We start from the raw sequence: 113,989 nt of genomic DNA, 5'->3' as shown, positions 1-113,989 counted from the left end.
CAAGAAGTCAACATGACCGCCGACATCGCCCTCTGGAAAAACCCGGAAGGCCTGACCGACGACGAGCGCCGCATCGTGATGCGCAACCTCGGCTTCTTCTCCACCGCCGACTCCCTGGTTGCCAACAACCTGGTCCTGGCCGTGTACCGTTTGATCACCAACCCGGAATGCCGCCAGTACATCCTGCGCCAAGCCTTCGAAGAGGCGATCCACACCCACGCCTACCAGTACTGCATCGAATCGCTGGCCATGGATGAAGGCGAAATCTTCAACATGTACCACGAGATCCCGTCGGTCGCGAAAAAAGCCACCTGGGGCCTGAAATACACCCGTTCGATCTCCGATCCGAAGTTCGAAACCGGCACCGTCGAAACCGACAAAGAACTGCTGCGCAACCTGATCGCCTACTACTGCGTTCTGGAAGGCATCTTCTTCTACTGCGGCTTCACCCAGATCCTCTCCATGGGCCGCCGCAACAAAATGACCGGCGTCGCCGAGCAGTTCCAGTACATCCTGCGCGACGAATCCATGCACCTGAACTTCGGCATCGACGTGATCAACCAGATCAAAATCGAAAACCCGCATTTGTGGGATGCCGAGATGAAGGAAGAAGCTTCGCAGATGATCCTGCAGGGTACTCAGCTGGAGATTGAATACGCACGTGACACCATGCCTCGCGGCGTGTTGGGCATGAACGCGGCGATGATGGAGGACTACCTCAAGTTCATCGCTAACCGTCGCCTGTCGCAGATTGGTTTGAAGGAAGAGTATCCAGGGACCACTAACCCGTTCCCTTGGATGAGCGAGATCATGGACTTGAAGAAAGAGAAGAATTTCTTTGAGACTCGGGTTATTGAGTATCAGACTGGTGGGGCTTTGAGCTGGGATTGATTCCTGAGCTAGCCGCGATTTGACGACTTGAATCGACAAATCGAAAACCAAAAAGCCCCGATCTGATCGGGGCTTTTTTATGGGGTAGGAAAACTCTTACTCGCAGTATCAGTAGTAGCTAAATCTCCCACATGTATTCCAGCACCGTCTGTATTGAGGGGCACTCCAAGCAGCTCTAAGCTCTATTGCAGGTGCCTAAGAAACGCCCAACGTAGAAGCAAATTTCGCCGCACAGACCGCACGCTGTTATCAGCTATAAATGCGTAATCCTGTGTCTGGAAGAAATAGCTTGTTGGGATTTCTTAGATCCTCTACGTCGGGTTCGGCCCTCATCAACTTCATACGTAGGGGTAATGGAAATGCCAGTCGACACGCACAACCGCTCTGCGGCACCTCAAAGATCACTCATATCTGATCCGTACATTTCGACAACTTTCACTCGCCACAACCTCCCTCTACACGCCCTTCTCCTTGAAAACCAACCATGGTTTTGCGCCCGTGATATCGGCCGCTTGATGGGTTTCCATCTAAGTGAGCGCATGGTCAACAAGCTAGACAAGGAACAGCACCGAACATTGTGGATTGAGTATTACCGGCAGCCGGAAAAGCAGTTAATGCTCAGTGAATCCGGCGTGTATGCGCTGTTGGTGTATCACTACGCGCCTGGAAATCGGTTGCTGCGTGAGTGGATCACCCATCAAGTGGTGCCGGCCTTACGTGATGCGGAGCAGTCGGACAATTCGGATCGGCCGATGCTGAGTTTGTTGGATTGGCCGGAGATGTCCTTGAGCTTGCTGCATTGGCAGGATGAGCCGTGGATTCGGTTGCGGGATATGCCTTGTTTACTGCTGGGCCAGCAGCAGACGTCTTGGTGGCGGAAGGTTTCGCAGTTTTTTCTGTTTTAACAGGCTGTCGCAGAAAGGGTGCAACCTTCCGCACCCTATATAGATTTGGCCCACCGAACGTCCAATCGACTAACCACTGGCCGTCTGTGACCACTGAGATTGCAGCGGCAATCCCTCAGGCCCACCCATCAAAATGCCCTGCTCCAAATCAAATGGCAGCACCCAGAGCTTGAGTTGTGGTGCGAATTCGAATACCTGCAATGGGGCATCAAACGCAGCTTGTTTTGGGTAGATCAGCACCAACTCTCCATCCCCCGCTAGGTATTTATGACCATAAGCGAACAACTGATAAAAGTCGGATTGCTTCAAACCGTAATTTTTATCCTCTCCCGATGAACTCAGTCGCTTCCATTTTGTGTCGAGCACCCAGATTTTCTGCTGATGGTGGATCATCAGGTCCGGCCGCAGCTGGAAGAAGTTTTCATCCCTATGCTTACACAGGTGTTCGCTGCGGGTTTGGGTGAGCAGTCGCGCATCGTGCAGCAGGTCCCTATTTAGGCTCGCAGCTACATAACGCTCAAATAGCTTTTCCATTGGGAATAACAAGCTCATGCCATGCCAATCCCCAGCGACTGCTAAAGGCATCTGCTGTTTGATGATCAGCTCGCACCATGGCTTCACCGGTACGTAGTGCGCCATCAGTCGCTCATTACTCCATTGCTTGAAGTCCTGCTGCACGTTACGGCTTGTAGGCACCTCTAACAACACGGTTCTTAACTCATGAGCCAGTCGCCAGTTACCAGCATCTTTTGTTGTTTTGCAGACCTGATCTAACGCGAACTTGATTAAGCGATTCTCTGGTCGGTCGGGCAAATAAATATCATGTCGTATCTGGAAATGGTGCTGTCGACCAGGAGGTTGGCGCATTTGCTTGACCACATCTAACTGACCACGAAGGAATCGCTGTTCCTCCTCCACTCGCTGGTAGTCAAAGCGTAGGCCTCGATTGATCAAGTGATCCAGAGCCAGTAAGAATCGGCCCATGACCCATTCGCTCAACGGCGCATCGAAACTCTGAAGATCCGCCGCGCCGACTTCACGGGTGGGTAAGTCTAGGGAAGCTTGGATCATGCGCCTCAGCAACGCTCTGCTCTGCTTGATGCAGTCCTCGCGCTCGAAATGCTTGGGAAGAATTTCAAGGCGCGTACCACAGGGTGTTTCCAATACGCCGACGTAGTTGTCGAGCTTGAGCAAACAGCGGTTTTCGAGCTGGACCAGCCCTGCCCCCGCCTTGCTGAAGAAAGCACTTAATCTGCATAACCAGTCAAAGGCTGAAACCGATACCTGAGCAAGATCTAACGTCGGCACAGCAACGTTATCTGTCGTCAGCCTCGCGTATTCGCGAACCGTGACAATGGGTTTCACGCCGTCACGCCTTTCAACGCTCGGATAACTGCTACGCCAAGATGACGAGTATTAAACTCACGACCGCTTGAATGGTGTGTTTTCAGGCCATGTTCTGCCGCAAGCTCACGCAATATAGGCCTAGAGGGACGGATGATCTTTCCCGCCTGTAGAACTTCGATTGAACCGCTTTCAAGCTGACGAACCTGGATATCGCCTTTTTCAGCTTCGATAGCGTCTTGCAGCTTTGGAAGCACAGCTTGGTGATCAATGACGCCCCAATAGGACTCGATCCGAGCAAAGGCCTCTTCATTGATCATCCATTGGTTATTTTGGTTACTGAGCACCACTTGATCGCCAAACAACGAATCTGGCTTGAATGGTGGCTGTTCGATAAAGCAATTTTCAGCGGCTTTACGATGATCGTTGAGCACCCATTGAATCCGCTGCCAATCTTCAAAAAAGTACTCTTGCAGCAGCGGGAGAACTTGTTCACGAAAGATCTGCCCCAATCGCTCCAACGTAGGGTCGCTATCTAGCGGCATAAAATAAGCGTGTCCCAGACAATGATCTCGATCTAGCAGCATTTCGATTCGCTGATTCATCACTCTCAGGAGCTTGGCGATATTGAGCTCACCCACTGCAATGTCATTCAACAGCTCAGGCTTAGGCAGCATTTCGCGGAAAGTGAAGCGACGACGTAAAGCGATATCTAGACCGGCCAACGAACGATCAGCAGTGTTCATCGTGCCAATGAGATAGACATTGTTCGGTACACTGAAATGCTTCTTCGAATACGGCAGCGTCACTTTCAAAGCCTCGTCAGCCCCGGCACGCTTGGACGGTTCGATTAGCGTGATCAATTCACCGAAGATCCGAGAAATATTGCCGCGATTTATTTCATCGATGATGAGTACATGAGCATTGCAAGGTTGAGTTTTTGGCTCAACCTCGGTGACTTTGGATCGCCCATCCAATATGCGCGCCACCAAAAGCGGCAAAATATTGTTGTAGCCATTGATGAGATACGGCTCCAGCATAGTCTCTGGCACCTTGTCAAAAACCTGCTTGTTGCGAATATCTGCGACAGTTAAACGTCCTGCGCGCACATATTCAGCAAGCGTGTTAAGCATGTTCATGCCAACCGGCAACTCTTTACCGTTGGGCTTAACCAAGTTGAGCAACTCTGTGGATGAACTTGTGACTACGTATCCCGAACCAAAGGTTTCGCCCTTAGTAAAGAGAGCACCATGACTCACTTCCGCTGCGGGTGTTTGTTGGGTCACTTTGGCAGTGGTACATAATCTTTTGAACACACCATCAACAACGTCATATCGCAATTGCCCGTCGTCTCCGCTTTCCGCGCGCAGGCCTTCAACGAAGTCTTCGTAGCTGAAGCTTTGATGAAACGTGACGAACTCGACATATCCGTCTGCGGCTAACTCATCGAAGCGCTTCTTCAGCGCAGCCCGATTTTCTTTGTTGGTCTGAAGAAACTCAGGGGCGAGGATTTCTAGCGCTGCCTCGATGGTGGCGAAAGTCTTCCCGGTACCGGGAGGGCCAAACAAGATCTGGTTGAGTGCAGGCGAGGTCATCGAGTCGCTTTCCTTGGCTACGTGAGCAAAAAAGGGCATCGCGTGGTGGCGGCTCGATCAAAGTCGGTAGGGGTTATAGGAACCAAAACCCGACCATGGAAACAGGCTACAGCCGCAGGAGATTAATCCTACAACGGTAGCTACATTGCCATCACGGGTAAAGCAGTACAGATAGGTAGATCTGCTGCAGAGATTGGAAGCATTCGACCGCTGGTTATCAAGCAGACGTTCTGCGGGACGAACTCCACTCGGGATTCCGGTTACTGATTTTGTTTATGCGTCAAATTCACCGGCGCCATCGCGAGCAAGCTCGCTCCCACAGGGGTTCAGCGGCTGGCTTGGAAACGTCTGTGTATCAGGGCCGCAGGATTATCCTGCGGCCCTTTTCTTTGGCTGTGACCGCGGTTACGAGATCACCTCCCCAACCCACTACTCCGCCAAGGACAAACCGCCGCCCTAACCCCACTCGGCCCAACAATCTCCGGCGTCTGCCCCAACGACCTCGCACTCAACACACTCCCCACCCGCTCAATCAACTGATCAAACCCCAACGTCGCATCCTCCTGCTGCGACTTGCGCAGTTGTTCGACCATGGCATAGGTGAAGGCACCGTAGTGGTTGGAGCCCACCACATATTCGCTGGCCTTTTCGTTCTCCCGCGCTGCGTAGAGCATCAGCGGCATGTAGGGACCGTGGTGGCCGTAGAGTCTGGTTTGGCGCAGCAGTTGGGCTTTTTTCTCGGGGCGCAGGCCGGTGGCGGCGCCTTGGGTGTTGCGGGTGCGGGTGAGGCCGCGGGTTTTGTTGTCTTGTTCGCTGAAGTCGCGGCGGTCGGCGTCGGTGGCGTAGACGCGGCGGTCCCAGTCGCCGGCGTAGGGGTCCCAGCGCAGCATGCGGTGGCGGATGTCGCTGGGTGGGGTGATGCCACGCACACGGCCATTGCCGCGGGTCATGCCGCCGGCGTAGCAGCAGTCGAACATGACGGTGAGTTTGGCGCCGTGGCCATCCGGGTCGAATGGCAGGTGGCTGTAGAACTGGCGGAACAGTTTGTCGGTGAAGTGGGTGCTTTCGTCGTCCCAGTCGAAGTCGTGGAGCACCAGGGTTTCGTCCATGCAGTCGGCTTCGCCACTGCTGCTGTAGACCGGCAGTTGGGTGCCGTGGCCGGAGTAGAACAGTACGCGCTCGTCGCCGGCACGGGCGCCTTCCACCAGCCATTCCAGGCGCTCGACGAAGTTGGCCCGGGTCGCCCGGGCGTCGTGCAGCAAGCGGATGTCGCCGGCGTCGTAGCCGCTTTCCTGAAGCATGCGGCTGATCAGGTAGGTGTCGTTGATGCAGCCCTCGAGGCGTGCGCTCGGGTCGAGGTAATCGTTGATGCCGACCACCAGGGCGCGACGTTTGCGTTGGCCGCTGCGGGACAGGAACGCCGGTACTTCCAGTGCTCGCGCCGCCACCACATCGCGGGCCAGTTGCGGCCACAGGCCGGTCTGGCTGGTGGGTGAGGACAAGTAGGCCTGGGCGGCGTGATTGAGGTCGAGCAGGTCATCACGCAGCTGCACGCTGAATTCGGTTTGCAGGTCGACTCGCGCTGAATCCGGCGAGGTGATCGGTCGGGCCAGCAAGCCGTCGTTGGGGTTGTGGAGGTGGAACCAGCGGCGGATGCCTCGGCCGTTTTCGCTCAGGCGCAGCACCCGCCCGCCCCACACTTCGCGCATCACCAGCGGCAGTGCAATCGGTGAGCCAAAGCTGACGAACACACGGCCATCGATGCGCTTGAGTGCCGAACCTTTTTTCGCCACCGAGCGGCGCAGGGCGTCGTAGCCGATCAGGCTGCCGAGCCCTTGGGCGAAGATGATCTGCGGATTGAATGCCTCGATCTTCGCCAACAGATGTTGCGTCAGTTCAGTGCGCAACTCGGCGTCTTCGATCCATTGCACGATGGCGCCGACGGTGGTGCGCAACATCTGATTGACCGGCAGGCCCCAGCTGCCGAAGTTCTCGTCGGCCTTGCCTCTGGCGTCGGCGCTCAGCATCGCCAGGCCTCGGGTAATCTGGGCGAAGTCCGGCCCGTCCTTGAGTTGCTCGTCGAAGGACAGGAAGTCGATATCCTGGTCATCGATGAGGCGACCGTTCTGTGCCAGTTGAGTACGGATCAATGTGCGCCACTGGTCCTGCCAGTTCGCATCGATGCCGCCCTGCCCTTGGCCGGCTGGCGTGAAACCGACACCAGGCAGGCACAGGACGCGCAGCCGTGTTGGCGCGACTTCCGCCCCCGGTTCTGCCAAGGCTTTGCTGGCAGGCACTGCAACGGGGCGAACAGCTTGCCCTTGGGCGGTCACCATCAAATCCTGCAAGCGCCGCAGTTTCGCCTCCAGGCTGTCCGCACTGGGCGCGGCAGGCGTGAGCGCGGCCTGAGCCGGATCAGCCAGGGCGCGGCTGCGGTTGCCGAGAAAACCGCTGACCCATTGGGCACTGCTCTTCCAGATCTGCTCTGGGTCAAGGCCATCGAGGTAACCGGTGGCGCTGTCCACCACTTGCCGACTCTGGGTCGCCAGTTCGGACTCGATCAATGGCAACCCGACGCGACTTGGCACCACAGTAGCCGCCAATTTTGGCGCAGCCGTTACACCCGGTGCAGCGCGCCAGATAGGTGCGTTGCCGAAGTGCTGCGCCGCGACCACCCGCGGGCCGAGGGCACTGCGCGGCAATTTGAAGTGGTCGCAAATAAATGCCAGCAGGCTGGTGTGATCGTAATGCTGGGCCTGGACGCTGCCCGTCCAGGGAATCAAGCCTGGCTTGAGCCACGGCGAAGCCAAAATCGCCGGAACCCGAACGCCGAGGCGGGTGAATGGATTTTTCCATGGGACATCGGCCGTTGAACCGGTCGCCACGCAAGTCGGCGGCACCACGTGGTCATGGAAGCCGCCATGTTCGTCGTACAGCAGCACGAACAGGGTTTTGTTCCAGACAGCGGTGTTGGCCGACAAGGCGTTGAACACTTCACCGACAAACTGATCGCCGAAGCGCAAATCTTCGGGTGGATGATGCGACACATTGGGCCCGAGTTTTCCGTTGAGCAGGCCATAGCTCGGCTCGATCCAGGACAGTTCGGGGAGCCTGTTACCGGCGACGTCCGACTTGAAGTCGTCGATGCTCAGGTGCTGCAAACCACCCTTGACCAGCGCCGCCAGCGGGATCGCGCCATCGGAATAAATGCGCGCATCGTGGCCGTTGTTGCGCAGCAGCGAAAAAATACTCTCGCCGCCGAACTGTGCGATCAGGCTTTTGATGCCGGCCAGCACCGTGCCCGTGGAGGGCATCAGCAGGTGACCATTGCAACTGCCGAGCATGGCAAAAAAACGGTTCGGCCAGGTGGGGCCCGGGACTGAGGAAAACCAGCGATCACACACGGTGAAATTGCGCGCCAATCCGTGGATTGCCGGCAACGTATCCTTCGCTGGCGTGGCGCCGAACGGGATGTAGTTCATCGCCCGCTGGGCCATGGACTGCGACCAGGTCTTGTACACCTTCAGGTCGCTGCGGGCCTTGTCGTAGGCGTCCTGGGCAAAGCCGGCGAGCGTAGGGTTAGCCGGGCTGGTCTTGAAGGAGACGCCCAGTTGTTTCTCTACGTTGACGAATTCGTGGCCAAGGTCGAAACCCTCGCTGTTGCCCGGCGGCAGCGCCGGAGGTAGAGGGGGCGGCGGCGCCCACAGGCTGTAGTTCTCCGGGAACTCCGATGCCTGGGTGATCACCGTCGAATTGCCATTGGCCAGCTTCAACGGGTTGGTGCTGGGCGCCTTGCGGTTGATACCGTCACACGCGGCATTGATGCTTGTGTAATCCCCCAGCAAATGGTCGAACGAACGGTTTTCCATCATCAGCACGACGACGTGCTCAATCCCGGCGGGCCAGTTGTTCGGCATGGTTCGCTCCTTGATGTGAAGTCTCTATTTCAATCTCGCGGGTTTCACGGCAATCCGTTCCCTTCATCTTCCCGCTCCCTGTAATCCACCCGATAATTCGCCACATAACTATCCACAGCCGTCCCAATCGTAGGAAAAAACGCCGTCTCTCCCAGCCGCGCAAACAACCCGAACCGCTTCAGCTTGTCCTTCACCGGATCCTTCATCTCGGCAATGCACAACTCAATACCCGCCGCATGCAGGGTGTCGTCCAGTTCGGCCAGCATGTCGGCAGACGTTACATCGACACTGGTGACGGGCTCTGCGGCGACCACCAGCCAGCGCACGGGCGTGGGCGATGCCGCCACGGCGTCCAATACTCGGTCGTTGAACAGTTCGGCGTTGGCGAAAAACAAGGGGGCATCCCAGCGAAACAGGACCAGGCCGGGGATCAGGCGTGCGTCGGGGTAGCGTTTGATGTCGTGGTAGCCCTTAACCCCGTCGGCGCGGCCCAATACTGCGGAGTACGGGCGCCAGCCGTCCCAGAGGAATTCAATGACGGCAATCACGATGGCCAGGCCGATGCCCTCGATCGCCCCGAACACGGCCACGCCGACGGTGCAGACGATCGACAGCCAGCATTCCCAGCGCTGGATGCGATAGATCCGGCGCAGGTCGGTGATTTCGATCAGGCCGATGGCCGAGGCGATCACGACCGCCGCCAGGGCGCTGGACGGTAAGTGTTGCAGCAGGTCCGGTGCCACCACCAGCAGCAAGGCAACCGCCAATGCGCCGATGACGCCGGTCATTTGGGTTTTGGCTCCGGCGGCCTCGGCCACGGGAGTCCGTGACGAGCTGCTGCTGATCGGGAAGCCTTGGAAAAAACCGGCCGCCAGGTTGGCGATGCCGAGGCCCACCATTTCCTGGTTCGGGTTGACGTAGGTTCGGGTCCGCGCCGCATAGACGCGGGAGAGCACGCTGGTGTCGGCGAACGAGACGAGTGCGACGGCGCAACCGCCGATCAACACCGGGACGATGTCGGCGCTGGTGATCCAGGGGATGGCGAATCCGGGCAAGCCTTGGGGGAGCGAACCGAGGACCGACACTCCGGCGCGTGTCGCAAGGTCGAGTGCTCCCACGGCGACTGTCGCGCCAACCACGGCGATCAGGATGCCCGGCAGTCGCGGCCATCGTTTGAGCAGCAGGATCACCGCCAGGGTGAGCCCGCCCACCATGAAGGTGGTCCAGTTGACCTTCCCCTCCATCACCGCTGAGGCGATGGCCCCTATGTTGCTCAATGGGCCGTCGGACTCAATCGTAAAACCGAACAGCTTGGGCAACTGGCTGATCAAAACGGTCAGTGCGATGCCGTTCATGTAGCCGTAGCGGATCGGTTTGGACAGCAGCTCGGTGATGAAACCCAGGCGCGCGATACCGGCCAGGATACACACCGCTCCCGAGACGATCGCCATCATCCCCGCCAGGGCGACGGCACGCTGCGGGTCGCCGCCGGAGAGTGGAATGATGACGGCAAGGATGACGGCCACCAGGGAGGAATCCGGCCCCATCACCAGAATTCGGCTGGGGCCGAACAAGGCATAGAACAGCAGCGGAACGATGGTCGCGTAGAGGCCATATATGCCTGGCACGCCTGAAGCGACCGCATAGGCGATACCGACCGGCACCAGCATCGTGGTCAGCACCAGGCCGGCCACGATGTCGTAACGCAACCATGCCGGTTGGTATTCGCGCAGCATGCTCAGCCCCGGTACCCAACGGCGCCAGCCGGTCTGTTCATCCCGGCGGGCTATCCGGCCTGGCTCCGGGAGAGGGGGCGAAGCATCTGAATGGCTCATGAACCGCCCTCTTTGATGGACTGTGCAGGCTCGGCGATATCGAAGTGATCTGAGTGTAGCTATTGCTTCGAATGCGCCATCACTGGAAGCTGTTCACCTAAAGGATTTGGAACCCGACATGAAATTCGACCTCGCCTATTGCCTCGGCCTCAACGACAAGTTGTCGATCTACGACGTTCGGGATCTGAATTTCGACGAGACGATGGATTTCGACTCCGCCAAGGAACACTTCCAGTGCCCCAACGATGCCTGTCGTTTGGCGTTCGATGCGACCAATGAGCTGGGCACGTTCAACGCCAAGAATGTGAATTACGTGCGCACGCCGCACTTCAAGAACCTGCCGAGTACGCGGCATGTCGAGGGCTGCCCTTATGTCAGCTTGAAGACGCCTGCGTCGGGTGGGGATGAGACGGAAACGGACGACAGCCGCGAGGAAAATTTCCCGTCGGAATTGTTACTGACTCGGCGTGAATATGTGCGTAAGCCGTCCAGCACGAAGGTCACGGCGGACGGGGGGCGGGATGAGTCGCTGACGCCTTCGGTGGCAAGCAATGTCGAGCAACCGGGCAGGGAATCAGCCCCGGACAAGACCAGCGTCTTCGCCCATCCGGTGGAGTGTTTTGTGTCGAACTTCGACGACAAGGATTTGCTCAAGCGCGTGCCGCTGAAGATTGGCGAGCACACCGCGCCCTACGGGTCGTTTTTCAAGAAAATCGAATACCTGCAGGACAACAAGGGGCTGATTTACTGGGGCAAGGTCAAGGAGATCAAGGACTACACCCAGAGCTTTCGCATCGATTTCGAGAAGAAGGTCTGGTTCGAGAAAAAGCCTTACTCGGTCAATGTCTACCTGAGCAAGAAGCTGATCGACAGCTACCGCAAGCGCAAGGCATTCCTGGAGGAGATCAAGCACGCCATCGAGAGCGGGCGGGAGTTGTATTGCTTCTTTTATGGCGTAACGCCCGAACTGAAGCAGGTGCCGAGCAAGAAAAACCCCGAGCAGACGTTCGGGGTGTTCAGCGCCAACATCGAGAATCTGGATCACTTTATCGTGCGGGAAGCGCCGGGGTTGGCGGACAAGTAAGCGCAGCACCGTTCGTCTGTCTGAAAAGACAAATCAAAAAATGCGTTTGATCCGGGCTCAAAACAACTGTACAAAAACACAGTATATTTTGAACCAACACTCTCGAGCCCGGAGAACACCATGGCCTCTCAAGCGATGAAAATCACCCTGGAACGTATCGCCCTCTTCCAATTCACCCCGGCCCACTGCGCCCAGGCCCGAGCGATGCTGGGCTGGAGTGTGGAAGAGCTGTCGCGGGAGTCCCGAGTCTCGGTGGATGCCATTCAACGCTTCGAGGCACGCCAGGAGGTGCTGGATGTCACGCGCCTGGCGCTGGCCTATCGGTTCGAATCGGAGGGGTTGGTGTTCTTCCCGGGGTTTGCGCCGGGTCGAGGGATGAACGTCAAAGGCTCTACGCCGAATCCGGTTGGGCGGGCGGATTTTGCGATGGTGGAGTGAGCCAACTCACTGACTGACGATAAATGGCCCCTTGTAGGAGCGAGCTTGCTCGCGAAAAACATCTGGACAACGCGATCATTCAGACAGCACGCGTTATCGTTAACGTCCATCGCGAGCAAGCTCGCTCCTACAGGGCCCATCACTCTACGCGTTATGAGCCACCACCCGCTCACTCTCCCCTTCCACCGCCAACCACCACGCACCACCACGCTGCGGATGCATCAGGTTGAACGCCTCGCCCATCTGCGGCGTGGTGATCGATACGTTGCGTTCCCAGGCCAGGGCCAGGATACGGTCGAAGGGTTCGTACCAGGCGTGCATCGACAGGTCGAACGTACCGTTGTGGATTGGCAGTAGCCAGCGGCCCTTGAGGTCGAGGTGGGCTTGCAGGGTTTGTTCGGGTTGCATGTGCACGTGTGGCCAGTCGACGTTGTAGGCACCGGTTTCCATCAGGGTCAGGTCGAATGGACCGTACTGTTCGCCGATGCGTTTGAAGCCGTCGAAGTAGCCGCTGTCGCCGCTGAAGAAGAGGCGCGTGTCGCCGTCGATCATCACCCACGAGGCCCAGAGGGTGCTGTTGCTGTCGAACAGGCCACGGCCGGAAAAGTGCTGCGATGGGGTGGCGATGAACTGGATGCCATCGACTTCCGTGCCTTGCCACCAATCCAGCTGGCGGACTTTGCTCGCGTCGATGCCCCACTTGATCAGGGTGTCACCTACGCCCAGCGGGGTAAGGAAGTGTTTGGTCTTGTCCGCGAGCTTGAGCACGGCCTGATGATCCAGGTGATCGTAATGGTCGTGGGACAGGATCACCGCTTCGATCGGTGGCAATTCTTCCAGGCTGATCGGTGGCTGGTGGAAACGCTTGGGGCCGGCCCATTGCACCGGAGAGGCACGCTCGGCGAAGACCGGGTCGGTGATCCAGAATTTGTCGCGCAGCTTGAGCAACACCGTGGAGTGGCCCAGGCGATAGACGCTGTGGTTCGGCGCTGCGATCAGCGCGGCTTGAGTCAGGGCTTGCACCGGGACGGGCGCGCTCGGGCGGGTGTTTTGCGGTTTGTGGAACAGCACGTTCCATAGGACACCCATGGTTTTGCCAAAGCTTAAACGTTGAACCGGCGTAAAGTTTTGATACTGCCCTTGAGCCTGTCGGGATGCTTCAGGTGTGGAGGCGTTGTCCGCCGGGGAGTTTGAATTGGCCATGACTGAATGACTCCAGAAAAACCGCGCATCACGCGACTTTCCGTTTTGGGACGATAAATGGCCAAAGCACGCACGCATCAGCCGGACTTTCTATTTTTGCTGGGCAGGGTTAACAAAACATTACACTGCACAGTGTAGTTTCTAGGTTGCATCAAAGTCGATGACAAGTAAACTACCGAGTGTAATTCTCCCCTTTTTCCTGCCGAAGCGTACTTATGACAGCTCCACAGCGCCTGACCGACCGAAAACGCCAAGCGATCATTCATGCCGCGATCAATGAATTCCGTGACAACGGTTTCGAGATCACCAGCATGGACAAGATTGCTGCCACTGCCGGTGTGTCGAAGCGCACGGTGTACAACCACTTCCCCAGCAAGGAAGAGTTGTTCGCCGAGATCCTCAATCAATTATGGACCCGGGTGACGGCAGAACAGGAAACGGCCTACCGTCCCGACCTGCCGTTGCGTGAGCAATTGCGCGGATTGCTGATGGCCAAGCTGCAAATGTTGGGCGATGACAATTTTCTCGACCTGGCGCGGGTGGCGATAGCGGCGACGATTCATTCCCCGGAGCGGGCGCAGGATATGGTGGCGCGAATGGGCGAACGCGAAGAAGGGCTGACGGTATGGATTCGTGCCGCTCAGGCCGATGGTCGGTTGAAAGTTATTGCCCCTGATTTTGCCGCACAACAGGTGCAGGGGCTGCTCAAGTCGTTTGCCTTCTGGCCGCAGATTTCCATGGGCAAGCCTGGCTTGTCACCCGAAGAACAACACCAGGTGGCAGACTCCGCGCTGGACATGTTTCTGGCCTGCTATCAGTTGCAATAAATGACAAGTTCGACGGCGGCGTCGAAGGATCGATGGCTCTGATTTGAATGACGCGATGTGTTTCAGAATGAAACCGGCACTGAGGCTTTAGTGAGCTTCAGCCAGGAACCTGATCGGTTTCACGGCAGTTTCAGCGCCCGCCCCAACTCATCGAACAAGGTGACCACCGAGCGCAAAGCGCGGCAGTCGGGACGGGTCAGCAGCCACAGCGCGGTGTCGTATCCGTGCAGGGGTTCGCTCAGCGGCTGTAATCCGTCGCCGATCAAAAAATCCGGCAACGCCGCTACACCCAGGCCGGCCCTGACCAGCTCGGTCACCGACAGCATGCTGTTGCAGCGATAGCCCGGCGTTACCCCCGGCAAGGCCTGGCGACGCCAGGTAACGGTCGGGTGATCAGGCAGGAAGTCATCCGGGGCTATCCAGGTCAATGAGGCCAGGTCAGGGGTATTGACCGATTGCAGGTATCGCTCGCTGGCACACACGCGATAGGAAATGTCCGCCAGCCGCCGTCCCACCAGATGCTCCGGTGGCGTGCGGGTCAGGCGCAGGGCGATATCGGCATCCCGACGGCTGAGGTTGGCAAAATCATTGGATGTGCTGAGCTCGAGCGTCAGCGCCGGATAGTTCGGCATGAACTGCGCCAGCGCCGGCAACAGCAAACCTTGCAGGACCGAATCGGTACAGGTCAGGCGCACGATACCGCTAATCACTTCTCCGCCCTGCTCCACACCGATGCGCGCCGCCTCCAGAGCCTGTTCAGCACGCTCGGCCTGTTCAGCCAGTGACTGCGCCAGGGTGGAGGGCAGGTACCCGGCGCGGCTTTTTTCGAACAGTTGCTGACCCAGTGCACCCTCCAACCGGCGCACCGCTCGAAACACCGTCGAAACATCCACCTTCAACAGTTGCGCTGCCCGGGCCAGAGAGCCACCGCGTACCAGCGCGAGGATCAGGGCCAGGTCCGGGTAGTCCAGTCGATAGTGCGTCGCTGCATTGATCACTTGGGAAAACGCCAATATTGAGTGCGTGAGCGCCAATCTATAGTGGGCACCAGCAATCAACAAGTGCAGAGGCCCCACATGGAAACCCGCCCGATTCGTATCGCCCTGATCGGCGACTACGACCCGCAAGTCACCGCCCACCAGGCCATTCCCGTCGCCCTCGAAATGGCCGCTGAACACAGTGGCCTGAACGTGCAATGGCAATGGCTGGCCACCGATGACATCCACGCCGAGACACCGCTGCACAGATTCGACGGGGTCTGGTGTGTGCCGGCCAGCCCTTACCGGAGCATGGACGGTGCATTGCTGGCGATTCGCTTTGCCCGCGAACAACGGCGACCATTCCTCGGCACCTGCGGTGGTTTTCAACACGCGGTGCTGGAATATGCGCGCAACGTGCTGGGCTGGTCAGATGCCGAACACGGCGAGACAAATCCCGATGCCGCGCGGGCGCTGCTGACGCCACTGTCGTGTGCGCTGGTGGAAGCGGTCGATACGATTGATTTGCTTGAGGGTTCGTTGCTGGCCAAGGCCTACGAAAGCACCGAGATTCGTGAAGGCTATCGCTGTCGTTTTGGTGTGAATCCGAAGTTCGAAGGGGAGTTGCTCAAGCGCGAACTACATGCCGTCGGCCACGATTCGGAACACGGTCTGCGGGCGGTCGAACTCAGCGGTCATCCGTTCTTTGTCGCGACCTTGTTCCAGCCCGAGCGGGCGGCGCTCAAGGGCGTATTGCCTCCTTTGGTTGGCGCCTTTGTCGAAGCCTGTGCGGGGCGCTCGTCATGATCGCCGATACACCAGCTGCGCCTTATTACGCGGTGATCTTCACTTCACTGCGCACCAAGGGTGACCAGGGTTACGCCGAAGCAGCCGAACGGATGCTGGAACTGGCCCGCGAACAGCCGGGGTTTCTTGGTGTGGAGTCGGCACGGGGCGAGGATGGGCTTGGGATTACGGTGTCGTACTGGGCCAGTGAGGCGGCGATTCTGGCGTGGAAGCATCATCCCGAGCACAGTGCGATTCGCGAGCGTGGGCGCTCGACCTGGTATGCGCGGTGTCATACGCGGGTGTGCCGGGTTGAGCGGGCTTATGGGTTTAACCAGTGAGTGATGTAGTGTTTTTCAGGTCGCCATCGCGAGCAAGCTCGCTCCCACAGTAGATCTTTGTCGCGCACAAATGTTGTGACCGACCGGGATCAAAATGTGGGAGCGAGCTTGCTCGCGATGGGGCCCGTCAATTCACCGCAAAAACTCACCCCTGAACCAGATTACGAACCGCCGAAATCTCCGGCACTTCCCGCCGGTTCATGTACACCCGCAACGGCTCGGTGATGTTGATCCGGTCATCGATGTTCTGGTCCAGCAGCAGCTGGATCAATTCCCGCTTGAGCGTCATGACCTGCCCGGGCCCCGCGACCCAGACGAATTCGCTGACAGGGATGATGCCGTCGTCCGCCACGTCCATGCCAAACGAGTCTTCGCTGAAGCGCACGATGTAGTGCCCGGTCTTGCGGTTGAGGCCGACGAAGCCTTTGAGTTGGTCGGCAGCCTGGCAGATGAGCTGGGAAGTGATGCGCATGTTAAACCCCGCAATGGTGATCGTTGGTTTGCACGCAGGGCCTGCGTTTCCCTCTGCCGGGGAAATTGCAGGGCCTCAGCGTACTGCAAACGGGCGCACAAAAGCGCTGACGAAAATCAGCTTTCGACAGGTTTGTGTCGGTCTGGTGATAGCGTCTGCAACGATGAGTTGTTAAAAGGGACCGCTCACTTATTGCGAAAGGATCTCGACCATGCCCGCAACCTTTACTAAAAGCGCCCTGTTACTGAGCCTGTTGCTCGCCCTCGGCCACGCACAGGCCGCCAGCGAACCCGGTCCCGCGGCACTGGCGACCCGTTTGGGCATTCCGCATCCAGCGGTGATCGCCCACCGTGGCGCATCGTTCGATGCCCCGGATTCCACCGCCGCCGCCTACAAGACTGCCCGCGACCTGGGCGCCGACTACCTGGAACTGGATCTGCAGCGCAGCAAGGATGGCGTGCTGTTTGCCCTGCACGACAACAATCTGCAACGTACCACCGACGTCGCCAGCAAATTCCCCGAGCGCAAGGACAGCCCCGCCAATGCGTTCACCATGGCCGAACTGAAAACCCTGGACGCGGGCAGCTGGTTCAATGCCGCGTACCCGGATCGCGCACGTCCCGCCTTCGCGGGCCTGAAGATTCTGACCCTTGATGAAATCATCGACATCGCCGAGGGCAACAGCCTGCACAAGCCCGGCCTGTACATCGAGACCAAGGAGCCCAAGCAGTTCCCCGGCATCGAACGCGACCTCAAGGAAAAACTTCAGGACCGGGGCTGGCTGAGCCCGACCGCTTCGAAACTGGCAAAAAACGAGCTGGCGGTCGGCCAAGGCAAAGGCAAGGTGGTCCTGCAGACTTTCGAGAAGAGCAGCCTCGAACTGCTGCAAAAAGAGATGCCGACGGTGCCGAAGATCCTGCTGTTGTGGGTCGGTGAAGGCAGTATCGAGCCCAAGTCCAAGGTGACATTTGCCGAGTCCGGCGAAAAGGACAAAGCCGCTTACTACGCCAAACAGCAACCGAAGGACAAAGCCGAATTTCAGCAATGGGTCGACTACGCCAAGGCCCAGGGCGCCATCGGCACCGGCCCGTCCGCCGCACTGACCCAGGGTGGCGACCAGAGCTACTCGGATCTGGTGCAACCCTGGATGAACCAGTACACCCACGACCAGGGCCTGCTGGTGCACGTCTACACCATCGACGATGCGGTGGACTACCAGAAAGTCATGGACGCCGGAGTCGACGGCATTTTCACCAATCGCGCCAGTGAGTTGTTGAAGTTCTATAAACGCCCGGCGGCGAGTGTTGCGCAGGTGCTACAGAACAACGGGTATTGATCCAGAATTGCGCAAAACCTGTGGGAGCGGGCTTGCCCGCGAAGGGGCCATCAGTTTCAACATCCACGTTGACTGACACTCCGCTTTCGCGGGCAAGCCCGCTCCCACAGGTTATGCGTGTGCCAGCAAAATTTGCGGCGAACACACATTCCCACAGGGATTGATGCAGGACATGTTGAGGGATTTAAGGGTGGATTAAGTTACACAGGCTAACCTGATCTCACTTAAACAGATCACCCAAGGAAAGAAGCCCATGAAGACCCTGACTGCTTTGTTTACCGCTGCAGCCCTGACCCTCACCGCCGGCCTGGCCCAGGCCGATGTGCGAGTCGATCAAATCCCGCAACTGGTCAAGGAAGGCAAGATCAAGCCACTGGAAGACTTGAACAAGATCGCGCTGGATCTGCATCCGGGTGCAACGATTACCAAGACCGAACTGGACAACCACTTCAACGGTTACGAGTACGAAGTTGAACTGCGTGACGCCAAGAACGTCGAGTGGGATGTGGACATCGATGCCTCCAACGGCAAGGTCCTGGAAAACAAACAGGACACGTAATCCCCAAACAGACAAAAGCCGCACGATGGGAACATCGTGCGGCTTTTGCGTTTTCGGGATTCAAGCGCTCAGGCGCGCCGTCACCTCGTTCAACTGCCCCGACAAGCCGTGCAGATTGGTGCTGGCCGCTTCAGTGCGCTGCACGTTGTCCAGGTTGGTGCTGGCGATGCTGGTGATTTCGGTGAGGTTGCGCGAGATGTCTTCGGCCACCGAGGTCTGCTCTTCGGCGGCAGTGGCGATCTGGCGGTTCATGTCGCGGATGGCTTCCACGGCCAAGGTGATGCGTTCGAGCATGGTGCCGGCCTCGGTCACTTGCTGCACGCTCTGTTCGCTGCGCGACTGACCGCTTTCAATCGCCTGGGCCGCTTCGATTGCACCGGTCTGCACGGTCTGGATGATCTGGTTGATCTCGATGATCGACGCCGCCGTGCGCTGGGCCAGGCTCCGCACTTCGTCGGCCACCACAGCGAATCCGCGTCCGGCCTCACCGGCGCGGGCCGCTTCGATGGCCGCGTTGAGTGCCAGCAGGTTGGTCTGTTCGGCGATCCCGCGAATCACCTCCAGAACCTTGCCGATGCGTCCGCTGTCGGTTTCCAGTTGGCGGATGACCGTGGCGGTGTTGGCGATTTCGCCGCGCATCTGGGTGATGGTGTGGATGGTGCCCTGCATGACTTTTTCACCCTGTTGGGCGGACTGGTCGGCATCGTCGGCGGCCCGCGCCGCTTCGGCGGCGTGCCGGGCCACTTCCTGTGCGGTGGCGGACATTTCGTTCATCGCCGTGGCCACCTGATCGGTGCGGTTGAACTGCTCGTTGGTGCCGCCGGCCATCACGGTGGCGATCGAGTTCAACTCACCGCTGGCGCTGTCCAGGTCCGACGCGCTGCGCTGCAAACGGCTGAAGGTTTCGGCGAGGAAATCGCGCAGGGTGTTGGCGGCCATCGCCAGTTTGCCCAACTCGTCCTGACGGGTGCTGGCCACGCGCTCGGCAATACGCCCCTGGCTGAGTTGCGCCACGTATTCGATCAGTTTGCGGATCGGCTCGACCAGGTTGCGGTTGACCAGCCACAAGCTCAGCAGGCCGATCAGTACCCCCGAAACCAGCATCACGACCAGCCCCAGCAACACCGTGCGCTCGGCACTGGCGCTGATCAGTGTCGATTGCTCGGCGCCCTGCTTGCGCAACTCGCTGACCAGTTCACTCATCTGATCGCTGGTTGCGCGGTCCACACCCTTGACCGCCACGTCGCCCGCCGTCGGGTCACCACCGGCGGCCACGAACGCGTCCCGGCCCTTCTGATAGGCCGCGCCCAACTGGCGATGTTCGTCACGCAAGCGCTCGATGCGGCTCTTGAGTTGCGGCTCGATGCCCTTCTGCGCGGCCAGTTCGCCAAGGATGTTTTGCACATCGCGCTGACGCTCCTCGAATTGCCCCCAGTACTTGCTCAGGTCCGCCGGTTGCTTGCCGCGCAGCAGGACGTTTTTCCATTCCTGCACCTGCACCTTGAATTGCAGGTTGGCTTCATCGATCAATTGCGAGGTGTGCAGCGGGCCTTCGATCAGATTGGCGTAGTTCTGCACGCCGCTGGACAGGAAGTGAAAGCACGCCAGGGCGATCAACAGCATCGCCAGCAGGCTGCCGCTCAGCAGGGCGAGAATTTGTGCTCTCAGGGACTTTTGCAAAAGCATCGCAGGGTACTCATGACAGGAATGGGGCACGCCCGTTAAGGCGTGAAAAGTGTCCGGACATCCCTGTCTGCGGTCCCGGCCGAGGCCTGCGGCGCGCAACTTAACCCAAGCGTGATCGGCTAGCCAGAGCGGTTCTTGAGAAAATCCCGACCACCGGCAGAACAATTTTTTGCGTTGTTTTCCTGTCACAAAAACGTCATTCCCGCTTGCGATGATGCCGCTCAAGTGAACCTGTAAAACACGTGACAGGCGCCTCCCCTTGCGAGTCCTCATGAACCACAGCATCGATCAAAGCCATCGCGACACGGATCTGTTCGGCCTGCTTTACGGTTTCAGTTTTCGCCCCGGTGAGGCCGGTCGGGAAATCAATTCCGCCGAGGCCTTGCAGTACCTGCAACAGCCGCAAAGCGATGAGCAATTTCTCTGGCTGCACCTGAACCTCGCCCACGCCGCGTGCGAGCGCTGGATGAAAAGCCATTTGGAGTTGCCCGAGGAATTTTTCGAAGCGCTGCACGAAGGCTCGCGTTCGACGCGCATCGAGCATGTCGACTCCGCACTACTGGCAGTGGTCAACGATGTGGTGTTCAACCTCAGCAACATGGTCTCGTCGGATGTCTCGACCCTGTGGGTGTGCGCCCGCAGTCAATTGATCATCAGCGCCCGCCTGCAACCGCTGCACTCGGTGGACAAATTGCGCTCGTCGGTGAAAGCCCGGGAATGCTTTCGCTCCCCGCTGGAGCTGCTGGTGCATTTGCTGCGCGACCAGGGTGAGGTGTTGACCCAGATCGTGCGCAAGACCAGTCAGAGCGTGGACCAGATCGAAGACCAATTGCTGTCCTCGCGCCTGTCGACCAACCGCGCGGAACTGGGCGCCAATCGCCGGGTGCTGGTGCGATTGCAACGGCTGCTGGCGCTGGAGCCAGGCTCATTGCTGCGCCTGCTCAACCGGCCACCGCAATGGCTGCAAAAGGAAGACGTGAAGGAGCTGCGCAAATCCACCGAGGAGTTCGCGCTGATCATCAACGACCTCACGGCGCTGAGTGAGCGGATCAAGCTGTTGCAGGAAGAGATCGCCGCCAACATCAACGAACAGACCAACCGCACGCTGTTCACCCTGACGGTAGTGACGGTGCTGGCGCTACCGATCAACATCATCGCCGGTTTCTTCGGCATGAACGTCGGCGGCATTCCGCTGGCGGATGACCCGCAGGGTTTCTGGATCCTGGTGGCGCTGGTCGCGACCTTTACCGTGATCGCCGGGCGCTGGGCGTTTCGCAAGCAGCAGGATTATTGAGTCCCCGTCATCACCTGACACACTGATCAACTGTGGCGAGGGGGCTTGCCCCGCTGGGTGGCGCAGCCGCCCCAGCACTCGGTCATTCAAACCGCACTAGCAGGATTGACGACTGCTATGCAGCCGAACGGGGCGGTGCGGCGTTCCGACAGGCCCGTTCCCACAGGGTACAAGTTCGAAGCACATCATCCCGGCGGGTTTTCCCGTCGGGATTTTTTCGTCCAGCGGCACGGCATTTGCTCGCGAACTCAAGGGCTGCGCTTTATTGACGCACAACTCGTCCGGCAGCCCTTCAGTTTGCCAGCGTGGTGCCGACTCATAAGACACTCGATGTATTCAGGAGAGGAACCGTGAATCTGTACATCAATCAGCTGCAACAGAAAGCTGACTTTAAAGAAGCCATTTACGCGGGCGATATTTTCCTGAACACGCAGTTACGCGCCGCCAAAGAACTCTGTGCCTTTGCCCAGGAAAGCATCACGGCGGCCTTCGATGGCGAGACCAACCACCAGGCGCTGCACACACTGATGCCGGTGGAAGAGTTCGTGGTGCTGGTGACTCGGCTCAAGGGCCAGTTCACCAACAGCCTGCGTGCCAAGGAGCTGATCCGCAGCTTCACCGACGAAATCGGTGCCGCTCCCGAGGAGTTCATTTTCGACGTCCCGCGCATCCGTGTCGTACCCAACTACGACTACCTGCACGCTGGCGTCAGCTACGCCTACAAACCCCATCGCGATACCTGGTACGGCGGTGTCGACTGCCAGATCAATACCTGGATGCCGGTCTACACGATCCAGCCTGACCAGACCATGATGATCAACCCGGCCTACTTCGACGCCCCGGTGAAAAACACCTCGGCGCAGTGGAGCCTGTCCGACTGGATCGGCGTGCAACGCCAGCGCGCCAAGGACAACGTCAAGGAAGAGGCGCGCCAGCACCCGGTGCCCACCGAAGCGATCAACAGCGCCTCTGAGCTGCGCATCGCCGGCAACACCGCCGAGATGCTGGTGTTCTCGGGTTCGCACCTGCACGGCACCGTTCCCAATTACACACAACAAACCCGCTTCAGCGTGGACTTTCGCCTGATGCACCTCGACGACCTCAAGCACCAGCGCGGCGCGATTAACGTCGACAGCGCCTGCCCGGATGTCGGCGCCGGCTTCAAAGACTACTTCCACGTCCACGACTTTTCGAATTTCCGAGGAATCCCGCAATGACCAAGCGTCGCATCACGCCCGCCGAGGCCCAGTACAACGAAACCCGTACCAACGTCCTGAAACGGGTCGATGCCGAATACGTGGCCGACGCTCCGTTCGTCTTCGCCAACCGCATTGGCGTGACCGCCGCGTTGTCGCGCATGGAGCTGTTCAAGAAGGTCGCGGAAGTGCCGGGCGCCATCATTGAGTGCGGCGTGTACAAGGGCAACTCGTTGATGCTCTACATGCACTTGTCGATGATTCTCGAACCGTATGCGATCAACCGCTCGATCGTGGGTTTCGACACCTTCGAAGGCTTCCAGAGCATCGACAAGAAAGAAGACCCGGCCGACGTCAACGAAACCATGTTCGCCGACACCGACCAGTCGCTGATCCAGGACATGATCGACGCCAACGACCTGTTGCGCCCGGTCAACCGCATTCCGCGCTGCGAACTGGTCAAGGGCGACATCGTCAAGACCGTACCGGAGTGGGTCAAGACCCGTCCCGACCTGGTCGTGGCCATGCTGATCCTCGACACCGACCTGTACGAGTCGACCAAAGTCGCGCTGGAAACCTTCCTGCCGTACATGCCCAAAGGCGCGATCGTGGTGCTCGACGAAGTCGCCTACCGCAACTTCCCGGGCGAAACCAAGGCCCTGCGTGAAGTGCTCGACCTGAACAAGATCGAACTCAAGCGCCTGCCGTTCGATTCGTGCGTGGGTTACTTCCACGTCTGATCTGGTGCAAAACCTGTGGGAGCGAGCCTGCTCGCGAAAGCGGTCTGACATTCAGCAATGAAGTTGACTGACACGCCGCCATCGCGAGCAAGCTCGCTCCCACAAAAACCGGTTCAAACACGACTCAGCAAACCTCACGAGTCACCAGCATCCGCTCCCGAACCACGTCATACGCCCAGTGGTAGACGTAGGTGTACGGCAGGAAGAACAGCAACACACCGATATCCAGCAAGAACGCCTGCCACAGACTGACGTTCAGCCACCAGGCGATCAGCGGCACGCCGAGGGCGACCAGGCCGCCTTCGAACAACAGCGCATGCACCACGCGGACCCAGGCGTTGTGTGCGATGGCGAGGCGCTTGAGCAGCCGATCGAACATACCGTTGAAGACCACGTTCCAGGCCAGGGCCAGGCCGGCGATGAGGATGGTGACCATGCCCATTTCCAGCATCGGTTTCTTCATGATCCAGGCCAGCAATGGGGTACAGATCAGGATGGCCAGCAGTTCGAAGCCGATGGCTTGAAAAATACGTTCAGTAATGGATTTGTTGGCGCTCATGGCCGAACTCCCTTGGGTGACTGTGGTTGCCATGATCCATCAGCACACCGATACTTCATAACCAATAACCATCGATCAAGGCGATAGCTCATGGCCTCTCACGAAGTGTTACTGGCGTTTGTCGAAGCCGCGACCCAAGGCTCGTTTTCCGCCGCGGCGCGCAAATTGGGCCGCAGTCAGTCGACCATCAGTGCGGCGGTGGCCAGCCTGGAAATCGACCTGAACCTGACGCTGTTCGACCGCAGCAGCCGCAAGCCCGGCTTGACCCCGGCCGGACACGTCATGCTGCAACGGGCCGAAGACATCCTGGCCGCCACCAGTCGCCTGGAAATAGCCGCCAGCCAACTGTCCCAAGGGGTGGAAGCGAAGCTGACGGTGGCGCTGTCCGATACCTATCAGTCGGACCGCTTCGAAGCCGCCCTCAGTGCCTTCGAGCAGCGTTACCCGGACCTGGAGCTCGAGTGTCTGATCGCCGAATGCGATGATCTGATGTCCCTGGTACAAAGCGGCCGGGCGCAGATTGCCTTCGCCGAAATGCAGGACAGCTACCCGCCGGACCTGGTCAGTTCGACGGTGGACGAGCGCACGGAAATCGCCTTGTTCGTGTCCCCGACGCACCCGTTGGCGACGTTGGACTACGTCGACCGGGACGTACTGCAACAGCACCGTGAGCTGCGTCTGGCCACCATCATCAATCCCTATGAAAGCCGGGCGAAGGGCCGCGTCTGGTCGGCGCCAAGTTACCTGATGCTGCTGGAAATGGCCCAGGGCGGATTCGGCTGGGCGCCGTTGCCCCGCTGGCTGGTCGAGCGATTCGGGCCTGGTACGTTGCAGGAACTGGTGGTGCGCGGCTGGCCGAAAACGGTGTCGGTGGATGCGTTGTGGTCGCGGCTGAATCCGCCGGGGCCGGCGGGGAGCTGGTTGCTGGGCAAGATGCTGGAGTGAAGGTCCTTCGGCCCTTATCGCGAGCAAGCTCGCTCCCACAGTATCGAGTACACCATCAATCCCTGTGGGAGCTGGTTGCTGGGCAAAACGCTGGAGTGAAGGTCCTTCGGCCCTTATCGCGAGCAAGCTCGCTCCCACAGTTTCGAGTACACCATCAATCCCTGTGGGAGCGAGCTTGCTCGCGATGAGGCCAGACCGGCCGCATCACTCCAACGCCTTGAGCCGCTCTTCGATAAACCGCCGCTCCGGCTCCTGTCGGGTCAACGCCAGCGCCCGTTCCCACGCCGCCCGCGCCTCCTGCTTGCGACCCAGTTGCCAACAGAATTGCGCCCGCGCCGAATGCGCCAGGTGGTAGTCGAGCAGTTCTCCCCGCTCCAGAATGGCGTCGACCAGCGTCAGCCCCGCCAGTGGACCATCGCGTTGCGAAATCGCCGCCGCGCGATTCAACTCGATCACCGGTGACGGCACCGCCCGCAGCAGGACGTCATACAGACCGACAATCTGCGGCCAATCGGTTTCCCCCGCCGTCGGGGCTTCGGCGTGCACCGCTGCGATCGCCGCTTGCAGGCAATAGGGTCCGAATCGTCCCATGGTCAGCGCCCGCTCGACCAGCGTGCAGCCTTCACTGATCAACCCGGCGTCCCACAGCGAACGGTCCTGTTCGTCCAGCACAATCAGCTCGCCGCTCGCCGAGGTCCTGGCCGGGCGGCGCGACTCGTGCAGCAGCATCAACGCCAGCAAGCCCATTACCTCCGGTTCCGGCAGCAGTTCCACCAGCAACCGGCCGAGTCGGATCGCTTCGCGGGTCAAATCCTCACGAATCAGTTCTGCCCCGATGGACGCCGAGTACCCCTCGTTGAACACCAGGTAAATCACCCGCAATACACTGTCCAGGCGCTCGGGTAGCTCAGCGAGTGTCGGCACTTGATAAGGGATTTTCGCATCGCGGATCTTCGCCTTGGCGCGCACGATGCGCTGGGCGATGGTGGCAGGGGCCGAGAGAAAGGCCCGGGCGATTTCTTCCGTGGTCAGGTCGCAGACTTCCCGCAGCGTCAGCGGCACTTGTGCGTCGGCCGCCAGGGCCGGGTGGCAGCAAGTGAAGATCAGCCGCAGGCGATCGTCTTCCACGTCTTCATCACTCCAGTCGGCCTGCTCCAGTTCCTCCAGTTGCGCGATCAGCAAGGGCTGCGACGCGGCAAAGCGTGCGCGCCGGCGCAGGGCATCGATGGCCTTGAAGCGCCCGGTGGACACCAGCCAAGCCCGCGGATTGTCCGGCACGCCGTCACGCTGCCAGCGTTCGACCGCGATGAAAAACGCCTCGTGCAAGGCCTCCTCGGCGAGATCGAAATCACCCAGCAAGCGAATCAGGGTCGCAAGAATCCGCCGCGACTCTTCGCGATAAACCCGCTCGACCTGCGCCTGAACCGGCAGCCCCGGCATCTTAAGGATTCAACTGCCGAACGGGGCGCACTTCGACACTGCCGACCCGGGCCGCCGGAATGTTCCCGGCGACCTGGATCGCTTCGTTGAGGTCCTTGGCATCGATCAGATAAAACCCGGCCAGTTGCTCCTTGGTTTCAGCGAATGGCCCGTCGGTGATCGACATCTTGCCGTTGCGCATGCGCACCGTGGTGGCGGTCTGTACCGACTCCAGCGCCTCGGCGGCGACCATCCGGCCACTTCCCTGGATCGACTCGGCATAGGCCATGCACTCTTCGTCCTTCGGGCTTTCCGGCAGCGAATGCAGCAGCTGCTCATCGCTGTAGACCAGGCATAAATACTTCATCACGCTCTCCTTATCGAACGATCAACTATGGCCGCTGATTCGCATTCTGGCTCGGCTTCCCGACGATCAGGGCTTGAGGTCGAACAGCGTCGCGCCGCTGGTCATGTCGAACGGCGCCGACCAATGTTCGTGGACGATCTGCCACAGCCCGGCTTCTTGCCGATAGCAGGCGGTGACGCGCATCCAGCAGGACTGGGTTTCGCCCTTGTCGTTGGTGCCACCGCAATGTGCCAGCCAGTGAGCGAACGCAATTTCCTGGGACGGCTCGATGGTGATTTCGTCGAATTCGAAGATGTGCGGGCCGGGGCACATTTCCATGCAGGCCTGCCAATGCGCGCGATACGCCGGCTTGCCTTTGAATTGCAGGGCCTTGACCGCGTCGAAAGAGACGATGTCATCGGCATACAGAGCCATGACTTTTTCAATGTCCTTGGTCATGACCGCCTGACGATAGTTCTCGATGAGATTCTGGATCTGGGTTTGCGAGTTCATGGTGGTTCTCCGTGGTTTTTATAGTGAAGACACCCTTAGTCGTCTGGCGATCCGGTGAATCGACAGGTGAAATAAAAATAATCCGGGAAAGCAAACTCGCTAGAATCCGAGGCTCATTTGTGATGGAAAAAGGACACTCCCGTGACAGCCCGACTCGTGCCTTATGAAAGCCTGAATGCACTGCAGCGCCAACAGGTCGAGGCCATTGAAGTGCATTCGGAACAGATCAGATTCTCGGGTGACATCCACGGCGCCTTGCACACGCTGTTGTCCAAGCCCGGCCCCGGCGTCAAGGGCTTCGCCCTGCTGGCCGAGGATGTGCCCGTCGCGTTCCTGCTGCTCAAGCGCCCGCCGGTGTTGCCGGCCTGGGCCGATGAGCACAGCGCCACGCTGCATGCGTTGCAAGTCGATCAACGCGCTCAAGGCAAAGGCTACGGCAAGGCCTGCCTGCAGGCGCTACCCGAGGCCGCACGCCGGGCCTGGCCGGAAATCAAGGGGCTGGAACTGTCGGTGGATGCCGACAACGAGGCGGCCATCGCCCTGTACGCCAGGTATGGCTTTGTCGACAGCGGCGAGGCATACAAGGGCCGGATCGGGTATGAGCGGCGGATGGGGTTGGTGTTTTGAACACAGCCCCCACCAACACCACAAAACTACTGTGGGAGCGAGCTTGCTCGCGATGGCGGCGTAACATTCAACATCGATGTCGACTGATAGTCCGCTATCGCGAGCAAGCTCGCTCCCACAAGGGATCTACGTCGGATCAGAGTTCGAGCACCATCTCATGCCACGCCATGCCACCATGGTCCGAGGCCGAGGGTTTTACGTAGGCAAAGCCGAATCCGGCATACAACGGAATATGCCGCTCCTTGCACATCAGGTTGATGGTGACCTTGCCCATCGCACGCATGCGTTCGATGAACTCGCCCATCAGGCGCTTGGCCAGGCCTTGGCCCTGATAATCCGGGTGCACCACCACCGACATGATCACCACATGCGGCCCGGCCGGGTCGTGGCCGATCAGTTCCTTGAACGCCTCGTCCGACATTTCCACCTGGAACGCCGCACCGGAGTTGATGAATCCGGCGACAACCCCGTCCACTTCAGCGACGATAAAACCCTCGGGCCAGGTGGCGATGCGGGTGGCGATCTTCTCGCGGGTCGCGGCTTCGTCACCTTCGTAGGCAAGGGTTTCGATGGTAAAGCAGCGGTCCAGATCGGCGGGGGTGACGTTGCGGATGACGGTGTTCATGGCAGCTCGGGATCAGCATGGGAAAGGCTGGGGATGATAAATCAGCCGCCGTGGGACATCGAGAGACGAATCGGCTGATCCGCCTCTCGCGCAGGTGTCATGCCTTGATCGGCAGCCAGATTTCCAGCTTGCCGGTGTTGAGTTTGGGGTTGAAGTCTTCGCTGTAGCGCTCGAACTCCGGAGCCGCCAATAGCTCGTGGCCGGACTGCGGCAGCCACGTGCCATGGATGTACTGAAAGGTTTGCGGCAGGGTGTCCAGCGGTCCTTTGTGTTCGAACACCACGTACTGCTGCGGCTGAACTTCTACCCAGCGGTAGGTTTCGGGCAAGTCGTCGAGCTTGCTGATCTCGACCCCGGCGATGTAATCGAAGCCGCCCTTGCCGTCGAAATTGCAGCAGACACCGTAGGTGACTTCGCCTTTTTGGCCCGGAATATGGCCCAGATGCGGGATGAGTTTCTCCCAGAGTTCGGGAATGCCTTGAACGGATTGTTGGGTAAATGTTCCGCCAAGCCCTGCAATCAGCAGGAAGTGTCCGTGTTCGAAGCGTGGCTCCGCCAGTTCGACGCGTGTTTGCTCATCCATGGCTCAACTCCTGGAGCAAAAAGTGGGTTCGGCTGGGAGTATAGAAGCCAAACCCGATTCGCCCAATTACAGGGCGTGCAATTGCTCGACGGCGCCTGAACCGACAAACTCGTTATAACCCGATAGGATCACGTAGACTGCGAAATAACAGAAGATCGCTGCCGATGCCATGTAGGAGTAACGCAGTAACTTGTCGCCGAGCAACTTGCCGCCGTGGCTCGCGGCGAAGCACAGCCCGACACACCAGAGAATCCCTGCGCAGAGAAAACCGCCGAGAAACAACGCCGAACTGAGGGCGCCACCGCCGCCGGAACGGGCGATCAGCGTGCCACCCACCGCAGCGAACCAGAGAATCGCGCTGGGCGACGACATGGCCAGGAAGATCCCGCGAAAGAACTCCTTGCGATGGGAGTTGTGCCCCACCTCGGCCGATTGCGCCAGCACCGCTTCGTGGTGAATCGCCGAATAGATCATCTTCGCCGCGAAGTACACCAGCAGCGCCGAGCCACCGATCCACAGCACCCAGCGCACGGTTTCGTATTGCAGCAACACGGTCATGCCGGCCAGTGCCAGTACCGCGTAGATCAGGTCGCCGACACAAGTCCCCAGCCCCAACGCAAACCCCTGGAAATAGCCGCGCTGCATGGCCAGGGTGATCATCGCGATGTTGGCCACGCCGATATCCAGGCACAGCGAGAGGCTCAGCAAGAAGCCGCTGGTAAATTCCATCAAACCCTATCCTTCGGAAAAATTTGTTTACATTGAGGCTGGACAGTCTGCCACAGCTGCCCTTACATTCCGCCACAGGTCACCGCAGTGACCAGCGTCGCTCGGACGGTTCCGGGCGCTTACGTTATCCGAGGCAACAATGGCCGAACAAGGTTCGCCGCGCCGCTTTGCGCGCATAGATCGACTCCCCCCTTACGTTTTCAACATCACTGCCGAGCTGAAGATGGCCGCCCGTCGTCGTGGCGAAGACATCATCGACTTGAGCATGGGCAACCCCGACGGCGCCACGCCGCCGCACATCGTCGAAAAACTCGTCACGGTGGCCCAGCGCGAAGACACCCACGGCTACTCGACGTCCAAGGGCATTCCGCGCCTGCGCCGGGCGATTTCCAACTGGTACAAGGACCGCTACGAGGTCGACATCGACCCGGAAAGCGAAGCCATTGTCACCATCGGTTCCAAGGAAGGCCTGGCGCATCTGATGCTAGCCACCCTGGATCAGGGCGACACCGTGCTCGTGCCCAACCCGAGCTACCCGATTCACATCTACGGTGCCGTGATTGCCGGCGCCCAGGTGCGGTCGGTGCCGCTGGTGCCGGGGGTGGATTTCTTCGCTGAACTGGAGCGGGCCATTCGCGGCTCGATCCCGAAGCCGAAGATGATGATCCTCGGTTTCCCGTCCAACCCGACCGCCCAGTGCGTGGAGCTGGATTTCTTCGAACGAGTGATCGCCCTCGCCAAGCAGTACGACGTGCTTGTGGTACACGACCTGGCCTACGCCGACATCGTCTACGACGGCTGGAAAGCCCCGTCGATCATGCAAGTGCCCGGGGCCAAGGACATTGCGGTGGAGTTTTTCACCCTGTCCAAGAGCTACAACATGGCCGGCTGGCGCATTGGCTTCATGGTCGGCAACCCGGAACTGGTCAATGCCCTGGCGCGGATCAAGAGCTACCACGACTACGGCACCTTCACTCCGCTGCAAGTGGCGGCCATCGCTGCGCTTGAAGGCGATCAGCAATGCGTGCGCGACATCGCCGAGCAGTATCGGCAGCGGCGCAATGTGCTGGTCAAGGGTCTGCATGAACTGGGCTGGATGGTGGAAAACCCGAAAGCGTCGATGTATGTCTGGGCGAAGATTCCCGAGGTTTATGCGCACCTGGGCTCGCTGGAGTTCGCCAAGAAACTGCTGGCCGAAGCCAAGGTATGTGTCTCGCCGGGCGTCGGGTTTGGCGAGTACGGCGATGATCACGTGCGCTTCGCCCTGATCGAAAACCAGGACCGGATTCGTCAGGCCGTACGCGGGATTCGCGGGATGTTCAGGGCGGATGGGTTGGCACCGAAAACCAACGCCTGACACATATCCCTGTGGGAGCGAGCTTGCTCGCGATAGCGGTGTTTCAGTCGCCATTAAAGTTGACTGATACGACGCCATCGCGAGCAAGCTCGCTCCCACATTGGATTTATGTACAACCTGTAAATCGATCACCCACAAAAAAACCGCATCGCAGCGGTTTTTTTGTGCCTGTCGAATCGCTTAGACGAACAGCGACAACAACAGGATAAAGCCCAGGCCAACCACGGAGAGGATGGTTTCCATCGCGGTCCAGGTCTTGAAGGTTTCGGCCACGGTCATGTTGAAGTACTGCTTCACCAACCAGAAACCGGCGTCGTTGACGTGGGACAGGATCAGGGAGCCTGCACCGGTGGCCAGCACCAGCAGCTCACGGTTCACACCCGGAATCATCCCCACCACCGGCACCACGATGCCGGCGCCAGTGATGGTCGCCACGGTCGCTGAACCGGTCGCGATACGAATCACCGCCGCCACCAGCCAGGCCAGCAGGATCGGCGAGATCTGTGCGTTCACCGCCATGTGGCCGATCACGTCACCCACGCCGCTGGTCACCAGCATCTGCTTGAAGCCACCACCGGCACCGATGATCAGGATGATCGCGGCGGTCGGCGCGAGGCTGGCATCCAGCCATTTCATCATTTGGCTGGAACCGATGCCCTGCTTGTAGCCGAAGGTATACAGCGACAGCAGCAACGCCAGCAGCAACGCCGAAATCGGGTGACCGATCAGGTCCATGAAGGCGCGGAAGATGTTGCCATCGGGCAGTACCACGTCGGCAAACGTCTTGAGCAGCATCAGGAACACCGGCAGCAGCACGGTCACCAGCGTGATGCCGAAGCTCGGCAGTTCAGCCGAATCCGTTTCGCGCGACAGTTGATCCACCAGCTCCTGGTTCGGATGACCGGGAATGTGCTTGGCAATGAACGTACCGAAGATCGGGCCAGCGATGATGGCGGTTGGCAACGCAACGATCAGGCCGTACAGAATGGTTTTACCGATGTCGGCACCGAACACGCCAATGGCCAGCAGCGGACCCGGGTGCGGCGGCACCAGGCCGTGTACGGCGGACAGACCGGCCAGCAGCGGGATACCGATCTTGATGATCGACACGCCGGTGCGACGGGCCACGATGAACACCAGCGGAATCAGCAGCACGAAGCCGATTTCGAAGAACAGCGGAATGCCGACCAGGAACGCGGCGAACATCATCGCCCACTGCACCTTGTCCTTGCCGAAGGCGCGGATCAACGTCTGCGCGATCTGATCCGCACCGCCTGATTCGGCCATCATTTTGCCGAGCATGGTGCCCAGCGCCAGGATGATGCCGACGAAACCAAGCACGCCGCCGAAGCCGTCCTGGAACGCCTTGATGATGGTGCCGATCGGCATGCCGGAGGTCAGCCCGAGGAAGGCTGCGGCGATGATCAGTGCGAGAAATGGGTGCAACTTGAACTTGGTGATCAGGACGATAAGCCCGATCACCGTGACCACTGCATCGAGCAGCAGGAACGTCTCGTGGGACATGCCAAACATTAGGGGTGTCTCCTGGTTGTTGTTGTTATTAAAGCGGGTTGATCAGAAGTCGTGAGGACAGCGCTGTCTTTGCGAGCACAGTCATACCGCCTGCTTCAGGCCGTTCACCTGCCACCAGGCATGAGCCTGCGCCGCCAGTTGCTCGACGCTATAGGTCGAAGCATCCAGCGCCAGGGTCAACGGCTCGCCGACGGGCGATTCGAGGGTGGCGAACTGGCTGTCGATCAGGGTCGACGGCATGAAGTGGCCTGGCCGATGGGAGACACGGTCGGCGGCGACTTCGGGGGTCAATTCAAGGAACACAAAGCCCAGGCCCGGCAAGGCACTGCGCAGACGTTCCCGATAGACGTGCTTGAGAGCCGAACAGGTCAGCACCGGGCGCTGGCCCTTGGCGTCGACACGGCGCAGTTCATCGCACAGGCTGTCGAGCCAGCCGGCACGGTCTTCATCGTTCAGGGGAATCCCCGCGCTCATCTTTTCGATATTGGCGGCAGGGTGAAAAGAGTCGCCTTCAATGGCAGTGGCGCCGCTCAAATGGCACAAGGCCTCGCTGACGCACGTCTTGCCGCAACCGGCAACGCCCATGATGACCAGGGCGGTGATGGGATGATTCATGTAACACCTCAGCGCGCAGACAGCGCTACCTTTGCCAGTTATGACACCAGATCAAAAGCAGAAGTTGCCGACGCCTTTCTTGTCATTTTATGGGTTGCAGCAGGTTAGGTCCCAACACCAAAAAGCAAGGATCAGGCGAACCCTCGCTCACGCATTTGCAGCTGCATCGAGACAGCGCTACCTTAGTGCCTTGAATTTTGTTTGGCAAGCCGTCGATGAACACAACCAAGAACGATAAAAATACTCGCACCACTGGCCGCCCTACCCTGAACGAAGTTGCCCGACTGGCCGGCGTCAGCCCGATCACCGCCTCCCGCGCCTTGCGTGGCGTCAGTACCGTGGCCACTGAACTTGTGGAAAAGGTGCAAAAAGCGGCGCTTGAGCTCAACTATGTGGTCAACCCTGCCGCCCGCGCCTTGGCCTCGGCCCAGAGCCAGTCAGTCGTGGTTTTGGTGCCGTCGCTGTCCAACCTGCTGTTCATTGACACCCTGGAAGCCATTCATCGGGTTTTGCGCCCCAAGGGCTTCGAAGTGCTGATCGGCAACTTCCATTATTCGCGCGATGAAGAAGAAAACCTGCTGCGAAACTACATGGCCTATCAACCGCGCGGCTTATTGCTGACGGGTTTCGACCGCACCGAAAGTTCGCGGCGGATGATCGAAGCCAGCAATATTCCTTGCGTGTACATGATGGAACTGGACAGCGCCGCCGGGCTCAATTGCGTTGGCTTTTCGCAATTGGCGGCCGGCGAAACGGCTGCCGAACACTTGCTGTCCCGCGGCCGCAAGCGCCTGGCCTACATCGGCGCGCAGCTGGACCAGCGCACCTTGTTGCGCGGCGAAGGCTTCCGCAAAGCCCTGCAAAAGGCCGGTCGGTATGACCCGGACCTGGAAGTGCTGACGCCCCGCTCCTCCTCCGTCGGCCTCGGCGGTGAGTTGTTCCTGCAACTGCTGGCCAGTCATCCGGATGTCGATGCGATCTTCTTCGGCAACGACGACCTGGCCCAGGGCGCCCTGCTCGAAGCCATGCGCAACGGGATCAAGATCCCCGAACAGGTGGCGATCCTCGGCTTCAACGACTTGCCCATGTCCGAACACATGGTCCCGCGCCTGAGCAGCATCAACACCCCCCGCGAAGCCATCGGCCGTCGCGCGGCGGAGCAGATGCTGACGCTGATGGCCGGCAATACCGTGGCCAAACCGGTGCAGGACATGGGGTTTGAGTTGAAGGTGCGCGAAAGCACGTAAGCACGTAAGCACGTAAGCACGACACTACCGCAGTGAAGTGAGATTTTGTGGCGAGGGGGCTTGCCCCCGTTGGGTTGCGAAGCAGCCCCAAAAACAGCGCCGCAGTCATACAGGTAAAACCCGTGAACTGGGTTACGACTGCTCCGCAGCCGAACGGGGGCAAGCCCCCTCGCCACAGGGAAAGCCTCTCGCCCCCGCTCAGTATTCAATCCTGCGGATCGAGGTTATCCAGTACCCGATTCACCGCCAGCTCGGCCAGCATGATGATCTGTGCAATCGCCAGCGCCGTGTTGCGATGGCTGCCTTCCAGAAAAGCAGCGAAGTCATTGGTCATGACACTCGCCGAGGCCAGTGATTCACAGGCGTGCGCCAACAGCGTTTCGTTGTTGATGCCAGGCGAGATGGAGAACATGGGGCTGGGATTGCGTGGGGGGTTTGGCGTGGGTTTGAACATGGCAATGCTCCTAGAGTGATGGAGCTGCCACGATTCGCTGCTAGACGAAATTAAGGTGGCAGCCGTGCGCGGGCTAGCAGACCAGGACTCTAGAACCCGGTAGACCCGAAGGTCTTCCCACACACAGCCGCCATAACGTGAACCGATCACGAACGGTGGACGCCATGCGTCTAAAGTATCCAGGCTGCTAGACCCGATCGCTGAATTTGCAGCGACACGGAACAATACGAGTCCGGATACCAAGCGCACAAGTCGGCGGATTCTGGCGTAGTCGTAGGTAATTGCGCAAGAAATCACTGTCTGCGGAAATCCTCTGATACCCCTTGCCTACGGACCATTCCTACAGGTTTACGTCTGGTCCTGCCGATCCTGCAGACTTGATGTCAGCCGTCGGCAGGCACACTATGAATTCCCGACGCCATGATTCGCTGACGGAGTAGCAAAATGGAACATGCACTAAAGATTCTCGGCAAAGCCTCGTCCATCAACGTCCGAAAAGTCCTGTGGACTTGCGAGGAGCTGGGTATTGCCTACGAACGCGAGGACTGGGGCAGTGGTTTCGCGTCCACCCACAGCCCCGAGTTCCTGCGCTTCAATCCCAACGCACAGGTGCCGGTGATCATCGATGAAGCCGGCGTGTTGTGGGAATCCAATACCATCTGCCGCTATCTGGCTGGCAAACACCACCACCATCACAGCGAGTTGCTGCCCACCGAACCGGCAGCACGCGCTCGGGTGGAGCAGTGGATGGACTGGCAAGCCACCGAGCTCAATCCGTCCTGGAGATACCCGTTCATGTCACTGGTGCGCAAGGACCCGGAGTTCCAGGACCCGCATAGCCTTGAAGTCGGCGTCCGTAGCTGGAACCAGAAAATGGGCATCCTCGAACATCAACTCGCAACCACCAAGGCGTATGTCGCCGGACCACACTTTACCCTGGCCGACGTTGTCATCGGTTTGTCGGTCAATCGCTGGCTGATGACGCCGATCGACCGGCCTGACTACCCCGCCGTCGATGAATATTTCCAGCGCCTGGCGCAGCGTCCGGGTTTCCTCAAGCACGGCTGCAACGGCTTGCCTTGAGGAGCCGCAAAATGCCGCGCTGTTTTTTTGTAGGAGCGAGCTTGCTCGCGATGGATGCAAGAGCACCGCGTATAACCAGAAAACACGCGTTATCGTTATCGACCATCGCGAGCAAGCTCGCTCCTACAGTGGGTCGGCGTTTTTTGTAGGAGCGAGCTCGCTCGCGATGGATGCAAGAGCGCCGCGTTCAGCCAGGAAACACGCGTCATCGTTATCGACCATCGCAGTTACCGCGACTAGTTCAATTGCAATGTCGAGTTGAACTGACTGATCGCATCCACCACATGCCGCGAACCTTGCTGGATTTCCAGAATCACCTCCCCTGCCTCGTTCGCCAATTCAACTCCGAGGCCGGTTCGACTCAGGCTCGATTGCATGCTCGACACCGCGCTGAGCGACAAATCGTGGTTCTTGCGCACCACCTCGACAATCTCCAGCGTCGCCTGACTGGTGCGCGCCGCAAGGCTGCGCACTTCATCGGCTACCACCGCAAACCCGCGCCCGTGCTCTCCGGCACGGGCCGCTTCGATCGCCGCGTTGAGCGCCAGCAGGTTGGTCTGATCGGCAATGCCGCGAATGGTCTGCACGATGGTGCCGATGATGTCGGACTGTTTGCTCACGGCGTCGATGCTCAGTGCCGCCTCGTTCAAGTCCCGGGAAATGTCCTGGATGATCTGCACCGTCTGCTGCACCACCTCGGACCCCTTGCGCGCACAGACGTCGTTTTGTACCGAAGTGCTGTGGGCCGATTCTGCGGCGGTTTGCAGGGTGGTCATCTGGTGGGTGATATCGCTGGCGAACTTGACCACCTTGTACAACCGCCCCTTGGCGTCGAACAACGGGTTGTAGGAGGCTTCCAGGAATACCGTCTGACCTTGCTTGTTCCTGCGCTCGAAACGATGGGAGTGATATTCGCCGCGGTTGAGCGAAGCCCAGAAATTCCGGTAGCCCTGGGACTCGGCTTCGGCACGGTGGCAGAACAGGCTGTGATGCTGCCCCACCACTTCGTTGAGCGAGTACTGCATGGTTTTCAGGAAGTTCTCGTTGGCGCTGATGACCTTGCCTTCGGGCGTGAATTCGATCACGGCCATCGAGCGGCCGATCGCGGAGAGCCTGCTTTCGTTTTCGTGTTCCTTGTTGATCCGTGCGGTGATGTCGGTGGCCACCTTGATCACACTTTTCACCTGCCGGTCGGGGCCCAGCACCGGCATGTAACTGGCTTCGAGCCAGATCTCCCGGCCACTCTTGTGCAAGCGCAAAAAGGTCCCGCTCAGCGGCTCGCCCCGCGCCAGGTCACGCCATAACTTGGTGTACTCATCGCTGCGGTAATACTGCTCTTCACAAAAGACCCGGTGATGTTTGCCGCGCACTTCGTCAGCGCTGTAGCCCATGGCATTGCAAAAGTTTTCGTTGGCATCGATGACGATGCCGTCCGGAGTGAATTCAATCATCGCCATCGAATGACTGATCGCCGCCAACTTGGCATTAACCTCAGTCAGCGCGCAACTGAACCGTTCAATTTCCAGCAGGTCGGCCTTGTGATGTAGGTTGAACATTGTCGTATCACCTTCCGCGCGGTTTTTTGATTGATGAACGTTGCAGGTCTTTCAAATCCACCACTACGCTCCGTGGAACAGGCACACGCACCCCTCCAAAAAGAAGGACTAGTCAGGTGATAAATGATGTTCAATCGGAGGGTCCTTACAGCGACACGCTCATCAAGACATCCTTCTCTTGATAGCCCGCATTCGGGCCAGCCCTAACAGATTCACAACAAATTCCATTTAGCGGACAGCTCCTTGCCATCAAGTGTTGGTGCCTTCGATTGCGCACTCTGCGACCAGAGATCGACCACCTCATGAGGGTCGATACAGTTAGTTACACCTGATCATAGACAGCAACCTCGGGCTTGCAAGGCCACTAGTCTGCCACTACTGAGGACAAAATCGGTTCAGCAGCTTGTCGAGGGGGAAATACTCGGAGAACAAGACAGATCAGCGGTCGGTAGTGAGAGCGGCGCTGGCTGCCGAACTGGCTTAAGGCTGTAGACCATTCGCGAGCAAGCCCGCTCCCACAGGGGATCGGCGGTGACCACAGGTTTTGTGGAAATCACAGATTCAATGTGGGAGCGGGCTTGCTCGCGAATGGTTGCAGCTCAAACACTGCAGAACTTTCAGAACAAACTACAAGCTGGCACTCACCTTGGTGGCTACCTCTCCCGGCACCCACCCCTTCCATACCTGCGGCTGCTCACGCAAAAACGCTTCGGCGACTTCCCGGGGTTTCTGCCGTTTTTCACTCATCTGACCCAAGGTCTGGTTCAACAGATCAATCGGCAAATCGACCTTTTCAAAGAATGTCACCAGGTCCGGGTATTGCGCCTTGAACGGTGCCGATACGCCGATGGCCAGGCTGGCCGGCATCGAGCGCGTGCCTTTGGGATTCGGGTTGTTGGCATCGGCCAGGGTTTTCCAGGCTTCGGCATCGAATGGTGGTTCATCTAGTTTGACCAGTTTGAACCGCCCCAGCAGCGGTGTCGGCGACCAGTAGTAGAACAGCACCGGTTTGCCACGGCGGATCGACGACGCCACCTCGGCATCCAGCGCGGCACCGGACCCCGTGCGGAAGTTGACGTAGCTGGCGGTCAGGTCATAGGCCTTGAGTTTCTGGCTGTTGACGATTTCCGAGGTCCAGCCGGTCGGGCTGTTGAGGAAGCGTCCGCGGCTCGGGTCTTCGGGGTCACGGAACACGTCCTTGTACTTCGCCAGGTCGGCAACGGATTTCAACTCCGGGGCCAAGGGCTTGATGCCGCGCTCCGGATCGCCCTTGATCACGTACTCCGGCACCCACCAGCCTTCGGTGGCGCCTTTGACCGTATCGCCAAGGCCGAACACCTTGCCCTCCGCCGCCGCCTTGACCCAGGCGGGGCTGCGTCCGGCCCACTCTTCACCGATGACCTGGATGTCGTTTTTGGCCAGCGCCGCTTCAAGGCTGACGGTGCTGCCCGGCAGCGTGTCGGTCGGGTAGCCGTAACCTTTTTCGACGATCAGGCGCAGGATTTCGGTGATGAGGCTGCCGCTTTCCCAAGTGAGGTCACCAAAGTGAATAGGTGCCGCTTTTTCCGTGGCCGATGCCGGGTGGGACAACAGGCTCAGGGCCAGCAACGAACTGCCGAGCAGGGTTTTGATCGATCTCATGCGGACCTCTTGTTCTGGAGGGGACGGTTCAGGGATTGGTTGGCGCTGTGCCGGTCGCACAGGGTCTGGGAGCGGGTCATGTAGTCGCTGACGGAACGCAGGGAGATGCCCAGCGCAGCGGCAATTTGCGGATAGGTCAGGCCGTCGATCCGTGACAGCAGGAAGGTCGAGCGGACTTTGCCGGGTAGCCGCTGAAGACTGCGATCCACACGGGTCAGGGTCTGGGACACCTGGGCCAGTTCTTCCGGCGATTGGGCGTGGATCGACTCGGCCTGTTGCAGTTGTTGAAGGTACTGGCGCTCCAGGTCACCTCGACGCCAACGCTGATAGAGCAGGCGCTGGGCGATGGTGGTGAGCAACGCACGGGGTTCACGGATTGCCGTCAGGCCAGGGGCCTGCAGCAGTTGCACGAAGGTTTCGCAGGCAATGTCTTCGACAGCGGCGGCATCGTTCAGGGACTGACGCAGGCGCGTGCAGAGCCAGAGGTAGTGGGCGCGGAACAATCCGTCCACCTGTTTGCGATGAAGAATATCGGCGCCGGACATAGGGGCTCCTGGGTTAGGGGTCGCTGAATGTCCGGTGGTCCGGTGAGGCGAATCCTAGCAAGGAGCCTTATTCATTAATAATATTTAAAACTTATTTTTATATTCATTTATGGACTTAAAAAATACCTGACAGGCCGCTATCGCAAATCCCCATACCCCAGCACCTCGGCCTCACGCTGGTAGTCGAGCACAATCTGATAGTCGCTTTCGTTGGTGGGCAGTACCTCTGGCAAACCGAGGGTTTCGGCAACCTCCGGCAGCTCGCGCAACGCCAGGTTCATCACCCGCAGGAGCTCTTCAGCCTGCTCATCCCTGACCGTCGCGGCAGTAATGAACGGTAAGGCAGGACTGAGCGCACTGCGGGCAATCACCCGCAAACCGGCCACTTCCTCTGCGGCGTGGCGTGCCAGATAGGCAAAGGTCACGCTGTCGATGGCCGCCAGATCGGCAAGGTTTTCGCGTAACCAGCACAGGCTTTCGCGATGGCTGCCGCTGATTCCGACCTGGGCAAAAAACCGCCCGTCACGTTGCAAGGATGCCAAACGGTGGCGCAGCAAATTCATGCCGCTGTTGGAGTCCTGGCTATTGATCACCCCTCGGCTGTGGCGAAAATCCGCCAAGGTCTGTCGCCGATCATCGACGCGGCACAACAGCAGGCTGCAATGATTGCCGCCACTGCTGTCCGGCAGCTCATAACGAGGCCGCCCCAGCACCCGGACCTTGCCGCGCAATGCCGTCATCAACGGATAGCCGCAGGTTTGGGTGAGCAACAAGTGCGGCGACAACCACAAGTCCAGCAGTGACAGGCCTTCGGCATCCCGGCGGGTGTCGCCCAGGTGCTCGAGGATTCGCGCCAGCCAGCGTTCGTTGGCCTGGTGGATGGGTTCGGGGGCGGTGTACATCAGCAGTTCGGCGAAGTGTTGGGTCATCGAAGTTTTCCATGTAACAAAGCCCCCCCCCTGTGGGAGCGAGCTTGCTCGCGATAGCGGTGTGACATATTGCCTGGATGTTGACTGACACGACGCCATCGCGAGCAAGCTCGCTCCCACAAGGGAACTCAGTTGGTAGCAAAAAATCAGTAAAACGGATGCCTCGGGCTGTCGATGGCTTTGACTCCATGTTCACGCCACAACTGCCCATAACCCCGCACCAGAAACCCGCCGCTACGCGCCAGCCATTGCTCGCGGCGGGCCCTGTAGGCGCGGGGCAAGTCGTACCAGGGCAACCCCGGCAACTCGTGGTGCACCAGATGAAAATTGAGGTTCAGGAACAGCCAGCGCCACGGCCACGCCGCTTCATTGAGCACCGTGCGTTGCTCCGGAGCGGCATGAGGTCGATGTTCATAGTAGGAGCGAATCATGGCGATCGACAGCGCCGGCACACTGATCAAAAACAGGTAATGCCAAACCGGCAACAGGCTGAAGTTCGCGATGAACAGCAGCATCAACCCGGTCATCAAGCCGTGACTCAACCACATCAGCCAAGCCTGGCGGTCGCCTGCCCTGAGGCGTTGCAGCTCTTCACGGGCCAATGCCAGCAAGGCCAGCGGTGCCCCCAGAGAAAAACGACCGAACACGGTTTTGTTCAGCCAGTGCAGGCTGCGCACCAGCGTTGAACTGCCCTGCCACTGCCCGGCGCTCAAGTAACGGCTTTCCGGATCGCGACCGGGGATCGTCAGGTCCTCGTCGCGGTGATGCTGCAAATGGCTGTCGCGATACAGGGTGTACGGATACCAGACGGCAAACGGCGCGTAGCCAAGGATTTTGTTCAGGGTTGGCCAGCGCGTGGGATGACCGTGCAGCAGTTCGTGTTGCACGGATAACCACAGCACCAGCAATGGAGTCAGCAACAGCGTGCTCCACCATAAACCCAATCGATGGCTGTTCAACACGATGCCAAACCAGCCGCCATACACACCGATCAACAGCAACCAGGTCGGCCATTCGGTGCGCGCGGTGAAACGTCGGCGCAGTGTTTCGATTTCTTCTTGGTGGGCGCTATCAAAGTAATGGGGCATGGCGTTGCTCAGATCGGGGACCAGTCCCCTTCTGTGCAATGGCCTTGGGAAATCTTGCAGATTATTTTCAGGAGGATCGCTCCCATGTTGTATGGGAGCGATCAATCAACGCGGATCAGTGACCGAATACGCCAACTTTTTTGGCCTTCTTGTCCGCGCGCTTTTCAATGGCGGTTTTCACCGGTTTCTTTTTCGTCGATTTCTTTGAATCCATACCTTTGGACATGATGCGTACTCCACTCATGGGGATGTGAGATCAGGTATACACCTATACCGGCGCGCGCGTTCTTTTATAATCGCCCGCTTTGCATACCGACAGTCCAAAACCATGCCCGAGACCCGATACACCCTGCTCGACGAGCCTTTATGGCCATTGATGAACAAGTTCTACCGCGCTCACCAATCGTCGATGAAAGCCGTGCGCGACGCGCAGTTGTGGGTAGCCCGACGTGACCAGATAGTTGCCGCGCTGTGTTTGCGTCCGGTGTCCGGCGGGCATTGGCTGACCGGGTTGTTTGTCGATCCGGCCTGTCGCGAACAAGGACTTGCCGCCGGGTTGATTGCGGCAGCGGTGAAGGATTGCGAACAGCCGGTGTGGTTGTTCTGTCATCCGGATTTGCGGGGGTTTTATGAGCGGCGCGGGTTTACTTTCGATCCGCCGATGCCTTACGCGATGGTTGAACGGTTGAGCCGTTATGCCCGCAGTAAACCAATGATTGCGATGGGGTTGGCGCCAGGCGTTTAACTGACTCAAGCCAGGTGGAGATCCAATGTGGGAGCGAGCTTGCTCGCGATGAGGTCCGGTCAGTCAGCATTGTAGGCAACTGATACACCGCCATCGCGAGCAAGCTCGCTCCCACAGGGTTTTATAGTGATCTAGTCGTCCGCGTTGGGGTCCAGGTCCGGGAACATCACCTCGGTGAAGCCAAACTTGCTGAAGTCGGTAATGCGCGACGGGTACAGGCGGCCGATCAGGTGGTCACACTCATGTTGCACCACCCGCGCATGAAACCCCGAGGCAAAACGCACGATGGGCTCCCCCTTGGGGTCTACGCCTTCGTAGCGAATCTGCTGGTAACGCTGCACCGCGCCACGCAGGCCAGGCACGGACAAACAGCCTTCGAAGCCCTCTTCCAGGATCGGGCTCAGCGGTGTGATCAACGGGTTGATCAGGATCGTCTGCGGCACGGCCTCGGCATCCGGATAACGCTCGCTGTGCTCGAAACCGAAGATCACCAGTTGCAGGTCGACGCCGATCTGCGGAGCAGCCAGACCAACGCCCCCCACGCTTTCCATGGTCTGGAACATGTCATCGATCAGCTGCCACAGCTCGGGGCTGTCAAACATTTCGGCCGGCACTGGCGGGGCAATGCGCAGCAGGCGCTCATCGCCCATTTTCAGAATTTCACGAATCATGATCAGGTTTCGTCAATGGTCGGTTTCGGTTGTGAATGATCGCGGCCCAGCCCCGACACGTGGTGCTTTTCCTCATGGACGGGACCATGCTCGCCAGCCACTTTTTCGCCAGGGTCCTTGCCCTCTCGTGACATGTGCTCGATCACGGCATTCATCTCCGCGCCCAGCAGCAGCACCGCGGCGGAAATGTAGAAGTACAGCAACAGCACGATAATCGCACCGATACTGCCATACATGGCGTTGTAGTTGGCGAACTCCTTGACGTACAAACCGAATCCCAGGGACGCGATGATCCATACCACCACCGCCAGCACCGAGCCTGGGGTGATGAAGCGGAATTCCTGTTTGACGTCGGGCATGACGTAGTAGATCAACGCCACCGCGACCATCAGCAGAATCACGATCACCGGCCAGCGCGCGATGGTCCAGAGGGTGACGATGAAGTACTCAAGGCCGACTTGCGCAGCGATCCAGCCCATCACCTGCGGCCCGAGCACCATCAGGGCTGCGGCGATCAGCAGCATGCCGGCAATGCCGACGGTGTAGATGATCGACAACGGAAAACGTTTCCACAGCGGGCGCCCTTCAACCACGTCGTAAGCTGCGTTCATCGCGCTCATCATCAGCCGCACACCGGCGGAGGCGGTATACAGCGCAATCACGATACCCACTGACAGCAGCCCCCCCTTGGACTGCTGAAGCTGGTCGATCACCGGGTTGACCTGCTCCAGCGCCTGGGGCGGCAATACAAGTTCCGATTGCAGGCGCAGCCAGGAGAAAAAGTCGGGCAGATGCAGGAAGCCGATCAGGGCGATCAGAAACAGAATGAACGGAAACAGAGAAAAGAGCATTTGATAGGCCAACGCCGAGGCATAGGTCGACATCTCGTCGGCGATGAACTCGGTGACCGTGCGCATCATCACACGGTGCAGGGGCAAGCCTCTCATGTCCGGAAAAATCATTAGCGTCTCCATTCGCCGCATACGGATTTGGGGTGAAGTCGTGGCGACTCAGGGGCTGTTTTCTTTCATCAAGGTAGCCCAGTTGGCGACTTTGAAACAAATTCAGCGTGCAAGTTCAGGCTGACACAAAAACGGCCATCTGAAGATGGCCGCGTCTTCTTTTCATTAAAGACATTTCAATGCAGGAAAGTCGTTACACAAGGTTGACCGGGGGCTTTTGCAGGGAGTTTCATTTATTTCACCACGACATTTCATCGTTCAGTGCAGGTTGCGCTTTATGTTTGCGGGCCAACCCTTGAGAATGCGCAACACATTCAGGCCTTGGCGCTGAAGATCCAATCCCGTAGGAACGTTATGAAACTCGATAAAAAGCAGGCCATTGCCCGCAGAAACCAGGAACTCGGCGGTGCTGTGCTTGGCGTCAACAACTGCCACTTCACCGAATTGAACCGCAACCGCAATATCTGGTGGTTCGACATCCCGGTATCGCGCCTGGCCGTGGGTCAGTACGAGTGGATTCACCTGCTGATGCACACGCCGGACACCGACGAACTGCTGCACCTGAAAGTGCCGACCGTGTTCCTGCGTGAGAAGCTCGAAGGCCTGGTGGTGCGCAATGAAGGCAAGCGCAAGGCGGCATTGAGCCTGGAACTGAGCGCCGACAAGGACTCCTTCCTGCAGGACATGCGCCCGGCAGGCACCAACGTCAACTTCGCACCGTTTCGCTTGTAACACCGATCCCTGTGGCGAGGGGGCTTGCCCCCGTTGGGCTGCGAAGCGGCCCTGATATCTGCAACTGCAGTCCATCAGACTCACCGAGCCCACAGGATCTGCGACTGCTGCGCAGTCGAACGGGGGCAAGCCCCCTCGCCACAAAGGCACTTCTGATTTCGCTAAAAACAAAAAGCCCCGCATCGGCGGGGCTTTTTGTTGATTACGCGGTGGCTTTCTTCGCGTTGATCTTCTTCAGCTCTTCATCGCGCAATTCACGACGCAGGATCTTGCCGACGTTGGTGGTCGGCAGTGCATCGCGAAACTCCACGGAGCGCGGGACCTTGTAGCCGGTGACGTTGGCGCGCATGTGCTCCATCACCTGTTCCTTGGTCAGGGTCACGCCCGGCTTGGCAACGATGAAAATCTTGATCGCCTCGCCCGACTTTTCGTCCGGCACACCGATGGCCGCGCATTGCAGCACGCCCGGCAGAGTGGCCAACACGTCTTCGAGCTCGTTCGGGTACACGTTGAAACCGGACACCAGGATCATGTCTTTCTTGCGATCGACAATGCGCATGAAGCCATCGGGCTGGATCAGCGCGATGTCGCCGGTCTTCAACCAGCCTTCGCTGTCGAGGATTTCATCCGTGGCTTCCTGGCGCTGCCAGTAGCCCTTCATGACCTGCGGCCCCTTCACGCACAGCTCGCCGATTTCACCCAGCGGCTGCTCGACACCGGCATCATTGATGATTTTGCACAGGGTCGACGGTACCGGAATGCCAATGGTGCCGACCTGGATGTGCTGGATCGGGTTCACCGTCGCCACCGGGCTGGTTTCGGTCATGCCGTAGCCTTCGCAGATGGCGCAACCGGTCACTGCTTTCCAGCGTTCGGCCGCGGCCAGTTGCAGGGCCATGCCCCCCGACAAGGTGACTTTCAGTGCGGAGAAATCCAGCTTGCGGAAGCCTTCGTTGTTGCACAGGGCCACGAACAGCGTGTTCAGGCCAACGAAGCCGCTGAACTTCCACTTCGACAGTTCCTTGACCATCGCCGGCAGATCGCGCGGGTTGCTGATCAGGATGTTGTGGTTGCCCGCCAGCATCATCGCCATGCAGTGAAAGGTGAACGCATAGATGTGGTACAGCGGCAGCGGCGTGATCAGGATCTCGCAACCTTCATTGAGGTTGGAGCCCATCAGCGCCTTGCACTGCAGCATGTTCGCCACCAGGTTGCGGTGGGTCAGCATCGCGCCCTTGGCCACGCCGGTGGTACCGCCGGTGTATTGCAGTACCGCGACATCACCACTGGCCGGGTTGGCTTCCGCCACTGGCTGGCCCAGGCCTTTGCTCAGCACGTCGTTGAACTTGACGGCCTTGGGCAAGTGATAGGCCGGCACCATCTTCTTCACGTACTTGATGACGCTGTTGATCAGCAGACGCTTGAGTGGCGGCAGCAGGTCGGCGACTTCGGTGACGATCACGTGCTTGACGCCGGTTTTCGGCACCACGGTTTCCGCCAGGTGCGCCATGTTGGCCAGGCAGACCAGTGCCTTGGCACCGGAGTCGTTGAATTGGTGTTCCATTTCCCGCGCAGTGTAGAGCGGGTTGGTGTTGACCACGATCAGCCCGGCGCGGATTGCACCGAAGACGGCTACCGGGTACTGCAACACGTTGGGCAGTTGCACGGCGATTCGATCGCCGGGTTGCAAATCGGTATGCTGTTGCAGGTAAGCGGCAAACGCACCGGACAATTCGTACAGTTCACCGTAGGTGAGTGTCTTGCCCAGGTTGCTGAATGCCGGCTTGTTGGCGAAGCGTTGGCAGGATTGCTTCAACACTGCCTGAATATTCGGATACTCGTCGGGATTGATGTCGGCAGCAATCCCAGCTGGGTACTTATCCTTCCAAAAGTCTTCGATCATGGAAGCCCACTCCTCAGCAACGCGAATTCAGCACCGCATTTGATGCGATTATTATTGGTGTTTGGTCATTGGTGAATCTGGCTGATAGAAGGCCGAGAAGTCACAAAGCGCGCCGAGAGTAGCAGCTTTGCCAAGGGTCGACTAGAGCCAAAAGCGGCCTCTACGGTCACATTTGTGACTCAAGACTAGCGATTGGTCATTTTAGAGCAAAAATTCTATACGCCTCTGAAAGCCCCGAAATCCGGGGCTTTCGCTTAAACCTGTAGGAGCGAGCTTGCTCGCGAAAAACGTTCGGGCAACGCGATCATTCAGACAGGGCGCGTTATCGTTGACGTCCATCGCGAGCGCGCTCGCTCCTACAGGGATCGGCCATTCACCGATCAGGCGATATCACGCAACTCCCGCCGCAGGATCTTGCCCACCGGCGTCATCGGCAGGGAATCCCGCAACACGATGTGCTTCGGTACTTTGTACGCCGTGAAGTTCTCCTTGCAGTAAGCCTTCAGCTCTTCAAGGCTGACGCCCGCTTCACGGGCCACCACGAACAGCTTCACCGCCTCCCCCGACCGCTCGTCGGGCACACCGATGACCGCACAGTTGGCGACGTTCGGGTGAGCCATCACGACGTCTTCGATTTCGTTCGGGTACACATTGAAGCCCGAGACAATGATCATGTCCTTCTTGCGGTCAACGATGCGCACGAAACCATCCGGGTCGATCACCGCAATGTCACCGGACTTGAACCAGCCCTCGACATCCAGCACCTCGGCCGTGGCATCAGGTTTCTGCCAGTAGCCCTTCATGATCTGCGGGCCCTTGATGCACAGCTCGCCGCGTTCGCCCAACGGTTGTTCGACACCGTCATCATTGATGACTTTCAGCGTAGTGCCCGGCACCGGCAGGCCGACCGTGCCGATCCGCGACTGGTCGCCATAGGGGTTGGTGCAAGCCACCGGCGAAGTTTCGGTCAGGCCGTAACCTTCGGTGATGCGGCAACCGGTCAGTTGTTCCCAACGCTCGGCGGTGGCCTTGACCAGCGCAGTGCCGCCGGAGTTGGTGAGCTTGAGGCTGGAGAAGTCCAGGGTCTTGAAGTCCGGATGATCCATCAGCGCAACGAACAATGTGTTCAGCCCCAGCAACGCCGAGAACCGCCAGTTCTTCAGTTCCTTGATGAAGCCGGCGATGTCCCGCGGATTGGTGATCAACACGTTGTGGTTGCCCGTCACCATCATGCACATGCAGTTCGCTGTGAAGGCATAGATGTGGTACAGCGGCAGCGGCGCGATCATCACCTCCTGCCCTTCGCGCAACAACGGTTGCCCGTCGCTACCGAACTGTCCCAGGCAGGCCCGTGCCTGTTGCATGTTCGCCACCAGGTTGCCATGGGTCAGCATCGCGCCCTTGGCCAGGCCCGTGGTGCCGCCGGTGTATTGCAGCACGGCGATGTCGTCGAGGCCGACCTTCAGTGGCTTGATACCCAGGCCACGGCCCATGCGCAATGCGCTCTTGAAAGAAACGGCCTGGGGCAAGGAATAGTCCGGGACCATCTTCTTGACCTTGCTCACCACCGTGTTGACCAGCCACCCCTTGGCGGTGGGCATCAGGTCGCCCATCTTCGCTTCGATCAGGTACTGGATATCGGTGTCGGGGAGTACTTCCTGGACTTTCTGGCCGAACATGTTCAGGTACACCAGCGCCCGGGCACCGGAATCCTTGAACTGATGGCGCATTTCCCGCGCGGTATACAGCGGATTGGTGTTGACCACGATCAACCCGGCGCGCAAGGCACCGAACACGGCAATCGGGTAATGCAGGACGTTGGGCATCTGCACCGCGATGCGGTCCCCCGCCACCAGGTCGGTGTGGGCTTGCAGATAACCGGCGAAGGCCGCGCTTTGGCGCTCCAGCTCGGCGTAGGTCAGGGTCACGCCCATGTTGCTGAACGCCGGGCGGTCAGCAAACTTCTTGCAGGAACGCTCGAACACCTCGATCACTGACTTGTAGGCTCCCAGATCAATATCCAGGGGGACACCGGCCGGGCGTTTGTCATTCCAGAAATCAGGTTGCATTGTTCTTGTCCTCTTTGACCTGAATCTATCCGGGGCCACTTTTCTGTCATTTTTCAAAAAAAATGCAAAAAGCGGAGCTTCACGGACACTAGCAGTTATGACGTAGCAGGCAAATATGCCCACGGCCGTCATTGACCGTATGAATCTTCTTGCCGTGGCGTAGGCTGATCAGACGCCCGGCCAAGGATGCGCTATAAACTGCAACGAGCTGTTTGCGACCAGGCAGCCTCATGCAAAGGAACCGCCATGATCCATGACACTTTCTGGCTGACCACGAGCGACCACAGCCGCCTCTTCGTCAACCAGTGGCTTCCCGACGGCAGCCTCAAGGCAATGATTCTGCTGGCCCACGGCATGGCCGAACACAGCGGTCGTTACGGCCCCCTTGCGCAAAAGCTCTGTGACCAGGGCTATGGCGTGTGCGCGCCGGACCTGCGTGGACATGGCAAAACTGCCGAAAACGGGACACTCGGGCATTTCGCCGATGACGATGGCTGGTGCAAGGTCGTGAGCGACCTGGCCAGCCTCAACCAGCACATCGGCCAGCAGCACCCTGGCGTCCCGATCATGCTGCTCGGTCACAGCATGGGCAGTTACATCGCCCAGGCCTATCTGCTGCACCACAGTGCCAGCCTGCACGGGGCAATTCTCAGCGGCTCGAACTTCCAGCCTGTGGCGCTTTATCGCGCGGCACGGCAAATCGCCCGTCTCGAACGCCTGCGCCAGGGCCGCACAGGACGTAGCGCATTGATCGAATGGCTGTCGTTCGGCTCGTTCAACAACAAATTCAAGCCGGCACGCACACCGTTCGACTGGCTCAGCCGTGATCCGGCGCAGGTCGATCTGTACGTCAACGACCCGCTCTGCGGTTTCCGTTGCACCAATCAACTGTGGATCGACTTGCTCGGCGGCTTGCAGCAAATCAGCAAAGCGTCCAATCTCGCCCAGATCGACCCGGGCCTGCCGCTGCTGGTGATTGGTGGCGAATGTGATCCGGTGAGCGAAGGCAAACGTCTCAAGGATCTGGCCGACGCGCTGCGGGCGGCCGGCAGCCAGCACCTGCAACTGACCGTTTACCCACAGGCGCGGCACGAACTGTTCAACGAGAGCAACCGCGATGAAATCATCGCCGATGTGCTGAACTGGATCGCACAGGCCTTGAGCGCTCCTCGGCCGCACCGGTCCGAATAGATTTTTTTTGTGAATTTTATAATTCGTCACAGGAATTGAGACAGATGACCCAGGTTACCAACACCCCTTACGAAGCCCTCGAAGTCGGCCAGACCGCCAGTTTCAGCAAGACGGTCGAAGAGCGCGACATCCAGCTGTTCGCTGCGATGTCCGGCGACCACAACCCGGTACACCTGGATGCCGAATACGCCGCCAGCACCATGTTCAAGGAGCGCATCGCCCACGGCATGTTCAGCGGCGCGTTGATCAGCGCGGCGGTCGCCTGCGAGCTGCCTGGCCCGGGGACCATCTACATCGGCCAGCAAATGAGCTTTCAGAAGCCGGTGAAGATCGGCGACACCCTGACTGTGCGCCTGGAAATCCTGGAAAAACTGCCGAAGTTTCGCGTGCGCATCGCCACTCGCGTGTTCAACCAGCGCGATGAACTCGTGGTGGATGGCGAGGCGGAAATCCTCGCGCCACGCAAGCAACAGAGTGTGACGTTGACCACGCTGCCGGCAATCAGCATCGGCTGATTGACGGGGCAAAAACTGTGGGAGCGAGCTTGCTCGCGATGAGGGCCTGACATTCAACATTGATGTTGACTGATTTGGCGCTATCGCGAGCAAGCTCGCTCCCACAGTTGTTTCAACCAGTCGTTACGAACGTGCACGCGCCTGGTTACGCAGGGCCTTGACCTGATCGTGGTTACGCTGCACGCCGTGGTACTGACGCTCAACCAGGTCGCGAATGCCCACCAGGTTGTGCTTGTTGATTTTCTCCATGGCGTCGCGGTAAGCCTTCAACGCATGGTCTTCTCCGCGCTCGGCTTCATTGAGCACGGCCTCCTCGCCCTTGCCGGTGAACATCGACTTCACGTCGACCCAGCGACGGTGCAAGTCGCCGCTGACACTGGTGGAAGTTTCCGGATCGCCACCCAGTGAACGCACGGCAGACTGCAACTCCGCAGCGGCCGTACCACAATCGCTCGCCCGATTGATGAACAGGGTTTTGAGTTCAGGGTGCTTGATGTCTTCAGCGCATGTCTTGAACCCGGCCTGACCGTCCTTGCTGGTTTCAATCAGGTCGTTGAGTACAGAAATCGCTTCTTTTTTGATGTCGGTCATTTTTCAACTCCTTACGACGGATGAACGGTGTAAGGAACGTTGCACTCTGCGTGCCAGCTCGGAATCGTCTAACTATTCTTTACTTTTCAAATAGTTATCCATTATCAAAAAATCTGTATCCGTTTTATTTGCATGATCTGTCATTTGGCCTGCATGCAGAATGCCTGTATTTTCCAGACTGACTGAATCAAGACGACTGATCGATGAACCCTGAAAAGCTCGAACTGCTGATCACCCGTGAAATGCCCTTCGGCAAATACAAGGGTCGAATCATTGCCGACCTGCCCGGCCCTTACCTGAACTGGTTCGCCCGGGAGGGTTTCCCCCATGGCGAGTTGGGCGGCCTGCTGGCCCTGATGCAGGAGATCGATCACAACGGTTTGTCGGACTTGCTCGAACCGCTACGCGCCAAACACGGCAAGCCGGCCCCGCGCCATTGAATCACCTACCGAGTACCCCATGCCCGACAACACCCGCCGCGCCCGTGATGAAGCCTTCTGGCGAACCTTTGCCGACCGCTACGATGTCGAACCCGGCCCGCTCAACCTGGAGAACGGTTACTTCGCACGCATGTCGCGCACGGTGGTCGAGGAATATCAGCGCAACATCGAACTGATCAACCGCAGCAATTCGGTGTACGTGCGCCAGCGTTTCGAACAGGGCGACAGCCTGAAGATCCGCGCGCAACTGGCCAGGTTGATTGGCGTACCCGCCGACAGCATCGCCCTGACCCGTAACGCCTCGGAAGGTTTGCAGTCGCTGATCCGCAACTACAACCGGCTGCAGCCAGGCGACCAGGTACTGGTTTGCGATCTGGAATACGACACGGTCAAAGGCGCCATGCGTTGGCTGGCGCGTAATCGCGGTGTCGAAGTGATCGAGATCGAACACGCACACCCGGCAACCTTCGACAGCTTGCTCAATACCTATCGGGAAGCCTTCGCGCGCTATCCGCGGCTGAAGCTGATGGCCCTGACCCACGTCACCCATCGCACGGGCCTGGTGATGCCGGTGCAGGCGATTGCAGCCGCTGCAAAGGAACAGGGCATCGACGTCATCCTCGACGGCGCCCATGCCCTCGGCCAGTTTGAATTCGACCTGACCGAGCTCGGTATCGCCTTCGCCGGCTTCAATCTGCACAAGTGGATCGGCGCACCGCTGACGCTCGGCTTTATCTACATCGCACCCGAACGCCTGGCCGACATCGACCCGGACATGGGCGAGATGCATTTTCCACCCACTGACATTCGCGCCCGTACCTCGTACAGCACCCCCAACATCCCGGCGCTGATGACCCTGCCGCTGGTGCTCGAAGAACATTGGGCGATGGGCGGTGCCGCGGCCAAGGGCGCGCGGCTCAATTATCTGCGCAACCGCTGGGTCGCTGCGGCGCGGCAATTGCCGGGCGTCGAAGTCCTGACCCCGGATGACCCACGCCTGTATTGCGGCATCACCTCGATGCGCTTTACCCGGCATGCCGACCAGCAAACCATGGTCGAGCGCCTGCTCAATGAATACAACCTGTTCACCGTGACCCGCAGTGGCGCGGCATGTGGTCCGTGCATCCGCATTACACCGGGGCTTACCACCACCGCGGCCGACATGGATGTGCTGGTCAGGGCGCTGACCGAACTGGGCTGACCTCAGACGGTGTACTTGTCAAAGTCCTCGGGCTTGATCTGTGTCGACACGGCGAACGTGTCGATGCCGATGGTCATCTGCCCGAAGTAGCCGTCTTCAGCCGAATCCCGCCCCAGGGTGTGCACACTCAAGGTCGATTTTTCACCGCCCATGGTTGAGTAAAAATAGTCCTGAGCGTTGGTCAGTGCCGGTACGGATCGGCTGCTGTACGGTCGGCTACCGAGTACCGAACGAGAGGCCACTTCAGGCAGGTAAAGCTGCCCGACCCAGGCAACATGCCGTTCTTGCAGATAGTTGTTACCGGCCGTGATGCGCACGGCGACGTGAATGTGCAATGCGCGACCGGCGTAAAAACCGGGATAGATCGTGGTGAAGCGCACGATGCCCGACTTGTCGGTGAACTGCCCGCCGCGCAGATAGGTATCGTCATCGGTGCGCGGGACGGCGCCGATATCACCGGTATCGACCTCGACGTCCGGGTTGATCTTGCTCCAGCCCGAATAGGCACCGCGGGCATTGCAGTGCCAGATATCCACCAGCGCATCGGGGACCGGCTCGCCGGTCATGGCATCGACAATGGTCAGCCGCAGCACCAACGGAACGCCTTCGGCGCCTTCGCTGATGTTTCTGCGGATCAGTTTGGGGTTGCGGAAATACGGGCCGGCAATCTGTTCGGGAGACAGCAGGTAGACCGGTGCCGGGGGTGCAGCTGAGGTGGTAGCGTCCATGACGTTCTCTCTTCCATAAGATGAACGCAGGCTAGCACCGGTCGATTTTCGTTATGCGGTAACTATGTATCGCATGATGTCCTTGTCCCTGAGGGAGTGAACTTGCTCTTGATGGCGTCGTGTCAGTCAACATCCATGCAATCTGTCACACCGCCATCGCGAGCAAGCTCGCTCCCACAGGGGTACGACAACTTTCTTCAGGCAAAAAAAAACGGTGCACCGACCAAGCGCACCGTAAAGCCGTAGAACACACAACGAGGTGTAGGGTGAAGCGATCAGTCCAGCAGCGCCAAAGCCTCGGCGGTGCATTCCTGAATGCGGGCCCAGTCGCCGTTCTTGATCCACTCCGGATCAAGCATCCAGCTACCGCCCACGCACATGACGTTTTTCAATGCCATGTAGCTCTTGATATTGGCAGGTCCCACGCCACCGGTCGGGCAGAATTTCACTTCGCCGAACGGGCCGCCCAGAGCCTTGATGGCCGCGACGCCGCCGCTGACTTCGGCCGGGAATAGCTTGAAGCGGCGATAACCCAGGCCGTAGCCTTCCATGATGCCCGAGGCATTGCTGATGCCTGGCAACAGTGGAATCGGGCTGGCGACGCTGGCTTCCAGCAGGTCGCGGGTGATACCCGGCGTGACGATGAATTGCGAGCCGGCCGCTTCCGCCGCCGCCAGCATGTGGCGATCCAGCACGGTGCCGGCACCGGTCACCAGCTCCGGACGCTGCTCACGCAGAATCTGGATGGCCTTGAGGCCGAATTGCGAACGCAGGGTGACTTCCAGGGCCGTCAGGCCACCGGCCGCGAGGGCGTCGGCCAACGGCAGAACGTCCTGCTTGCGGGCAATGGTGATCACCGGCAGAATCCGCGCTTTCGCGCAAATACTGTCGATCAGGGCAACTTTGTCCGCCATGGAAACGGTCGGGGATGGGTTTGTCATAGCGGCTGTTCCTTGGCTCATGGGCACCAGTAAATCTCTAACGTGGGTTGCAGAAACGCGCGCACCGGCATTTCGGCGACATCGTCACCGGCCAGCGCGAAACTCAGGGTGGTCAGCTTGGACTGACCGGAGATCGACAGAATTTTATGTTTGGCCGAAGCCAGCAGCGCGCGGCTCATGGTCAGGCGCTGATGCGGCACGGTCGGCGCCAGCATCGGCCAGCAGCGACGAACGCCATCGACCTGTAATGCCTCGGCAAGGTTCGGGCTGTTGGGGAACAGCGATGCGGTGTGGCCGTCATCGCCCATGCCGAGGATCAGCACGTCGATCACCGGCAACTCCGACAGCAAGCGGTCGGCCTGCTCGGCCGCCTGTTCCAGGTTGGCACTGGCGCTGTACAGGCTCAGGAACTGCGCCTTGGCCGCTTGGCCTTGCAGCAGGTAACGCTTGATCAGGCCGGCGTTGCTGTCGGCGTGTTCGACCGGCACCCAGCGCTCGTCGGCCAGGCTAACCACCACGTTCGACCAGTCCAGCGTCTGCTTGGCCAGGTGCTGGAAAAACGCCACCGGGCTGCGGCCACCGGAAACCACCAGGGTCGCAGTGCCCTGGGCGTCGATCGCGTCGCTCAGTTGTTTCGCCACGTTCAGTGCCAGGCTTTCAGCCAGCAGCACCGGGCTCTTGTATGCATGGGCGCTGACGCCCTGCGGCAGTTTCAAATCAGATATCGCCATACCACGACCTCCCGTCCCGCGTGATCAGAGCAATGGAGCTCATCGGCCCCCAGGACCCGGCCGCGTACGGCTTGGGCGCATCACCGGATTTTTTCCACCCGGCGATCAACTGGTCACACCACTTCCACGCGGCTTCGATTTCATCTTTACGGACAAACAGGTTCTGATTGCCACGCATCACTTCCAGCAACAACCGCTCGTAGGCATCGGGAATCCGTGCGCTGCTCCAGGTGTCGGAAAAATTCAGCTGCAACGGACCGCTGCGCAGCTGCATGCCCTTGTCCAGGCCTTGATCTTTGGTCATGACACGCAAGGAAATGCCTTCGTCCGGTTGCAGGCGGATAATCAGCTTGTTGCTGATTTGCAGGCGCTGCTCGGGAGCGAAGATGTAGTGCGACGGTTCCTTGAAGTGGATGACGATCTGCGACAGCTTCTGCGGCATGCGCTTGCCGGTACGCAGGTAAAACGGCACGCCGGCCCAGCGCCAGTTGCGGATGTCGGCACGCAGGGCGACGAAGGTTTCGGTGTCGCTCTGGGTGTTGGAATTGGGTTCTTCCAGGTACCCCGGTACTGCCTTGCCTTCGCTGTAGCCGGCGATGTACTGGCCGCGCACCACTTGAGTGGTCAGGCCTTCCGGGCTGATCGGCGCCAGGGCCTTGAGCACTTTGACCTTCTCGTCGCGGATGCTGTCGGCGGACAGGTCGGCCGGCGGGTCCATGGCGATCAGGCAGAGCAGTTGCAGCAGGTGGTTCTGGATCATGTCCCGCAGCTGGCCGGCCTTGTCGAAGTAACCCCAGCGGCCTTCGATACCGACCTTCTCGGCCACGGTGATTTCCACGTGGGAAATGTAATTCTGGTTCCACTGGGTTTCGAACAGGCTGTTGGCGAAACGCAGGGCGATCAGGTTCTGGACGGTCTCTTTACCCAGATAGTGATCGATGCGGTAGGTGCGGTTCTCCGGGAAGAACTGCGCCACGGCATCGTTGACCTTACGCGAGGATTCCAGATCCGAACCGATGGGTTTTTCCAGCACCACACGGGTGTTTTGCGCCAGGCCGACCTTGGCCAGGTTCTCGCAAATCGCGCCATACACGGCGGCAGGAGTCGCAAAGTAGGCGATGACCCGCTGCGAACTGCCGGCGGATTCGGCCAGGGCCACATAATCATCGGGGTTGAGGAAGTCGACGTGCAGGTAGTTCAGGCGCGCCAGAAAACGCTCGACCACGGCTTCGTCCAGCTCTTTGGCACCGACATAGCGGCGCAGCTCGGAGGTGATGAACGCCAGGTGCTCCTGCTCGCTGCCCGGCTCACGGGCCAGCGCGATAATACGCGTGTCCTCGTGCAGCAGGCCGGCGCCGTCGAGTTGATAGAGGGCAGGAAACAGCTTGCGCAAGGCCAGGTCGCCAAGGGCGCCGAACAAGGCAAAGGTGCACGGTTCAACCGTAATCGAGAGCATGATGTTTGTTCTTTTATCAAGTTAAGCTACAAATACCTTTTTTCAAGGCATCACTCAAGGGAAAATGTAGTAATAACCACAACATTTTCGCAAAATACAGATTCCGAGTGGTGGTCGGTCGGAGCCATCAGTAGGATAGGCCACCGTTACGGGCCTCACCAAAGGCCCTTTTTGCATTAGCCGCGCGCTTGTTGGCGCAGGTGTAAAGGATACTTATATGGACCGCGTGCGAAATTTACTGGAGCAAATCCAGAATCGCCTTGAAGAGCTGAACAAGGCCGAACGCAAAGTCGCCGAGGTGATCCTGCTCAACCCGCAGCAGGCCACCCGCTTCAGCATCGCCGCCCTCGCCCAGGCCGCCTCGGTCAGCGAGCCGACGGTCAACCGTTTCTGCCGTTCGTTCGGTGTCAGCGGCTACCCCGAGCTCAAACTGCAACTGGCCCAGAGCCTGGCCAGTGGCGCCGCCTATGTCAGCCGTGCGGTGGAGGCCGATGACAATCCGGAGGCCTACACCCAGAAGATCTTCGGCAGCGCCATCGCCTCCTTGGACAGCGCCTGCCAGGCACTGGACCCGAACCTGATCAGTCGCGCCGTCGACCTGCTGATCCAGGCCCGGCAGATCCACTTCTTCGGCCTCGGCGCCTCGGCCCCGGTGGCACTGGATGCGCAGCACAAGTTCTTCCGCTTCAACCTCGCCGTCACGGCCCATGCGGATGTGCTGATGCAGCGCATGATTGCCTCGGTGGCCCATACCGGCGAGCTGTTCGTGATCATTTCCTACACCGGTCGCACCCGCGAACTGGTGGAAGTGGCGCGCATCGCCCGGGAAAACGGCGCCTCGGTGCTTGGCCTGACCGCCGAGAACTCGCCACTGGCCAAGGCCAGCACCCTGAGCCTGAACATCCCGCTGCCGGAAGACACCGACATCTACATGCCGATGACGTCGCGGATCATCCAGCTGACCGTGCTGGACGTACTCGCCACCGGCATGACCTTGCGCCGTGGCGTGGACTTCCAGCCGCATTTGCGCAAGATCAAGGAAAGCTTGAATGCCAGCCGGTATCCGGTTGGAGATGAGTTCAACTGATCCAACATTTGCGCTGATCGTTCTGACCTCATCGCGAGCAAGCTCGCTCCCACAGGGGATTGGTGTTGAACACAAAAACTGTGTTCACCGAAGATCCAGTGTGGGAGCGAGCTTGCTCGCGATGGCGGCAGACGCAGCACCGCAAATCCAGAGCTAAGCCCCCACCCGCGCCTGCAAACTCAAATGCGCCCGCTCCCCGGGTGCAAGGCACAGGCTGTCGGTGCCGCCGCTAGCGGCCTCTACGCAAACGAATTCGGATATCTCGTTCCAGGTCACGCCGAGCAACGGGCGTGAACCGGGATGCCACACCACCGTGTCTGCCGTATCCCCGGTATCGATGCACAACGCCCGCTGCCAGGCATGGTCGTTCAACTGCAATTCGCCGTCGTGCTGGAACACCCGCTGACACCCGCCATCAACGCGTAACTCGCCTTCCTGCTGACAAACCTGTCGGCTCAACTGATCGTAACCCTGCGCGCCTTCGAGCCCAGACAGCGCTATCTCACTGACATCGCCAATACGCCAGTAAGCGTGCAAAGCCTGGCTCAACTGGCACGGCATGTCGTCCTGATGCTCGGTGCTCAGGCGCAACTCCATGCGTTCACCCAGGTGCGCGTGCAGGTCCACCTGCCAGTCGCACAACTTCAGTTGCCAGTGCAATCGCACGCCATCGTCGTCACTGTCGCTGTCGAGCAGCTTCCAGTCGAGCAACCGCGCCCAGCCATGGGACGGCCAGGCGTTTTCGCTCGGATGCCGGCCATACCACGGCCAACACACCGGCACGCCGCCGCGAATGGCGCCGACCTGCGGCCACTTTGCCGCGCACCACAGCCAGGGTTTCTGGCCCTTGGGCTGGAAGTGCAACAACTGCGCGCCCTGACGACTGAACACCGCCTGACACAGCGGATGATCGATCACCAGCACATCGCGCGTCTGATAGCGCTCCCACGCGAACACCGGACGTTCGCGCAAGGATTTGAAGAAGCGTTGTAGCGGATGCTCAAGCATGTGCCACGGTCCTGAAAAACATGGGTGTACTCAACATTCTCACAATCCTGTAGAGCGCTTTTTGTGGCGAGGGGGCTTGCCCCCGTTGGGTCGCGAAGCGGCCCCAAAAAGGGACTGCTGCGCAGTCCAACGGGGGCGAGCCCCCTCGCCACACAAAAAAAAGCGGACAGCCATGGCTGTCCGCAAATATGCGCACATGGAGAGAAGCTTATCGCAGACGCGTTAGAACACCGACTGAATTTTCAGGCCGGCCACCAGCGCGTTGTCGACTTCATCCACACCACCCGGGTGAGTGACGTATTGCAGGTTGGGACGTACGGTCAGCCAGTTGGTCACGTGGAAGCCGTAGTTGATCTCGTAGTTGTATTCGGTTTCACGAATGGGCGAGAACAGCGGATTGTCGTATTCCGAAACACCGTTGGCCGCGTTGGTCAGCTCAGCGTTTTTCTTCACGTCATCGTTGACGTGAATACGGGCGAAACCGATGCCCACGTCATCCTTCGGACGCGCGTCGAACGGGCCCTTGTACACAAACATCAGCGACTGGTAGTTGTCGATGAAGTTGGTGTCTTTGTCGTGGAACGTTGCGTTGGCCGCGATGTTCAGACCACGGGAAGCATCGCCATTGTGGCTGGTCAGTTGCTGTTGCGCGACGAACCAGTAGCCGTGCTTGCTATCGTGGACGCGATAAGGGTTGCCGGTGGTCGCTGCGTTCTGGCCGTTGTCGTCCTTGAGAACGTCGTCGGCATCAGAGGTACTTTTGTAGTAACCGACACGGTATTCGCCCGGCAGGTTGTTGACCTTCGGCGACCAGACCAGCTCGACCGGCAGGACGGTGCCATTGGTGCCACTGCCGCTGAGCTTGAAGCCGTTACCGTGCTCCAGTTGCGACGTGTTCTGGTTGTACGCGCCAATCTGGGCGTAGAGCTCGTCATTGATGTTGTACTTCACACGGATCGCCGCCTGGCTGACCGGCCAGTTGTACCAGATGTTGGTGGCCCAGTTACCCACCTGGGATCCGCAGAACGCCAGGTTCTGGAACTCGCACGGGAAGGTGTTGAAGTCTTCACCTTCACCGAAGTAACCGGCCTTGACGTCCAGCTTGTTGTCGAAGAACTGGTGCTGAATCCACAACTGGGTCAGACGGACCATGTGGCCGCGACCATAGACTTCCTGGGAGGAACTCAAGGTGCCGGCACGCGGATCGCCGATACGATCGTTGGAGATGTTCTCACCGTTACGGTTGGTGAGCTGGATCTTGGCCTGGGTGTTATCCCAGCCGAACAGCTTCTCCAGGTCCAGCGCCGCGCCCAGGCCAAACTGGTCGGCGTAGCGCGCGGTCTTGTCATCGTTGAAGCCGCCATGCAGGTTAGCGCCGACTTCACCGACGTAATCCATCTTGATGTCGATGCCTTGCTCGATCAGCTTGGTACGCTCGCCACCCCAATCGCCCGTCATCCATTTGGAGTCGGAGCTGAACGCTTCATCGGCCATCGCATTGCCGGCCAGAACCAGTGCTGCCGCTGCTGAAACCTGGCAGATCAACCGGGCCTTGTTCTTCATCTTCATCCCTACTTCCTCGTTTTATTGTTATTAACTTTTCTTTTTTTAACGCGGTTACATCCGGTGCAACGCGCGACAGGCCGCGCATTGCGAATCCCCCCCTGTAGGAGCGAGCTTGCTCGCGATGGTGGTGTATCAGGTGACAAAGATGTTGAATGTCATTCCGCTATCGCGAGCAAGCTCGCTCCCACATTGATCTCTATCTACCTTTGAACTGTGCGACGTTGGCAGCGTGCGATTCGGTTTTCGCTACGCCGGCGACGCCCAGTCGTTCACCCGTTTTCGCATCGAACAACAGCACTTTCGCCGGATCGAATTGCAGGGTCAGGGTCTCGCCCACCGCCGGCGCCACGTCCGGCGCCAGGCGGCAGCAGACCTTGGTGTCGTTGAGATTGACGAAGACCAGGGTGTCGGGCCCGGTCGGTTCGGTGACCTGGACTTCGGCACGAATGGTCGGCAACCCGTTTGCTTCGCCGTTGGCCAGGATGATCTGCTCAGGGCGGATGCCGAGGATCACTTCGCGGTCTTCAAGACCGGCGTCCTGCATGCCCAGCGGCAATTCGCAACGGGCCTGACCGCTGTCGAGCAGCGCCAGCAGACGACCGTCCTTGCGCTGCAGGCGCAGCGGGATGAAGTTCATCGGCGGCGAACCGATGAAGCTCGCCACGAACAGGTTGGCCGGGTTGTTGTAGATGTCCTTCGGCGTACCGAACTGCTGGATGATCCCGTCCTTCATCACCGCCACTTTGTCGCCCAGGGTCATGGCTTCGATCTGGTCGTGGGTCACGTAGACCGTGGTGGTTTTCAGGCGCTGGTGCATCAGTTTCATTTCGGTGCGCATCTCGACCCGCAGCTTGGCGTCGAGGTTGGACAGCGGTTCGTCGAACAGATAAATCTTCGGCCGCCGCGCCAGGGCACGGCCCATCGCCACGCGCTGTTGCTGGCCGCCGGAGAGCTGGCCGGGCTTGCGGCTGAGCAGGTGTTCGATCTGCAACAGCTTGGAAACCCGAGCGACTTCTTCGTCGATTTCGGCAGCCGGCATTTTGCGGATTTTCAGGCCGAAGGCGATGTTGTCGCGCACGCTCATGGTCGGGTACAGCGCGTAGGACTGGAACACCATGGCGATGTCGCGATCCTTGGGGCTCATGCCGCTGATGTCGGCGTCGTCCACCAGGATCGCGCCACCGCTGATGGTTTCAAGGCCCGCGATGCAGTTCATCAAGGTCGACTTGCCGCAGCCCGACGGGCCGACCAGGATCAGGAACTCACCGTCATCGATTTTCAGTTCGATGTTCTTCAGGGTGTCCGGCAAACCGGGGCCGTAGGTCTTGTTGACGTTGCGTAATTCGAGAGTTGCCATGTTCTACCCCTTGACCGCGCCGGACGTCAGCCCGCGCAGGAAATACTTGCCAGCGAATATGTAGACCAGCAGTGTCGGCAGCCCGGCGATCATCGCGGCGGCCATATCAACGTTGTATTCCTTGGCCCCGGTGCTGGTGTTGACCAGGTTGTTCAGGGCCACGGTAATTGGCTGGGCGTCGCCACTGGCGAACACCACGCCGAACAGGAAGTCGTTCCAGATCTGGGTGAACTGCCAGATCAGGCAGACCATCACGATCGGGATCGACATCGGCAGCAGGATCTTCAGGAAGATCGTGAAGAAGCCCGCGCCATCGAGCCGTGCGGCCTTGACCAGCGCATCCGGAATGCTCACGTAGTAGTTGCGGAAGAACAGCGTGGTGAACGCCAGGCCATAGACCACGTGCACCAGCACCAGGCCAGTGGTGGTGTTGGCCAGGCCGAACTTGCCGAGGGTGAACGAGGCTGGCAGCAGCACGGTCTGGAACGGCAGGAAGCAGCCGAACAGCAACAGACCGAAGAACAGCTGTGAACCACGGAAGCGCCACATCGACAGCACGTAGCCGTTCATGGCCCCGATGAACGTGGAGATCAGCACCGCCGGCACGGTGATCTTCACCGAGTTCCAGAAGTAGCCGCCGACCACGTCCCAGGCCTTGATCCAGCCAATGCCGTCGATCACGGTCGGCCAGCTCAGCAGGTTGCCGGTACGGATGTCTTCCGGGGATTTGAAGCTGGTCAGCAGCATTACCACCAACGGGATCAAGTACACCGCTGCCGCCAGCAACAGAGTTGCGTAGATCGCGATGCGGCTGAAACTGATACCCGATTTTCCGAGTTGATTAGTCATGGCGTTTGCCTCGCAGCTCGGAGTACAGGTACGGCACGAGGATGGTCAGCACGGCGCCGAGCATCAGCATGGCGCTGGCCGAACCGATGCCCATCTGGCCACGGCTGAAGGTGAAGGAATACATGAACATCGCCGGCAGGTCGGAGGAGTAACCCGGACCGCCCGCAGTCATCGCCGCGACCAGGTCGAAGCTCTTGATCGCGATGTGCGCCAGGATCATAAAGGCGCTGAAAAACACCGGACGCAGGCTCGGCAGGACGATCTTCAGGTAGATGGTCGGCAGGCTCGCGCCATCGACTTGCGCGGCACGGATGATCGATTGATCGACACCGCGCAGGCCGGCGAGGAACATCGCCATGACAAACCCGGAGGCTTGCCACACGGCGGCGATCACCAGGCAGTAGACCACGCGATCCTGATCCACCAGCCAGTCGAGACGGAAGCCTTCCCAGCCCCAGTCGCGCAGCATCTTGTCCAGGCCCAGGCCTGGGTTGAGCAGCCATTTCCACGCGGTACCGGTGACGATCATCGACAGCGCCATCGGGTACAGGTAGACGGTGCGGATGAAGCCTTCCTTGCGAATGCGCTGATCCAGCAGCACCGCGAGGAACACGCCCAGCACAAGGCTGATGCCGATGAACATGCCGCCGAACACCGCGAGGTTCTTGCTCGCGACCCACCAGCGGTCGTTGTCCATCAGGCGCATGTATTGCTGCAGGCCGACCCACTTGTAGCTCGGCATGAAGCTGGAGTTGGTGAAGGACAGAATGAACGTCCAGATGATGTAACCGTAGAAGCCAACCAACACGATCAGCATGCTCGGCGCGAGTACCAACTTGGGTAACCAGCGTTGCAGCGCATCGAACGGTGAGGCTTTGCTGAAAACCGCCACAGAGCTCATCGGGATAATCCAGGTGGAGAAGTGAAATCCGGACAGAGTTCCCCCCTGTAGGAGCGAGCCTGCTCGCGATGGAATCAAGAACACCGGGGCCTGTCTGGATTGGCGCGGTGCCTGGTAGTCCATCGCGAGCAAGCTCGCTCCCACAATGGGATGGAGCTCTCTCTGGGGTTTGCCGCAGGATCACCTGCGGCGATTACGAGTTACTGGGCAGCTTTGACAGCCGATGCCAGTTGGGCGCTGGCCTTGGCCGGGTCAGCGTTCTTGTCGTTCATGAAGTTGGTGACCACGTCGAAGATCGCGCCCTGCACGGCCAGGGAGGTGGCCATGTTGTGCGCCATGCTCGGTTGCAGGCCGCCGGTCTTGTCGTCCACGATGAAGTCCTTGGCCGACTTCTGGGCACACTCGTCGAAGCCGAGCTTGTCCATTTCGTTCAGCATGTCGTTACGCACCGGGATCGAACCCTTGTTCATGCTGAAGACTTTCTGGAAGTCGGTACCCAACGCGACCTTGGCCAGGTCTTGCTGGGCAGCGATGTCGCCCTTGCGATCGGCCTTGAGCTTGAACACCGCCATCGAGTCGATGTTGTAGGTGAAGGCTTTTTCGGTGCCCGGGAACGCTACGCACTGGTAGTCCTTGCCGGCGATTTTCTTCGCGGCGGTCCACTCGCTTTTCGCCCAGTCGCCCATCATCTGCATGCCGGCCTTGCCATTGATGACGTCGGCGGCGGCGATGTTCCAGTCACGACCGGCGCGGTTCGGGTCCATGTAGCCGGTGATTTTTTTCAGCTCGGCGAACGACTTGGTCATCTCCGGGCCAGACAGGGTTTTCTGGTCCAGGTCGACCAGGGCTTTCTTGTAACCGTCAGCGCCCATGACCGAGAGCACCACGTCTTCGAACACGGTGCTGTCCTGCCAAGGCTGACCGCCGTGGGCGAGCGCAATGAAGCCGGCGGCCTTGAGCTTGTCGCCGGCGGCATAGAATTCTTCGAGGGTCGTCGGGGCTTTTTCGATCCCGGCTTTCTTGAACACTTCCGGGTTGATCCACAGCCAGTTGACGCGGTGGATGTTCACCGGCACGGCGACGTAGTCACCTTCGTACTTCACGGTGTCGGAGACTTTCTTCGACAGCAGGCCATCCCAGTTTTCCGCCTTGGAAACGTCTTTCAACGCGTCGGTGCTGAGCAGGCCAGTGCTGCCCCACTCCTGGATGTCCGGGCCTTTGATCTGTGCAACGCCCGGCGGGTTGCCGGCTACGGCACGACTTTTGAGTACGGTCATGGCCGTGGAACCGCCACCGCCGGCGACTGCGCCGTCCTTCCAGGTGAAGCCGTCTTTTTCGACTTGAGCCTTCAGGACATCGACCGCTGCTTTTTCACCACCGGAAGTCCACCAGTGAACGACTTCAACGGAACCTTTGGATTCGGCGGCCAGGACACTGAGGGGGAGCGCAGACAGGGAAGCGAGAGAAATGACAGTAGCGAGGCGAGAAATCGCATTCATCTAGGAGCACCTTTCTTGTTGTTATGCATGCAAGTCTGTTGCTTGCGCTGCATAAGATTCTAAACAGGGGATATCCCCTCGCAGGTAACGAAGGGATGCGCGAATGTCACCGCATGGTTACATAGAACCGCTCTGGGACGGCTGCGTCAGCGCCGTGGCCATGCTCGGCGCCAGCGCCAGGCGCGGAATCAGCACGGCTTGCCAGGCGTGGTAAAGATCAGGCTTGCCGGGCCAGATATCGGCACTCGGACGGTTCAGCGGGTCGAGTTCGTGATGCCAGCTGCCGTCTTCGCGGTCGATGAAATGACTGTCACAGAACTCCCAGAACAGTCGGTACCAGTGTTCGTATTGCTCTTCACCGGTGCGTTTGAGCAGCGCACTGGCGGCTGCACTGGCTTCACAATGGGTCCAGTGCAGGCGATGGCGGACCACCGCTTTGTTGTCCCAGTCCAGGGTGTAGACAATGCCCGGCGCGCCATCGACGTCCCAGCCATGGAGGCAATTGTGCTCGAACAGTTTTTGCGCATCGGTGACCAGCCAGCCCGGCGTGAGCATCCCGGCCCTCACCCGCGAAGCTTCGAGATGCAGCAACAGCCGCGCCCACTCGAAACCATGGCCCGGGGTGGTGCCGTAGGGGCGGAAGCCGTCGGCCGGGTTGTCGCGGTTGTAGTCCCGCAGTGGCTGCCAGGCGCGGTCGAAATGCTCGATCACCAGGTAATCGTTGGCAGCGGCGTGGCCATGAATTACGCGCTCGACAATCCGATGGGCACGGCTGAGCCAACGGTTGTCATCGGTGACATCGGCCAGGGCGAGGAAGGCCTCGGTGGCGTGCATGTTGCTGTTGGCGCCCCGGTACGCCTCCTCTTCGCTCCAGTCGCGATTGAAAGACTCGCGCATCGCGCCTTCTTCTTCGCTCCAGAAATAAGTGTCGATGATATCGATCGCGTCATCGAGCAACGCTTGCGCACCGGGGCGCTGCGCGACCACCGCAGAACTGGCGGCCAGCGCGACGAAGGCATGCAGATAGGCGTTCTTGCCGGTATTGCCGTCGCGATGTTCGGCAGTCGCGAACCAACCGCCATGCAGCGCATCCCGCAGTGGCCCGCGCAGTGCCGCGACACCGTGATCCACCAGCTCGGCAAAGCCCGGCAGCCCTTGGACATGGGCCATGGCGAAGCTGTGGGTCATGCGCGCGGTGTTCATGGTCTGGGCTTGCGCATCAGGCGGGAGGCGGCCTTTTTCATCGAGGTTGCCGAAGCCTTCAGGCAGTTTCGAAGCCTTGGCGAAGGTCAGCAGGCGCAAGCCTTCGGTGGCGAGCCATTGCTGATGGGCAGGTGCGTTCAGCCAACTGCTGAAGACCGGTTGGAAGGTGTCCATGGCGTACCTTTTTTGTTGTTATGACTGTGGGGCAGCATAAACAACGGACGAAGGTCGGCTTGTAACGAAGGGGGTGGGTTATGTCACCAGCTTGTGACAATGGACACAGACATTGAGTGAAATACTTGTGGCGAGGGGGCTTGCCCCCGTCCGGCTGCGCAGCAGTCGTAAAATCAGCGACCTGATTTTTACAGGCAGTCTGTGGGTGATGGTTTTGGGACCGCTTCGCGGTCCAACGGGGGCAAGCCCCCTCGCCACAGGGCGGTGTCAATCCACTGAGCGGGGCAACTGCAACGTTACCCGCAACCCGCCTTCACGCAAATTCTGCAAACTCACCTCACCACCATGGCTATGGGCAATGTTGCGGGCAATCCCCAACCCCAAGCCGTAACCCTGCTGCTGCCCGGCCAGGCGGAAGTGCGGTTCGAACACCTGCTCCAGGCGCTGCTCCGGCACGCCCGGCCCCTCGTCATCGACATGCAGGATGAACGCGCTTTCGTCGTCATCGATGTGCAGGTGCGCGTTCTGCCCGTACTTCAGCGCATTGTCGATCAGGTTGCCGATGCAGCGCTTGAGCGCCAGCGGTTTGCCCGGGTATGCCGCCAGTGCCCGCCCCTGCTGGGTCACGCGGCCGTTGCCGTTCGGCGCGAGATAGGGTTCCACCAGACAGTCGAGCACATGGTTGAGATCCACCGGCTCGATGTTCTCGTGGATGTCGGTGTCTTTCACGCATTGCAGCGCGCCCTTGACCAGCAACTCCAGCTCGTCCAGATCGCGCCCGAACTTGGCTTGCAGTGTTTCGTCTTCGAGCAATTCAACCCGCAGGCGCAAGCGGGTGATCGGCGTGCGCAGGTCGTGGGAAATGGCGCTGAACAACTGGCTGCGTTCGGTCAGGTAACGGCTGATGCGCTCGCGCATGGTGTTGAAGGCGCGCCCGACCTCGACCACTTCGCTGCCACCGCCCTCGGCCACCGGTTCCACGTCGGCCCCCAACGACAGGTCCCGCGCCGCCCGCGCCAGGCGCTTGAGCGGACGACTCTGCCAGTGCACCAGCAGGCCGATGAACAACAGCAAAAAGCTGCTGGTCAGGACGATGAACCACACCTGCTGCGCCGGCAGGCCCTGCTCTTCAAGACTGGTGTAGGGCTCGGGCAGCAGCGAGGCGATGTACAGCCATTCCCCCGGCGCCATCTGGATCTGCGTGACCAGCACTGGCGGGTTCACCGGTTCCAGGGTCAGCGCGTAGTGCGCCCAGGAACGTGGCAACTCATCGAGCTTCAGGCCGCCATTGAAGATGCGCAGGTCTTCCGGGCTGACGAAGGTCACCGAGATGTCCGTGTCCTGGCCGAGGGACTGGCGCAGCACTTCGTCAACCGCCTTGAGCACCGCCTCTTTACGCGGGGTGTTGGGCAGCACTTCCATGCCCAGGGGTTTGTCGTTGAGCGTCACCACGAACCGGGTGCCACCCATGCTGCGCAATTGATCGAGCACCAGGGGCCGAAACGCCACCGGCAACGAACGGAAATAACTGACGCTGGCGGTCATTGAATGGGCCAGGCTGCGGGCACTGGTGACCAGGCCCTCGAGCTGCGTGGCGCGCAGTTGCGACACCCAGATCACACTCGACAATGCCTGGGCGAACAACACCGCCAGCAGGGTCAACAGCAACATCCGCCCGAGCAGCGAACGCGGCATCGGCACCTTGGCGGCGAGCTTGCGCAAAGCCTCAGTGACCATTGCTGGCAACCACGTTGGCCGCCAGTTGGTAGCCGCTGCCACGCACGGTGCGGATCAGCCGTGGCGGTTTTTCCGTGTCGCGCAGACGCTGGCGCAACCGGCTGACCGCCATGTCGACGATGCGATCCAGGGGCATCAGTTCGCGGCCGCGGGTGGCGTTGCCGATGGTGTCGCGGTCGAGGATTTCCTGTGGATGATCGAGGAACAGTTTCAGCAGCGCGAAATCGGCGCCCGAGAGAATCACCTCTTCGCCGTCGATGTGAAACAGCCGATGGCTGACCATGTCCAGCCGCCAGTCATCGAAGGCCAGCACTTCGCCGCCACTGCGCTCCTGACCGAACTGCGCGCGGCGCAGCAACGCCTTGATCCGTGCCTGCAACTCCCGTGGGCTGAAGGGCTTGCCGAGGTAATCGTCGGCGCCCAGTTCCAGGCCGATGACGCGATCGGCTTCGTCGGAACTGGCGGTGAGCATGATGATCGGCACCTGCGCCTGGCGCGGATGCTGGCGAATCCAGCGGCACAGGCTGAAGCCGTCTTCGTCGGGCAACATCACATCAAGGATCACCAGATCACTCGGCGCCTCGTTCAGCGCCTGGCGAAAGCCGGCACCGTCGGGCGTGGTACGTACCTGGAAACCGGCGCGGGTCAGGTAGGTATCCAGCAACTCGCGTATCTCTTGATCGTCATCGACCAACAAAATCGACTTGTTGACTGAGCTCACGGGCGGCGTCCTTGTTGTTTGAATTGGGGCGGATTATGCCTTAAGCACCGATTTTACAAACACCACAAAACCACTGTAGGAGCGAGCCTGCTCGCGATGGACTTGAAGGCACCGCGTACATTCAGAAAGCACGCGTTATCGTTGACGTCCATCGCGAGCAGGCTCGCTCCTACAGGTAATCGGGTTTCAAGCGGGGATTGATTGTTCCAACGCCACACCCGCGCCCATCAACCCGGAATACGGCGCCGTCACCAGCCACACCGGAATCCCCTTGAAGTAGTCGCTCATGCAACCCTTGTCGGCGAAGCAGCGGGCGAAACCGCTTTCGAGGAAGAAATCGGCAAAGCGCGGAATCACCCCGCCCACGATGTACACGCCACCGCGTCCACCGGTGGTCAGCACGTTATTGCCGGCCACGCGACCGAGCCAGCAGCAGAACTGTTCAAGCACTTCCACGGCAATCGGGTCGCCCGCCAGCCCGGCAGCGGTGATGGCTTCCGGTGTGTCGAGCACCGGCGTGTGCCCGTCCACCGCACAGATCGCCCGATAGACACGGGGCAAGCCGCCACCGCTCAAGGCTGTTTCCGCACTGACATGGCCAATTTCGTTGAAGATGTGCTGCCAGAGCTGTGTTTCACGCGGGCTGCTCAATGGCAGATCGACGTGACCGCCCTCCCCCGGCAGCGCGGCAAAACGGCCCGCGCCCAAATCGAGCAAGGTGCCGACGCCCAGGCCTGTGCCCGGGCCAATCACCACCGCCGGGCGCAACGGCTCCGGCGTGCCTTCGCAGACCACGCGGAATTCGCCGGGCTGCAGACGGGTCATACCCAGGGCCATGGCCGAGAAGTCGTTGACCAACAACAGCTGATCCACCTGCAAGGTCTGGCAAAAGCCCTTGCGGCTCAGGCGCCAGTGATTGTTGGTGAACCTGAATTCGTCACCACTCACCGGGCCCGCCACCGACAGGCACACCGAACCGATCGAACCCGGCGCCAGCCCCAGACCATTAAGGTACAGGCTGATCGCATCGACAGGGCTGGGGAAATCTGCCGTTGCCAGCACCTGGACCGATTCCAGCTGCTGGTTTTTCCACAACGCGAAACGTGCGTTGGTCCCACCGATGTCACCGACCAAAGCCAGTTTCAATTAAGCGTCTCCAGAGCAGAAGTAAAGGCGCTGGCGCCCTGCTCCGCCGAGCTGAAGGCCATGCGCATGAAACCGAACAGCTCGCGACCGGTGCCGATGTTGTTGCCCAACAGGCCCTTGGCCGGCGTGCGCGCTGCGAATTCTTCGGCGTCCACCTTAAGCTCCAGGGTGCCTTTGACGCCATCGACGCGGATGATATCGCCCTCTTGTACCCGCGCCAAAGCGCCGCCGACATAAGCTTCGGGGCTGACATGAATGGCCGCCGGGATTTTCCCCGACGCGCCGGACATGCGCCCGTCGGTCACCAGCGCGACTTTGAAGCCGCGATCCTGCAACACGCCGAGGAACGGCGTCATCTTGTGCAGCTCTGGCATGCCGTTGGAGCGCGGGCCCTGGAAGCGCATCACCGCGACAAAATCCTTCTCCAGCAAACCGGCCTTGAACGCATCGGCCAGGTCCTGCTGATCCTGGAACACCATGGCCGGCGCTTCGACGATCTGGTTTTCCACGGCCACGGCGGAGACTTTCATCACGCCACGACCCAGGTTGCCTTCCATCACCCGCAGGCCGCCTTCGGCCGAGAATGCACGGGCGACCGGACGCAGGATGCTTTCGTCGAGGCTGTCGGTCACGCCTTCACGCCAGACCAGTTGGCCATTGTCGAGGAACGGCTCCTGGGTGTAGCGGCTCAGGCCGTGGCCCATCACGGTGTTGACGTTTTCGTGGAGCAGCCCGGCTTCCAGCAGTTCACGGATCAGGAACGACATGCCGCCCGCAGCCTGGAAGTGGTTGATGTCGGCTTTGCCGTTCGGGTAGACGTGGCTCAGGGTCGGCACGACTTCGGAGAGGTCGGCCATGTCCTGCCAGGTCAATTGAATGCCCGCCGCCATGGCGATGGCCGGCATGTGCAGGGTGTGGTTGGTCGAACCGCCCGTGGCATGCAACGCGACAATCGAGTTGACCAGCGAACGCTCGTCGACGATTTCGCCGATCGGCATGAAGTCGCCGTTCTGCTTGGTCAGGCGCGTGACCTGGTGCGCGGCTTCGCGGGTCAAGGCATCGCGCAACGGCGTGTTCGGGTTGACGAAGGACGCGCCCGGCAGATGCAGGCCCATGACTTCCATCAGCAACTGGTTGGTGTTGGCGGTGCCGTAGAAGGTGCAGGTGCCAGGGCTGTGGTAGGACTTCATTTCCGATTCCAGCAGCTCTTCGCGAGTCGCCTTGCCTTCGGCGTACTTCTGGCGCACATCGGCTTTCTGCTTGTTGGAAATGCCCGACACCATCGGCCCGCCCGGCACGAAGATCATCGGCAGATGGCCGAAGCGCAGCGCACCCATCATCAGGCCCGGCACGATCTTGTCGCAGATGCCGAGCAGCAGCGCGCCGTCGAACATGTTGTGGGACAGCGCCACGGCAGTGGACAACGCGATCACTTCGCGGCTCGGCAGGCTCAGCTCCATGCCCGGCTCGCCCTGGGTCACGCCATCGCACATGGCCGGCGTGCCACCGGCGAACTGACCGACGGAGCCGATTTCGCGCAGGGCTTTCTTGATCAGTTCGGGGAAGACTTCGTACGGCTGGTGTGCCGAGAGCATGTCGTTATATGACGAAACTATCGCGATGTTCGCGGAGTTCATCATCCGCAGGCTGTGCTTGTCGTCGCTGCCGCAACCGGCCACGCCATGGGCGAAGTTGGCGCACTGCAGCTTGCCGCGCATCGGACCGTCGCTGGCCGCACCGCGGATCAATGCAAGGTAGGCCTCACGCGTGGCGCGGCTGCGGGCGATAAGCCGTTCAGTGACCTCAAGGACGCGGGGATGCATGTGTAGAACTCCAGGCTAACGGATGTGGCGACCTGATTGTCTATGCTGATCAAAGGCCGGTGTCGATGGGATGACAGACGGTTTATTTGACCATTCGGACCAGTTGATTCAGGTCGCTCGTTGTAGATCGAACAAAATATTGCCATCAAAAAGGCTTGTTTTCTATTTTTTTACGAATAATCTTGTAATTCCAACAACAAAACGACGGTAGCGCCGCACTATGACTCTTCGAATCGCAATCAATGGTTTTGGCCGCATCGGCCGTAATGTCCTGCGCGCACTCTATACCCAGGGCTACCGTCAGGATCTGCAGATCGTCGCCATCAACGACCTGGGCGACAGCGCGATCAACGCTCATCTGCTCAAGTACGACACCGTTCACGGCACATTCGATGCCGATGTCCAGCACGACCAGGAGAGCCTGACGGTCAACGGCGACCGTATTTCGGTCAGTGCCATCCGCAACCCGGCCGACTTGCCTTGGGCCGCGGAAAAGATTGATGTGGTGTTCGAATGCACCGGTCTGTTCACCGACCGGGCCAAGGCCGCTGCGCATATTACGGCGGGCGCGCGCAAAGTGATTATCTCTGCCCCGGCCAAAGGCGCCGACGCCACCGTCGTCTACGGGGTGAACCACGACATTCTGCGCCAATCGCACCAGATCATTTCCAACGCGTCGTGCACCACCAACTGCCTGGCCCCGGTGGCCCAGGTGCTGCACCGCGAACTGGGCATCGAAAGCGGTCTGATGACCACCATTCACGCCTATACCAACGACCAGCACCTGACCGACGTCTATCACGTCGATCCGTACCGCGCCCGTTCGGCCACCCAGAACATGATCCCGAGCAAGACCGGTGCTGCTGAAGCGGTGGGCCTGGTGCTGCCGGAACTGGCGGGCAAATTGACAGGCATGTCGGTGCGCGTACCGGTCATCAATGTATCGCTGGTGGACCTGACGGTGCAGCTCAAGCGCGAAGCTTCGGCCGCTGAGGTCAATGCGCTGATGAAAGAAGCCAGCCAGCACTCGAAGATCCTTGGGTACAACACCCTGCCGCTGGTCTCCAGCGACTTCAACCACAACCCGCTGTCGTCGATCTTCGACGCCAACCACACCAAATCCAGCGGCAAATTGCTCAAGGTACTGGCGTGGTATGACAACGAATGGGGCTTCTCCAACCGCATGCTCGATAACTGCCTGGCGCTGTGCAACGCCGAATAAGCAGCACGTCCCTTCCTTCTTGTAGGAGCGAGCTTGCTCGCGCTGGTCGTGAACGATGACAAGGGTAGCCTGAATGAACGCGGGGCCCTTGCATCCATCGCGAGCAAGCTCGCTCCTACAGGGTACGTGTCATTTCTGGAGCCAGCATCGATGATCGGCATCAGCTTTACGCAAAAGACCATGGCGGCGCGCAAGCGTATCGCCCTGGTTGCCCATGACCACTGCAAGGTGTTCTTGCTGGACTGGGCCGAACGGCAAAAAGACAGACTGGCCCAGCATGATCTGGTCGCCACCGGCACCACGGGGTTGTTGTTGCAACAACGCCTCGATCTGCCGGTGCAAAGCATGATCAGCGGGCCACTGGGCGGCGACCAGCAGCTCGGTGCGCAAATCGCCGAGCAGCGGGTCGACATGCTGGTGTTCTTCTGGGACCCGTTCGAGCCACAGCCCCACGACCCGGATATCAAGGCGTTGCTGCGGGTCGCGGCAGTGTGGAACATCCCGGTGGCGTGTAACGAATGCAGCGCCGACTACCTGCTCAGCAGCCCGCTGATGGATCAGGCGCACCTCCATCGGATTCCCGATTACGCCACCTATTTGCAAGGTCGCGCGTAAAGCGTCACAAATCAGTGCTTGACCACTCGAGTAGATGATAAGCATTATCATCTACTCGAAATGGATCAGGTTCTCCCGTGAGTCAGTCGCGCTTCAACCACGTTTTCCTCACCCAGCGCACCTCCCTGCTGCGCACGCTGGAGCGGATGGTCAACAATCACAGCACCGCTGAAGACCTCTTGCAGGAAACTTACCTGCGGGTGACCCGGGCATTGAGCGAACGGGCCATCGATCATCTTGAGCCCTTTGTCTTCCAGACGGCGCGCAACCTGGCGCTGGACCATTTGCGCGCGCGACGCATCCATTCGCGCACCATGGTCGACGACGTGCCGCAGGAGGTGATGCACAGCATCGCCGCCGCCACCAGCAGCGCCGAAGACGCCGCCCACGCCGAACAATTGCTGGAGCGTTTGAACGTGAGCCTCAGTGAACTCAGCACCCGCCAACAGCGGATTTTCATCCTCAGCCGCCTGCACGGGCACAGTTACCAGGAAATCGCCGAGGAGTTGAACGTGTCCCTCAGCACCGTGCAGAAAGAACTCAAACTGATCATGTCGATCTGCATCGGGGTTGCCGATCGCTTGAACGCCAACTGAGCGCCAAGGCCCTGCGCTTACCTGGACCGACTGCGCTGATCATCGGGCTTTGCTACCCTTGGCCCACTTTTACGCTTCACTAAAAAAACAGCCGTGCACAGACACTGCCGAGGAAACACCGTGACGGACAACCACCGCTCCCCCGAGCCTTCATCGGCGCAGGACCCCGCAAGCGCGATGGACCAGGCCCTGGACTGGCTGATTGTGCTCGGCAGTCCCGACGAGGAGCAGAGCCGCCAATTCCATGCATGGCTCGACGCCGATCCGTTGAATGCCCAGGCGTTCGCCAAGGCCCAGGCGATCTGGGACGGCCCGCAAGTGGCGCAATGCGCGCAAAGCCTGGCCGCCCGTCCGGCGAAAGTCACTGTCCTCGCCCGTCTGCGTCCGCACTGGAAACCACTGGCCACCGCCGCCGTGCTGCTGCTCGGGCTGTTCAGTTTCAGCAGTTTGCCGATGCGCCTGCAGGCCGATCACCTGACTGTGGTCGGCGAGCGCCAGCGCTTGCAACTGGAGGACGGTTCCAGGGTTCTGCTCAATACCAATTCGGCGTTCTCAAGCACCATCAACGACCAGCAACGTGTTGCCCGCCTGTATCAGGGCGAAGCGTTTTTCGAAGTGCAGGCCAATCGCGGCCAACCACTGGAAATCGACGCCGGCCCGGTCACGGCCAGCGTTCGCGATACCGCATTTGCCGTGAGTTACCTGGACGGCGTGGCGCAGGTGCAGGTACAGCGCGGCGACGTCGACTTGCGCGCCACTCGGGATGACGCGCGGGTACGCTTGTCCGCCGGGGAAAGCATTCGCATCGGCCCCAACGGCTTCGACCGCCCGGCCAAGCTGGATGCCGCCACCGACCTGGCGTGGGTCCAGGGACGGCTGGTGTTCGAAAACTGCCCGTTGAACCAGGTACTGGCAGAACTTCGCCGCTATTACCCGGGCTGGATCATCAACAACAACGAACAGTTGGCCGATGTCACCGTGACCGGCAACTACCGTCTCGATCAGCCGCTGGACGTGGTTCGCTCCCTGGCCCACATCACCTCGGCCCGGCTCCAGGAATTCCCGGCGCTGGTCATCCTGAACTGAATGAGAATTATTTTTACTCGATAGCCAAACCCCGTACGTCTCGTTATAGCCAATGCAATTGATTCGCATCTCACCATGCCAATCAGCACCTATAAAGATTCGTGCGACACGGAGCGCTATCGATGTCCCCTCGCCTTACCCGCCAAGCCCCTACACCTTCCCGCGTGCTGTCGCTGCTGACCGCCGCCATCCTGATGGCCGGTACCGCACCGCTCATGGCCGCCACCGCCACCGAGCAGTCGACCCGCAAAATGGGCGACTACTCGTTCGCCATTCCCCAGCAATCACTGGTGTCGGCACTCAATGCCTTTACCACCGTAACGGGCTGGCAGATCGGTGTGTCGTCGGAGCTGGCACAAGGTGTGGCCTCGCCGGGAGTGCGCGGTTCCCTGTCGCCGGAGAAAGCCCTGGATCGCCTGTTGGTGGGGACCAACCTGGGCTATCGCAAACTGGGCAACAACAGCATCGTTCTGGAAAAGCGCAGTGGTAGCAGCGCCCTCAATCTCGATCAGGTGACCATCAGCGCCACCCGTAACGAACAGTCTGTGAATAGCGTGCCGAGCACGGTCTCTGTCTACACTCGCGAAGATCTGGACCGCAACAACGTCAATACCATCAAGGAGCTGGTGCGCTACGAACCCGGTGTTTCGGTAGGCGGCGCAGGCCAGCGGGCCGGTATCACCGGCTACAACATTCGCGGCATCGATGGCGACCGCGTGCTGACCCAGGTCGATGGCGTGCAGGTACCCGACGGCTTCTTCAACGGCCCCTATGCCCAGACCAACCGCAACTATGTCGACCCGGAAATCGTCAAGCGTGTGGAAATCCTCCGTGGCCCGGCCTCTGTTTTGTACGGCAGCAATGCCATTGGCGGCGCCGTCAGCTACTACACGCTGGACCCGGACGACATCATCAAACCGGGCAAGGATGTCGGCGCGCGCCTGAAAACCGGCTACAGCTCCGCCGACGACAGCTGGCTGACGTCCGGCACCGTCGCCGGCCGTACAGGCGAGCTCGATGGCCTGTTGCATCTCAGTCAACGCAACGGTCATGAAACAGAGTCCTATGGCGAAACCGGCGGCACTGGCCTGAACCGTACTGAAGCCAACCCCCAGGACGCTCGCACCACCAGCGTGCTGGCCAAACTGGGCTGGAATTACGCTGACGACGCGCGCCTGGGCCTGACCTATGAGCATTACAAGGACGACCGCGACACCAATCAATTAAGCGCAGTGGGCGGCCCGTTCAATGCCGGACGCGGTTTCGGCTACTACAAGTCCCGTACCGGTAACGACACGATCACCCGCGAACGCTTTGGCCTGGAACACAGCTTCGGTCTGGACAGCGCCCTGGCCGACAACATCAAGTGGACGCTGAACTACCAGATCGCCAAGACCGACCAGAGCACCGAGGAAATCTACGCGCCGCCGTCACGAACCGTGCTGCGTAACCGCGATACCACCTACAAGGACCGCCAATGGGTATTCGATGCCCAGGCTGACAAGTCGTTTGCCATCGCCGACACCGACCACCTCGTCACCTATGGCACCACCATCAAGCAGGACAAAATCACCGGCCTGCGTACCGGCACCGGCACCTGCCTGACCGTGGCCGGATCCTGCCGGGTCATTGGCGCCCCTAGTGCCACCGACACGCTGACACCCGCCAGTGACTTCCCGGACCCGACCGTCAACAGCTACAGCCTGTTCGCCCAGGATCTGATCAGCTGGGGCAACTGGACCTTTGCGCCAGGTGCTCGCTACGACTACACCGAGCTCAAGCCGCACATCACCGAAGAGTTCCTGGCCACCGCCGACCAGAGCGGCAACGGCACAGTGAGCGACGAGACCAAGACCTGGCATCGCCTGTCGCCGAAGTTCGGCACCACCTACAGCTTCAACGATCACTACACCTGGTACGGCCAATACGCCGAAGGCTTCCGCACCCCGACCGCCAAGGCGTTGTACGGTCGTTTCGAAAACATCGCCGGCGGCTATCGGGTAGCGCCTAATCCTGACCTCGAACCGGAAAAAAGCAAAAGCTACGAGACGGGTTTGCGCGGCAACTTCGAGCAGGGCTCGTTTGACGTGGCGGTGTTCTACAACAAATACCGCGACTTCATTAACGAGAACGCCATCACTCCGGGCTACACCGAGACCACGTTCCAGAGCAACAACATCAAGCACGCCACCATCAAGGGTGCCGAGGTCAAGGGACGCCTGAACCTGGACGCCTTCGGCGCGCCGCAAGGCCTCTACACCCAGGGCTCGGTGGCCTATGCCTACGGTCGCAACGACGACAACGGCGAGCCGCTCAACAGCGTCAACCCGTTGACCGGCGTATTCGGCCTCGGCTACGACCAGGACACCTACGGCGGCTTGCTCAGTTGGACGCTGGTGAAAAAGAAAGACCGCGTCGACAGCACCAGTTTCAAAACCCCGGACGGCACCAGCACCCAGTTCAAGACGCCCGGTTTCGGCATTCTGGACCTGAGCGCGTTCTACAAGGTGACCGACGACGTGACCGTCAGCGGCGGCGTCTACAACCTCACCGACAAGAAGTACTGGCTGTGGGATGACGTGCGCGGCTACGACAGCGTCGGCGAAGCCTCGGTGACCCAACCGGCCAACCTCGACCGTCTGACCCAGCCGGGTCGCAACTTTGCGGTCAACCTGATCTGGGATATCTGATCCGCTCATCTCGCCTGGCGGTTTCATCAAGCCGCCCGGTGAGGATTTTTTACTGTCAGGCGCCTTCCTGTTCGTCTCGTTACCAAGCGCCTCTTCTTTCTCCAAGGAATTGCCATGACTACCCAGGCCACCGAACAACGCCCCAACCTGCGTTCGCAACGTTTGAACCAGATCACCCACGAGCCGCACAGCAAGCTCGATGCCCTGGTCAAGGCTCATGCCCCGTTTGAAACCCCGGCCAATTTCGCCCGTTTCGTGGTGGCGCAGTACCTGTTCCAGTCGGAACTGGTGTCGCTGTACAACGATACCGAACTGACCGCCATCGTCCCGGACCTGCCGGCCCGCTGTCGTGCCGATGCAGCCAGGGCCGACCTCGCGGACCTGGACACCGACGTGCCGGCACCTGTCGCCGGTGCACTGAAGAACCCGACCAAGGCCGAGGCCCTGGGCTGGATCTTCGTCTCCGAAGGCTCGAAGCTCGGCGCGGCGTTCCTCATCAAGCGTGCCGTGGGCCTTGGCCTGAGCGAAACCTTCGGCGCCCGTCACCTCGGCGAACCGGCCGGCGGCCGCGCTGAAGGCTGGAAGAGCTTCGTCAAAACCCTGGACGGCCTGGCATTCAGCGCCCAGGAAGAAGCCGAAGTGGAAAAAGGCGCTATCGACGCGTTCAACCGTTTTACCGTGTTGCTGGAGCGGGCTTACGCCAGCGCTCCGGAAGTCGCCTGACATACCACATTCCCCTGTGGGAGCGAGCTTGCTCGCGATGACGGTATTCCAGACAGCATTACTGTCGACTGATACCCCCCTATCGCGAGCAAGCTCGCTCCCACAAGGAGCGAAGCAAATCCGTAAGATTTCGATCAGCCTCACATGTTGCCTTGAGCCCATGCCAGCCTCCTCCAGACTCTCCCGCCTCCTCTTCGGCCTGCTGGCCTATGTCAGCCTGGGCATCGGCCTGATCGCCATCGTCATACCCGGCCTGCCAACCACCGAGTTCATCCTGCTGGCCGCCTGGGCCGCGACCCGCAGTTCGCCGCGCCTGAGTGCCTGGCTGGAAAACCACCGGCTGTTCGGCCCCATCCTCCATAACTGGCGCAACGGCAAGATCATCGCGCGCCGGGCAAAAGTCAGCGCCACTGTCAGCATGCTGTTATGTGCCGGTCTCATGTTGGTGGTGCTCGATCACGGTTGGCCGATCTATCTGGCGATTGCCGGGATGGGGCTGGGCAATCTGTGGATCTGGTCACGACCGGAATCACTGCCGCAAGTCACCTGAAACCTCTTCAAACCGCCCTGTGACAGCCGACAACGGCATGCTTGAAAGTACCTACTTCCTGTTCGGACTTCTCCTACGTGTTTATCAGGTCATCCATGACCGGGTTTGGCCGTTAAGCACCATGAACCCACACAATGAGAAGCTGACATGAATGTAAGTGACGCTGCATCTTTTCAAATTCCGTATCCGCAAACAGTGAAGGCGAGCCCGGAAAAAGCCCAGCTTGAGAAAGTCGACACTCCGGTAATGGATGACAGGTTAAAGCTGACCATAGAGAAACTCCGAGCTCCTCGAAGTGAGCCTAGAAATCTCAGTAGCGAAAAACTGGATGAGGTGGAGGAGCTTTTGAATGAGCTCGAATCAATTAACGGGTTCTATGACCTACCTCCCCTGATTGAAAGCTTTAGATATTCAATGATTAGGCATCATGAATTCCAGGCAAATTTGATGCTCAAAAAAATGGATGAGATTTACTCCGACTTCAAAAAAGACCTGCAAAACAAATGGTCTGGCCTGGCCCATAACGTAATGGGCTTCACCGTGGCCGAAGACGGTCAGTTGAAAGTCACTTCGCCCCCCGACACCCTGACTGCCAGGGATGAGGAAATATTGAATACCCTGTTGAACGAGGCCAAAGGCTTGCAACCCCTGAGCTTCAAGCACGCCAAGACCGTAATCGAGTTGATTCAACTGGATAAGCCACAGTTCGAGGGCAAGGTGAAACTGGACCTGAGCAACTTCCACAACATGATTGACTATGGATTATTGCTGAACAAAGGTGCGCTGGACCTGGGAAGTTCAGACTCCTGGCTGGATCAATTGCATAAAAAAGCCGAAAAGGACCCGAGCGAGAGAAAGCAGGGACTGCACATCGAGGCCTGATCGTTTGAAAAAAAGCCCGGCAAAGCGGTGTACATCACCGCATTGCCGGGAATATGCCGGATCTAGTTATGCAACATGTTTTGATAGCATATCTGAGCGAATGAAACGTTCGGCACGTTGTGACCGCCCACCCCCGACGCCTCTTTGTCTTGAACCTGAATCGACCAATATCCCAGGTTGTATTCGACCTCCCACTTATAGCGATACTTGCCACTGCTGGTCCAGAAAGGATCAGACTTCAACTGGCCATAGCACCTGCCCAACTCAAGGGCTTGCGCGGCGCTACCAGTGCTGTCCGTTATAAGGTCGAACCTTTCGTCATCCCCCCCCTTGTTCAATATCAAGGTAGCTTTAGCGCCTTCGAGCGGCTGCCCTGTCGAATCCCTCAATCGGACCGACCAGTTCAGGACTCTGTAGGCCTGCGTGGTCGCCCAGTACAGCGGCAGCTCACCGGCATCGCCCCGGACGCGACTGTCGGCGTAGTAAGGTGCAGAACCAAACTCAAGCGTGTAGATATCACCCGCCACGAACGGGGCGGACGGTTTCTTCGAGATGCGAACCTGAACTTCCTGATTCGGCTGCAAACCAGAAACCGTTAAGGGTGTACCCCAAGGGATTACGGCCCAGTTTCCATCGCGATTGTATTCCAGCGTCAATGGCCCGCCTTTCGTCCCGCTCGCACGGATCCACACATCCTGCCCCCGCACCGCCATGAAGCTGTATTGCTTCACATCCGTTTCGTCAGCCAGACTTTCCTTGAGGGTGTTCAGCTTGTCCGGCAGTACCGTGGCCGCCGAGGGAATTTGAGAGGCAATACCCGAAATAGCTGCCGAGTTCAGAAAAGACATGGCAGGAGCCGCGCCTGCCGCCAACAACATCCCCCAAATCAACAACACCGAGCGCAACCCGGTCCTTTTAAAGCAAGTAATCCACATAAAGTCTTCTCATTATTTTCTGTCAGATGCCGAAAGCCAAAGCTTCCGGAAGTGTTCCACCGAGGTGGCATCTGCATTGAAACGTCCTGCCGTTTATGAGAAGCGGTACATATGTATTTTGTGAGTTTCATTCAGGCGCTTCGAGACCGGCGTCCCTGATGCCCCCTGAATTCACCCCGCGCTTTTTCCTCTTTTTATCCCCATTTTCGGCACATTTTTCTGCGCAAACGTTCAACAACTACCGCTCGTCGGGTTACCCCTCATGTAACCTCTTCGCCACGCCGATGTGCATTGATCGGCGCTAAATGGATTTAGCGAGTGAGCCACAACGGCCCACAGCCAACACTTCATCCATTCGCGAGCTCGCCCTATGTTCGACTCACTGTCCATTCGCCTGAAAATCGTCCTGCTGTCCGGTCTGTGCCTGCTGGGCGTAGTCGCCTTGATAGTGGGTATGAACATCTACCAGACCAATCAGAACGATGATCTGGTCAGCGATTCCAGCAGCAGAATGCTTACCGCCAGCGTGCAGGACCTGCTCCAGGCCAAGGCCGCCGAGCAGGCGGTGCGGGTGCAGAAGACGTTCGGTGAAACCCTGACGGTGGTGACCGCCCTCGCGGACCAGATCCAGGACATGCGCAACCTGGCCGCCAAACGCACCCTCGAGCCCGGCGTCTTGCGAGAAGAGTTGAACCAGAGTCTGAAAACCGCCTTCGAGCGCAACAGCAAAGTACTGGGCATTTGGCTGGCGTTCGAACCCAATGGGCTGGACGGCAAGGACAGCGAATTCGTCAATGACGCCGCCCGCCAGTCCAACGAGATCGGCCGTTTCGCCACGTACTGGAGCCGCGCCGGGGGTGAGTCGCTGAACACGATCATGGTCGAAGAAGACATGACCAAAACCACCCTGAACCTCAGCGGCACGCCGTACAACGTCTGGTACACCTGCCCGCGGGACAGCAAGCGCATCTGCCTGCTCGACCCGTATGCCGATACCGTCGGCAACAAGGAAATGTTGATGACCACCATTTCCGTACCGCTGCTGGTAGATGGCAAGTCCATCGGCGTGGTCGGCATCGACATCGCCCTCGACGCCCTGCAAGCGGCGGCAGTCGACTCCCAGCGCGACCTGTTCAACAGTGCCGGGCACATGCTCATCGTTTCCGGCACTGGCGTGCTGGCCGCCTACAGTGTCGACGCCGGCAAAGTCGGCAAGAACATCGGCGACACCTTGGGCGGCGATGGCAAGGACATCCTGCAGTTGCTTGCTAGTGGCGCGCCGAAGATCCTCCAGCAAGGCGACCTGATCCGCGCGGTGTACCCGGTCAGCCCGATTGCCGATGCCAAGGCCTGGGCCGTGGTGATCGACCTGCCCAAACAAGTGCTGCTGGCCGACTCAGTGAAACTGCAAGCGGTACTCGACGATGCCCAACACAGCGGCACGATCAAGGCACTGTCGGTGGCAGTGATTGCCGGTGTGATCGGTCTGCTGCTGATGTGGCTTACCGCGTCCGGCGTGACCCGCCCGATCAACAGCGTGGCCGACATGCTCAAGGCGATTGCCAGTGGCGACGGCGACCTGACCCAGCGCCTGCACTACAGCAAGAAGGACGAGTTGGGCGAACTGGTGAGCTGGTTCAACCGCTTCCTCGACAAGCTGCAACCGACCATCGCACAGATCAAGCAAAGCATCACCGATGCCCGTGGCACGGCCGACCAGTCTTCGGAAATCGCCCGCCAGACCAGTGAAGGCATGCAGGTGCAGTTCCGCGAAATCGACCAGGTCGCCACCGCGTCCAACGAAATGAGCGCCACCGCCCACGATGTCGCCAACAGCGCCTCGAACGCGGCCAACGCGGCGAAAGGTGCCGACCAGTCGGCCCGCGACGGCATGCAAATCATCGAGCGCAGCACCCGCGACATCAATCAACTGGCCGAAGAAGTCAGCAAGGCCGTGACCGAAGTCGAAGCCCTCGCGGTCAACAGCGAGCAGATCGGTTCGGTGCTGGAGGTGATTCGCAGCATCGCCGAACAAACCAACCTGTTGGCGCTAAACGCCGCCATCGAAGCCGCCCGTGCCGGTGAAAGCGGTCGTGGTTTTGCGGTGGTCGCCGATGAAGTGCGCAACCTGGCCAAACGCACCCAGGACTCGGTGGAAGAAATTCGCCTGGTGATCGAACGCATCCAGAGCGGCACCCGCGGCGTGGTCGCCACCATGCACTCAAGCCAGACCCAGGCCCACAGCAACGCCGGGCAGATCCAGCAGGCCGTCCAGGCCTTGGGCAAGATCAGCGATGCAGTCACCGTGATCAGCGATATGAACCTGCAAATCGCCAGCGCCGCCGAACAGCAAAGCGCCGTCGCCGAAGAGGTCAACCGCAACGTCTCGGCGATCCGCACCGTCACCGAAACCCTGACCAGCCAGGCCACCGAATCGGCGCAGATCAGCAGCCAGCTCAACTCCCTGACCACCCATCAGATGAAGTTGATGGATCAGTTCCGCGTTTAAAGAACCTACCGAAGATCCCCTGTGGGAGCGAGCTTGCTCGCGATGACGCACTGACATTCAACATTGATGTCGACTGACAGTCCGCTATCGCGAGCAAGCTCGCTCCCACAGGGATTTCATCTGACCTGGATTTTTTTGAACTATGATCGGGCTCTCGCTCCGGAGGGCCTTTGATGACTGATCTGCTCACGTCCATTCAAGCCGCACTCGGTTTGCCTCACACCCCGATTCCATTCACGTCCAGTGGCGCCCTACCCTCGGCGTTTGCCGTCACTGATCTGGCCTGCGCCAGCATGGCCGTCGCCGGCCAGGCTGCCAGCGAACTGCTGCACCAACAAACCGGGCGCCTGCCCGACCTTGAAGTTGACCGACGCCTGGCGTCATTCTGGTTCGCAACCTCGATTCGCCCGCTTGGCTGGAGCGTTCCGCCGTTGTGGGACCCGATCGCGGGTGACTACGCCACCCGCGATGGCTGGATTCGCCTGCACACCAACGCGCCCCATCACCGCGCCGCTGCCGAAAGCGTGCTCGGTGCCTGTACCGACCGCGCAGCGATGGCCGACAAAGTGGCTCGGTGGGCGAAAAGCGATCTGGAGCAGGCTGTGGTCGATGCCGGTGGCTGTGCCGCCGAAATGCGCACCTGGGAACAATGGCAGGTCCATCCTCAAGGCCAGGCAGTAAACGCCGAACCCTTGATTCAATTCGCCAACCACCCAAGCCAGAGCCGCCAACCGTGGACAGGTTCTGTGGCTCGACCACTGGCTGGCATCAAGGTGCTGGACTTGACCCGGGTACTGGCCGGCCCCATCGCCAGTCGCTTTCTGGCAGGCCTGGGCGCCGATGTCCTGCGCATCGATCCGCCGACCTGGAACGAACCTGGAGTGGTGCCGGAAGTCACCTTGGGAAAACGCTGCGCGCGTCTTGATCTGAACGACAAGTCCGACCGTGCCGTATTCGAATGTCTGCTCAAGGACGCCGACATTCTGCTTCATGGTTATCGTGCCGATGCACTGGAACGACTTGGACTGGGCATGTATGAGCGCCGGCAACTGAACCCGGACCTGATCGATGTTTGTCTAAACGCCTATGGCTGGAGCGGCCCCTGGCAAAATCGGCGGGGCTTCGACAGCCTGGTGCAGATGAGCAGTGGCATTGCCGAAGCGGGCATGCGCTGGAAGCAGTCGGACAAACCGACGCCATTGCCGGTGCAGGCCCTCGATCACGCCACCGGGTATCTGATGGCGGCCAGTGCGATCCGGTTGTTGGCGCAGCGGTTGAGCGACGGTATCGGGGGTTCGGCGCGATTGTCGTTGGCGCGTACGGCGAAGTTGTTGATCGAGCATGGGGCGGGGACGAGTGAAGCGTTACGTGCGGAAGATGAGCAGGATCAGGGGTTGATGGTGGAGCAGACACCCTGGGGACCGGCGCATCGGTTGCAGGCGCCTCTGAAGATCACAGGAACGCCTCTGCAATGGACCTTGCCCGCGACTGAACTGGGTTCACATCCCGCACAGTGGTGGTGACAGTCATATCGCCATCGCGAGCAAGCTCGCTCCCACAGGTGACCGAGACCTTCCGAGAGACCGCGATCAACTGTGGGAGCGAGCTTGCTCGCGATAGCGCCAGAAACAGCAGCACAAATCCCGGATCAGCTCAGTCCGCCCGACTCAAGGAAGTCCACAGCACCTGTGCCGCATACCCTCGATACGGTCGCCACCCTTCAGCCCGCTGCAACAGTTGCCTGGCTGTCACCGGCCCCCCCTCCAGCGCCGCCAACGCATTGATCAGCCCGACATCACCATTGGGAAAGCCATCCATCTCCCGCAACTGTCGCAAGGCAATGTATTGCGCCGTCCAGTCACCAATCCCGTACAACGCCAGCAACCGCGCTACGCCCCCCTCCCGGCCGGGCTCAAACAATCGCGGATCATCGAGCAGTGCCTGAGCCACATCCGACAGGGTCCGGCCTCGGCTTTTCGGCATGCCCAGCGCTGCCAGATCTGCGCCCGCCAAAACGCTGGCCCGGGGAAAAGCATGGGTCAATCCCGGTAGCGCTGAACTCAACGGCGTGCCGTACTGCGCTACCAGTTTCCCCGCCAGGCGGATCGCCGCCGCCACCGTAATCTGCTGCCCCAGTACCGCGCGGATCGCCAGCTCCAGCCCGTCCCACGCCCCGGGTACGCGCAGGCCCGGGCGTTCGGCAATCAACCGCGCCATCAGCGGATCAACCGCCAGGTGCCGGTGAATCGTGGACAGGTCGGCATCCAGGTCGAACATTCGCCGCACTCGCGCAACGATCTCAGGCACGGCCGCAGCCTCCGGAAAGTCCAGGGTCAGCTCAAGTGCATCGGATGTAGCAGGCTGGATCGAAAACGTACCGTGAACGCCATCCAGGTCGATGCTGCGCGAGTACACACCCTCGACCACCCTTTCCAGGCCCACGATCGCCCGCGCCGACAAGAACCCCAGGAGCGCCGGCCAGTCATAGGGCGGCTGGTACGCCAGCAACAACCTCACAGACTGAGCAACCCGCTGTACAACCCGTAAGCCGCCAGCCCCGCACCACCGATGACACAGGTGAAAATACCTTTCTCGACAACCGTGAACAGTGGCTTGCCCTGCTCATTACGAGCCTTGGCGAACAGGATCACACCCGGCGCATACAGCAGCGCCGACAGCAGCAAATACTTCAGGCCGCCGGCATACAGCAACCACACCGCGTAGCCCAGAGCGATGCCACCAATGAGCAGGTCCTTGACCCGCTCGGCGGGTGCCTGTTGATAGGTTTCACCCCGTGCGCACAACAACACCGCATAGGCCGCCGACCACAGGTACGGCACCAGAATCATCGAGGACGCCAGGTAAATCAGGCTGGTGTAGGTGCCGGCGGAAAACAGGGTGATCAGCAGGAACAACTGGATCATCGAGTTGGTCAGCCACATCGCATTGACCGGCACATGGTTGGCGTTTTCCTTGGTCAGGAATGCCGGCATGGTCTTGTCTTTCGCCGTGGCGAACAGGATTTCGGCGCACAGCAACGCCCAGGACAACAAGGCCCCCAACAGCGAGATCGCCAGGCCGACGCTGATCAGCAACGCGCCCCAGGGGCCGACGATATGTTCAAGCACTGCCGCCAGCGAGGGGTTCTGCAGTTTCGCCAGTTGCGGCTGGGTCATGATGCCCAGCGACAGCACGTTCACCAGCACTAGCAGTGCCAATACCCCAATGAACCCGATCACCGTCGCCCGGCCCACGTCGGAACGTTTCTCCGCCCGGGCCGAATAGACACTGGCCCCCTCGATACCGATGAACACGAACACGGTGACCAGCATCATGTGCCGAACCTGATCCATCACGCTGCCGAATTCCGGGTTGTTGCGCCCCCAGATGTCGGCGGTGAAGATATCCGCCTTGAACGCCACGGCGGCGATCACGATGAACATGATCAGCGGCACGATCTTGGCCACGGTGGTCACTTGATTGATGAACGCCGCCTCCTTGATCCCGCGCATCACCACAAAATGCACGGTCCAGAGCAGCACCGAAGCGCAGGCGATGGCGATCGGCGTATTGCCTTCGCCAAACACCGGAACGAAATAACCGAGGGTGCTGAATAGCAGCACGAAGTAGCCGACGTTGCCCAGCCAGGCGCTGATCCAGTAGCCCCATGCCGAAGAAAAACCCATGTAATCGCCGAACCCGGCCTTGGCATAGGCGTACACCCCGGAGTCCAGCTCCGGCTTGCGATTGGCCAGGGTCTGGAACACGAACGCCAGGGTCAACATGCCGACGGCGGTGATTGCCCAACCGATCAGGATCGCCCCGGCATCGGCCCTGGCCGCCATGTTCTGCGGCAGGGAAAAAATCCCGCCGCCGATCATCGACCCCACCACCAGCGCGATCAGCGCGCTCAGGCGAAGCTTGTTCGGTGATTGCGACATCGTTGCATCTCCATTTTTCGTTGGTGGGCGGCAACGGCCACGAGATCGTCAGATAACGGGCGCTAACTAAACTGATGAAGAGTAATAACGTTTATTGGATAACGCCAACCAGCCTCTTTTTTACTTGCACAAAATGGCTATTTTGGCACCGATATATTCATTTGTTTTATACACACTTTTAATACATCGACTCTGTACAAAAAACCCATGAACAAAACTTGCAAATTCGGAAACCCCAACTAGCGTCATAATTCGAAACAAATACAAAAAGTGCCAAAACAAACTGCAAAAGGCTCTAGAACAGGCATTACAGACATAAACACCGCAAATGATGGCACTCCGCCAACAAACTGGGAGCGCTCTCATTTAGTGATCTAAGTCAGCTGATTGAGCAGTCAACGGAATTAGTCTGTTGCCTCTCTTCTCCTGCATTGGAGTCATGCAATGTCTGAAGCTCCCGGAAAACTGAAACTCGGCGCGCTGGTTGCGTTAGTCGTGGGTTCGATGATTGGTGGCGGGATATTTTCCTTGCCACAAAACATGGCGGCCAGCGCGGATGTCGGCGCCATTCTGATCGGTTGGGCGATCACCGCCGTCGGCATGTTGACCCTGGCGTTCGTGTTCCAGACCCTGGCCAACCGCAAACCCGATCTTGATGGCGGGGTTTACGCCTACGCCAAGGCCGGGTTCGGCGACTACATGGGCTTCTCGTCCGCCTGGGGGTACTGGATCAGTGCCTGGCTGGGCAACGTCGGCTACTTCGTACTTTTGTTCAGCACCCTCGGCTACTTCTTTCCGATATTTGGGGAGGGGAATACCCCCGCTGCCGTGATCGGCGCCTCGGTGCTGCTGTGGGCGGTACATTTCCTCGTACTGCGAGGAATCAAGGAAGCAGCGTTCATCAACCTGGTGACCACTGTCGCCAAGATCGTGCCGCTGCTGCTGTTCATGTTGATTGCGTTGTTCGCCTTCAAACTGGACATCTTCACCGCCGACATCTGGGGCCTGAAGAACCCGGACCTGGGCAGCGTGATGGACCAGGTGCGCAAGATGATGCTGGTCACCGTGTGGGTGTTCATCGGCATCGAAGGCGCGAGCATCTTTTCGGCCCGGGCGGAAAAACGCAGCGACGTGGGTAAGGCCACCGTGATCGGCTTCGTCACCGTGCTGCTGTTTTTGGTCCTGGTCAACGTGCTGTCGCTGGGGATCATGACCCAGCCGGAACTGGCCAAACTGCAGAATCCGTCGATGGCCGCCGTGCTGGAGCACGTGGTCGGTCACTGGGGTGCGGTGCTGATCAGCGTCGGTTTGATCATCTCGTTGCTGGGGGCGTTGCTGTCGTGGGTGCTGCTGTGCGCGGAGATCATGTTCGCCGCCGCCAAGGACCACACCATGCCGGAGTTTCTGCGCAAGGAAAACGCCAACCATGTACCGGTCAACGCCCTGTGGCTGACCAACGCCATGGTGCAGGTTTTCCTGATCATCACGTTGTTCTCGGCCAGCACTTACCTGTCGCTGATCTACCTCGCCACCTCGATGATTCTGGTGCCTTACCTGTGGTCGGCAGCCTACGCCTTGCTGCTGGCGGTGCGCGGCGAAAGCTACGAAGGCGCCGCGGGCGAGCGGCAGAAGGATCTCATCATCGGCGCCGTGGCCCTGATCTACGCGGTCTGGCTGTTGTACGCCGGCGGCATCAAGTACCTGCTGCTGTCCGCCCTGCTCTACGCCCCCGGTGTGATCTTGTTCGCCAAGGCCAAGCTGGAAATCAACAAACCGGTTTTCACCAACGTCGAGAAGCTGATTTTCGCTACGGTGGTCGTCGGCGCCATGGTGGCGGCCTACGGTCTCTATGACGGCTTCCTGACTCTGTAAAACCCCTGTTTTTGTCATCTGGAGGATCACTGTAATGACCACGGAAAAAGTTAAGTACGGCGTCCATTCTGAGGCCGGCAAACTGCGCAAAGTCATGGTTTGCTCCCCAGGCCTGGCCCATCAGCGGCTGACCCCGAACAACTGCGATGAACTGCTGTTCGATGATGTGCTGTGGGTGGCCCAGGCCAAGCGCGACCACTTCGACTTCGTTACCAAGATGCGCGAACGCAACATCGATGTGCTGGAAATGCACAACCTGCTGACCGACATCGTCGCCATCCCCGAAGCCCTGGACTGGATTCTGGAGCGCAAGGTTACCGCCAACTCGGTGGGCCTTGGCCTGATCAATGAAACCTCTTCGTGGCTGCGCAGCCTGGAACCGCGTCACATCGCCGAGTTCCTGATCGGCGGCGTCTCGGGCGATGATTTGCCCTCCAGTTTCGGTGGCAAGGCCATCGAGATGTTCCGCGACTTCCTCGGCAACTCCAGCTTCATCCTGCCACCGCTGCCCAACACCCAGTTCACCCGCGACACCACCTGCTGGATTTACGGTGGCGTCACCCTCAACCCGATGTACTGGCCGGCACGTCGTCAGGAAACCCTGCTGACCACCGCCATCTACAAATTCCACCCCGAGTTCACCAAAGCAGATTTCGAGATCTGGTACGGCGACCCGGACCTGGACCACGGTAACTCCACCCTTGAGGGTGGTGATGTGATGCCGATCGGCAACGGCGTGGTCTTGATCGGCATGGGCGAACGCTCGTCGCGCCAGGCCATTGCCCAACTGGCGGTGAACCTGTTCAAAAACAAAGCCGTGGAGAAAGTGATCGTCGCCGGCCTGCCGAAATCCCGCGCGGCGATGCACCTGGACACCGTGTTCAGCTTCTGTGATCGCGACCTCGTCACGATCTTCCCGGAAGTGGTGAACCAGATTGTCGCCTTCACCCTGCGTCCCGATGAAAGCAAGGCTGGCGGCATCGATATCCGCCGCGAAGAAACCAGCTTCCTCGACACCGTGGCCCAGGCCCTGAACCTCAAAGCGTTGCGCGTGGTGGAAACCGGCGGCAACAGCTTCGCCGCCGAACGCGAGCAATGGGACGACGGCAACAACGTAGTGGCCGTGGAGCCAGGCGTGGTCATCGGCTACGACCGCAATACCTACACCAACACCCTGCTGCGCAAGGCCGGTGTGGAAGTGATCACCATCAGCGCCGGCGAACTCGGCCGGGGACGGGGCGGCGGCCATTGCATGACCTGCCCGATCATCCGCGACCCGATTGACTACTAACCTATTGCCTTGGACCGCGCTGCCCTCTACCCAAGGGCATGCGCAGGTCAAGGGGATTACCGACACCTTAGGAGATCCAAAATGGCGTTCAATATCCATAACCGCAATCTGCTGAGCCTGGAACACCACACCCCTCGCGAATTGCGCTACCTGCTCGACCTGTCCCGCGACCTCAAGCGTGCCAAGTACACCGGCACCGAACAGCAGCATCTCAAGGGCAACAACATCGCGCTGATCTTCGAAAAAACCTCGACCCGCACCCGCTGCGCGTTTGAAGTAGCAGCCTATGACCAGGGCGCCAACGTCACCTACATCGACCCGAACTCCTCGCAGATCGGCCACAAGGAAAGCATGAAGGACACCGCCCGTGTGCTCGGGCGTATGTACGACGCCATCGAGTACCGTGGCTTCAAGCAGGAAATCGTCGAGGAACTGGCAAAGTACGCCGGCGTACCGGTGTTCAACGGCTTGACCGACGAATATCACCCGACGCAAATGATCGCCGACGTGCTGACCATGCGTGAGCACGCCGACAAGCCGATCCACGAGATCAGCTACGCCTACTTGGGCGATGCGCGCAACAACATGGGCAACTCCCTGCTGCTGATCGGCGCCAAGCTCGGCATGGACGTGCGCATCTGTGCGCCAAAAGCCCTGTGGCCGGCGGACGACCTGGTGGCGCGCTGCAAACAGTACGGCGAAGAAAGCGGTGCGCGCATTACTCTCACCGAAGACCCGAAAGCGGCGGTCAAGGGTGTGGACTTCATCCACACCGACGTCTGGGTGTCGATGGGCGAGCCGGTTGAAGCCTGGGCCGAACGCATCCAGCAACTGCTGCCGTACCAGGTCAACGCCGAACTGATGAAAGCCACCGGTAACCCGCGCACCAAGTTCATGCACTGCCTGCCGGCGTTCCACAACTGTGATACCAAAGTCGGCAAGCAGATTGCCGAGCAGTACCCGTACCTGAGCAACGGCATCGAAGTGACCGATGACGTGTTCGAGTCGCCGGCCTGCATCGCCTTCGAGCAAGCGGAAAACCGCATGCACACCATCAAGGCGATTCTGGTGTCAACGCTGGCTGATCTATAACGGCTGACTGGCTCCCACTGACGGAACACGGTCAATGTGGGAGCTGGCTCGCCTGCGATGGCAGCGCCGCGGTGCATCTGACAAACCGAGGCGATCCCATCGCGAGCAAGCTCGCTCCCACAGGATCGGGTTCCATCGACAGACCGAGTCGCCCGTTTACTTCTCTTTTAGAAGGACTAGCACCATGCGTATCGTCGTTGCTCTGGGCGGTAATGCCCTGCTCCGCCGGGGCGAACCCATGACCGCTGACAACCAGCGCGCCAACATCCGGATCGCCACCGAACAGATCGCCAAGATCCATCCCGGCAACCAACTGGTCATCGCCCATGGCAATGGCCCTCAAGTCGGCCTGCTGTCATTGCAGGCGGCGGCCTACACCTCGGTTTCGCCTTATCCGCTGGATGTGCTCGGTGCCGAAACCGAAGGCATGATCGGCTACATCATCGAACAGGAACTGGGCAATCTGCTGGACTTCGAAGTGCCCTTCGCGACCTTGCTAACCCAGGTCGAAGTCGATGCCAATGACCCGGCCTTCAAGAACCCGACCAAACCCATCGGCCCTGTCTATACCAAGGAAGAGGCCGAAGCACTCGCCGCCGAGAAAGGCTGGGCCATTGCCCCGGACGGCGACAAATACCGTCGCGTGGTCGCCAGCCCGAAACCGAAACGCATCTTCGAAATCCGTCCGATCAAATGGCTGCTGGAAAAAAGCAGCATCGTGATCTGCGCCGGTGGTGGCGGTATTCCGACCATGTATACCTCCCCCGGCAAACTCGAGGGCGTCGAAGCGGTCATCGACAAGGACCTGTGCTCGGCGCTGCTGGCCGAACAGCTTGAAGCCGATCTGCTGGTGATCGCCACCGACGTCAACGCCGCCTTCATCGACTTTGGCAAACCCACGCAGAAAGCCATCGCCCAGGCCCACCCCGACGAAATGGAAAAACTCGGCTTCGCCGCCGGCTCCATGGGACCGAAGGTGCAGGCAGCCTGCGAATTCGCGCGCCATACTGGGAAAGTCGCAGTGATCGGCTCGCTCTCGGACATCGAAGCGATCGTCCAGGGCAAGGCCGGTACGCGCATCAGTACGGCGACACCGGGCATCAGCTATCAGTAAACGAAACGGCGGGGCAGGCCTGGGGCCGGCCCTGATTCAAGATCTTTTGAAGGAGAGTCAACAATGGCAACGTTCGAGCCGGGTCACCTGCACATCGAGCGACACGCGCTGAACAAGGATGACGTCAGCTACAACATCTGCATCGACTATGAAATCGCCCAGGACCCCAAGGAAGGCAAGGGGATGCAGTTCAAGATGCACGGCCGCATCCAGGGCAAGGACATGAGCGAGACGTTCTTCCTGCCCAAGGACATGGCCTACAACTTCGCCAGCAACGTCACCAAGATTGCCGAGAAGCACGGCATCCCGAAAACCCATAGCAACATCGGTTCGATCCACAAGCATTACGACGCGATGTTCGAGGACGTGCGGGTACAACTGAACATGAAATCGGGCGACCCGGTCAAACCCGAGCACCTGGAATAACCCCGGACTCTGTGAACACCACCGATCCCTGTGGGAGCGAGCTTGCTCGCGATAGCGGCCTGTCATCCACCATTGATGTTGACTGACACACCGCCATCGCGAGCAAGCTCGCTCCCACAGGGGGCGTTCGCTCAATTGAAGTCCGCGCAGGATTTCACCATTAGCCCGCCCCAAGGCATACTTGCCACCCTTCGCACTGCAGAACCCAAGACCGCCCCATGCGTATCCACGTCAGCTTCATCGACCGCGTCGGTATCACCCAGGAAGTCCTGGCCCTGCTCGGCGGGCGCAATCTGAACCTGGATGCGGTGGAAATGGTCCCGCCCAATGTTTATATCGACGCCCCGACGCTGAGCCCGCAAGTTCTCGAGGAACTGCGTGATGCCCTGTTCAGCGTGCGTGGCGTGCAAGCGGTGACGGTGGTCGACATCCTGCCCGGACAGCGCCGACACCTGCAGCTCGACGCCTTGCTCGCAGCCATGACCGACCCGGTACTGGCACTGGACAGTGACGGCAAGGTGCTGCTGGCCAACCCGGCCCTGATCGCCCTGTACGGCCGCGAACCGGATGGTGAAAGCGTGGCCGACCTGTTTGCCGACCCGGCCTTGCTCGACGCCCTGCTCGAACACGGCTTTCGCCTGCCGCTGCGGGAAATCACCGTCAACGGCCAGACCCTGTTGCTCGACGCCACGCCGATCACCGACGCCGGCGCCCTGCTGACCCTATACCAACCGAACCGCATCGGCGAACGCCTTTCCGCGCTGCACCATGACCACGCCGAAGGTTTCGATGCCCTGCTCGGCGAGTCCCCGGTGATCCGCACCCTCAAGGCGCGCGCCCAGCGGGTGGCGGCCCTCGATGCACCGTTGCTGATACAGGGCGAAACCGGCACCGGCAAGGAACTGGTGGCCCGCGCCTGCCACGCCATCAGCGCCCGGCACAGCGCACCGTTTCTGGCGTTGAACTGCGCGGCATTGCCGGAGAACCTCGCCGAAAGTGAACTGTTCGGCTACGCCCCCGGCGCCTTCACCGGCGCACAACGAGGGGGTAAGCCGGGACTGATGGAGTTGGCCAACCAGGGCACGGTGTTTCTCGATGAAATCGGCGAGATGTCGCCGTACTTGCAGGCCAAATTGCTGCGTTTCCTCAACGACGGCAGTTTTCGCCGGGTCGGCGGTGACCGTGAGGTCAAGGTCAACGTACGGATCCTCAGCGCCACCCACCGTGACCTGGAAAAAATGGTCAGCGAAGGCCTGTTCCGCGAGGACCTGTTCTATCGCCTCAACGTCCTCAACGTCGAAGTGCCGCCCCTGCGCGAACGCGGCCAGGACATCCTGCTGCTGGCCCGCTACTTCATGCAGCAGGCCTGTGCGCAGATCCAGCGACCGGTCTGTCGCCTGGCGCCGGGCACTTACCCGGCGCTGCTGGGCAACCGCTGGCCAGGCAACGTGCGGCAATTGCAGAACGTGATCTTCCGCGCCGCGGCAATCTGCGAAAGCAGCCTGGTGGACATCGGCGACCTCGACATCGCCGGCACCTCGGTAGCCCGCCAAGGCGATCATGACGTCGACAGCCTGGAACAGGCCATGGACGAGTTCGAGAAAACCCTGCTGGAAAAACTCTACGCCAGCTACCCCTCGACCCGGCAACTCGCGACCCGGCTGCAAACCTCCCACACGGCAATTGCCCATCGGTTGCGCAAGTACGGGATTCCGAGCAAGGCCTGAGGCCTGACACCGAACAAACCTGTGGGAGCGAGCTTGCTCGCGATGGCGGTATTACATTCAACGTTTGTGTCGGCTGATACTCCCTCATCGCGAGCAAGCTCGCTCCCACAGGTTTTGTGTCCGGTGGGAAATCGCGCCAAAAACGACCTCCACCTGTACTGAAAGCGCTACAGCGGAACGATATCGCTACACCCCTCTCCGATCACGGCCGTGCAAGGCTTTGATCCACCTCGGCTTTTATCCTTGACATATACCGTATCGATTTCGCTACAACGAGTGAATTTCAGTGTTTGTCGAAACCACCTAAATCATTGATCAATAACAATAAAAACAACGTTGGCCGCGTTCTTGCTATGTAGTCCTCCATAACCTGGGCAATGCCCAAGCCTTCAATCGCGTCCACCAGACGAGTCTGGCCCCTTAGGAGTTTCCATGAGCGAGTTGCGTTTTACTGAAGATCACGAATGGCTGCGCACCGAAGCTGACGGCAGCGTCACGGTCGGCATCACCGCTTTCGCACAGAACGCCCTGGGCGACGTGGTTTTCGTTCAACTGCCTGAGCTGCAGTCCTACGACAAAGGCGCCGAAGCCGCCACCGTGGAATCGGTAAAGGCTGCAAGCGGCGTGTACATGCCGCTGGACGGCGAAGTGCTGGAAGTGAACCCGGCGCTCGACAGCAGCCCTGAACTGGTCAACGAAGATCCGCTGGGCGAAGGCTGGTTCTTCCGTTTCAAACCAAGCGACGCCGCCGCTGTCGGCCAACTGCTGGATCAGGACGCCTACGACCGCCTGATCAAAGCCCAAGCCGAAGCCTGAGGAGCACTGACATGACCCAGATCAATTTGACTACCGCCAACGAATTCATCGCCCGTCACATCGGCCCGTGCGCCGGTGACGAGCAAGCCATGCTCAACAGCCTCGGTTTCGACTCCTTGGAAGCCCTGAGCGCCAGCGTGATTCCCGACAGCATCAAGGGCACCAGTGTCCTCGGCCTGGAAGACGGCTTGAGCGAAGCCGATGCCCTGGCCTTGATCAAGTCCATCGCGACTAAAAACCAGCTGTTCAAGACCTTCATCGGCCAGGGTTACTACGGTACCCACACGCCGTCGCCGATCCTGCGCAACCTGCTGGAAAACCCGGCCTGGTACACCGCCTACACCCCGTACCAGCCAGAAATTTCCCAGGGTCGTCTCGAAGCGCTGCTGAACTTCCAGACCCTGATCAGCGACCTCACCGGCCTGCCGATCGCCAACGCCTCGCTGCTCGACGAAGCCACCGCCGCTGCCGAAGCCATGACCTTCTGCAAACGCCTGAGCAAGAACAAAGGCAGCCACGCCTTCTTCGCTTCCGTGCATTGCCACCCGCAAACCCTCGACGTACTGCGCACCCGTGCCGAGCCTCTGGGCATCGACGTGGTGGTGGGCGACGAGCGTGAACTGAGCGACGTGACGCCGTTCTTCGGCGCTCTGCTGCAATACCCGGCAAGCAACGGTGACGTGTTCGATTACCGCGAGCTGACCGAACGCTTCCACGCTGCCAACGCCCTCGTTGCCGTGGCTGCGGACCTGCTGGCCCTGACCGTGCTGACCGCGCCTGGCGAATTCGGCGCCGACGTGGCCATCGGCAGCGCACAACGCTTCGGCGTGCCGCTGGGCTTCGGTGGCCCACACGCGGCGTACTTCTCCACCAAGGACGCATTTAAGCGTGACATGCCGGGCCGCCTGGTCGGTGTTTCGGTAGACCGTTTCGGCAACCCGGCCCTGCGCCTGGCCATGCAGACCCGCGAGCAACACATCCGTCGCGAGAAAGCCACCAGCAACATCTGCACCGCACAAGTACTGCTGGCAAACATCGCCAGCATGTACGCCGTGTACCACGGTCCGAAAGGCCTGACGCAGATCGCCAATCGCGTGCATCACCTGACTGCAATCCTGGCCAAAGGCTTGAGCGCACTGGGCCTGAGCGTCGAGCAGGCGAGCTTCTTCGACACCCTGACGGTGAAGGCCGGCGCGCAAACCGCCGCCCTGCACGACAAGGCACACGCCCAGCGCATCAATCTGCGCGTGGTCGATGGTGAGCGCCTGGGCCTGTCCCTGGACGAAACCACTACTCAGGCCGACGTTGAAACCCTGTGGAGCCTGCTGTCCGACGGCAAGGCCCTGCCGGACTTCGCCGCCCTCGCCGCCTCGGTGCAGAGCGCCATCCCGGCCACGCTGGTGCGTCAGTCGCCGATCCTCAGCCACCCGGTGTTCAACCGCTATCACTCGGAAACCGAGCTGATGCGCTACCTGCGCAAACTGGCGGACAAGGACCTGGCGCTGGACCGCACCATGATCCCGCTGGGTTCGTGCACCATGAAACTCAACGCCGCCAGCGAAATGATCCCGGTGACCTGGGCCGAGTTCGGTGCCCTGCACCCATTCGCCCCGGCCGAGCAAAGCGCTGGCTACCAGCAATTGACCGACGAGCTGGAAGCGATGCTCTGCGCCGCCACCGGTTATGACTCGGTGTCCCTGCAACCGAACGCCGGCTCCCAGGGTGAATACGCAGGTCTGCTGGCGATCCGTGCCTACCACCAGAGCCGTGGCGAAGACCGTCGCGACATCTGCCTGATCCCGTCGTCGGCCCACGGCACCAACCCGGCCACCGCACAAATGGCCGGCATGCGCGTGGTCGTCACCGCGTGCGATGCCCGTGGCAACGTCGACATCGAAGACCTGCGCGCCAAGGCCATCGAGCACCGCGAACACCTCGCCGCGCTGATGATCACCTACCCGTCGACCCACGGCGTGTTCGAAGAAGGGATCCGCGAAATCTGCGGCATTGTTCATGACAACGGAGGCCAGGTGTACATCGACGGCGCCAACATGAACGCCATGGTCGGCCTCTGCGCCCCGGGCAAGTTCGGCGGCGACGTTTCGCACCTGAACCTGCACAAGACCTTCTGCATCCCCCACGGTGGTGGCGGCCCGGGCGTCGGCCCGATCGGCGTGAAGTCGCACCTGGCGCCATTCCTGCCGGGCCACGCACAGATGGAGCGCAAGGAAGGCGCCGTTTGCGCGGCACCGTTCGGCAGCGCGAGCATCCTGCCGATCACCTGGATGTACATTCGTATGATGGGTGGCGCGGGCCTCAAGCGTGCTTCGCAGCTGGCGATCCTCAATGCCAACTACATCTCCCGTCGCCTGGAAGAGCACTATCCAGTGCTGTACACCGGCAGCAACGGCCTGGTGGCGCACGAGTGCATCCTCGACCTGCGTCCACTGAAAGACAGCAGCGGCATCAGCGTCGATGACGTCGCCAAGCGCCTGATCGACTTCGGCTTCCACGCCCCGACCATGTCGTTCCCGGTGGCCGGCACGCTGATGATCGAGCCGACCGAAAGCGAATCCAAGGAAGAACTGGACCGCTTCTGCGACGCCATGATCCGCATCCGCGAAGAAATCCGCGCAGTGGAAAATGGCACGCTGGACAAGGACGACAACCCGCTGAAAAACGCGCCGCACACCGCCAAGGAACTGGTCGGCGAGTGGTCGCACCCGTACAGCCGTGAGCAGGCGGTTTACCCGGTTGCGTCGCTGATCGAAGGCAAGTACTGGCCACCGGTCGGTCGCGTAGACAACGTGTTTGGCGACCGCAACCTGGTCTGCGCCTGCCCGTCGATCGAAAGCTACGCTTAAACGAATGAGGGGGCGGATTGATCCGCCCCCAATTTCCAGAACACCCCACAACCCTGTGGGAGCGAGCTTGCTCGCGATGACGGACTGACAGCCACCATCGATGTCGACTGAACGACCGCTATCGCGAGCAAGCTCGCTCCCACAGGGATCTGTGCCAAGTCTTATGTTCCGTGAATTCCTATAACAAGAAACCGGAGAACCACCATGTCGTTAAGCGTGTTCGACCTGTTCAAGATTGGCATCGGCCCCTCCAGTTCCCACACCGTCGGCCCGATGCGTGCCGCTGCGCGCTTCGCCGAAGGTTTGCGCCGCGAAAACCTGCTTGAAGCCACCACCTGCGTCAAAGTCGAGCTGTATGGTTCGCTTGGTGCCACCGGCAAAGGCCACGGCAGTGACAAGGCTGTGCTGCTCGGCCTGGAAGGCGAACACCCGGACACCGTGGATACAGAGACCGTCACCGCGCGCCTGCAAGAGATTCGCGGCAACGGCCGCTTGAACCTGCTCGGCGAACACAGCATTGCGTTCAACGAGAAAGAACACCTGGCGATGATTCGCAAACCGTTGGCCTATCACCCCAATGGCATGATTTTCCGCGCCTTCGACGCCGCGGGCCTGCAGATCCGCAGCCGCGAGTACTACTCGGTCGGCGGCGGTTTTGTGGTCGATGAAGACGCCGCCGGCGCCGACCGCATCGTCGAAGATGCCACCCCCCTGACCTTTCCGTTCAAAAGCGCCAAGGATCTTCTCGGTCATTGCGTCAAATACGGGCTGTCCATCAGCCAAGTGATGTTGACCAACGAAAGCGCCTGGCGTCCGGAAGCGGAAACCCGCGCCGGCCTGCTGAAAATCTGGCAAGTGATGCAGGACTGCGTCGCCGCCGGATGCCGCAACGAAGGCATCCTGCCCGGCGGGCTGAAGGTCAAGCGCCGGGCCGCCGCACTGCATCGGCAATTGTGCAAGAACCCGGAATCGTCGTTGCGCGATCCCCTGTCGGTGCTGGACTGGGTCAACCTCTACGCCCTGGCCGTCAACGAGGAGAACGCCAACGGTGGGCGCGTCGTAACGGCACCCACCAATGGTGCAGCGGGGATCATTCCAGCGGTATTGCACTACTACATGCGCTTTATCCCGGGCTCCAATGACGACGGCGTGGTGCGATTCCTGCTGACCGCCGCGGCCATCGGCATTCTGTACAAGGAAAACGCCTCGATCTCCGGCGCCGAAGTCGGCTGTCAGGGTGAAGTCGGCGTCGCCTGCTCGATGGCCGCCGGTGCCTTGTGCGAAGTACTCGGCGGCAGCGTGCAGCAAGTGGAAAACGCCGCGGAAATCGGCATGGAACACAACCTCGGATTGACCTGCGACCCGATTGGCGGGCTGGTGCAAGTGCCTTGCATCGAGCGCAACGCCATGGGCTCGGTCAAGGCCATCAATGCGGTGCGCATGGCGCTGCGCGGCGATGGACAACACTTCGTCTCCCTCGACAAGGTCATCCGCACCATGCGCCAGACCGGCGCCGACATGAAAAGCAAATACAAGGAAACCGCCCGTGGCGGTTTGGCGGTCAACATTATCGAGTGCTGATGCGCGCTCATCTGCACCCTTTTTCAGGAGCTGAATATGTCCACCGAACAACTGTTGAAAACTCCGTTGCACGCACTGCACATCGAACTCGGCGCCCGCATGGTGCCCTTCGCCGGCTACGACATGCCCGTGCAGTACCCGCTGGGCGTGATGAAAGAACACCAGCACACCCGCGACCAGGCGGGGTTGTTCGATGTCTCGCACATGGGCCAGATTCGCCTGACCGGCGCCAATGCCGCCAAGGCCCTGGAAACCCTGGTGCCTGTGGACATCATCGACCTGCCAGTGGGCATGCAACGCTACGCGATGTTCACCAATGCGACGGGCGGCATCCTCGATGACCTGATGGTCGCCAACCTGGGTAATGACGAACTGTTCCTGGTGGTCAACGCCGCCTGCAAGGACCAGGACCTGGCACACCTGCGCAAGCACATTGGCGACCAGTGCACGATCGAACCGCTGTTCGAAGAGCGCGCCCTGCTCGCCCTGCAAGGCCCGGCTGCAGTGACCGTGCTTGCACGTCTGGCCCCTGAAGTGGCGAAGATGACTTTCATGCAGTTCGCCCGCGTGAAGCTGCTGGGCGTGGACTGCTTTGTCAGCCGTTCGGGTTACACCGGTGAAGACGGTTTCGAAATTTCCGTACCCGCCACCAATGCCGAAGCCCTGGCTCGCGCCCTGCTCGCTGAAGCCGAAGTGGCCGCCATCGGCCTGGGCGCCCGCGACTCCCTGCGCCTGGAAGCGGGTTTGTGCCTGTACGGCCACGACATGAATACTGACACCACCCCGATCGAAGCGAGCCTGCTGTGGGCGATCTCCAAGCCACGTCGCGCTGATGGCGCACGGGCCGGCGGTTTCCCTGGCGCCGAAAGCGTATTCGCCCAGCAACAGGCAGGCGTGAGCCGCAAACGTGTAGGTCTGCTACCACAGGAACGTACACCCGTGCGCGAAGGCGCCGAGATCGTCAACGAAGCCGGTGACATCATCGGCAGCGTCTGCAGCGGTGGTTTCGGGCCAACCCTGGGCGGCCCGCTAGCCATGGGTTACGTCGACAGCGCTTACATCGCACTGGACACACCGGTCTGGGCGATCGTTCGTGGGAAAAAGGTGCCTTTGCTTGTAAGCAAAATGCCATTTGTTCCACAACGCTACTATCGCGGCTGATTGAATGTTCCTATAAGTAACGCGGTTGCGTTAACGGTGCACTAATGTGTAACGCAACCGCCATAAAATAGTGCATTGTTTGGCTATAAGCTTCGATTATGAACTTTGCTTATAACGATCGAAAACAATTGAACAAGGTTAGTGAATAAGGCCCCACTAGTGGACTTACTTTGCCATCAACCTGAGGAAATACGGGGCCTACACGGGGCTTGTTTTTTCTCCCGTAGTTGGCGTAGAGTTTGTTCACTGTGTTTGCATGGGTCGCTTGGAATCGTGACCTGGGCAGTAGCCTACAAGTTAGCTACATCCCGTTCGACGTCTTCTTACTCTCCTGCAACCAGCCCCAGTACTCTTTCATGAGAAGGAGACTGTCATTAATTTTTGCGTCAAAGGAAATAAGAAATGTCCCAACGTCAGAGCGGTACCGTCAAGTGGTTTAACGACGAGAAAGGTTTTGGTTTTATCACTCCTGAAAGCGGTCCGGATCTGTTCGTGCATTTCCGCGCCATCCAGGGCAACGGCTTCAAGAGCCTGAAAGAAGGCCAGAAAGTGACTTTCATCGCCGTGCAGGGCCAGAAAGGCATGCAGGCTGACGAAGTACAAGCAGAAGCCTAATCTTCTGTAACGAAAAAGCCCCTGATGCTGACATCAGGGGCTTTTTTGTGCGCGTAAATCCGTAAAATGGCTTCTTTTTCGCCGAGAGCCTGCCATGTCGAAACACCTGCTTACCCCCCAGGGCGACTTTCCTGCCGCTGGCCTGGGTCGTCGCCTGGCAGCCATGTTCTATGATTTCCTGCTGTGCACCGCCCTGCTGATCGTCACCAGCGGCATCTACAAGATGATCCAGATGGCGATCATCGGCGAAGAAAGGATGCGCACCCTTACCGAAGCCGGGGCGCTGGACGGCGATCCCCTGCTCTCCACGGTCCTGCTGTTCGTACTGTTCGGCTTCTTCGCCAAATTCTGGACCTGGTCCGGTCAGACCCTGGGCATGCAGGTCTGGTGCATCCGCGTGCAGAATGCCGATGGCTCGTCCATCAGCCTGTGGCAGGCCCTGCTGCGCTTTGTGGTTTCGATTGCTTCGTTGCTGTGCGTTGGCCTGGGATTCTTCTGGTCGCTGTTCGACAAACAGAAACGCAGCTGGCATGACATCTACTCCAATACCGAACTGGTGCGGATTCCGAAGAAGACCAAATAATTTCCCGACGCAGAAACCACTGTGGGAGCGAGCTTGCTCGCGATGGCGTGGTGTCAGTCAACTTCAATGGTGACTGATACACCGCTATCGCGAGCAAGCTCGCTCCCACAGTTTTTTTGGGCCTGGTTGAAAGATCTCAGGCGTTACCGGCCAGCTTCATCCGCGCCGCCTGGGTGAAATCGAGCATGCGCTTGAGCGGCCGGATCGCCTGCGGGATCAGTGCCGGATCGACAAAGATCTCGTTCGCCCCTTCCTTCAACGCCTTGAGCGTGCGCTCAAGGGTGTTCATGGCCATCCACGGGCAATGTGCACAACTGCGGCACGCCGCGCCGTTACCCGCCGTTGGGGCTTCGATAAAGACCTTGTCCGGGCACAACTGCTGCATCTTGTAGAAAATGCCGCGGTCGGTCGCAACGATCAGCGTCTTGTTCGGCAGGCTCTGTGCCGCCGCGATCAACTGACTGGTGGAGCCCACGGCGTCCGCCAGTTCGATCACCGAGGTCGGCGACTCCGGGTGCACCAGAATCGCCGCATCCGGGTACAGCGCCTTCATGTCTTCAAGCTGCTTGGACTTGAACTCTTCGTGAACGATGCAGGCACCGTCCCACAGCAGCATGTCGGCACCGGTCTGGCGCTGGATGTAGGTCCCCAGGTGCTTGTCCGGGCCCCAGATGATGGTCTCGCCGTTGTCCATCAGGCTTTCGACGATCTCCAGTGCACAGCTTGAAGTCACCACCCAATCCGCTCGGGCTTTTACCGCAGCCGAAGTGTTGGCGTACACCACCACCGTGCGCTCCGGGTGCTGATCGCAGAACGCGGAAAACTCGTCCACAGGGCAACCCAGGTCGAGCGAACAGGTCGCTTCGAGCGTCGGCATCAGCACGCGTTTTTCCGGGTTGAGGATCTTGGCAGTCTCACCCATGAACTTCACGCCGGCGACGACCACGGTCTTGGCCGGATGGGCGTTGCCGAAACGGGCCATTTCCAGCGAGTCGGAAACACAACCGCCCGTCTCTTCGGCCAGCGCCTGAATGACAGGGTCACAATAGAAGTGGGCCACCAGCACCGCGTCCTGAGCCTTGAGCTCGGCAGCGATGGCAGCACGGTAATAAGCCTCTTCATCGGCAGTCAGCGGCTTGGGCTGTTTGGCGTCGAGGTGGGCTTGAACCAGAAGGCGTTCGGAAATTTGCGTCATGTTCGCAAGACCTGCAGGCGCATTCGCGCGAAAGTCGAGTATACACCCGGCTCCGGACCCTACGGGGTACCGCCGGGAAAGTGAGTATTCATCAGGCACGGATAGCGTTGAAGCTGCGCAAGGCTACAGAATATCCGATGGATGCAAAAGGTGATTCTGATCTGCGTCATGGGCAGCAGCCCGCAACGCGGCGGACCTGAATCGCGGGCAAAAAAAAACCCGGAAATCCTCACTTGCGTGGGCCTTCCGGATTTTCTAAACCGCCAAAAATGGTGGGTCGTGTGGGATTCGAACCTACGACCAATTGGTTAAAAGCCAACTGCTCTACCAACTGAGCTAACGACCCGCTGTGTGGTGGCGCGTATAATACTGATTTTTAAGGACTATTCAACACCTATTTTGAAATAAATCAAAAATAAGGGGTTGGATCGCTGATTCCGGCCGCTGCAAAGCCTTCCGCACGCAGTCGGCAGCTGTCGCACTTGCCGCACGCACGGCCTTCATCGTCGGCCTGATAGCAGGAAACGGTCAGCCCGTAGTTCACGCCAAGCTTCACGCCCGCCTGGACGATCTGCGCCTTGCTGAGGTTTTGCAGCGGTGCCTGAATACGGAAGCCATTGCCTTCAACACCGGCTTTGGTTGCCAGGTTGGCCATGCGCTCGAACGACTCGATGAACTCGGGACGGCAGTCCGGGTAACCGGAGTAATCCACGGCGTTGACGCCGATGAAGATGTCCCGTGCGCCGAGTACTTCTGCCCAGCCCAGGGCCAGGGACAGGAACACCGTGTTACGCGCAGGCACGTAAGTCACGGGAATGCCTTCACCGAGCTCCTCTGGAATATCGATACTGCTGTCGGTCAGGGCCGAGCCGCCCATGCCGTTCAGGTTCAGGCCGATCACCTTGTGCTCGACCACACCCAGGTCCCGCGCCACACGCTCGGCGGCGTACAGTTCGGCGTGAGAGCGCTGGCCGTAGTCGAAGCTCATGGTGTAGCAGCTGTAGCCTTCGGCGCGCGCCATGGCCACGACGGTCGCCGAGTCCAGGCCACCGGACAGCAGGATGACCGCACGTTTTTCAGCAGTATTGAGTTGTTCAGTCATTTCAGCGCCCCGGCTCGTCATTCCATAGATATTTATGCAGCTGCAATTGCAAACGCACTGGCAGGTTGTCCGCCACCACCCAGTCCGCCAGATCCCGGGCATTGAGATCATGGTGACTTGGCGAGAACAGGACTTCACCGGCGCGCTGGTCCAGACCGTATTGGATCAGCTTGGAAACGGACCAGTCATAGTCCTCTCGCGAGCAGATGACAAACTTCACCTGATCGTTGGGCGTGAGCAGCTCGATGTTTTCGTAGCGGTTGCGGTGTGCTTCCTTCGAACCCGGGGTTTTCAGGTCGACAACGCGACTGACCCGGGAATCTACTGCCGAGATATCGATGGAGCCACTGGTTTCCAGTGACACTTCGTAACCGGCGTCACACAAGCGCTTAAGCAAGGGAATGGCGTTGGGCTGTGCCAGGGGCTCGCCGCCCGTGACGCAGACGTAACGCGGGCGAAATCCTGCGACCTGCTCGAGGATGTCGTCGAGCGTGCGAATGGTCCCGCCGGTGAACGCGTAGGCGCTGTCGCAGTATTGGCAACGCAGAGGGCAACCGGTCAGGCGCACAAAAACAGTGGGCAGGCCAGCAGTCCGCGTTTCACCCTGCAACGAGTAGAAAACTTCGGTGATTCTCAATGTGTCTTGCATAGTCGCCACGGGCGTAACAGCTAAACAGGCTGTCCGCCTCCGTCAGGCACTTGAAGGAACCCCGGCAAAGCGCAGGCCCCCAAAAGCGTGTTTCATAAAAAGGGCGTGAATTCTAACGAAAAAACCCGCGACAAGCGCGGGTTTCTTTGAAACGGGTCAAGCAGGCTTACATTTTTTGCAGATCGCGCTGGGCCAACTGAGCGGCGGAAGTGCCCGGATATTGGGAAACCACCTGCTGCAGAATGCCTTTGACTCGGTCGGTATGCCCCAAGCGGCGCTCTACATCAGCGAGCTTGTACAGCGAGTCCGGCACTTTGGCGTGCTTGGGATACAACTGCGAAACCTTGGCAAATGCCTGACCTGCGCCTTGCAGATCGCCTTTGGCCAGGTTCACTTCGCCCAACCAGTATTGGGCGTTGCCCGCGTACTGGCTGTTCGGGTATTTGCGCAGGAATGCGGCAAAAGCCTGACTGGCCTTGTCGAAATCCTTGGCTTTGATCAGGTCGAAGGCAGCATCGTAGTAGAGCTTTTCCTTCGCCGGATCCGCCGGTTCGCTACCTGCGGCCGGTGCCTGGGCGGCAGCTGCCCCTGCACCAGCTGCTGCACCGGGGGCGTTCAAATCGCCACCGGTGGAAGAATTTTCAGGAGTCGCGGCTGGTGCAACGCCGGTTCCTATGCGCCGATCAAGATCCTGATATCGCTCCAGGTTTTCCTGCTTCATGCGCGCTACATCATTTTGCAGAACTTCAATCGCACCTTGCTGGCGCTCGATCTGTTGCTGCATTGATTGCAGTTGGTTGAACAGCTCGCCCTGTGCCGAGACAGGGGCCGAAACCCCTCCCCCGGCATAGGCGCCGTTCGTACCGTAACCTGCAGGCGGATAACTGCTCCCGCTATTGTTATAGCCGGAGTCGTTATCGACCACAGGAACCGCAGCCCACGCCGCAAGCGGCGCGAGGCTGAGAGCCAGAACAGTTACAGCACGACGGCACGTTCGCATGACGAATTACTTACGCAGTTCGACGCGACGGTTTTGAGCCCAGGACTGCTCGTCGTTGCCGGTAGCAACTGGACGCTCTTCGCCGTAGGAAACCAGTTCCAGCTGAGCTGGGGAAACACCTTGCAGTACCAGGTAGCGCTGAACGGCTTTCGCACGACGCTCGCCCAGTGCCATGTTGTACTCACGAGTACCACGTTCGTCGGTGTTGCCTTCCAGAACAACGCGAGCGCCGTTTGCTTTCAGGTCTTTGGCGTGAACGTCCAGAGCGCGCATGGCTTCTGGCTTCAGGTCCGAGCTGTCGTATTCGAAGTAGAAAGTGGTGATAGCGCGCAGAGCAGCTTCTTCGCTCAGGGAGCCGTCAACTGCACCAGTGTTTGCGCCGTAACCAGCGTTTGGATCTACCGCGCCTTCACCGGCATTGTCGCCGCCTTTGGACGAGCAACCTACAGCTACAGCCATGGCCAGTGCCAGCGCAGCAAATTTACCAAACTTCAGCATTTCCATCGTGAAACTCCTAATGAACCCCAGTGTGTTAAGTACAACGTATAGCGCCGCGTCAGTTCAGGTAAGGGGACCAGGAAGGTTCTCTGACTTCGCCTTGTGCGGTAGGAAGCGGGAGCCTTACGCGTCCATTGATGGACACGAGCATCAAGACTCCCCGGCCCTGCTGGCGGGTGGCGTAGATTACCATGGTGCCGTTGGGCGCAACAGTAGGCGACTCGTCCAGAGTGCTATCAGTGAGGATTTTTACACTACCGCGCTGCAAATCCTGGGCCGCCACCTTGAAATTGGTGAAGCCATCCTGACGGTGAATCATGACAAGCGTCTTTTCATCAGCCGACAGTTTAGGGTTGGCGTTGTAGTTACCGACGAAAGTCACGCGTTCGGCACCGCCACCACCGGCACTGGTCTTGTAGATCTGCGGTTTGCCGCCACGGTCGGACGTGAAGTAGATGGTCGAGCCATCCTTGCCCCAGAACGGTTCGGTGTTGATGCCAGGACCGTTGGTGACACGGCTGATCTGACGCGAACCCAGGTTCATCACATAGATGTCCGGGTTGCCGTCTTTCGACAGTACGAACGCCAGGCGATTGCCGTCCGGCGACCAGGCTGGCGCACCGTTCAGGCCTTCGAAGTTGGTGATCTGTTCACGGCGACCGGTGTCGATGTTCTGCATGAAGATGCGTGGACGCTTCTGCTCGAAGGAGACATAAGCGATGCGCTTGCCATCCGGTGCGAAACGCGGTGACAGGATCGGCTCGCGCGACTGCAGCAGGGTCACGGCGCGAGCACCGTCGTAGTCCGAACGTTGCAGGGTGTATCGAGTGTTGTTCTCGGAGAAACGCTCGGCCGTTACGTACAGCAGGCGAGTCGAGAAGGCACCCTTGATACCCGTGAGTTTTTCGAACGACTGGTCGGAGATGTAGTGCGCCATGTCGCGCAACTGATCGACGCCGCCGGACACGCTGCCGGTCAGCACTTGCTGCTCGGTGGCCACGTTGAACAGTGCGTATTGCACCTGCAGGCGACCGCCCGCCGGCACAATGCTGCCGACCATGACGTACTGGGCGCCCAGTGCCTTGAAGTCACGGAAGATGATTTCGCTGGCCTGGCTCGGCTGGCTGATCATGTTCTGCTTTGGAAGCGGCGAGTAGTAACCCGAGTTGCGCAGGTCGTTACCGATGATTTCCGCCATGTCGTCCGGCAGCACGCTACCGCCCTGGAAGCCGAACGGCACGACTGCGATCGGGGTCGCCCGATCGCTGCCGCTGGTAACCAGAATGTTTTTCTCATCTGCCATCGCCATCCCTGCCATGCAGCAGATAACGACCAGCATTCCTCGAAGAAGGTTTCTCACAAGGCTAGATCCTCAGGTGTGAATGTCATCTTGAATGAACGATACGGAGCGAAATCACTCGGCTTCATTCCCTGCATTTCTGTCAAACGTCCAATATTCTTCACCGCTGCAACAGCCGATGCGTCAAACGGACCGTCGCCACTGGACTTGGACACGCTGACCGAAGTCACCGTACCGTCCGGCAACATGCCGATTTGCAACACGACCGTCATGCCTTTGCGTGCCGAAGGTGGACGAGCCCAGCCTTCCGCTGCACGCGCACGAATCAGGTCATCGAAACTGCCGGCGACTTCGTCGCCCTGCTCATCGGCCAAGGCCTGCTGACGCTGCGGCGTGTCTGAAAGCAAATCTGCCAGGGCCTGGGCCTTTTTGTCTTCGGCGGATTTACGCGCCGCGTCCTGCGATTTCTTCTTCGCAGCATCGGCAGCAGCTTTCTTCTTCGCTTCCTCGGCGACTTTCTTCTTCGCCTCTTCAGCTTCAGCTTTCTTCTTGGCGTCTTCCGCGGCTTTCTTCTTCGCGTCTTCGACGATCTTTTTCTTGGCTTCTTCAGCGGCCGCTTTCTTGGCCTCTTCTTCCGCAGCTTTCTTGGCTTCTTCTTCGGCTTTCTTCTTGGCTATATCAGCCAATTGTTTCTCTTCTGCCTTCTTGGCTTCCGCGGTTTTCTTCGCATCGTCGGCTTTCTTGGCTTCATCAGCCTTTTTCGCCTCGTCCGCTTTCTTCGCCTCGTCGGCCTTCTTGGCTTCTTCGGCCTTTTGAGCCGCCTCTTCTTTCTTTTGTTCCGCAGCCTTCACCGCTTCCTGCTCGACCTTTTTCTGTTCCATCTGCTCGACTTCGGTCTGACGCGCAGCAGATTTCTGCGCCTCACCGGCAATCTTCTGATTGGTCTGGGTGGTGGCCCGACTTTTCGATTTCAGCTGGTACAAGGTCGCCTGGACAATCGGCTTGGCCGGCGGCAGTTCCGGGGTAAAGGCAAAACTGACGAACAGCATGCCGAAGACCAGCACGTGCAAGCCAATCGCCCAGACACTAGGCCAGAAGTAGCTTTCCGAGGCGGACGGCTCTCGCTGTTGCTGCATCAGGGCGCCTCGGTAATCAAGCCAACATTACCGACCCCGGCTTTCTGCAACCCGCCCATGGCGCCCATGACGGAGCCGTAATCGACACTCTTGTCGCCGCGAATGAAGACCTGGGTACGCTTGCCGCCTTCGTTACCGACGCGAATGATCTTGGTCACCGCGTCAGTCATCTGCGGCAGGGTCATGGCCCGATCCTGCTGCTTTTCGGTGTCGACTTCGCTACCAAGGTTCCAGTAGTAGGTCTTGTCGGATTTGATGGAAATGGTCAGGACCTGGGTGTTGTTGTCCTGCGGCAAGGCTTCGCTGGAAACCTTGGGCAGATCAACTTTCACGCCCTGATTGAGCATCGGCGCGGTCACCATGAAGATGACCAGCAGTACCAACATCACGTCGATGTAAGGCACTACGTTCATCTCGGCGACCGGCTTGCGCTTTTTGCGAGCTCGAGCGATTAAAGCCATTGGAAATTACCTGCTTATTCTTCGCTGGTGTGCACTTTGCGGTGCAGGATCGCCTGGAACTCGTCGGCGAAGGTGTAGTAGCGGCCCAGCAGGGTTTCACTGCGCGCAGCAAAACGGTTGTAAGCGATAACGGCTGGAATGGCAGCGAACAGACCGATCGCGGTGGCAATCAGTGCTTCGGCGATACCCGGGGCCACAGTGGCCAGGGTCGCTTGCTGGGCGGTCGCCAGACCGCGGAAGGAGTTCATGATCCCCCAGACGGTACCGAACAGACCGATGTACGGGCTGACGGAGCCAACGGTGGCCAGGAAGGGCAGGCTCTGCTCAAGCTTTTCTTCTTCGCGGGAAATGGCAACGCGCATGGCACGCGCCACGCCTTCCATGACCGCTTCCGGGTCAACGCCTGACTGCTGGCGCAGACGGGAGAATTCCTTGAAACCGGCACGGAAGATTTGTTCGACACCCGAATCAGGGTCCGGATTGCTGCCGGCCTGACGGTACAGCTTGGACAGGTCGATACCTGACCAGAAGCGCTCTTCAAAGCTCTCCAGGGCACGTCGACCGGCGCGCAGCAGGTTGCTGCGCTGAAAGATCATGATCCACGAGGTCACCGATGCGGCTACCAGGATCAGCATTACCAGTTGCACCACGATACTGGCATTGCTGACCAGGCTCCACATGGAGGAATGGTCGACGACGTTAGCTTCCACGCTTTATCTCCTGCTTTGAGTGTGTACCCGCGCCGCTCACGTCGGCAAAGGCCGCTCGTAAAGCTTCGGGAATGGCCCGGGGTTTTAAACTTTCAGTGCGCACACAGGCCACCAGAAACTGCCCTTCGCAGAGCAGTGCATTATCCGTTGCTCGCCTGACCTGCTGCTTGAAGCGCAGGCTGGCACGGTTCAATTCGATTACTTCAGCGCTTACCAACAGTTCGTCATCCAGTCGCGCCGGCGCGTGGTAGCGCGCTTCGCTGGAATGCACGACGAACAACAGGTCCTCCCCTGCCAGCTGCGATTGGGCAAAGCCCAGATCTCGTAGCCGCTCGGTTCGAGCCCGTTCCATAAACTTGAGGTAATTAACGTAATACACGATGCCGCCCGCATCGGTGTCCTCGTAATAAACGCGACAACGATGTGCGAAAGGCTCAAGCCCGTTTTGCGCGCGCATACTCTAGTGCTTACTCCTCAGGTTGCCAATCCGGCATGGCAACTGTTTTTCATTGTTCTGCGGCTTTCACGTGAAAGTACGGTCCTGGGACCCTACATTGCCCGAAAAAATCAGCACGCAATGTTAATTAATCGTCAGCGGCTTCAAGAAACTCGTCTACCACGGGCATTTCGCCCAATCGTGACGGAATGTTTAAGCCGAAATGCAGGTAGGCATGCCGCGTCACCACCCGCCCCCGTGGCGTGCGCATGATGTAACCCTGCTGGATCAGGTAAGGCTCCAGCACGTCTTCGATGGTGTGACGCTCTTCACTGATGGCGGCGGCCAGGCTGTCGACCCCGACTGGCCCGCCGTCGAATTTCTCGATCATGGTCAACAACAGACGCCGGTCCTGGTGATCGAAGCCACGTTCGTCGACATCCAGCAGGTTCAGCGCCAGGTCGGCAATCGGCTTGGTGATATGCCCCTTGGCGCGAACTTCGGCGAAGTCGCGCACCCGGCGCAGCAAACGGTTGGCGATTCGTGGGGTGCCACGGGCACGGCGGGCGATTTCGAAGGCGCCTTCCGGGTCCAGCGGCAAACCGAGGATACTCGCCGAACGACTGACAATCGTCGACAAGTCGGCGTTGTTGTAGAACTCAAGACGCTGAACAATGCCGAAACGGTCACGCAACGGGTTGGTGAGCATCCCCGCCCGCGTCGTTGCGCCGACCAGGGTGAACGGCGGCAGGTCCAGCTTGATCGAACGCGCGGCCGGACCTTCGCCGATCATGATGTCGAGCTGGAAATCCTCCATGGCCGGGTACAGCACCTCTTCAACGATGGGCGACAGGCGATGGATCTCGTCGATAAACAGCACATCGTGGGGTTCAAGGTTGGTCAACAGCGCCGCCAGGTCACCGGGGCGCTCCAGCACCGGCCCCGAGGTGCTCTTGATCGATACGCCCATTTCCTGGGCGATGATGTTGGCGAGGGTGGTCTTGCCCAGGCCGGGCGGCCCGAAGATCAGCGTGTGATCCAGGGATTCATTACGACCGCGCGCAGCCTGAATGAACAATTCCATCTGCTCGCGAACGGTCGGTTGGCCAATGTATTCGGCCAGGCTGACCGGGCGAATGGCTCGGTCCTGGACTTCTTCGCGCTCACGCGGACTGTGCGTGGCAGCGATCAGACGATCAGCTTCAATCACTTAGATCATTCCCTTCAAGGCGCGGCGGATCATGTCTTCACTGCTCAAATCTTTCTCCTTGATCGCAGACACTGCCTTGCTCGCTTCCTGGGGCTTGTAGCCCAGGGAAATCAAGGCGCTGACGGCGTCAGTCTCGGCAGTGTTCACCGGGGCCGGACCATCCGGCTGGTTCGGCACCAGGGCGAACATGGCCGGTACGGTTTCCCAGGCCTTGAAGCGATCCTTGAGTTCCACCAGCAAACGCTCGGCGGTTTTCTTGCCGACGCCCGGGACCTTGGTCAGCGCCGACGTGTCCTGTGACTGTACACAACGAACCAGTTCGTCGACTTCCAGGCTCGACATCAAGGCCAGGGCCAGTTTCGGCCCGACGCCATTGAGGCGGATCAATTCACGAAAAAAATCGCGCTCACGCTTGCCGACAAAACCATAGAGTAACTGTGCGTCTTCGCGCACGACCAAATGCGTGTGCAAGGTTAGCGGCTCACCGACCGACGGCAAGCGGTAAAGGGTCGTCATGGGCACTTCAAGTTCATAGCCCAGGCCATTTACATCCAGGATCAGATGGGGAGGCTGCTTCTCAGCCAGGGTGCCGCGCAAACGTCCAATCACGTTACAAATCCTTGAGCGTTGGCCAGCTCATGGCCAGCGACTGATAGAGCGAGGAATACCGCCGACAACACAGGCGGAATACCCTCACTCCATGAAAATGATTGCTGATGCTATCAGAGACGCAGGCGCCCGCCACGACTGCGTGCAGCTCCCAGACCATGGGGCAACAGACTGGCACGGGTATGAGCGTGGCAGATGGCAATGGCCAGGGCATCCGAAGCATCGATCTGCGGTTTGCTGGTGAGTTTGAGCATGTGCATGACCATCATCTGCACCTGTTCCTTGTTGGCCGCACCGGTACCGACGACCGCCTGCTTGACCTGGGTTGCAGTGTATTCGGCAATTTCCAGGCTTTCCTCGGCTCCCGCCACGATCGCGGCACCACGGGCCTGCCCCAGTTTCAGGGCGGAATCGGCGTTACGGGCCATGAACACCTTTTCGATCCCCATGGTCACCGGGTGGTAAGTCTGAATGATCTCCCGCACCCCGCGGTAGACAATCTGCAGTCGCTCATGCAACTCGCCGGCACCGGTGCGGATACAACCGGAGGCGACGTACTCACAGCCACGGCCGGTATCGCGAACCACACCGTAACCGGTGATGCGCGAACCGGGGTCGATACCAAGAATTAAAGTCATAACGCCTGCGGATAAATTGAAATAACGCGTCGGCCAGAACACCGCACGCTGTAGGAGCGAGCTCGCTCGCGATGGACCTTAACGATAACGCAACGTTTGAAATCAGCGTCGCTCTCAGGTTTATCGCGAGCAAGCTCGCTCCTACAAAGACGGCGCTCTCAACCGAGCTGCGCGGCCACCGACTCCGGAATCTCCGCGTTGGAATAGACGTTTTGCACGTCATCCAGGTCTTCGAGCATGTCGATCAGCTTGAGGACTTTCTCGGCGCCTTCCAGATCGAGCTCGGCGCTGGTGGTCGGCAACATGACGATTTCAGCGTCGTCACCTTTGAAGCCCGCCGCTTCCAGTGCGTTACGCACGGAATAGAATCCGGCAAACGAGGTGAAA

105 protein-coding genes, 1 tRNA gene and 3 pseudogenes (2 of these 109 cut by a window edge) are annotated in these 113,989 nt (G+C 59.6%); 47 read left to right on the top strand and 62 right to left on the bottom strand.

From position 1 onward, the window contains the following. Positions 1–891, top strand: partial view of a ribonucleotide-diphosphate reductase subunit beta gene (locus tag AC1RP7_RS10895; RefSeq protein WP_057713602.1) — the 3' portion only. It extends 357 nt beyond the left edge of the window; only the last 891 of its 1,248 coding nucleotides appear in the window; its start codon lies off the left edge, out of view; it ends in the stop codon at positions 889–891. A 359-nt stretch (positions 892–1,250) separates the two neighbouring features. Beyond that, positions 1,251–1,796 carry a BRO-N domain-containing protein gene (locus AC1RP7_RS10890; RefSeq protein WP_493181323.1) on the top strand — a complete coding sequence of 182 codons (546 nt, stop codon included), beginning with the start codon at positions 1,251–1,253 and terminating at the stop codon, positions 1,794–1,796. Positions 1,797–1,865: 69 nt separating this feature from the next. Here AC1RP7_RS10890 and AC1RP7_RS10885 read toward each other — a convergent pair whose 3' ends face one another. The 4 genes from AC1RP7_RS10885 to AC1RP7_RS10870 all read right to left on the bottom strand — a co-directional run bounded on the left by AC1RP7_RS10885 (position 1,866) and on the right by AC1RP7_RS10870 (position 10,487). Continuing rightward, positions 1,866–3,161 (bottom strand): McrC family protein, encoded by a 1,296-nt coding sequence (locus AC1RP7_RS10885; protein ID WP_493181155.1) that lies wholly within the window; start codon positions 3,159–3,161, stop codon positions 1,866–1,868. Beyond that, on the bottom strand, positions 3,158–4,735 hold the full coding sequence (locus AC1RP7_RS10880; protein WP_493181156.1) for an McrB family protein: 1,578 nt from the start codon (positions 4,733–4,735) through the stop codon (positions 3,158–3,160). Before AC1RP7_RS10880 ends, AC1RP7_RS10885 begins: the two co-directional genes overlap by 4 nt. A gap of 413 nt (positions 4,736–5,148) precedes the next feature. Beyond that, complete coding sequence (locus tag AC1RP7_RS10875; RefSeq protein ID WP_493181158.1) at positions 5,149–8,652, bottom strand: alkaline phosphatase family protein; 3,504 nt, start codon at positions 8,650–8,652, stop codon at positions 5,149–5,151. Positions 8,653–8,696: 44 nt separating this feature from the next. Next, positions 8,697–10,487, bottom strand: coding sequence for a SulP family inorganic anion transporter (locus AC1RP7_RS10870; RefSeq protein ID WP_493181159.1), 1,791 nt, complete (start codon positions 10,485–10,487; stop codon positions 8,697–8,699). Positions 10,488–10,605: 118 nt separating this feature from the next. Here AC1RP7_RS10870 and AC1RP7_RS10865 point away from each other — a divergent pair, with 118 nt between their 5' ends. Both AC1RP7_RS10865 and AC1RP7_RS10860 read left to right on the top strand, forming a co-directional pair. Continuing rightward, entirely contained in the window at positions 10,606–11,571 is a 966-nt protein-coding gene (locus AC1RP7_RS10865; RefSeq protein ID WP_493181160.1) for a hypothetical protein, read from the top strand. A 120-nt stretch (positions 11,572–11,691) separates the two neighbouring features. After that, on the top strand, positions 11,692–12,009 hold the full coding sequence (locus AC1RP7_RS10860; RefSeq protein WP_007998876.1) for a helix-turn-helix domain-containing protein: 318 nt from the start codon (positions 11,692–11,694) through the stop codon (positions 12,007–12,009). A gap of 144 nt (positions 12,010–12,153) precedes the next feature. Here the strand turns inward: AC1RP7_RS10860 and AC1RP7_RS10855 are convergent, their stop codons facing one another. Then, positions 12,154–13,212, bottom strand: coding sequence for an MBL fold metallo-hydrolase (locus AC1RP7_RS10855; protein ID WP_090457356.1), 1,059 nt, complete (start codon positions 13,210–13,212; stop codon positions 12,154–12,156). Positions 13,213–13,427: 215 nt separating this feature from the next. Here AC1RP7_RS10855 and AC1RP7_RS10850 point away from each other — a divergent pair, with 215 nt between their 5' ends. Continuing rightward, positions 13,428–14,039, top strand: coding sequence for a TetR/AcrR family transcriptional regulator (locus tag AC1RP7_RS10850; protein WP_090457358.1), 612 nt, complete (start codon positions 13,428–13,430; stop codon positions 14,037–14,039). A 119-nt stretch (positions 14,040–14,158) separates the two neighbouring features. On the opposite strand, the gene AC1RP7_RS10845 is transcribed toward AC1RP7_RS10850, so the two are convergent. After that, a complete protein-coding gene (locus tag AC1RP7_RS10845; protein ID WP_493181162.1) occupies positions 14,159–15,100 on the bottom strand; it encodes a LysR family transcriptional regulator in 942 nt (313 codons plus the stop codon). 15 nt (positions 15,101–15,115) lie between these two features. Here AC1RP7_RS10845 and AC1RP7_RS10840 point away from each other — a divergent pair, with 15 nt between their 5' ends. Further along, on the top strand, positions 15,116–15,823 hold the full coding sequence (locus tag AC1RP7_RS10840) for a CTP synthase C-terminal region-related (seleno)protein (protein ID WP_493181164.1): 708 nt from the start codon (positions 15,116–15,118) through the stop codon (positions 15,821–15,823). Then, on the top strand, positions 15,820–16,143 hold the full coding sequence (locus tag AC1RP7_RS10835; RefSeq protein WP_493181166.1) for an antibiotic biosynthesis monooxygenase family protein: 324 nt from the start codon (positions 15,820–15,822) through the stop codon (positions 16,141–16,143). Before AC1RP7_RS10840 ends, AC1RP7_RS10835 begins: the two co-directional genes overlap by 4 nt. A 145-nt stretch (positions 16,144–16,288) precedes the next feature. On the opposite strand, the gene AC1RP7_RS10830 is transcribed toward AC1RP7_RS10835, so the two are convergent. Continuing rightward, complete coding sequence (locus AC1RP7_RS10830) at positions 16,289–16,615, bottom strand: DUF2025 family protein (RefSeq protein ID WP_493181167.1); 327 nt, start codon at positions 16,613–16,615, stop codon at positions 16,289–16,291. Between the two features lie 211 nt (positions 16,616–16,826). Between AC1RP7_RS10830 and AC1RP7_RS10825 the strand changes: the two genes are divergently transcribed. Together AC1RP7_RS10825 and AC1RP7_RS10820 are read left to right on the top strand one after the other, a co-directional pair. Next, positions 16,827–17,951, top strand: coding sequence for a glycerophosphodiester phosphodiesterase (locus AC1RP7_RS10825; RefSeq protein ID WP_493181169.1), 1,125 nt, complete (start codon positions 16,827–16,829; stop codon positions 17,949–17,951). Positions 17,952–18,204: 253 nt separating this feature from the next. Next, the gene (locus AC1RP7_RS10820) at positions 18,205–18,510 is read left to right on the top strand and encodes a PepSY domain-containing protein (protein WP_218494322.1); all 306 of its coding nucleotides are present in this window, start codon (positions 18,205–18,207) and stop codon (positions 18,508–18,510) included. Positions 18,511–18,570: 60 nt separating this feature from the next. Here AC1RP7_RS10820 and AC1RP7_RS10815 read toward each other — a convergent pair whose 3' ends face one another. Beyond that, complete coding sequence (locus AC1RP7_RS10815; protein WP_493181171.1) at positions 18,571–20,196, bottom strand: methyl-accepting chemotaxis protein; 1,626 nt, start codon at positions 20,194–20,196, stop codon at positions 18,571–18,573. Between the two features lie 271 nt (positions 20,197–20,467). Between AC1RP7_RS10815 and AC1RP7_RS10810 the strand changes: the two genes are divergently transcribed. From AC1RP7_RS10810 to AC1RP7_RS10800, 3 genes are all read left to right on the top strand, one after another. After that, on the top strand, positions 20,468–21,490 hold the full coding sequence (locus AC1RP7_RS10810; RefSeq protein WP_493181172.1) for a transporter: 1,023 nt from the start codon (positions 20,468–20,470) through the stop codon (positions 21,488–21,490). Between the two features lie 350 nt (positions 21,491–21,840). Then, complete coding sequence (locus AC1RP7_RS10805; RefSeq protein ID WP_090457369.1) at positions 21,841–22,707, top strand: hypothetical protein; 867 nt, start codon at positions 21,841–21,843, stop codon at positions 22,705–22,707. Continuing rightward, positions 22,704–23,426: a TylF/MycF/NovP-related O-methyltransferase gene (locus AC1RP7_RS10800; protein ID WP_056725897.1), complete on the top strand. Its 723-nt coding sequence runs from the start codon at positions 22,704–22,706 to the stop codon at positions 23,424–23,426. Before AC1RP7_RS10805 ends, AC1RP7_RS10800 begins: the two co-directional genes overlap by 4 nt. 124 nt (positions 23,427–23,550) lie before the next feature. Here the strand turns inward: AC1RP7_RS10800 and AC1RP7_RS10795 are convergent, their stop codons facing one another. Then, complete coding sequence (locus AC1RP7_RS10795; protein WP_218494320.1) at positions 23,551–23,985, bottom strand: multidrug/biocide efflux PACE transporter; 435 nt, start codon at positions 23,983–23,985, stop codon at positions 23,551–23,553. A 90-nt stretch (positions 23,986–24,075) separates the two neighbouring features. Here AC1RP7_RS10795 and AC1RP7_RS10790 point away from each other — a divergent pair, with 90 nt between their 5' ends. Beyond that, on the top strand, positions 24,076–24,930 hold the full coding sequence (locus AC1RP7_RS10790) for a LysR family transcriptional regulator (RefSeq protein WP_489339111.1): 855 nt from the start codon (positions 24,076–24,078) through the stop codon (positions 24,928–24,930). A 204-nt stretch (positions 24,931–25,134) separates the two neighbouring features. On the opposite strand, the gene AC1RP7_RS10785 is transcribed toward AC1RP7_RS10790, so the two are convergent. From AC1RP7_RS10785 to AC1RP7_RS10775, 3 genes are all read right to left on the bottom strand, one after another. Then, positions 25,135–26,370 carry an RNA polymerase sigma factor gene (locus AC1RP7_RS10785; protein WP_218494318.1) on the bottom strand — a complete coding sequence of 412 codons (1,236 nt, stop codon included), beginning with the start codon at positions 26,368–26,370 and terminating at the stop codon, positions 25,135–25,137. Position 26,371: 1 nt separating this feature from the next. Beyond that, positions 26,372–26,716: a YciI family protein gene (locus tag AC1RP7_RS10780; RefSeq protein WP_102670306.1), complete on the bottom strand. Its 345-nt coding sequence runs from the start codon at positions 26,714–26,716 to the stop codon at positions 26,372–26,374. A 66-nt stretch (positions 26,717–26,782) separates the two neighbouring features. Next, complete coding sequence (locus AC1RP7_RS10775; RefSeq protein ID WP_057713580.1) at positions 26,783–27,208, bottom strand: YybH family protein; 426 nt, start codon at positions 27,206–27,208, stop codon at positions 26,783–26,785. Positions 27,209–27,349: 141 nt separating this feature from the next. Between AC1RP7_RS10775 and AC1RP7_RS10770 the strand changes: the two genes are divergently transcribed. Continuing rightward, the gene (locus AC1RP7_RS10770) at positions 27,350–27,835 is read left to right on the top strand and encodes a GNAT family N-acetyltransferase (RefSeq protein ID WP_429520469.1); all 486 of its coding nucleotides are present in this window, start codon (positions 27,350–27,352) and stop codon (positions 27,833–27,835) included. 136 nt (positions 27,836–27,971) lie between these two features. Here AC1RP7_RS10770 and AC1RP7_RS10765 read toward each other — a convergent pair whose 3' ends face one another. The 3 genes from AC1RP7_RS10765 to AC1RP7_RS10755 form a co-directional block, all read right to left on the bottom strand. Further along, entirely contained in the window at positions 27,972–28,460 is a 489-nt protein-coding gene (locus tag AC1RP7_RS10765; protein ID WP_493181177.1) for a GNAT family N-acetyltransferase, read from the bottom strand. A gap of 97 nt (positions 28,461–28,557) precedes the next feature. Beyond that, complete coding sequence (locus tag AC1RP7_RS10760; RefSeq protein WP_090457378.1) at positions 28,558–29,043, bottom strand: GyrI-like domain-containing protein; 486 nt, start codon at positions 29,041–29,043, stop codon at positions 28,558–28,560. Between the two features lie 66 nt (positions 29,044–29,109). Next, the gene (locus AC1RP7_RS10755) at positions 29,110–29,772 is read right to left on the bottom strand and encodes a LysE family translocator (protein WP_057713576.1); all 663 of its coding nucleotides are present in this window, start codon (positions 29,770–29,772) and stop codon (positions 29,110–29,112) included. Positions 29,773–29,911: 139 nt separating this feature from the next. Here AC1RP7_RS10755 and alaC point away from each other — a divergent pair, with 139 nt between their 5' ends. Next, on the top strand, positions 29,912–31,129 hold the full coding sequence (alaC, locus tag AC1RP7_RS10750; protein ID WP_493181178.1) for an alanine transaminase: 1,218 nt from the start codon (positions 29,912–29,914) through the stop codon (positions 31,127–31,129). Between the two features lie 180 nt (positions 31,130–31,309). On the opposite strand, the gene AC1RP7_RS10745 is transcribed toward alaC, so the two are convergent. Next, positions 31,310–32,662, bottom strand: coding sequence for a GntP family permease (locus AC1RP7_RS10745; protein WP_057713574.1), 1,353 nt, complete (start codon positions 32,660–32,662; stop codon positions 31,310–31,312). Between the two features lie 81 nt (positions 32,663–32,743). Beyond that, a complete protein-coding gene (locus AC1RP7_RS10740; protein ID WP_492587536.1) occupies positions 32,744–33,277 on the bottom strand; it encodes a gluconokinase in 534 nt (177 codons plus the stop codon). Between the two features lie 215 nt (positions 33,278–33,492). Between AC1RP7_RS10740 and gntR the strand changes: the two genes are divergently transcribed. After that, a complete protein-coding gene (gene gntR, locus AC1RP7_RS10735) occupies positions 33,493–34,524 on the top strand; it encodes an HTH-type transcriptional regulator GntR (protein ID WP_057713572.1) in 1,032 nt (343 codons plus the stop codon). A 205-nt stretch (positions 34,525–34,729) separates the two neighbouring features. On the opposite strand, the gene AC1RP7_RS10730 is transcribed toward gntR, so the two are convergent. Further along, a complete protein-coding gene (locus AC1RP7_RS10730; RefSeq protein ID WP_057713571.1) occupies positions 34,730–34,978 on the bottom strand; it encodes a DUF6124 family protein in 249 nt (82 codons plus the stop codon). Positions 34,979–35,422: 444 nt separating this feature from the next. Here AC1RP7_RS10730 and AC1RP7_RS10725 point away from each other — a divergent pair, with 444 nt between their 5' ends. After that, the gene (locus AC1RP7_RS10725; protein ID WP_493181179.1) at positions 35,423–36,061 is read left to right on the top strand and encodes a glutathione S-transferase family protein; all 639 of its coding nucleotides are present in this window, start codon (positions 35,423–35,425) and stop codon (positions 36,059–36,061) included. 236 nt (positions 36,062–36,297) lie between these two features. On the opposite strand, the pseudogene AC1RP7_RS10720 reads toward AC1RP7_RS10725, so the two are convergent. The 6 genes and pseudogenes from AC1RP7_RS10720 to AC1RP7_RS10695 all read right to left on the bottom strand — a co-directional run. Further along, positions 36,298–36,705: pseudogene (locus AC1RP7_RS10720) on the bottom strand (methyl-accepting chemotaxis protein); the annotation flags it as partial. Between the two features lie 138 nt (positions 36,706–36,843). Then, positions 36,844–37,617, bottom strand: a pseudogene (locus AC1RP7_RS10715) (PAS domain-containing protein); the annotation flags it as partial. Between the two features lie 627 nt (positions 37,618–38,244). Then, on the bottom strand, positions 38,245–39,258 hold the full coding sequence (locus tag AC1RP7_RS10710; protein ID WP_492587538.1) for an ABC transporter substrate-binding protein: 1,014 nt from the start codon (positions 39,256–39,258) through the stop codon (positions 38,245–38,247). After that, complete coding sequence (locus AC1RP7_RS10705; RefSeq protein WP_493181180.1) at positions 39,255–39,803, bottom strand: sigma-70 family RNA polymerase sigma factor; 549 nt, start codon at positions 39,801–39,803, stop codon at positions 39,255–39,257. Before AC1RP7_RS10705 ends, AC1RP7_RS10710 begins: the two co-directional genes overlap by 4 nt. Positions 39,804–39,940: 137 nt before the next feature. Continuing rightward, complete coding sequence (locus AC1RP7_RS10700) at positions 39,941–40,732, bottom strand: phosphate/phosphite/phosphonate ABC transporter substrate-binding protein (RefSeq protein ID WP_493181181.1); 792 nt, start codon at positions 40,730–40,732, stop codon at positions 39,941–39,943. A 146-nt stretch (positions 40,733–40,878) separates the two neighbouring features. Further along, positions 40,879–41,820, bottom strand: a complete 942-nt coding sequence (locus AC1RP7_RS10695) for a fatty acid desaturase (protein ID WP_493181182.1) — start codon at positions 41,818–41,820, stop codon at positions 40,879–40,881. Between the two features lie 328 nt (positions 41,821–42,148). On the opposite strand from AC1RP7_RS10695, the gene AC1RP7_RS10690 reads away from it, so the two are divergent. Next, complete coding sequence (locus tag AC1RP7_RS10690; protein ID WP_057713565.1) at positions 42,149–42,565, top strand: GNAT family N-acetyltransferase; 417 nt, start codon at positions 42,149–42,151, stop codon at positions 42,563–42,565. Positions 42,566–42,696: 131 nt separating this feature from the next. Here the strand turns inward: AC1RP7_RS10690 and def are convergent, their stop codons facing one another. After that, complete coding sequence (gene def / locus AC1RP7_RS10685; protein WP_150813272.1) at positions 42,697–43,236, bottom strand: peptide deformylase; 540 nt, start codon at positions 43,234–43,236, stop codon at positions 42,697–42,699. 2 nt (positions 43,237–43,238) lie between these two features. Next, complete coding sequence (locus AC1RP7_RS10680) at positions 43,239–44,198, bottom strand: YihY/virulence factor BrkB family protein (protein ID WP_340313217.1); 960 nt, start codon at positions 44,196–44,198, stop codon at positions 43,239–43,241. Between the two features lie 354 nt (positions 44,199–44,552). Here AC1RP7_RS10680 and AC1RP7_RS10675 point away from each other — a divergent pair, with 354 nt between their 5' ends. Beyond that, positions 44,553–44,930 (top strand): hypothetical protein, encoded by a 378-nt coding sequence (locus AC1RP7_RS10675; protein ID WP_057713562.1) that lies wholly within the window; start codon positions 44,553–44,555, stop codon positions 44,928–44,930. Positions 44,931–45,132: 202 nt separating this feature from the next. On the opposite strand, the gene fadD1 is transcribed toward AC1RP7_RS10675, so the two are convergent. Then, the gene (fadD1, locus tag AC1RP7_RS10670) at positions 45,133–46,833 is read right to left on the bottom strand and encodes a long-chain-fatty-acid--CoA ligase FadD1 (RefSeq protein ID WP_090457395.1); all 1,701 of its coding nucleotides are present in this window, start codon (positions 46,831–46,833) and stop codon (positions 45,133–45,135) included. 380 nt (positions 46,834–47,213) lie between these two features. After that, positions 47,214–48,902: a long-chain-fatty-acid--CoA ligase FadD2 gene (fadD2, locus tag AC1RP7_RS10665; RefSeq protein ID WP_493181183.1), complete on the bottom strand. Its 1,689-nt coding sequence runs from the start codon at positions 48,900–48,902 to the stop codon at positions 47,214–47,216. A 246-nt stretch (positions 48,903–49,148) separates the two neighbouring features. Between fadD2 and AC1RP7_RS10660 the strand changes: the two genes are divergently transcribed. Together AC1RP7_RS10660 and AC1RP7_RS10655 are read left to right on the top strand one after the other, a co-directional pair. Continuing rightward, a complete protein-coding gene (locus AC1RP7_RS10660) occupies positions 49,149–50,093 on the top strand; it encodes an alpha/beta hydrolase (RefSeq protein ID WP_493181184.1) in 945 nt (314 codons plus the stop codon). A 44-nt stretch (positions 50,094–50,137) separates the two neighbouring features. Then, on the top strand, positions 50,138–50,608 hold the full coding sequence (locus AC1RP7_RS10655) for a MaoC family dehydratase (protein ID WP_007995982.1): 471 nt from the start codon (positions 50,138–50,140) through the stop codon (positions 50,606–50,608). 123 nt (positions 50,609–50,731) lie between these two features. On the opposite strand, the gene AC1RP7_RS10650 is transcribed toward AC1RP7_RS10655, so the two are convergent. Further along, positions 50,732–51,199, bottom strand: coding sequence for a ferritin-like domain-containing protein (locus AC1RP7_RS10650; RefSeq protein ID WP_057713558.1), 468 nt, complete (start codon positions 51,197–51,199; stop codon positions 50,732–50,734). A 203-nt stretch (positions 51,200–51,402) separates the two neighbouring features. Between AC1RP7_RS10650 and AC1RP7_RS10645 the strand changes: the two genes are divergently transcribed. Next, positions 51,403–51,639: a DUF3820 family protein gene (locus AC1RP7_RS10645; RefSeq protein ID WP_003227425.1), complete on the top strand. Its 237-nt coding sequence runs from the start codon at positions 51,403–51,405 to the stop codon at positions 51,637–51,639. Between the two features lie 19 nt (positions 51,640–51,658). Then, positions 51,659–52,840, top strand: coding sequence for an aminotransferase class V-fold PLP-dependent enzyme (locus AC1RP7_RS10640; protein WP_090457401.1), 1,182 nt, complete (start codon positions 51,659–51,661; stop codon positions 52,838–52,840). 2 nt (positions 52,841–52,842) lie between these two features. Here AC1RP7_RS10640 and AC1RP7_RS10635 read toward each other — a convergent pair whose 3' ends face one another. From AC1RP7_RS10635 to zwf, 4 genes are all read right to left on the bottom strand, one after another. After that, positions 52,843–53,568: an intradiol ring-cleavage dioxygenase gene (locus tag AC1RP7_RS10635; protein WP_493181185.1), complete on the bottom strand. Its 726-nt coding sequence runs from the start codon at positions 53,566–53,568 to the stop codon at positions 52,843–52,845. A gap of 275 nt (positions 53,569–53,843) precedes the next feature. Next, positions 53,844–54,509, bottom strand: coding sequence for a bifunctional 4-hydroxy-2-oxoglutarate aldolase/2-dehydro-3-deoxy-phosphogluconate aldolase (locus tag AC1RP7_RS10630; RefSeq protein WP_493181186.1), 666 nt, complete (start codon positions 54,507–54,509; stop codon positions 53,844–53,846). A 17-nt stretch (positions 54,510–54,526) separates the two neighbouring features. Next, positions 54,527–55,240 carry a 6-phosphogluconolactonase gene (gene pgl / locus AC1RP7_RS10625; protein ID WP_057713555.1) on the bottom strand — a complete coding sequence of 238 codons (714 nt, stop codon included), beginning with the start codon at positions 55,238–55,240 and terminating at the stop codon, positions 54,527–54,529. Further along, the gene (gene zwf, locus AC1RP7_RS10620) at positions 55,227–56,696 is read right to left on the bottom strand and encodes a glucose-6-phosphate dehydrogenase (RefSeq protein WP_057713554.1); all 1,470 of its coding nucleotides are present in this window, start codon (positions 56,694–56,696) and stop codon (positions 55,227–55,229) included. The genes pgl and zwf overlap by 14 nt, the downstream gene beginning before the upstream one ends. A gap of 226 nt (positions 56,697–56,922) precedes the next feature. On the opposite strand from zwf, the gene AC1RP7_RS10615 reads away from it, so the two are divergent. Further along, positions 56,923–57,783, top strand: coding sequence for a MurR/RpiR family transcriptional regulator (locus AC1RP7_RS10615; protein WP_170948639.1), 861 nt, complete (start codon positions 56,923–56,925; stop codon positions 57,781–57,783). 153 nt (positions 57,784–57,936) lie between these two features. On the opposite strand, the gene AC1RP7_RS10610 is transcribed toward AC1RP7_RS10615, so the two are convergent. The 11 genes from AC1RP7_RS10610 to edd all read right to left on the bottom strand — a co-directional run bounded on the left by AC1RP7_RS10610 (position 57,937) and on the right by edd (position 71,767). Further along, positions 57,937–58,791: a D-hexose-6-phosphate mutarotase gene (locus AC1RP7_RS10610; protein WP_223503507.1), complete on the bottom strand. Its 855-nt coding sequence runs from the start codon at positions 58,789–58,791 to the stop codon at positions 57,937–57,939. A gap of 222 nt (positions 58,792–59,013) precedes the next feature. After that, a complete protein-coding gene (locus AC1RP7_RS10605) occupies positions 59,014–60,360 on the bottom strand; it encodes a carbohydrate porin (protein ID WP_150813279.1) in 1,347 nt (448 codons plus the stop codon). Between the two features lie 193 nt (positions 60,361–60,553). Next, positions 60,554–61,714 (bottom strand): ABC transporter ATP-binding protein, encoded by a 1,161-nt coding sequence (locus AC1RP7_RS10600; RefSeq protein ID WP_493181187.1) that lies wholly within the window; start codon positions 61,712–61,714, stop codon positions 60,554–60,556. Positions 61,715–61,717: 3 nt separating this feature from the next. Further along, a complete protein-coding gene (locus tag AC1RP7_RS10595) occupies positions 61,718–62,563 on the bottom strand; it encodes a carbohydrate ABC transporter permease (RefSeq protein WP_007974434.1) in 846 nt (281 codons plus the stop codon). Beyond that, positions 62,556–63,464 (bottom strand): carbohydrate ABC transporter permease, encoded by a 909-nt coding sequence (locus tag AC1RP7_RS10590; RefSeq protein ID WP_007974433.1) that lies wholly within the window; start codon positions 63,462–63,464, stop codon positions 62,556–62,558. Before AC1RP7_RS10590 ends, AC1RP7_RS10595 begins: the two co-directional genes overlap by 8 nt. A gap of 200 nt (positions 63,465–63,664) precedes the next feature. Then, positions 63,665–64,963, bottom strand: coding sequence for an ABC transporter substrate-binding protein (locus tag AC1RP7_RS10585; protein ID WP_493181188.1), 1,299 nt, complete (start codon positions 64,961–64,963; stop codon positions 63,665–63,667). Positions 64,964–65,080: 117 nt separating this feature from the next. Continuing rightward, positions 65,081–66,340, bottom strand: coding sequence for a D-mannose isomerase (locus AC1RP7_RS10580; protein ID WP_493181189.1), 1,260 nt, complete (start codon positions 66,338–66,340; stop codon positions 65,081–65,083). A gap of 267 nt (positions 66,341–66,607) precedes the next feature. Then, a complete protein-coding gene (locus AC1RP7_RS10575) occupies positions 66,608–68,035 on the bottom strand; it encodes an ATP-binding protein (protein WP_218543368.1) in 1,428 nt (475 codons plus the stop codon). Between the two features lie 31 nt (positions 68,036–68,066). Beyond that, positions 68,067–68,798 (bottom strand): response regulator, encoded by a 732-nt coding sequence (locus AC1RP7_RS10570; protein ID WP_008050538.1) that lies wholly within the window; start codon positions 68,796–68,798, stop codon positions 68,067–68,069. A gap of 186 nt (positions 68,799–68,984) precedes the next feature. Then, entirely contained in the window at positions 68,985–69,944 is a 960-nt protein-coding gene (locus AC1RP7_RS10565) for a glucokinase (RefSeq protein WP_493181190.1), read from the bottom strand. Further along, the gene (gene edd, locus AC1RP7_RS10560) at positions 69,941–71,767 is read right to left on the bottom strand and encodes a phosphogluconate dehydratase (RefSeq protein ID WP_057713545.1); all 1,827 of its coding nucleotides are present in this window, start codon (positions 71,765–71,767) and stop codon (positions 69,941–69,943) included. Before edd ends, AC1RP7_RS10565 begins: the two co-directional genes overlap by 4 nt. Before the next feature lie 220 nt (positions 71,768–71,987). Here edd and gap point away from each other — a divergent pair, with 220 nt between their 5' ends. The 8 genes from gap (at position 71,988) to AC1RP7_RS10520 (ending at position 80,131) form a co-directional block, all read left to right on the top strand. After that, entirely contained in the window at positions 71,988–72,989 is a 1,002-nt protein-coding gene (gap, locus tag AC1RP7_RS10555) for a type I glyceraldehyde-3-phosphate dehydrogenase (protein ID WP_057713544.1), read from the top strand. 150 nt (positions 72,990–73,139) lie between these two features. After that, positions 73,140–73,604, top strand: coding sequence for a methylglyoxal synthase (locus AC1RP7_RS10550; protein WP_057713543.1), 465 nt, complete (start codon positions 73,140–73,142; stop codon positions 73,602–73,604). Between the two features lie 77 nt (positions 73,605–73,681). Beyond that, a complete protein-coding gene (locus tag AC1RP7_RS10545) occupies positions 73,682–74,200 on the top strand; it encodes an RNA polymerase sigma factor (protein WP_349735187.1) in 519 nt (172 codons plus the stop codon). 120 nt (positions 74,201–74,320) lie between these two features. Further along, a complete protein-coding gene (locus AC1RP7_RS10540) occupies positions 74,321–75,286 on the top strand; it encodes a FecR family protein (RefSeq protein ID WP_057713541.1) in 966 nt (321 codons plus the stop codon). A gap of 122 nt (positions 75,287–75,408) precedes the next feature. Continuing rightward, complete coding sequence (locus AC1RP7_RS10535) at positions 75,409–77,976, top strand: TonB-dependent receptor (protein ID WP_493181191.1); 2,568 nt, start codon at positions 75,409–75,411, stop codon at positions 77,974–77,976. A 114-nt stretch (positions 77,977–78,090) separates the two neighbouring features. Continuing rightward, a complete protein-coding gene (locus AC1RP7_RS10530; protein ID WP_493181192.1) occupies positions 78,091–78,699 on the top strand; it encodes a biliverdin-producing heme oxygenase in 609 nt (202 codons plus the stop codon). Positions 78,700–78,859: 160 nt separating this feature from the next. Continuing rightward, the gene (locus tag AC1RP7_RS10525; protein WP_493181193.1) at positions 78,860–79,249 is read left to right on the top strand and encodes a YbaN family protein; all 390 of its coding nucleotides are present in this window, start codon (positions 78,860–78,862) and stop codon (positions 79,247–79,249) included. A gap of 147 nt (positions 79,250–79,396) precedes the next feature. Beyond that, the gene (locus AC1RP7_RS10520; RefSeq protein ID WP_493181194.1) at positions 79,397–80,131 is read left to right on the top strand and encodes a hypothetical protein; all 735 of its coding nucleotides are present in this window, start codon (positions 79,397–79,399) and stop codon (positions 80,129–80,131) included. A 62-nt stretch (positions 80,132–80,193) separates the two neighbouring features. On the opposite strand, the gene AC1RP7_RS10515 is transcribed toward AC1RP7_RS10520, so the two are convergent. Next, positions 80,194–80,979 carry a hypothetical protein gene (locus tag AC1RP7_RS10515; protein WP_131726847.1) on the bottom strand — a complete coding sequence of 262 codons (786 nt, stop codon included), beginning with the start codon at positions 80,977–80,979 and terminating at the stop codon, positions 80,194–80,196. A gap of 457 nt (positions 80,980–81,436) precedes the next feature. On the opposite strand from AC1RP7_RS10515, the pseudogene AC1RP7_RS10510 reads away from it, so the two are divergent. From AC1RP7_RS10510 to AC1RP7_RS10500, 3 genes and pseudogenes are all read left to right on the top strand, one after another. Next, positions 81,437–82,717 (top strand): annotated as a pseudogene (locus tag AC1RP7_RS10510) (methyl-accepting chemotaxis protein); the annotation flags it as partial. Positions 82,718–82,819: 102 nt separating this feature from the next. Next, on the top strand, positions 82,820–83,575 hold the full coding sequence (locus AC1RP7_RS10505; RefSeq protein WP_371318440.1) for a methyl-accepting chemotaxis protein: 756 nt from the start codon (positions 82,820–82,822) through the stop codon (positions 83,573–83,575). Positions 83,576–83,748: 173 nt separating this feature from the next. Continuing rightward, the gene (locus tag AC1RP7_RS10500; protein ID WP_493181195.1) at positions 83,749–85,098 is read left to right on the top strand and encodes a CoA transferase; all 1,350 of its coding nucleotides are present in this window, start codon (positions 83,749–83,751) and stop codon (positions 85,096–85,098) included. Positions 85,099–85,228: 130 nt separating this feature from the next. Here the strand turns inward: AC1RP7_RS10500 and AC1RP7_RS10495 are convergent, their stop codons facing one another. Together AC1RP7_RS10495 and arcD (AC1RP7_RS10490) are read right to left on the bottom strand one after the other, a co-directional pair. Then, entirely contained in the window at positions 85,229–86,092 is an 864-nt protein-coding gene (locus AC1RP7_RS10495) for a DNA-3-methyladenine glycosylase family protein (RefSeq protein ID WP_057713533.1), read from the bottom strand. Further along, the gene (gene arcD, locus AC1RP7_RS10490) at positions 86,089–87,516 is read right to left on the bottom strand and encodes an arginine-ornithine antiporter (protein WP_154860421.1); all 1,428 of its coding nucleotides are present in this window, start codon (positions 87,514–87,516) and stop codon (positions 86,089–86,091) included. Before arcD (AC1RP7_RS10490) ends, AC1RP7_RS10495 begins: the two co-directional genes overlap by 4 nt. 444 nt (positions 87,517–87,960) lie before the next feature. On the opposite strand from arcD (AC1RP7_RS10490), the gene arcD (AC1RP7_RS10485) reads away from it, so the two are divergent. The 12 genes from arcD (AC1RP7_RS10485) (at position 87,961) to AC1RP7_RS10430 (ending at position 102,658) form a co-directional block, all read left to right on the top strand. Beyond that, positions 87,961–89,388 carry an arginine-ornithine antiporter gene (arcD, locus tag AC1RP7_RS10485; RefSeq protein WP_057713531.1) on the top strand — a complete coding sequence of 476 codons (1,428 nt, stop codon included), beginning with the start codon at positions 87,961–87,963 and terminating at the stop codon, positions 89,386–89,388. Between the two features lie 34 nt (positions 89,389–89,422). Beyond that, the gene (gene arcA / locus AC1RP7_RS10480; RefSeq protein WP_349735197.1) at positions 89,423–90,679 is read left to right on the top strand and encodes an arginine deiminase; all 1,257 of its coding nucleotides are present in this window, start codon (positions 89,423–89,425) and stop codon (positions 90,677–90,679) included. An 81-nt stretch (positions 90,680–90,760) separates the two neighbouring features. Next, positions 90,761–91,771, top strand: coding sequence for an ornithine carbamoyltransferase (locus AC1RP7_RS10475; RefSeq protein WP_493181196.1), 1,011 nt, complete (start codon positions 90,761–90,763; stop codon positions 91,769–91,771). A 184-nt stretch (positions 91,772–91,955) separates the two neighbouring features. Beyond that, complete coding sequence (arcC, locus tag AC1RP7_RS10470) at positions 91,956–92,885, top strand: carbamate kinase (RefSeq protein ID WP_057713528.1); 930 nt, start codon at positions 91,956–91,958, stop codon at positions 92,883–92,885. A gap of 63 nt (positions 92,886–92,948) precedes the next feature. Next, positions 92,949–93,311 (top strand): DUF5064 family protein, encoded by a 363-nt coding sequence (locus AC1RP7_RS10465; protein WP_493181197.1) that lies wholly within the window; start codon positions 92,949–92,951, stop codon positions 93,309–93,311. Between the two features lie 218 nt (positions 93,312–93,529). Further along, a complete protein-coding gene (gene gcsR / locus AC1RP7_RS10460) occupies positions 93,530–95,038 on the top strand; it encodes a transcriptional regulator GcsR (RefSeq protein WP_493181198.1) in 1,509 nt (502 codons plus the stop codon). 432 nt (positions 95,039–95,470) lie between these two features. Further along, entirely contained in the window at positions 95,471–95,854 is a 384-nt protein-coding gene (gcvH, locus tag AC1RP7_RS10455) for a glycine cleavage system protein GcvH (protein WP_007996035.1), read from the top strand. 11 nt (positions 95,855–95,865) lie between these two features. After that, complete coding sequence (gene gcvP, locus AC1RP7_RS10450; protein ID WP_493181200.1) at positions 95,866–98,718, top strand: aminomethyl-transferring glycine dehydrogenase; 2,853 nt, start codon at positions 95,866–95,868, stop codon at positions 98,716–98,718. A 204-nt stretch (positions 98,719–98,922) separates the two neighbouring features. Beyond that, a complete protein-coding gene (locus AC1RP7_RS10445) occupies positions 98,923–100,299 on the top strand; it encodes an L-serine ammonia-lyase (protein WP_340313158.1) in 1,377 nt (458 codons plus the stop codon). A gap of 36 nt (positions 100,300–100,335) precedes the next feature. Beyond that, complete coding sequence (gene gcvT, locus AC1RP7_RS10440; protein WP_090457442.1) at positions 100,336–101,460, top strand: glycine cleavage system aminomethyltransferase GcvT; 1,125 nt, start codon at positions 100,336–100,338, stop codon at positions 101,458–101,460. A 402-nt stretch (positions 101,461–101,862) separates the two neighbouring features. Beyond that, positions 101,863–102,075, top strand: coding sequence for a cold-shock protein (locus AC1RP7_RS10435; RefSeq protein ID WP_007977299.1), 213 nt, complete (start codon positions 101,863–101,865; stop codon positions 102,073–102,075). Between the two features lie 94 nt (positions 102,076–102,169). Beyond that, complete coding sequence (locus tag AC1RP7_RS10430; RefSeq protein ID WP_057713522.1) at positions 102,170–102,658, top strand: RDD family protein; 489 nt, start codon at positions 102,170–102,172, stop codon at positions 102,656–102,658. 136 nt (positions 102,659–102,794) lie between these two features. Here the strand turns inward: AC1RP7_RS10430 and nadA are convergent, their stop codons facing one another. From nadA to AC1RP7_RS10355, 15 genes are all read right to left on the bottom strand, one after another. Continuing rightward, entirely contained in the window at positions 102,795–103,853 is a 1,059-nt protein-coding gene (gene nadA, locus AC1RP7_RS10425; RefSeq protein ID WP_007995624.1) for a quinolinate synthase NadA, read from the bottom strand. A gap of 270 nt (positions 103,854–104,123) precedes the next feature. Then, positions 104,124–104,199: transfer RNA gene (locus AC1RP7_RS10420), tRNA-Lys, on the bottom strand. A 63-nt stretch (positions 104,200–104,262) separates the two neighbouring features. Beyond that, complete coding sequence (queC, locus tag AC1RP7_RS10415) at positions 104,263–104,955, bottom strand: 7-cyano-7-deazaguanine synthase QueC (RefSeq protein WP_090457445.1); 693 nt, start codon at positions 104,953–104,955, stop codon at positions 104,263–104,265. Position 104,956: 1 nt separating this feature from the next. Further along, positions 104,957–105,604 (bottom strand): 7-carboxy-7-deazaguanine synthase QueE, encoded by a 648-nt coding sequence (gene queE, locus AC1RP7_RS10410; protein ID WP_007995628.1) that lies wholly within the window; start codon positions 105,602–105,604, stop codon positions 104,957–104,959. 166 nt (positions 105,605–105,770) lie between these two features. Next, entirely contained in the window at positions 105,771–106,604 is an 834-nt protein-coding gene (gene ybgF, locus AC1RP7_RS10405; protein ID WP_102670353.1) for a tol-pal system protein YbgF, read from the bottom strand. Between the two features lie 6 nt (positions 106,605–106,610). Then, entirely contained in the window at positions 106,611–107,108 is a 498-nt protein-coding gene (gene pal / locus AC1RP7_RS10400) for a peptidoglycan-associated lipoprotein Pal (protein WP_003178634.1), read from the bottom strand. A gap of 52 nt (positions 107,109–107,160) precedes the next feature. Next, positions 107,161–108,441 (bottom strand): Tol-Pal system beta propeller repeat protein TolB, encoded by a 1,281-nt coding sequence (tolB, locus tag AC1RP7_RS10395; RefSeq protein ID WP_167362903.1) that lies wholly within the window; start codon positions 108,439–108,441, stop codon positions 107,161–107,163. A gap of 17 nt (positions 108,442–108,458) precedes the next feature. After that, on the bottom strand, positions 108,459–109,538 hold the full coding sequence (gene tolA, locus AC1RP7_RS10390) for a cell envelope integrity protein TolA (protein ID WP_056726036.1): 1,080 nt from the start codon (positions 109,536–109,538) through the stop codon (positions 108,459–108,461). Further along, on the bottom strand, positions 109,538–109,990 hold the full coding sequence (gene tolR / locus AC1RP7_RS10385) for a protein TolR (RefSeq protein ID WP_162135951.1): 453 nt from the start codon (positions 109,988–109,990) through the stop codon (positions 109,538–109,540). Before tolR ends, tolA begins: the two co-directional genes overlap by 1 nt. Before the next feature lie 23 nt (positions 109,991–110,013). After that, positions 110,014–110,709, bottom strand: a complete 696-nt coding sequence (gene tolQ, locus AC1RP7_RS10380) for a protein TolQ (protein ID WP_007897030.1) — start codon at positions 110,707–110,709, stop codon at positions 110,014–110,016. After that, complete coding sequence (gene ybgC / locus AC1RP7_RS10375; protein ID WP_057713518.1) at positions 110,699–111,166, bottom strand: tol-pal system-associated acyl-CoA thioesterase; 468 nt, start codon at positions 111,164–111,166, stop codon at positions 110,699–110,701. The genes tolQ and ybgC overlap by 11 nt, the downstream gene beginning before the upstream one ends. A gap of 127 nt (positions 111,167–111,293) precedes the next feature. Then, positions 111,294–112,355: a Holliday junction branch migration DNA helicase RuvB gene (ruvB, locus tag AC1RP7_RS10370; RefSeq protein WP_057713517.1), complete on the bottom strand. Its 1,062-nt coding sequence runs from the start codon at positions 112,353–112,355 to the stop codon at positions 111,294–111,296. Further along, entirely contained in the window at positions 112,356–112,964 is a 609-nt protein-coding gene (ruvA, locus tag AC1RP7_RS10365; protein ID WP_008052450.1) for a Holliday junction branch migration protein RuvA, read from the bottom strand. Between the two features lie 113 nt (positions 112,965–113,077). Further along, positions 113,078–113,602 (bottom strand): crossover junction endodeoxyribonuclease RuvC, encoded by a 525-nt coding sequence (ruvC, locus tag AC1RP7_RS10360; protein WP_493181201.1) that lies wholly within the window; start codon positions 113,600–113,602, stop codon positions 113,078–113,080. A gap of 158 nt (positions 113,603–113,760) precedes the next feature. Further along, positions 113,761–113,989, bottom strand: the final stretch of a protein-coding gene (locus AC1RP7_RS10355) for a YebC/PmpR family DNA-binding transcriptional regulator (protein WP_007995641.1). 518 nt of this gene lie beyond the right edge of the window; 229 of the gene's 747 nt are visible here — the last part of the coding sequence; the start codon falls outside the window, past its right edge; its stop codon occupies positions 113,761–113,763.

This window comes from Pseudomonas sp. GW822-FHT01E03, from assembly GCF_058802985.1.
Note: the sequence above shows the minus strand (reverse complement) of the source record. Positions and strands in the feature narration are given on the sequence as shown.

Excerpts from the sequence above, each read along its gene's own strand:
- AC1RP7_RS10820 (WP_218494322.1), top strand. The coding sequence starts at position 18,205 with ATGAAGACCCTGACTGCTTTGTTTACCGCTGCAGCCCTGACCCTCACC.
- fadD2 (WP_493181183.1), bottom strand. The coding sequence starts at position 48,902 with ATGCAACCTGATTTCTGGAATGACAAACGCCCGGCCGGTGTCCCCCTG.
- AC1RP7_RS10800 (WP_056725897.1), top strand. The coding sequence starts at position 22,704 with ATGACCAAGCGTCGCATCACGCCCGCCGAGGCCCAGTACAACGAAACC.
- AC1RP7_RS10530 (WP_493181192.1), top strand. The coding sequence starts at position 78,091 with ATGACTACCCAGGCCACCGAACAACGCCCCAACCTGCGTTCGCAACGT.
- AC1RP7_RS10745 (WP_057713574.1), bottom strand. The coding sequence starts at position 32,662 with ATGTTTGGCATGTCCCACGAGACGTTCCTGCTGCTCGATGCAGTGGTC.
- AC1RP7_RS10775 (WP_057713580.1), bottom strand. The coding sequence starts at position 27,208 with ATGAACTCGCAAACCCAGATCCAGAATCTCATCGAGAACTATCGTCAG.
- AC1RP7_RS10630 (WP_493181186.1), bottom strand. The coding sequence starts at position 54,509 with ATGACAAACCCATCCCCGACCGTTTCCATGGCGGACAAAGTTGCCCTG.
- AC1RP7_RS10825 (WP_493181169.1), top strand. The coding sequence starts at position 16,827 with ATGCCCGCAACCTTTACTAAAAGCGCCCTGTTACTGAGCCTGTTGCTC.
- AC1RP7_RS10655 (WP_007995982.1), top strand. The coding sequence starts at position 50,138 with ATGACCCAGGTTACCAACACCCCTTACGAAGCCCTCGAAGTCGGCCAG.
- gntR (WP_057713572.1), top strand. The coding sequence starts at position 33,493 with ATGAACACAACCAAGAACGATAAAAATACTCGCACCACTGGCCGCCCT.
- gcvT (WP_090457442.1), top strand. The coding sequence starts at position 100,336 with ATGTCCACCGAACAACTGTTGAAAACTCCGTTGCACGCACTGCACATC.
- AC1RP7_RS10855 (WP_090457356.1), bottom strand. The coding sequence starts at position 13,212 with ATGGCCAATTCAAACTCCCCGGCGGACAACGCCTCCACACCTGAAGCA.
- AC1RP7_RS10690 (WP_057713565.1), top strand. The coding sequence starts at position 42,149 with ATGCCCGAGACCCGATACACCCTGCTCGACGAGCCTTTATGGCCATTG.
- nadA (WP_007995624.1), bottom strand. The coding sequence starts at position 103,853 with ATGACGCAAATTTCCGAACGCCTTCTGGTTCAAGCCCACCTCGACGCC.
- AC1RP7_RS10725 (WP_493181179.1), top strand. The coding sequence starts at position 35,423 with ATGGAACATGCACTAAAGATTCTCGGCAAAGCCTCGTCCATCAACGTC.
- AC1RP7_RS10730 (WP_057713571.1), bottom strand. The coding sequence starts at position 34,978 with ATGTTCAAACCCACGCCAAACCCCCCACGCAATCCCAGCCCCATGTTC.
- AC1RP7_RS10795 (WP_218494320.1), bottom strand. The coding sequence starts at position 23,985 with ATGAGCGCCAACAAATCCATTACTGAACGTATTTTTCAAGCCATCGGC.
- AC1RP7_RS10635 (WP_493181185.1), bottom strand. The coding sequence starts at position 53,568 with ATGGACGCTACCACCTCAGCTGCACCCCCGGCACCGGTCTACCTGCTG.
- arcD (WP_057713531.1), top strand. The coding sequence starts at position 87,961 with ATGTCTGAAGCTCCCGGAAAACTGAAACTCGGCGCGCTGGTTGCGTTA.
- AC1RP7_RS10880 (WP_493181156.1), bottom strand. The coding sequence starts at position 4,735 with ATGACCTCGCCTGCACTCAACCAGATCTTGTTTGGCCCTCCCGGTACC.
- AC1RP7_RS10835 (WP_493181166.1), top strand. The coding sequence starts at position 15,820 with ATGATCGCCGATACACCAGCTGCGCCTTATTACGCGGTGATCTTCACT.
- queC (WP_090457445.1), bottom strand. The coding sequence starts at position 104,955 with ATGACTGAACAACTCAATACTGCTGAAAAACGTGCGGTCATCCTGCTG.
- AC1RP7_RS10860 (WP_007998876.1), top strand. The coding sequence starts at position 11,692 with ATGGCCTCTCAAGCGATGAAAATCACCCTGGAACGTATCGCCCTCTTC.
- AC1RP7_RS10515 (WP_131726847.1), bottom strand. The coding sequence starts at position 80,979 with ATGTCTTTTCTGAACTCGGCAGCTATTTCGGGTATTGCCTCTCAAATT.
- AC1RP7_RS10865 (WP_493181160.1), top strand. The coding sequence starts at position 10,606 with ATGAAATTCGACCTCGCCTATTGCCTCGGCCTCAACGACAAGTTGTCG.
- AC1RP7_RS10475 (WP_493181196.1), top strand. The coding sequence starts at position 90,761 with ATGGCGTTCAATATCCATAACCGCAATCTGCTGAGCCTGGAACACCAC.
- AC1RP7_RS10575 (WP_218543368.1), bottom strand. The coding sequence starts at position 68,035 with ATGCCGCGTTCGCTGCTCGGGCGGATGTTGCTGTTGACCCTGCTGGCG.
- edd (WP_057713545.1), bottom strand. The coding sequence starts at position 71,767 with ATGCATCCCCGCGTCCTTGAGGTCACTGAACGGCTTATCGCCCGCAGC.
- AC1RP7_RS10645 (WP_003227425.1), top strand. The coding sequence starts at position 51,403 with ATGAACCCTGAAAAGCTCGAACTGCTGATCACCCGTGAAATGCCCTTC.
- ybgF (WP_102670353.1), bottom strand. The coding sequence starts at position 106,604 with ATGCGAACGTGCCGTCGTGCTGTAACTGTTCTGGCTCTCAGCCTCGCG.
- AC1RP7_RS10580 (WP_493181189.1), bottom strand. The coding sequence starts at position 66,340 with ATGGACACCTTCCAACCGGTCTTCAGCAGTTGGCTGAACGCACCTGCC.
- AC1RP7_RS10465 (WP_493181197.1), top strand. The coding sequence starts at position 92,949 with ATGGCAACGTTCGAGCCGGGTCACCTGCACATCGAGCGACACGCGCTG.
- AC1RP7_RS10870 (WP_493181159.1), bottom strand. The coding sequence starts at position 10,487 with ATGAGCCATTCAGATGCTTCGCCCCCTCTCCCGGAGCCAGGCCGGATA.
- fadD1 (WP_090457395.1), bottom strand. The coding sequence starts at position 46,833 with ATGATCGAAGACTTTTGGAAGGATAAGTACCCAGCTGGGATTGCTGCC.
- AC1RP7_RS10520 (WP_493181194.1), top strand. The coding sequence starts at position 79,397 with ATGAATGTAAGTGACGCTGCATCTTTTCAAATTCCGTATCCGCAAACA.
- AC1RP7_RS10650 (WP_057713558.1), bottom strand. The coding sequence starts at position 51,199 with ATGACCGACATCAAAAAAGAAGCGATTTCTGTACTCAACGACCTGATT.
- AC1RP7_RS10500 (WP_493181195.1), top strand. The coding sequence starts at position 83,749 with ATGACTGATCTGCTCACGTCCATTCAAGCCGCACTCGGTTTGCCTCAC.
- AC1RP7_RS10840 (WP_493181164.1), top strand. The coding sequence starts at position 15,116 with ATGGAAACCCGCCCGATTCGTATCGCCCTGATCGGCGACTACGACCCG.
- AC1RP7_RS10700 (WP_493181181.1), bottom strand. The coding sequence starts at position 40,732 with ATGACCCAACACTTCGCCGAACTGCTGATGTACACCGCCCCCGAACCC.
- gcsR (WP_493181198.1), top strand. The coding sequence starts at position 93,530 with ATGCGTATCCACGTCAGCTTCATCGACCGCGTCGGTATCACCCAGGAA.
- AC1RP7_RS10550 (WP_057713543.1), top strand. The coding sequence starts at position 73,140 with ATGATCGGCATCAGCTTTACGCAAAAGACCATGGCGGCGCGCAAGCGT.
- AC1RP7_RS10660 (WP_493181184.1), top strand. The coding sequence starts at position 49,149 with ATGATCCATGACACTTTCTGGCTGACCACGAGCGACCACAGCCGCCTC.
- AC1RP7_RS10600 (WP_493181187.1), bottom strand. The coding sequence starts at position 61,714 with ATGGCAACTCTCGAATTACGCAACGTCAACAAGACCTACGGCCCCGGT.
- tolB (WP_167362903.1), bottom strand. The coding sequence starts at position 108,441 with ATGCTGGTCGTTATCTGCTGCATGGCAGGGATGGCGATGGCAGATGAG.
- AC1RP7_RS10430 (WP_057713522.1), top strand. The coding sequence starts at position 102,170 with ATGTCGAAACACCTGCTTACCCCCCAGGGCGACTTTCCTGCCGCTGGC.
- AC1RP7_RS10585 (WP_493181188.1), bottom strand. The coding sequence starts at position 64,963 with ATGAATGCGATTTCTCGCCTCGCTACTGTCATTTCTCTCGCTTCCCTG.
- AC1RP7_RS10765 (WP_493181177.1), bottom strand. The coding sequence starts at position 28,460 with ATGAACACCGTCATCCGCAACGTCACCCCCGCCGATCTGGACCGCTGC.
- AC1RP7_RS10780 (WP_102670306.1), bottom strand. The coding sequence starts at position 26,716 with ATGAAGTATTTATGCCTGGTCTACAGCGATGAGCAGCTGCTGCATTCG.
- AC1RP7_RS10790 (WP_489339111.1), top strand. The coding sequence starts at position 24,076 with ATGGCCTCTCACGAAGTGTTACTGGCGTTTGTCGAAGCCGCGACCCAA.
- gcvH (WP_007996035.1), top strand. The coding sequence starts at position 95,471 with ATGAGCGAGTTGCGTTTTACTGAAGATCACGAATGGCTGCGCACCGAA.
- arcD (WP_154860421.1), bottom strand. The coding sequence starts at position 87,516 with ATGTCGCAATCACCGAACAAGCTTCGCCTGAGCGCGCTGATCGCGCTG.
- gcvP (WP_493181200.1), top strand. The coding sequence starts at position 95,866 with ATGACCCAGATCAATTTGACTACCGCCAACGAATTCATCGCCCGTCAC.
- queE (WP_007995628.1), bottom strand. The coding sequence starts at position 105,604 with ATGCAAGACACATTGAGAATCACCGAAGTTTTCTACTCGTTGCAGGGT.
- AC1RP7_RS10525 (WP_493181193.1), top strand. The coding sequence starts at position 78,860 with ATGCCAGCCTCCTCCAGACTCTCCCGCCTCCTCTTCGGCCTGCTGGCC.
- arcC (WP_057713528.1), top strand. The coding sequence starts at position 91,956 with ATGCGTATCGTCGTTGCTCTGGGCGGTAATGCCCTGCTCCGCCGGGGC.
- def (WP_150813272.1), bottom strand. The coding sequence starts at position 43,236 with ATGATTCGTGAAATTCTGAAAATGGGCGATGAGCGCCTGCTGCGCATT.
- AC1RP7_RS10680 (WP_340313217.1), bottom strand. The coding sequence starts at position 44,198 with ATGATTTTTCCGGACATGAGAGGCTTGCCCCTGCACCGTGTGATGATG.
- alaC (WP_493181178.1), top strand. The coding sequence starts at position 29,912 with ATGGCCGAACAAGGTTCGCCGCGCCGCTTTGCGCGCATAGATCGACTC.
- AC1RP7_RS10710 (WP_492587538.1), bottom strand. The coding sequence starts at position 39,258 with ATGAGATCGATCAAAACCCTGCTCGGCAGTTCGTTGCTGGCCCTGAGC.
- AC1RP7_RS10890 (WP_493181323.1), top strand. The coding sequence starts at position 1,251 with ATGCCAGTCGACACGCACAACCGCTCTGCGGCACCTCAAAGATCACTC.
- arcA (WP_349735197.1), top strand. The coding sequence starts at position 89,423 with ATGACCACGGAAAAAGTTAAGTACGGCGTCCATTCTGAGGCCGGCAAA.
- AC1RP7_RS10435 (WP_007977299.1), top strand. The coding sequence starts at position 101,863 with ATGTCCCAACGTCAGAGCGGTACCGTCAAGTGGTTTAACGACGAGAAA.
- AC1RP7_RS10640 (WP_090457401.1), top strand. The coding sequence starts at position 51,659 with ATGCCCGACAACACCCGCCGCGCCCGTGATGAAGCCTTCTGGCGAACC.
- AC1RP7_RS10695 (WP_493181182.1), bottom strand. The coding sequence starts at position 41,820 with ATGCCCCATTACTTTGATAGCGCCCACCAAGAAGAAATCGAAACACTG.
- AC1RP7_RS10785 (WP_218494318.1), bottom strand. The coding sequence starts at position 26,370 with ATGCCGGGGCTGCCGGTTCAGGCGCAGGTCGAGCGGGTTTATCGCGAA.
- zwf (WP_057713554.1), bottom strand. The coding sequence starts at position 56,696 with ATGCTCTCGATTACGGTTGAACCGTGCACCTTTGCCTTGTTCGGCGCC.
- AC1RP7_RS10755 (WP_057713576.1), bottom strand. The coding sequence starts at position 29,772 with ATGGAATTTACCAGCGGCTTCTTGCTGAGCCTCTCGCTGTGCCTGGAT.
- AC1RP7_RS10850 (WP_090457358.1), top strand. The coding sequence starts at position 13,428 with ATGACAGCTCCACAGCGCCTGACCGACCGAAAACGCCAAGCGATCATT.
- pgl (WP_057713555.1), bottom strand. The coding sequence starts at position 55,240 with ATGGCGATATCTGATTTGAAACTGCCGCAGGGCGTCAGCGCCCATGCA.
- AC1RP7_RS10815 (WP_493181171.1), bottom strand. The coding sequence starts at position 20,196 with ATGCTTTTGCAAAAGTCCCTGAGAGCACAAATTCTCGCCCTGCTGAGC.
- AC1RP7_RS10535 (WP_493181191.1), top strand. The coding sequence starts at position 75,409 with ATGTCCCCTCGCCTTACCCGCCAAGCCCCTACACCTTCCCGCGTGCTG.
- AC1RP7_RS10595 (WP_007974434.1), bottom strand. The coding sequence starts at position 62,563 with ATGACTAATCAACTCGGAAAATCGGGTATCAGTTTCAGCCGCATCGCG.
- AC1RP7_RS10610 (WP_223503507.1), bottom strand. The coding sequence starts at position 58,791 with ATGCTTGAGCATCCGCTACAACGCTTCTTCAAATCCTTGCGCGAACGT.
- tolA (WP_056726036.1), bottom strand. The coding sequence starts at position 109,538 with ATGCAGCAACAGCGAGAGCCGTCCGCCTCGGAAAGCTACTTCTGGCCT.
- ruvC (WP_493181201.1), bottom strand. The coding sequence starts at position 113,602 with ATGACTTTAATTCTTGGTATCGACCCCGGTTCGCGCATCACCGGTTAC.
- AC1RP7_RS10810 (WP_493181172.1), top strand. The coding sequence starts at position 20,468 with ATGAACCACAGCATCGATCAAAGCCATCGCGACACGGATCTGTTCGGC.
- gap (WP_057713544.1), top strand. The coding sequence starts at position 71,988 with ATGACTCTTCGAATCGCAATCAATGGTTTTGGCCGCATCGGCCGTAAT.
- AC1RP7_RS10445 (WP_340313158.1), top strand. The coding sequence starts at position 98,923 with ATGTCGTTAAGCGTGTTCGACCTGTTCAAGATTGGCATCGGCCCCTCC.
- AC1RP7_RS10590 (WP_007974433.1), bottom strand. The coding sequence starts at position 63,464 with ATGAGCTCTGTGGCGGTTTTCAGCAAAGCCTCACCGTTCGATGCGCTG.
- AC1RP7_RS10830 (WP_493181167.1), bottom strand. The coding sequence starts at position 16,615 with ATGCGCATCACTTCCCAGCTCATCTGCCAGGCTGCCGACCAACTCAAA.
- AC1RP7_RS10675 (WP_057713562.1), top strand. The coding sequence starts at position 44,553 with ATGAAACTCGATAAAAAGCAGGCCATTGCCCGCAGAAACCAGGAACTC.
- AC1RP7_RS10875 (WP_493181158.1), bottom strand. The coding sequence starts at position 8,652 with ATGCCGAACAACTGGCCCGCCGGGATTGAGCACGTCGTCGTGCTGATG.
- AC1RP7_RS10740 (WP_492587536.1), bottom strand. The coding sequence starts at position 33,277 with ATGAATCATCCCATCACCGCCCTGGTCATCATGGGCGTTGCCGGTTGC.
- pal (WP_003178634.1), bottom strand. The coding sequence starts at position 107,108 with ATGGAAATGCTGAAGTTTGGTAAATTTGCTGCGCTGGCACTGGCCATG.
- AC1RP7_RS10760 (WP_090457378.1), bottom strand. The coding sequence starts at position 29,043 with ATGGATGAGCAAACACGCGTCGAACTGGCGGAGCCACGCTTCGAACAC.
- AC1RP7_RS10605 (WP_150813279.1), bottom strand. The coding sequence starts at position 60,360 with ATGAAGATGAAGAACAAGGCCCGGTTGATCTGCCAGGTTTCAGCAGCG.
- AC1RP7_RS10505 (WP_371318440.1), top strand. The coding sequence starts at position 82,820 with ATGCAGGTGCAGTTCCGCGAAATCGACCAGGTCGCCACCGCGTCCAAC.
- ybgC (WP_057713518.1), bottom strand. The coding sequence starts at position 111,166 with ATGCGCGCGCAAAACGGGCTTGAGCCTTTCGCACATCGTTGTCGCGTT.
- AC1RP7_RS10705 (WP_493181180.1), bottom strand. The coding sequence starts at position 39,803 with ATGTCCGGCGCCGATATTCTTCATCGCAAACAGGTGGACGGATTGTTC.